89 protein-coding genes, 5 tRNA genes and 1 rRNA gene (1 of these 95 running past the window's edge) are annotated in these 91,922 nt (G+C 57.6%); 35 read left to right on the forward strand and 60 right to left on the reverse strand.

Features of this window, described 5'->3' with window-relative positions; translation table 11 throughout:
* Nucleotides 1–120, forward strand: partial view of a 1-deoxy-D-xylulose-5-phosphate synthase gene (dxs, locus tag B6S08_RS15375; RefSeq protein WP_094201695.1) — the 3' end only. 1,746 nt of this gene lie to the left of the window's left edge; 120 of the gene's 1,866 nt are visible here — the last part of the coding sequence; its start codon lies beyond the left edge, outside the window; the stop codon is at nucleotides 118–120.
* A 301-nt stretch (nucleotides 121–421) separates the two neighbouring features.
* On the opposite strand, the gene B6S08_RS15380 is transcribed toward dxs, so the two are convergent.
* From B6S08_RS15380 to B6S08_RS15445, 15 genes are all read right to left on the reverse strand, one after another.
* Nucleotides 422–1,024, reverse strand: a complete 603-nt coding sequence (locus tag B6S08_RS15380; RefSeq protein WP_094201696.1) for a LysE/ArgO family amino acid transporter — start codon at nucleotides 1,022–1,024, stop codon at nucleotides 422–424.
* A 112-nt stretch (nucleotides 1,025–1,136) separates the two neighbouring features.
* Nucleotides 1,137–1,628, reverse strand: coding sequence for a gamma-glutamylcyclotransferase family protein (locus tag B6S08_RS15385; RefSeq protein ID WP_211284250.1), 492 nt, complete (start codon nucleotides 1,626–1,628; stop codon nucleotides 1,137–1,139).
* A 14-nt stretch (nucleotides 1,629–1,642) separates the two neighbouring features.
* Complete coding sequence (locus B6S08_RS15390) at nucleotides 1,643–2,017, reverse strand: VOC family protein (protein WP_094201698.1); 375 nt, start codon at nucleotides 2,015–2,017, stop codon at nucleotides 1,643–1,645.
* A 33-nt stretch (nucleotides 2,018–2,050) separates the two neighbouring features.
* Nucleotides 2,051–2,383, reverse strand: coding sequence for a YnfA family protein (locus B6S08_RS15395; protein WP_094201699.1), 333 nt, complete (start codon nucleotides 2,381–2,383; stop codon nucleotides 2,051–2,053).
* 94 nt (nucleotides 2,384–2,477) lie between these two features.
* The gene (locus B6S08_RS18310; RefSeq protein ID WP_141202209.1) at nucleotides 2,478–4,364 is read right to left on the reverse strand and encodes an AAA family ATPase; all 1,887 of its coding nucleotides are present in this window, start codon (nucleotides 4,362–4,364) and stop codon (nucleotides 2,478–2,480) included.
* A complete protein-coding gene (locus B6S08_RS18315; RefSeq protein WP_141202210.1) occupies nucleotides 4,361–4,855 on the reverse strand; it encodes an ABC-three component system middle component 2 in 495 nt (164 codons plus the stop codon). Before B6S08_RS18315 ends, B6S08_RS18310 begins: the two co-directional genes overlap by 4 nt.
* Nucleotides 4,848–5,879 carry an ABC-three component system protein gene (locus B6S08_RS15405; RefSeq protein WP_211284251.1) on the reverse strand — a complete coding sequence of 344 codons (1,032 nt, stop codon included), beginning with the start codon at nucleotides 5,877–5,879 and terminating at the stop codon, nucleotides 4,848–4,850. Before B6S08_RS15405 ends, B6S08_RS18315 begins: the two co-directional genes overlap by 8 nt.
* A gap of 591 nt (nucleotides 5,880–6,470) precedes the next feature.
* Entirely contained in the window at nucleotides 6,471–7,376 is a 906-nt protein-coding gene (locus tag B6S08_RS15410) for a homocysteine S-methyltransferase family protein (protein WP_094201701.1), read from the reverse strand.
* Nucleotides 7,377–7,660: 284 nt separating this feature from the next.
* A complete protein-coding gene (gene fusA / locus B6S08_RS15415) occupies nucleotides 7,661–9,754 on the reverse strand; it encodes an elongation factor G (protein ID WP_094201702.1) in 2,094 nt (697 codons plus the stop codon).
* 400 nt (nucleotides 9,755–10,154) lie between these two features.
* The gene (locus B6S08_RS15420) at nucleotides 10,155–11,489 is read right to left on the reverse strand and encodes a hypothetical protein (protein ID WP_094201703.1); all 1,335 of its coding nucleotides are present in this window, start codon (nucleotides 11,487–11,489) and stop codon (nucleotides 10,155–10,157) included.
* A 147-nt stretch (nucleotides 11,490–11,636) separates the two neighbouring features.
* Nucleotides 11,637–12,074, reverse strand: coding sequence for a phosphate-starvation-inducible PsiE family protein (locus tag B6S08_RS15425; RefSeq protein WP_094201704.1), 438 nt, complete (start codon nucleotides 12,072–12,074; stop codon nucleotides 11,637–11,639).
* 316 nt (nucleotides 12,075–12,390) lie between these two features.
* Entirely contained in the window at nucleotides 12,391–13,326 is a 936-nt protein-coding gene (locus tag B6S08_RS15430) for an ABC transporter permease (RefSeq protein ID WP_094201705.1), read from the reverse strand.
* Nucleotides 13,327–13,330: 4 nt separating this feature from the next.
* Nucleotides 13,331–14,305, reverse strand: a complete 975-nt coding sequence (locus B6S08_RS15435; RefSeq protein WP_094201706.1) for an ABC transporter permease — start codon at nucleotides 14,303–14,305, stop codon at nucleotides 13,331–13,333.
* 89 nt (nucleotides 14,306–14,394) lie between these two features.
* Nucleotides 14,395–15,951, reverse strand: coding sequence for an ABC transporter substrate-binding protein (locus tag B6S08_RS15440; RefSeq protein WP_094201707.1), 1,557 nt, complete (start codon nucleotides 15,949–15,951; stop codon nucleotides 14,395–14,397).
* 33 nt (nucleotides 15,952–15,984) lie between these two features.
* Nucleotides 15,985–17,712, reverse strand: a complete 1,728-nt coding sequence (locus tag B6S08_RS15445) for a dipeptide ABC transporter ATP-binding protein (protein ID WP_094201708.1) — start codon at nucleotides 17,710–17,712, stop codon at nucleotides 15,985–15,987.
* 272 nt (nucleotides 17,713–17,984) lie between these two features.
* Here B6S08_RS15445 and B6S08_RS15450 point away from each other — a divergent pair, with 272 nt between their 5' ends.
* The 3 genes from B6S08_RS15450 (at nucleotide 17,985) to B6S08_RS15460 (ending at nucleotide 20,073) form a co-directional block, all read left to right on the forward strand.
* Entirely contained in the window at nucleotides 17,985–18,191 is a 207-nt protein-coding gene (locus B6S08_RS15450) for a hypothetical protein (protein ID WP_094201709.1), read from the forward strand.
* A 13-nt stretch (nucleotides 18,192–18,204) separates the two neighbouring features.
* On the forward strand, nucleotides 18,205–19,044 hold the full coding sequence (locus B6S08_RS15455; RefSeq protein ID WP_094201710.1) for a DUF4437 domain-containing protein: 840 nt from the start codon (nucleotides 18,205–18,207) through the stop codon (nucleotides 19,042–19,044).
* Nucleotides 19,045–19,119: 75 nt separating this feature from the next.
* Nucleotides 19,120–20,073: a LysR family transcriptional regulator gene (locus B6S08_RS15460; RefSeq protein WP_094201711.1), complete on the forward strand. Its 954-nt coding sequence runs from the start codon at nucleotides 19,120–19,122 to the stop codon at nucleotides 20,071–20,073.
* 114 nt (nucleotides 20,074–20,187) lie between these two features.
* On the opposite strand, the gene B6S08_RS15465 is transcribed toward B6S08_RS15460, so the two are convergent.
* The 5 genes from B6S08_RS15465 to B6S08_RS15485 form a co-directional block, all read right to left on the reverse strand.
* Nucleotides 20,188–20,667: a phosphatidylglycerophosphatase A gene (locus B6S08_RS15465; protein ID WP_094201712.1), complete on the reverse strand. Its 480-nt coding sequence runs from the start codon at nucleotides 20,665–20,667 to the stop codon at nucleotides 20,188–20,190.
* Nucleotides 20,664–21,632 (reverse strand): thiamine-phosphate kinase, encoded by a 969-nt coding sequence (gene thiL, locus B6S08_RS15470; RefSeq protein WP_094201713.1) that lies wholly within the window; start codon nucleotides 21,630–21,632, stop codon nucleotides 20,664–20,666. Before thiL ends, B6S08_RS15465 begins: the two co-directional genes overlap by 4 nt.
* A 47-nt stretch (nucleotides 21,633–21,679) precedes the next feature.
* Entirely contained in the window at nucleotides 21,680–22,090 is a 411-nt protein-coding gene (gene nusB / locus B6S08_RS15475) for a transcription antitermination factor NusB (protein WP_094201714.1), read from the reverse strand.
* Between the two features lie 13 nt (nucleotides 22,091–22,103).
* The gene (ribH, locus tag B6S08_RS15480; protein ID WP_094201715.1) at nucleotides 22,104–22,571 is read right to left on the reverse strand and encodes a 6,7-dimethyl-8-ribityllumazine synthase; all 468 of its coding nucleotides are present in this window, start codon (nucleotides 22,569–22,571) and stop codon (nucleotides 22,104–22,106) included.
* 118 nt (nucleotides 22,572–22,689) lie between these two features.
* Nucleotides 22,690–23,613: a mechanosensitive ion channel family protein gene (locus B6S08_RS15485; protein ID WP_094201716.1), complete on the reverse strand. Its 924-nt coding sequence runs from the start codon at nucleotides 23,611–23,613 to the stop codon at nucleotides 22,690–22,692.
* 227 nt (nucleotides 23,614–23,840) lie between these two features.
* Here B6S08_RS15485 and B6S08_RS15490 point away from each other — a divergent pair, with 227 nt between their 5' ends.
* A complete protein-coding gene (locus tag B6S08_RS15490; RefSeq protein WP_094201717.1) occupies nucleotides 23,841–24,743 on the forward strand; it encodes a DMT family transporter in 903 nt (300 codons plus the stop codon).
* A 123-nt stretch (nucleotides 24,744–24,866) separates the two neighbouring features.
* Here B6S08_RS15490 and B6S08_RS15495 read toward each other — a convergent pair whose 3' ends face one another.
* From B6S08_RS15495 to glyA, 8 genes are all read right to left on the reverse strand, one after another.
* Nucleotides 24,867–25,211, reverse strand: a complete 345-nt coding sequence (locus B6S08_RS15495) for a HopJ type III effector protein (RefSeq protein ID WP_094201718.1) — start codon at nucleotides 25,209–25,211, stop codon at nucleotides 24,867–24,869.
* 15 nt (nucleotides 25,212–25,226) lie between these two features.
* Entirely contained in the window at nucleotides 25,227–25,886 is a 660-nt protein-coding gene (locus B6S08_RS15500) for an alpha/beta hydrolase (protein WP_094201719.1), read from the reverse strand.
* Entirely contained in the window at nucleotides 25,879–26,448 is a 570-nt protein-coding gene (locus tag B6S08_RS15505; protein ID WP_094201720.1) for a HutD/Ves family protein, read from the reverse strand. Before B6S08_RS15505 ends, B6S08_RS15500 begins: the two co-directional genes overlap by 8 nt.
* Before the next feature lie 67 nt (nucleotides 26,449–26,515).
* On the reverse strand, nucleotides 26,516–27,625 hold the full coding sequence (gene ribBA, locus B6S08_RS15510; RefSeq protein ID WP_094201721.1) for a bifunctional 3,4-dihydroxy-2-butanone-4-phosphate synthase/GTP cyclohydrolase II: 1,110 nt from the start codon (nucleotides 27,623–27,625) through the stop codon (nucleotides 26,516–26,518).
* A 30-nt stretch (nucleotides 27,626–27,655) separates the two neighbouring features.
* On the reverse strand, nucleotides 27,656–28,309 hold the full coding sequence (locus B6S08_RS15515; protein WP_094201722.1) for a riboflavin synthase: 654 nt from the start codon (nucleotides 28,307–28,309) through the stop codon (nucleotides 27,656–27,658).
* A complete protein-coding gene (gene ribD, locus B6S08_RS15520) occupies nucleotides 28,309–29,424 on the reverse strand; it encodes a bifunctional diaminohydroxyphosphoribosylaminopyrimidine deaminase/5-amino-6-(5-phosphoribosylamino)uracil reductase RibD (RefSeq protein ID WP_094201723.1) in 1,116 nt (371 codons plus the stop codon). Before ribD ends, B6S08_RS15515 begins: the two co-directional genes overlap by 1 nt.
* A complete protein-coding gene (gene nrdR / locus B6S08_RS15525; protein WP_094201724.1) occupies nucleotides 29,425–29,874 on the reverse strand; it encodes a transcriptional regulator NrdR in 450 nt (149 codons plus the stop codon).
* Between the two features lie 121 nt (nucleotides 29,875–29,995).
* Nucleotides 29,996–31,249 (reverse strand): serine hydroxymethyltransferase, encoded by a 1,254-nt coding sequence (gene glyA / locus B6S08_RS15530; RefSeq protein ID WP_094201725.1) that lies wholly within the window; start codon nucleotides 31,247–31,249, stop codon nucleotides 29,996–29,998.
* Nucleotides 31,250–31,484: 235 nt separating this feature from the next.
* On the opposite strand from glyA, the gene B6S08_RS15535 reads away from it, so the two are divergent.
* The 16 genes from B6S08_RS15535 to B6S08_RS15610 all read left to right on the forward strand — a co-directional run bounded on the left by B6S08_RS15535 (nucleotide 31,485) and on the right by B6S08_RS15610 (nucleotide 45,183).
* On the forward strand, nucleotides 31,485–32,105 hold the full coding sequence (locus B6S08_RS15535; RefSeq protein WP_094201726.1) for a molecular chaperone TorD family protein: 621 nt from the start codon (nucleotides 31,485–31,487) through the stop codon (nucleotides 32,103–32,105).
* An 8-nt stretch (nucleotides 32,106–32,113) separates the two neighbouring features.
* Nucleotides 32,114–32,467 carry a DUF2956 domain-containing protein gene (locus B6S08_RS15540; RefSeq protein WP_094201727.1) on the forward strand — a complete coding sequence of 118 codons (354 nt, stop codon included), beginning with the start codon at nucleotides 32,114–32,116 and terminating at the stop codon, nucleotides 32,465–32,467.
* 14 nt (nucleotides 32,468–32,481) lie between these two features.
* On the forward strand, nucleotides 32,482–33,450 hold the full coding sequence (locus tag B6S08_RS15545; RefSeq protein ID WP_094201728.1) for an amidoligase family protein: 969 nt from the start codon (nucleotides 32,482–32,484) through the stop codon (nucleotides 33,448–33,450).
* Nucleotides 33,438–34,127, forward strand: a complete 690-nt coding sequence (locus B6S08_RS15550) for a gamma-glutamyl-gamma-aminobutyrate hydrolase family protein (protein WP_094201729.1) — start codon at nucleotides 33,438–33,440, stop codon at nucleotides 34,125–34,127. Before B6S08_RS15545 ends, B6S08_RS15550 begins: the two co-directional genes overlap by 13 nt.
* On the forward strand, nucleotides 34,120–34,554 hold the full coding sequence (locus B6S08_RS15555; RefSeq protein WP_094201730.1) for a YqaA family protein: 435 nt from the start codon (nucleotides 34,120–34,122) through the stop codon (nucleotides 34,552–34,554). The genes B6S08_RS15550 and B6S08_RS15555 overlap by 8 nt, the downstream gene beginning before the upstream one ends.
* 178 nt (nucleotides 34,555–34,732) lie before the next feature.
* On the forward strand, nucleotides 34,733–36,682 hold the full coding sequence (gene acs / locus B6S08_RS15560) for an acetate--CoA ligase (RefSeq protein ID WP_094201731.1): 1,950 nt from the start codon (nucleotides 34,733–34,735) through the stop codon (nucleotides 36,680–36,682).
* A 454-nt stretch (nucleotides 36,683–37,136) separates the two neighbouring features.
* Complete coding sequence (gene aroQ, locus B6S08_RS15565) at nucleotides 37,137–37,586, forward strand: type II 3-dehydroquinate dehydratase (RefSeq protein ID WP_094201732.1); 450 nt, start codon at nucleotides 37,137–37,139, stop codon at nucleotides 37,584–37,586.
* Between the two features lie 35 nt (nucleotides 37,587–37,621).
* Entirely contained in the window at nucleotides 37,622–38,086 is a 465-nt protein-coding gene (accB, locus tag B6S08_RS15570; protein ID WP_094201733.1) for an acetyl-CoA carboxylase biotin carboxyl carrier protein, read from the forward strand.
* A gap of 9 nt (nucleotides 38,087–38,095) precedes the next feature.
* Nucleotides 38,096–39,436: an acetyl-CoA carboxylase biotin carboxylase subunit gene (accC, locus tag B6S08_RS15575; protein ID WP_094201734.1), complete on the forward strand. Its 1,341-nt coding sequence runs from the start codon at nucleotides 38,096–38,098 to the stop codon at nucleotides 39,434–39,436.
* Between the two features lie 256 nt (nucleotides 39,437–39,692).
* Nucleotides 39,693–40,055, forward strand: a complete 363-nt coding sequence (locus B6S08_RS15580) for a RidA family protein (RefSeq protein ID WP_094201735.1) — start codon at nucleotides 39,693–39,695, stop codon at nucleotides 40,053–40,055.
* Between the two features lie 285 nt (nucleotides 40,056–40,340).
* Entirely contained in the window at nucleotides 40,341–40,577 is a 237-nt protein-coding gene (locus B6S08_RS15585; protein ID WP_094201736.1) for a DUF997 family protein, read from the forward strand.
* Nucleotides 40,574–42,025 (forward strand): sodium/pantothenate symporter, encoded by a 1,452-nt coding sequence (gene panF, locus B6S08_RS15590; RefSeq protein WP_094201737.1) that lies wholly within the window; start codon nucleotides 40,574–40,576, stop codon nucleotides 42,023–42,025. Before B6S08_RS15585 ends, panF begins: the two co-directional genes overlap by 4 nt.
* Nucleotides 42,026–42,106: 81 nt before the next feature.
* On the forward strand, nucleotides 42,107–42,982 hold the full coding sequence (gene prmA, locus B6S08_RS15595) for a 50S ribosomal protein L11 methyltransferase (protein ID WP_094201738.1): 876 nt from the start codon (nucleotides 42,107–42,109) through the stop codon (nucleotides 42,980–42,982).
* Between the two features lie 172 nt (nucleotides 42,983–43,154).
* On the forward strand, nucleotides 43,155–44,144 hold the full coding sequence (dusB, locus tag B6S08_RS15600; RefSeq protein ID WP_094201739.1) for a tRNA dihydrouridine synthase DusB: 990 nt from the start codon (nucleotides 43,155–43,157) through the stop codon (nucleotides 44,142–44,144).
* Between the two features lie 2 nt (nucleotides 44,145–44,146).
* Nucleotides 44,147–44,446 carry a DNA-binding transcriptional regulator Fis gene (fis, locus tag B6S08_RS15605; protein ID WP_014291613.1) on the forward strand — a complete coding sequence of 100 codons (300 nt, stop codon included), beginning with the start codon at nucleotides 44,147–44,149 and terminating at the stop codon, nucleotides 44,444–44,446.
* A gap of 143 nt (nucleotides 44,447–44,589) precedes the next feature.
* On the forward strand, nucleotides 44,590–45,183 hold the full coding sequence (locus tag B6S08_RS15610; RefSeq protein ID WP_094201740.1) for a cytochrome P460 family protein: 594 nt from the start codon (nucleotides 44,590–44,592) through the stop codon (nucleotides 45,181–45,183).
* Nucleotides 45,184–45,448: 265 nt separating this feature from the next.
* Here B6S08_RS15610 and B6S08_RS15615 read toward each other — a convergent pair whose 3' ends face one another.
* From B6S08_RS15615 to B6S08_RS15635, 5 genes are all read right to left on the reverse strand, one after another.
* Entirely contained in the window at nucleotides 45,449–45,643 is a 195-nt protein-coding gene (locus B6S08_RS15615; RefSeq protein ID WP_094201741.1) for a hypothetical protein, read from the reverse strand.
* 51 nt (nucleotides 45,644–45,694) lie between these two features.
* Entirely contained in the window at nucleotides 45,695–47,185 is a 1,491-nt protein-coding gene (locus B6S08_RS15620) for a CoA-acylating methylmalonate-semialdehyde dehydrogenase (RefSeq protein ID WP_094201742.1), read from the reverse strand.
* An 84-nt stretch (nucleotides 47,186–47,269) separates the two neighbouring features.
* Entirely contained in the window at nucleotides 47,270–48,613 is a 1,344-nt protein-coding gene (gene aptA, locus B6S08_RS15625) for an omega-aminotransferase AptA (RefSeq protein WP_094201743.1), read from the reverse strand.
* A 164-nt stretch (nucleotides 48,614–48,777) separates the two neighbouring features.
* Nucleotides 48,778–49,689: a LysR family transcriptional regulator gene (locus B6S08_RS15630; protein WP_094201744.1), complete on the reverse strand. Its 912-nt coding sequence runs from the start codon at nucleotides 49,687–49,689 to the stop codon at nucleotides 48,778–48,780.
* A gap of 137 nt (nucleotides 49,690–49,826) precedes the next feature.
* Nucleotides 49,827–50,651, reverse strand: coding sequence for a glycine betaine ABC transporter substrate-binding protein (locus B6S08_RS15635; protein ID WP_094201745.1), 825 nt, complete (start codon nucleotides 50,649–50,651; stop codon nucleotides 49,827–49,829).
* A 213-nt stretch (nucleotides 50,652–50,864) separates the two neighbouring features.
* Here B6S08_RS15635 and B6S08_RS18650 point away from each other — a divergent pair, with 213 nt between their 5' ends.
* Entirely contained in the window at nucleotides 50,865–51,563 is a 699-nt protein-coding gene (locus B6S08_RS18650; protein ID WP_211284252.1) for a hypothetical protein, read from the forward strand.
* An 85-nt stretch (nucleotides 51,564–51,648) separates the two neighbouring features.
* Here the strand turns inward: B6S08_RS18650 and B6S08_RS15645 are convergent, their stop codons facing one another.
* The 5 genes from B6S08_RS15645 to B6S08_RS15665 all read right to left on the reverse strand — a co-directional run bounded on the left by B6S08_RS15645 (nucleotide 51,649) and on the right by B6S08_RS15665 (nucleotide 59,483).
* Nucleotides 51,649–53,097, reverse strand: a complete 1,449-nt coding sequence (locus B6S08_RS15645; protein ID WP_094201746.1) for an NAD-dependent succinate-semialdehyde dehydrogenase — start codon at nucleotides 53,095–53,097, stop codon at nucleotides 51,649–51,651.
* 159 nt (nucleotides 53,098–53,256) lie between these two features.
* Nucleotides 53,257–54,750, reverse strand: a complete 1,494-nt coding sequence (locus B6S08_RS15650) for an alanine/glycine:cation symporter family protein (RefSeq protein WP_094201747.1) — start codon at nucleotides 54,748–54,750, stop codon at nucleotides 53,257–53,259.
* Between the two features lie 501 nt (nucleotides 54,751–55,251).
* Nucleotides 55,252–56,010, reverse strand: coding sequence for a M15 family metallopeptidase (locus B6S08_RS15655; protein ID WP_094201748.1), 759 nt, complete (start codon nucleotides 56,008–56,010; stop codon nucleotides 55,252–55,254).
* 93 nt (nucleotides 56,011–56,103) lie between these two features.
* Nucleotides 56,104–58,266: a phosphate acetyltransferase gene (gene pta, locus B6S08_RS15660; RefSeq protein WP_094201749.1), complete on the reverse strand. Its 2,163-nt coding sequence runs from the start codon at nucleotides 58,264–58,266 to the stop codon at nucleotides 56,104–56,106.
* Entirely contained in the window at nucleotides 58,263–59,483 is a 1,221-nt protein-coding gene (locus B6S08_RS15665) for an acetate kinase (protein ID WP_094201750.1), read from the reverse strand. Before B6S08_RS15665 ends, pta begins: the two co-directional genes overlap by 4 nt.
* Before the next feature lie 274 nt (nucleotides 59,484–59,757).
* Here B6S08_RS15665 and yfbV point away from each other — a divergent pair, with 274 nt between their 5' ends.
* The 3 genes from yfbV to B6S08_RS15680 all read left to right on the forward strand — a co-directional run bounded on the left by yfbV (nucleotide 59,758) and on the right by B6S08_RS15680 (nucleotide 61,902).
* Nucleotides 59,758–60,198 carry a terminus macrodomain insulation protein YfbV gene (gene yfbV / locus B6S08_RS15670; RefSeq protein WP_094201751.1) on the forward strand — a complete coding sequence of 147 codons (441 nt, stop codon included), beginning with the start codon at nucleotides 59,758–59,760 and terminating at the stop codon, nucleotides 60,196–60,198.
* Nucleotides 60,199–60,341: 143 nt separating this feature from the next.
* Nucleotides 60,342–60,842, forward strand: coding sequence for a thiol peroxidase (gene tpx / locus B6S08_RS15675; RefSeq protein WP_094201752.1), 501 nt, complete (start codon nucleotides 60,342–60,344; stop codon nucleotides 60,840–60,842).
* Nucleotides 60,843–60,996: 154 nt separating this feature from the next.
* Nucleotides 60,997–61,902, forward strand: a complete 906-nt coding sequence (locus tag B6S08_RS15680) for a TIGR01777 family oxidoreductase (protein ID WP_094201753.1) — start codon at nucleotides 60,997–60,999, stop codon at nucleotides 61,900–61,902.
* Nucleotides 61,903–61,963: 61 nt separating this feature from the next.
* Here B6S08_RS15680 and B6S08_RS15685 read toward each other — a convergent pair whose 3' ends face one another.
* On the reverse strand, nucleotides 61,964–64,387 hold the full coding sequence (locus tag B6S08_RS15685) for an ABC transporter permease (RefSeq protein ID WP_094201754.1): 2,424 nt from the start codon (nucleotides 64,385–64,387) through the stop codon (nucleotides 61,964–61,966).
* Entirely contained in the window at nucleotides 64,380–65,063 is a 684-nt protein-coding gene (locus tag B6S08_RS15690; RefSeq protein WP_094201755.1) for an ABC transporter ATP-binding protein, read from the reverse strand. Before B6S08_RS15690 ends, B6S08_RS15685 begins: the two co-directional genes overlap by 8 nt.
* On the opposite strand from B6S08_RS15690, the gene B6S08_RS15695 reads away from it, so the two are divergent.
* A complete protein-coding gene (locus B6S08_RS15695; RefSeq protein ID WP_094201756.1) occupies nucleotides 65,062–65,664 on the forward strand; it encodes an arylesterase in 603 nt (200 codons plus the stop codon). The two genes, B6S08_RS15690 and B6S08_RS15695, sit on opposite strands and share 2 nt — an antisense overlap.
* Here the strand turns inward: B6S08_RS15695 and B6S08_RS15700 are convergent.
* From B6S08_RS15700 to gltX, 6 genes are all read right to left on the reverse strand, one after another.
* Nucleotides 65,661–66,332, reverse strand: a complete 672-nt coding sequence (locus B6S08_RS15700) for a DNA-3-methyladenine glycosylase I (RefSeq protein WP_169716418.1) — start codon at nucleotides 66,330–66,332, stop codon at nucleotides 65,661–65,663. The genes B6S08_RS15695 and B6S08_RS15700 overlap by 4 nt on opposite strands.
* 110 nt (nucleotides 66,333–66,442) lie before the next feature.
* Nucleotides 66,443–66,518 (reverse strand) — tRNA-Ala (locus B6S08_RS15705).
* A 19-nt stretch (nucleotides 66,519–66,537) separates the two neighbouring features.
* Nucleotides 66,538–66,613, reverse strand: a tRNA-Ala gene (locus B6S08_RS15710).
* A gap of 38 nt (nucleotides 66,614–66,651) precedes the next feature.
* Nucleotides 66,652–66,727: transfer RNA gene (locus B6S08_RS15715), tRNA-Ala, on the reverse strand.
* A 28-nt stretch (nucleotides 66,728–66,755) separates the two neighbouring features.
* A tRNA-Ala gene (locus B6S08_RS15720) sits at nucleotides 66,756–66,831 on the reverse strand.
* Nucleotides 66,832–67,047: 216 nt separating this feature from the next.
* Nucleotides 67,048–68,460 carry a glutamate--tRNA ligase gene (gene gltX, locus B6S08_RS15725; protein ID WP_094201758.1) on the reverse strand — a complete coding sequence of 471 codons (1,413 nt, stop codon included), beginning with the start codon at nucleotides 68,458–68,460 and terminating at the stop codon, nucleotides 67,048–67,050.
* 189 nt (nucleotides 68,461–68,649) lie between these two features.
* Here gltX and B6S08_RS15730 point away from each other — a divergent pair, with 189 nt between their 5' ends.
* Both B6S08_RS15730 and B6S08_RS15735 read left to right on the forward strand, forming a co-directional pair.
* The gene (locus B6S08_RS15730) at nucleotides 68,650–69,198 is read left to right on the forward strand and encodes a LysM-like peptidoglycan-binding domain-containing protein (RefSeq protein WP_094201759.1); all 549 of its coding nucleotides are present in this window, start codon (nucleotides 68,650–68,652) and stop codon (nucleotides 69,196–69,198) included.
* A 157-nt stretch (nucleotides 69,199–69,355) separates the two neighbouring features.
* On the forward strand, nucleotides 69,356–69,643 hold the full coding sequence (locus tag B6S08_RS15735) for a hypothetical protein (RefSeq protein ID WP_094201760.1): 288 nt from the start codon (nucleotides 69,356–69,358) through the stop codon (nucleotides 69,641–69,643).
* Between the two features lie 91 nt (nucleotides 69,644–69,734).
* Here B6S08_RS15735 and B6S08_RS15740 read toward each other — a convergent pair whose 3' ends face one another.
* Entirely contained in the window at nucleotides 69,735–70,424 is a 690-nt protein-coding gene (locus B6S08_RS15740; RefSeq protein WP_094201761.1) for a pirin family protein, read from the reverse strand.
* Between the two features lie 666 nt (nucleotides 70,425–71,090).
* Between B6S08_RS15740 and B6S08_RS15745 the strand changes: the two genes are divergently transcribed.
* From B6S08_RS15745 to B6S08_RS15755, 3 genes are all read left to right on the forward strand, one after another.
* Nucleotides 71,091–71,561: a prepilin peptidase gene (locus tag B6S08_RS15745; protein ID WP_094201762.1), complete on the forward strand. Its 471-nt coding sequence runs from the start codon at nucleotides 71,091–71,093 to the stop codon at nucleotides 71,559–71,561.
* A 4-nt stretch (nucleotides 71,562–71,565) separates the two neighbouring features.
* Nucleotides 71,566–74,211, forward strand: coding sequence for a PAS domain-containing sensor histidine kinase (locus B6S08_RS15750; RefSeq protein ID WP_094201763.1), 2,646 nt, complete (start codon nucleotides 71,566–71,568; stop codon nucleotides 74,209–74,211).
* Between the two features lie 118 nt (nucleotides 74,212–74,329).
* The gene (locus B6S08_RS15755) at nucleotides 74,330–75,070 is read left to right on the forward strand and encodes a response regulator transcription factor (RefSeq protein ID WP_094201764.1); all 741 of its coding nucleotides are present in this window, start codon (nucleotides 74,330–74,332) and stop codon (nucleotides 75,068–75,070) included.
* Between the two features lie 4 nt (nucleotides 75,071–75,074).
* Here the strand turns inward: B6S08_RS15755 and B6S08_RS15760 are convergent, their stop codons facing one another.
* Genes B6S08_RS15760 through cpaB form a run of 8 tightly spaced genes read right to left on the reverse strand, consistent with a single transcriptional unit; the run spans nucleotide 75,075 to nucleotide 82,751 of the window.
* The gene (locus B6S08_RS15760; protein WP_206063778.1) at nucleotides 75,075–75,359 is read right to left on the reverse strand and encodes a DUF3613 domain-containing protein; all 285 of its coding nucleotides are present in this window, start codon (nucleotides 75,357–75,359) and stop codon (nucleotides 75,075–75,077) included.
* 45 nt (nucleotides 75,360–75,404) lie between these two features.
* The gene (locus B6S08_RS15765; RefSeq protein ID WP_094201765.1) at nucleotides 75,405–76,346 is read right to left on the reverse strand and encodes a tetratricopeptide repeat protein; all 942 of its coding nucleotides are present in this window, start codon (nucleotides 76,344–76,346) and stop codon (nucleotides 75,405–75,407) included.
* Complete coding sequence (locus B6S08_RS15770; RefSeq protein WP_094201766.1) at nucleotides 76,343–77,227, reverse strand: type II secretion system F family protein; 885 nt, start codon at nucleotides 77,225–77,227, stop codon at nucleotides 76,343–76,345. Before B6S08_RS15770 ends, B6S08_RS15765 begins: the two co-directional genes overlap by 4 nt.
* Nucleotide 77,228: 1 nt before the next feature.
* Nucleotides 77,229–78,101, reverse strand: a complete 873-nt coding sequence (locus tag B6S08_RS15775) for a type II secretion system F family protein (protein WP_169716419.1) — start codon at nucleotides 78,099–78,101, stop codon at nucleotides 77,229–77,231.
* 27 nt (nucleotides 78,102–78,128) lie between these two features.
* Nucleotides 78,129–79,376, reverse strand: a complete 1,248-nt coding sequence (locus tag B6S08_RS15780; protein WP_094201768.1) for a TadA family conjugal transfer-associated ATPase — start codon at nucleotides 79,374–79,376, stop codon at nucleotides 78,129–78,131.
* The gene (locus tag B6S08_RS15785) at nucleotides 79,373–80,545 is read right to left on the reverse strand and encodes a CpaE/TadZ family protein (protein WP_094201769.1); all 1,173 of its coding nucleotides are present in this window, start codon (nucleotides 80,543–80,545) and stop codon (nucleotides 79,373–79,375) included. The genes B6S08_RS15780 and B6S08_RS15785 overlap by 4 nt, the downstream gene beginning before the upstream one ends.
* 9 nt (nucleotides 80,546–80,554) lie before the next feature.
* Entirely contained in the window at nucleotides 80,555–81,793 is a 1,239-nt protein-coding gene (locus tag B6S08_RS15790) for a type II and III secretion system protein family protein (RefSeq protein WP_094201770.1), read from the reverse strand.
* Nucleotides 81,794–81,809: 16 nt separating this feature from the next.
* Nucleotides 81,810–82,751, reverse strand: coding sequence for a Flp pilus assembly protein CpaB (cpaB, locus tag B6S08_RS15795; RefSeq protein ID WP_094201771.1), 942 nt, complete (start codon nucleotides 82,749–82,751; stop codon nucleotides 81,810–81,812).
* Between the two features lie 385 nt (nucleotides 82,752–83,136).
* On the opposite strand from cpaB, the gene B6S08_RS15800 reads away from it, so the two are divergent.
* Nucleotides 83,137–83,358 carry a Flp family type IVb pilin gene (locus B6S08_RS15800; RefSeq protein WP_245849880.1) on the forward strand — a complete coding sequence of 74 codons (222 nt, stop codon included), beginning with the start codon at nucleotides 83,137–83,139 and terminating at the stop codon, nucleotides 83,356–83,358.
* Nucleotides 83,359–83,429: 71 nt separating this feature from the next.
* Here the strand turns inward: B6S08_RS15800 and B6S08_RS15805 are convergent, their stop codons facing one another.
* Both B6S08_RS15805 and B6S08_RS15810 read right to left on the reverse strand, forming a co-directional pair.
* Nucleotides 83,430–84,956 carry a ShlB/FhaC/HecB family hemolysin secretion/activation protein gene (locus B6S08_RS15805; RefSeq protein WP_169716420.1) on the reverse strand — a complete coding sequence of 509 codons (1,527 nt, stop codon included), beginning with the start codon at nucleotides 84,954–84,956 and terminating at the stop codon, nucleotides 83,430–83,432.
* A 393-nt stretch (nucleotides 84,957–85,349) separates the two neighbouring features.
* On the reverse strand, nucleotides 85,350–86,255 hold the full coding sequence (locus B6S08_RS15810) for a hypothetical protein (protein ID WP_141202211.1): 906 nt from the start codon (nucleotides 86,253–86,255) through the stop codon (nucleotides 85,350–85,352).
* Nucleotides 86,256–86,874: 619 nt separating this feature from the next.
* On the opposite strand from B6S08_RS15810, the gene B6S08_RS15815 reads away from it, so the two are divergent.
* From B6S08_RS15815 to B6S08_RS15825, 3 genes are read left to right on the forward strand one after another with little or no spacing between them, the layout of a single operon-like run.
* Nucleotides 86,875–87,357: a TadE/TadG family type IV pilus assembly protein gene (locus B6S08_RS15815; RefSeq protein ID WP_094201774.1), complete on the forward strand. Its 483-nt coding sequence runs from the start codon at nucleotides 86,875–86,877 to the stop codon at nucleotides 87,355–87,357.
* A 20-nt stretch (nucleotides 87,358–87,377) separates the two neighbouring features.
* Nucleotides 87,378–89,657 (forward strand): pilus assembly protein TadG-related protein, encoded by a 2,280-nt coding sequence (locus B6S08_RS15820; protein ID WP_094201775.1) that lies wholly within the window; start codon nucleotides 87,378–87,380, stop codon nucleotides 89,655–89,657.
* Nucleotides 89,657–90,187, forward strand: a complete 531-nt coding sequence (locus tag B6S08_RS15825) for a TadE family protein (protein WP_094201776.1) — start codon at nucleotides 89,657–89,659, stop codon at nucleotides 90,185–90,187. The genes B6S08_RS15820 and B6S08_RS15825 overlap by 1 nt, the downstream gene beginning before the upstream one ends.
* A 58-nt stretch (nucleotides 90,188–90,245) precedes the next feature.
* Here the strand turns inward: B6S08_RS15825 and B6S08_RS15830 are convergent.
* From B6S08_RS15830 to rrf, 3 genes are all read right to left on the reverse strand, one after another.
* Nucleotides 90,246–91,356 (reverse strand): IS3 family transposase gene (locus tag B6S08_RS15830; protein WP_245849881.1). Its coding sequence is split into 2 segments (ribosomal slippage): nucleotides 90,246–91,104 and nucleotides 91,103–91,356, totalling 1,113 coding nucleotides; the frame shifts between segments, so codons are not numbered across the junction.
* A gap of 336 nt (nucleotides 91,357–91,692) precedes the next feature.
* Nucleotides 91,693–91,769, reverse strand: a tRNA-Asp gene (locus B6S08_RS15835).
* Between the two features lie 34 nt (nucleotides 91,770–91,803).
* Nucleotides 91,804–91,918, reverse strand: a 5S ribosomal RNA gene (rrf, locus tag B6S08_RS15840).
* Between the last annotated feature and the right edge of the window lie 4 nt (nucleotides 91,919–91,922).

Consider the following 91,922-nt stretch of genomic DNA (forward strand, 5'->3'; position numbering starts at 1 on the left):
CTGAACCTGGGGCTTCCCGACATCTTTATCGAGCAGGGCAGCCAGCAGCAGATCCTGGCCAAACTGGGCCTGGACGCCGACGGCATCACCAAAGCCGTGCAGGACTATCAGGCCCGCTGACACCGGCCCCACCTTAGTGGGGCACTCCATCCTTCGCTCCAGTGTGGATGTGTATCACGGGCTTTCAGACTCACTATGCGTTCCCGCGCTGAGCGTGGGAACGAGAAAAAGGCGATAGCTCTCAGAATACGTCACCCCCGCGAAGGCGGGGGTCCATAGCAAACGGCTCCGGCTCAGCTGGCAACATAAAAAAAGCGAAGCCACCCGGCTTCGCTTTTTGGTTTGTCTCTGCAGACGCTACCTTGTCATCAGTATTCTGCTCCATGCTCTGGATTCCCACCTTCGTGGGAATGACGTCCCCTTACGCCCCCATCACCAGGGTGGCGGCAATGGTGGTCATCATTACCCCCACCACAAACTCCAGCACCTTCCAGGCCTGCGGCCGCTGAAATACCGGGGCCAGCACCCGGGCGCCATACCCCAGGCTGAAAAAGAACACCAGCGAGGCACAGATGGCCCCCAGGGCAAACAGCCCCTGGGCCGGCTGATATTGGGTGGAGATGGAGCCCAGCAGCACCACCGTATCCAGATAGACATGAGGGTTCAGCCAAGTAAACGCCAGGCAGATGGCCACGGTTTTCGGCAGCGACTGCCGGGTGTCCCCCGCCGCCGTCATGGCGTGACTGGTGGCAAAGGCCGACTTGAAACTCAGAAAGGCATATACCGCCAGAAAGGTGGCTCCGCCGTAACGGGCAACGGTCTCAATGGCCGGAAACTGCTTCACGATGGCGCCAAAGCCTGCCACCCCGAGGGAGATCAATACCGCATCGGACAGGGCACAGACCGCACACACCACAAACACATGGTGGCGCTTGATGCCCTGTTTCAGCACAAAGGCGTTCTGAGAGCCGATGGCCAGGATCAAGGAAAAGCTAAGGGCAAAGCCGGAGAGAAAGGTGGACATATATTTCGGACATATTTGCTTGTTATGGTCGCCGGCATAATACAGTCAACGACCGTCGCTGTCTGTGGCCTCGCATTCGCGCTAACGAAGCTAACTTATGCTCTAGCCCCTTTCAGCGGTAAAGACTGACTTCCCGCTTATGGCGATCCCGATCGGGATCCTCGTTCGCCCTCACCAGCTCCAGCACTCTGATGTAGTCAGCCGGCAGGCCATGCTCCCCGGCGCCGTGAAGCACGTGGGCCTTGTACCATGAATACGGCGTCAGGCAGGCATCGATATGGGTGGCGACATAACTCACCGCAACCAGCTCTACTCCTGCCTGCGTCATCACCCGCACCGGTTTTTCATCATAACCGGCACCCAGGCCTTCCACCCGGTCCAGCCAAGGCTTTTCGGCCGGCGCAATGTCATATACCACGCCGTAAACAAGGTCGTTCTGATCTCCGGTCTTTACAATATCGCACTTGCCCGAGCCATCCTTGCCGACCTTGTGAAACATCAGCCGGTGCCCGCCGAGCCGGGCCACCGCGATCACTCGAGCGGAAGGCACCCGAGCGCGCATTCGGGCAAGGGACATATTGGAGCCGTAAGCGAAGTAGTGCATGGGCTTGATCACGGCTACGACCAGGACGCTGAATCCTGGCAGACCAGGTGGATGATGGATGCCGGGCTCGATATCCAGAACGCCTGCATGCCGTCTGGCAAAGGCTCAATTTCGTCACAGCGAACCACTCCCGCCGCGTTAAGCTGCCTTGCTGCACCGTCAATATCATCGGTGACCACTTCAAGCCAGGTCTCGGCCTGACTCAGGCCCGGAACCGAATCGAGCCAGAGGTTGTTGGCGCCAAACTGAAAGCCCACGGCAGGTGCCTGCTCCGTTATTTCCGGAAAACCGAGAACATCACGATAAAAACGCACCGTTTCATCATACAAGTGAGGCGGTATCTTGATTGCGATATTACGGCCGGCTGTGAACTTCACTTTTTTGCTCATACGAGGACCCCTGAGTGCCTGACGCTGCATTAACTATACGCTTCTGGGAGCGAACATGATGATCGCCATTCCCAGCAAGGCGACTGATACCCCCACCAGATCCCATAACGTGGGGCGAATGCCGTCCACTGCCCACAACCAAAGTATCGCCACAAAAATATAGACACCGCCATAAGCGGCATAGACTCTGCCCGCCGCCGTTGGGTGCAGCGACAACAGCCAGGCAAACACCGCAAGAAAGAACACAGCCGGCACCAGCAGCCAGACCGACCTGTCTTCTTTTAACCACAGATACGGTAAGTAACACCCCAGAATCTCTGCAATTGCCGTAATAAAGAACAAGCCGATGGTTTTTACTTCCAACAACTGAATGACCTCATTTGTCTGTTGCCATATAACGCCTAAATCAGGTGCGCCGTAGGCGTCACCTGGATTTACTTGTTATGTACATGAGTGGAGACTAGCTACCATTATATTGTGTGAAGAACCCATAGCGACCATGGTCCCAATCTTCTGTGAATTCAGTGTAGCCAAGGTCAAGAGAGTCTGGCTCATCAGGGCCATCATTATCCAAAATAATCACCTGACCTTTACCTTTATAAGAAGAAATACTTTTATAAAAAGATTCTTTAGTTTTATCGCTTATTATATCTTTACGCTGTATTTTGGAGTCGTCTTTCACATGCTTTGAGCGAAGTGTACATAACGGCGAATCTAATAAAACAAAGCCACTATGAGGAAAACCATTTTTTAAGCATGTATGCATCAGGCCAATACTGAATGCAGCATAGGACAGTGCTCTATATCCCTTTCCTGCAAGGTTTCTATCAAAGCCATCAATTACAAAATCACATGATTCCTCGCTAAATGAAACTCTAGTATTCTCGCTATATCCCCATTCCTTTAGTAGTTCTTGAACAGTCGAGCAGAATTCACTAGTGACTGATGTGGTTAACTCATCAAATTCATAATCACCATCCATAGGGTCTATCTCTACTTCGTATTCAATTTTTTGAAGCGATAATTCTTTTACCTTTCCTATTATCTTCAGTGCTTGTTGTTTATCCCTAAGGGTTGATCTATAGAGTTCTAATTTCTCATTAGTTTCTTGTATATACTTTTTCGTAAATTCAGACTTCTTATATTGGTAATCATTGTGGCTAGTTCTTAAACTATCTATAGATAGATCTAGTTCGATCTTTTCATTTTTTAAGTTAGACCTAGTTTTATTTAATTCTTTTCTAAGAGAGGTTATTTTATTTATCTCTACAGCAGATGCAATTTGAATGTTTTCAATATCAGTAGAGTTGCAGGTGTTATGGTTGTCTAAATTATACTCAGAATTACAAGTTGGGCATAAACCTATCTCTAGGTTTGTATAAGCAGAGCTGGCTTCTTGTAATGATTCTAGTCTAGAAATGTCGGTGCTGTAGTGAGTGTCTAGTAGCTCAAGCCTCGATAATAGTTCGTTAATAGTTATTAGCCTGGACTCTTTCTCTTTCCAAGAGTTCCAGTATTTATCAATAGTCGAGTCATATTCATCAATTTTCTCATATGATGAATTGAGTTCACTTGTTATTGCTTTGATTGATTCTATTAGTTTTTCAACTTGATCTTCGACTTCGTTTTTCTCTGTAAGGTTGTTGTTATATTCATCGAGTTCGCTTTGATATGCAGCAATAAGTTCATTGATAACTTCTAGTCGTCCTTTTCTATTATCGATGACCTTCTGTTTTGGTTTTGCAATTAAATTGCCATCATCCTTACCGGTCAATAAGATTCTTAAGACAGACTCTTCTTTAGGCGCTTCATTGTTTTGCCCTGTATAAGCAGGAGAATCTTCTTTGATGATAGATATTTCATCAATGAGGATTAGGTGTCTTAAAAATGAGAATGCGAATAAATCTGTAACACCCCCTTTATTGCGTCTGACTTTTATATTAGATAAATTTGTTATCGATAGTAGGTAAGAATTGAATGTTTTGTTCTTTTTAGTGGCTTTTCTTCCAACTAAAAATTTTTCCGGCTCGCTGGTATGGTCTACAATTTCAGAATATCTGCACTTGTAAATGATCGCATGGCCGCCCGACAAACTTCTTTTTATGGTGTGTACTGAGTTATCCGAAAGAGCTATCTCTAAATAGCAATAATCATATCCATATGACTCTTTGATTTTTTTTGGTTTTTTAGTGCTACCAAGTAAATATTTGATACATTGAAATACGTATGACTTCCCTGTATTAGAAGGTCCTATAATAGCATGTGAAGAATTATTGAAAGCGATTAATGCATCTTCAGCATTAATTCCAGTAACAATCAGCTTTTTTATTCTGAACCCAATGCTCATGAAAAAACATCCCCGCGAACAATCGATTCATTAATGAATTCACCACCCCAAACACCTAAGTGACGATTGGCATATGAATTTAGTTCATCAACTGAAACTTCATCAAAATTTGTGGTTACCCAATCAGCGATTACCATTAGTCTTCTTGTGTAATCTGCCTGTAATGAGTCTAGAAATGGTGATGATGCTTCAGTTGCTACATAAGTTATTCCATGTTCCGAGTAGTTCGATTTGATAAGTCCCTTAGCCATCATATTTTTAATGCCACTTTCTAAAACAGGTCTTTTTATAAGCATTTCTCCAGACCTGTGAGGTGTGTCTGGGTGTATGCTATCTGGTCCGCCTCGGATATCTCCAGAATGAACCAGTAGATAATCGTATATAACCAATCTGGCAATGTCGTATGAATGCGGATATCCAGCTTCTAAAATAATGAGGCTACGAAGCCCTGCTTCCATAGGAGAATTAAATAAGTTAGTCAAATTATTCATTTGTACACCATGATACATCATCATCGTTATTTGCTAGCTGTTGGCAAATCCCTCCCCGGTCATTAACTGTGATACATGATGTAAGTGGAGTATAGGGGAGTTGTAGCTTTCGTGCTTCGCTTACAGCATCTTTTACTTTGTCAAAACCATTTGGGTATTCTGAATCAATTATGTCATAAATACCGTACTTTACTTGTTGTTGTATGTTCTCAAATGCACCATTTGGCATATTGTCTCTTGAGAAATTTCTTAATGCTTCGGCATTAGCAAAATCTTCACGGGAACGCTTTAAGTGCCGCTTATATATTGGTGTGTTATTAGCATCTTTCACATTTTCAATTTTTTCACTGGCATGGCTGTCGTATGCGGATATTAGTTTTTTTACGTAGATGATTTCTTCGTCGCTAACATCATCTGAGACTTCTGGTGTTGGCGGCCGGAGTGGAAGAGGTACTGAGAACCTAACTGCATGGAATTGTGTTTTACTGTGATCAACAACTAGTTTTATCGTTGCTATTTTATCAAAAGCACTGAAATCTAGATTTAAAATGTATTGTTTCAAATCTTCTGTTAACTCAACTTCACCTTTCCCGATATTACTTTGACAATACCCTTCCCAGTTTAAGAAGAGCTCACTTTTCAATAATTCAGGTTTTTTTAATAAATTTGATAGCTTTGTTCCGATACCTAAGGGTGCAATAAAGTAGTATTTTCTTGGGAATGGGTATTCTTCTAAATATGAAAAATAACAAATTTTCCCAATCTCAACCCATATTTTTGATGGAGATAAAGGCGCATCATAATGCTTACATTGGTAGTTATCCCAAGTATATAAGCTATTATCAACTGGGTTGTCGATATATCCAACAACATCTCTACCCTGATCTCCCGCTCCACCTAAGCGTTCAAAATCGTAATACATATCTGACTTGTAGGTCATCCACTCTTCAATGAACTCTTCCCATTCATCTGGCGACATAGTAGATATTTGTTTTTGAACACTTATTTGCTGGTTTGAATTCAATGTTATTCCTTTAATCTTTTAACCGATATTTAGGCTCGAATGCCTAAATCAATATGGTAAAGTGTGTACTGGATCTAGAAGGTAACCACAAACAGCACATAACATTTTAATAGTAAGCATGCTCATATTTCTTCCTGCACACTAGAGCACCTATCACCATTAAACCATTAAACCATTGATAGTAAATAAAATATCACTCAACTGCCGTATGCAGCAGTGAGCAAAAACGCGCATGCGCACTATCAACGGCCGTTTGCGCGTTATCAACAATCGCCAGCCGTAACCTTTTCTGAGCATGGTGTTTTTTCAGCGCGGTTTGCTGTACATGAGCATGGACTGAAGATAGTGCGCAATAACCCCGAAAAACAGCCAATTCACTGTATAAAACATCAGCATCAGGCACGCTACCGCCGAGCGTTTGAGCCGCCGAGCCCTGCCACTACCAAGTTGAATGCATCTATTCTGGACTTTGTGGTGAAGGGTTTCAATTGTGGCCGCAACGTTTTTAAGGTTTTACCGCGCTAATGGCAACGATTCAACAATGGCGAGCTCCGGGGGAATGGACTCCCGCCTTCGCGGGAGTGACGACAATTAACGCTCATTCCGCCATTCGTTCAGGGCTCGAATATGCTCGGGATAGATGCCACAGCAACCACCGATCACCGTGGCACCCAGCTCGTGCCAGCGTTTGGCAAAATTCAGGTAGTCCTGTGGCGTCAGCTCGCGCATGGCTTGCAGGGCACCATTGGCCTGATGATTGGCCTTGATGGGCGTAAAGTTATTGGCATAAACCCCCAGCTCAATATCGGCACCACAGGCGTCCATAACCGCCCTCGCCTCTCGAATGGCCAGGTCCATCACTTCCGGGGTTGAGCAGTTAAAGAAAATGCCCTGAGCATCCGCCGCACACACTCGCTCGGCGGCACTTCTTACGCTTTCACCGGATCGCAACAGCGATGTTTCCATCACGTCATCATTCAGGGTAAAGGCGTAATAACAGTCTTTTTGAGTGTGCTGCAACACCGCATGAATCACGTCAAACTCCGCCAGGCTGGCAATGGTTTCGGCAATCCAGAGATCAACATGGGGATCCTGGGCATCGAACAGTGTGCTCGAAATCGCTTGCGCCGCCCCGGCCTCAAACAAATCGGGGCGGTAGCTGCCCAGCGCAGGAGGAATCGAGCCGGCCACGCGCACGGGCTTGCCAGAAGACGCCGCGGCCTCTTTAGCCACGGACTGGGCGAGAGCGGCCGCACTGCGCGCCAGTTGTGCCCCTTCCGCCTGGTAGAGGGCGTCACCCAGGTGAAAGGGCACGCAGGCATAGCTGTTCACCGTGATGATATCGGCACCGGCATCAATAAAGTTCTGATGGGCCCTGCGCACATGTTCAGGTGATTCAATCAGCGCCTGAGCGCTCCACAGCGGCTGTGAGAAGGGGGCACCAATGCGTTTTAGCTCTCGGCCCATGCCTCCATCCAGAATGGCTACTTTGTTCATTTAATGGTTTCCATACGCCTTGCATCGCCACGCCATTGCTGCGTCTTGCGATGACTGAAACATTAACCGGTGAGCCACATTAACTGCAGGCCAGCCTGATTTCCACTTGCATCTTTAAGAGTGGGATCGCGTGCGCTTGAAATGAAGTCAACAGGGGGGAATATAAAGGACGTGCCGAGCAATGCCGGCGAAGCAGCCAAAAGGGTGCAAAGCCCTGTGTCGAGGCAAAAAAAAACCGCTGCCGAAGCAGCGGTTTTTATCGAAGTAACCGGGGTTAGCCGAACTTACTTCTTGGCTTCGGCAGCCTTGCGCTCTTTCACCTGGGCAACCACTTTCTCGGACACGTTGGCCGGGCAAGCAGCGTAGTGAGAGAACTCCATGGAGAACTGGCCACGGCCAGAAGTCATGGTACGCAGAGAACCGATGTAACCGAACATTTCGGACAGGGGTACGTCGGCCTTGATACGCACACCGGTCACGCCGGCGTTCTGATCCTTGATCATGCCGCGACGACGGTTCAGGTCACCGATTACGTCACCCACGTGATCTTCCGGAGTGAACACGTCAACCTTCATGATCGGCTCCAGCAGCTGCGGCTTGGCCTTCGGCAGAGACTGACGGAAGGCACCCTTGGCGGCGATTTCGAACGCGATGGCCGAGGAGTCAACGGCGTGGTAGGCACCGTCGGTCAGTTCGAACTCGATGTCCAGTACCGGGAAGCCAGCGATCGGGCCGGTCTTCATCATGCTGGCAACACCCTTTTCGATGGCGGGCCAGAATTCCTTCGGTACGTTACCACCCACTACGGAAGACTTGAACACCAGGCCGGTGTTGGCTTCGCCCGGACGGATAACGTAGTCGATCTTACCGTACTGACCGGAACCACCAGACTGCTTCTTGTGGGTGTAGCTGTCTTCAACCTGAGCGGTGATGGTTTCGCGGTAGGCTACCTGCGGCTCACCCACGATCAGCTCAACGCCGTAGGTACGCTTCAGAATGTCTACCTTGATGTCCAGGTGCAGTTCGCCCATGCCTTTCAGGATGGTTTCACCGGAGTCTTCGTCGGTTTCAACGCGGAAAGACGGATCTTCGGCAACCATTTTACCAATGGCCACGCCCATCTTCTCGGAACCACCCTTGTCCTTCGGCGCAACGGCAATGGAGATTACCGGCTCGGGGAACACCATGGCTTCCAGGGTGCAGGGGGCTTTCGGATCACACAGGGTGTGACCGGTCTGCACGTTCTTCATACCGATGATGGCGATGATGTCACCGGCCTGGGCAGAGTCCAGTTCGGTACGCTCATCGGCCTGCATTTCTACCATGCGGCCTACACGCTCGGTCTTGCCGGTGGCGCTGTTCAGGATGGTGTCACCCTTCTTGATGCGGCCGGAGTAGATACGTACGAAGGTCAGGGCGCCGAAACGGTCGTCCATGATCTTGAACGCCAGGGCCTTCAGCGGGGCATCGGCTTCAACGATGGCGAATTCACCGGTCTCGTTGCCTTCTTCGTCGGTCAGCGGCTGCGGATCAACTTCGGTCGGGCTCGGCAGGAAGTCGTTAACGGCGTCCAGCACCAGCTGCATGCCCTTGTTCTTGAACGCAGAACCACAGTAGGCCGGGAACAGGGCCATGGTGCGGGTACCCTTGCGGATACAACGCTTGATGTCTTCGATAGAAGGCTCTTCACCTTCCATGTAGGCTTCCATCAGGTCGTCGTCTTGTTCAACGGCGCTTTCTACCAGCATTTCGCGGTATTCTTCAACCTGATCCACCATGTCGGCCGGTACGTCTTCAATGGTGTAGTTTTCGGCTTCGCCGGACTCGTCCCAGATGTAGGCCTTACGGGTCAGCAGGTCAACCACACCCTTGAACTCGTCTTCACGGCCGATGGGCAGTACCATCACAACCGGGTTGGCGGCCAGTACGTCGCGGGTCTGCTGAACCACGCGCAGGAAGTCGGCACCCAGACGGTCCAGCTTGTTTACGAAGATGATACGGGCAACGCCGGATTCGTTGGCGTAGCGCCAGTTGGTTTCGGACTGGGGCTCAACGCCGCCGGAACCACAGAATACGCCGATACCGCCGTCCAGTACTTTCAGGGAACGGTATACTTCAACGGTGAAGTCAACGTGTCCGGGAGTGTCGATTACGTTGAAACGGTGGCCTTTCCAGAAGCAGCTTACGGCCGCAGACTGGATGGTGATACCACGTTCGGCTTCCTGCTCCATGAAGTCGGTGGTGGACTCACCGTCGTGGGTCTCGCCAGACTTGTGAATTTTACCGGTCAGCTTGAGGATACGTTCGGTAGTGGTGGTCTTGCCCGCGTCAACGTGAGCAAAAATACCGATGTTTCTGTAATGTGATAAATCAGACATGATGCAACTTTATATGGTTGATTAAAGAAGTAGACGGAGCATGCGAAGAGTACCAGCACACCGCACCTCAGATTTCGAGGCGCACATTATGCAGTAGAACCCAGCCGCGCGCAAATGGCCCGAGCGGGTTCGAGTGTACTTTTTGTGCAGACCCGGCTCAACGCTCCGGCCCCGTTTTTTTCGCCGCCTTGCCAGCCTCACCGCCGCCTGTGACCACGGCTTGCGGCCGGCCCGGTCCGCTCAAATGCCGCCGAGGGCCACCTTGTAATACACCCAGCCAAACAGGCCGGCGAAGATCAACACGGTCAGCAACACCTTGAGCCAGATAAATTTCACTTTTGTCTCCTGTGGGTGCAATCCAGCCCCATTTCAAAGCGCGATTGTGGCACCGTCCAAAAGGTTACGCCAGCCCGAGCAGCCCCGCCAGCACAAAAATGGCCGCCACCACCAGCACCGACATGGCCGCCGCATAGCCCAAGTTCCAGCGCATGATGCGAAACGAGTCCATTCCATAACGGCCCTGAAACGCCAGGTTGATGCCCGACAGCGGCCCGGCGGGAGTGCCCACCGCCCAGGACGACAAAAATACCAGCGCCAGCAGGGTGTGGTTGGGTTCAAGCGGCGCCAGCACCGCCCCCGCCAGCGAGATGCAGATAATGGGATGAATGCCCAGCAGCGACAACGCCACCGTGGCCAGATAGGTTGCGCTGGCCTCCACCGGGCCAAAATGCGTCAGCGGCAGGCTGCCGCCCAGGGTGGAGAACAGGGTCTCCAGGCCATAGCCCAGCACCCCGGCGGCCAGAAACAGCGCCAGCTCGTTGCCCATTTGCGGCAACCGGCCTGTGGTTAGTCCGCCAACGGCCGCCAGCGGCTGTTGCCGCTTCACCGTCAGAATGGTCAGGGTCAGCGCCGGCGCCATCAGGGTGATCACCGCCAGAATGGACAACGCCGGCTGCAGTTCGTGCAGCGCCAGCACCGCCGCCGCCAGCAGGCCCGGCAAGGCCAGGCCGCCGGCATGCAGTGGATAGCCGGTAAAGGCAGCCACCGGGGCATTGTTGCCATTGGGCCGGCTCAGTTGCCAGCCCGTCAGCAGCAGGGCCAGCAACGCCAGGGGCATGCTTACCAGCCACAGGGTGACCAGCCGGGCCTCGGGGGCCAGGCTCAGGGCCACCGCCATGGCGGCAAAAAAAGGAGACCAAAAGGCCGCGGCGGTAAAGCCACGGATCAGCACCAGCGCCTGCTCCCGGGTCACACTGCCGCGCCGGGCCAGACGGTCTCCGATAATAAATACCGACGACAGATTGATCACCGAGCCAAACAGGTGCACCGCCGCCAGGGTTGATGCCAGCGCCCGCCTCCCCCTGGGCGAACGCTCGTCGTCCTCGGCCTGGGGCCGGCTCACCAGGCTTAAAAAGCTCACCGCCACCAGCATGGAGAGCAGGCCGCTGTTGCCCGCCACCAGCCGCTGCACATTCACCTCGGCCCCCTGCCCCGCGCTCCAGGCCAGGCTGCCGCCACCTACCAGCAGCAGGATCAGCGCCTGGGTGCGGTTGCGGGTGGCCAGCCCCGGCCACAGCAGCACCGCCGCACACCAGTACGCCAGCCCCGCCCAGTGGGTTGCCAGCGGCAGCCCCAGCAGGCCGGCGGCAATCATCACCATGGCCGCCAGCACCAGGCTGCCGGCCAATTGCCGGCGCAAAGACAGGGGAAACAGCGAACACAGGGTGGCGAGCACAATGAGCTCCGGGAGTAACGTTAAACAAGGGGAAGGATCATAACCGGTGGAGCGGGGTAAACAAGAGCAGCAGGTTGTGATGAACGAAGCGAATCCCAACAATGCAGGCGCCAGTGACATGCCGTCATTTCCGCAAAGTAATCTCCCCTACCCCCGGGTTTTCACCAGCCAGTAAGACACGCCAAGGGCGATGGTCACCAGTGCCAGGCCGATGATCTGCTCGGCACTCACCAGATCGAGATCCAGCACAATCACCTTTCGGGCCACCGCCATCAGCGCCGTGGCCAGCACCAACTGCACCGGAATCACGCTGGTGCCCAGATAGAGCCGAATGTTGATAAAAATTTCAATGGCAATCAGCACCGCCATAAAGGCGCCAAAAGTCTGCAGTATGTCTTCCAGGTTCAGCAGCAAAAAGGGCGGTGTCAGCAACCGCTGATAGAGCACATAGACCACATCGAGAATGCTCCAGAAGATCACCAACACCATCAGCACGGCCAGAAACTTGACCGCCACACGAATGGCTTTATGCAGAAAACTGAGCAGAGGGTCGGAATGATCGGCGGGAATTTCGTCGTGTTTCATGCACGGCTCCGGCAGCACTGAATTAGGGCAAAGTGTAGTTCAGTGGCGGGCGTCATTAGGGCGCTGTTGCCCGTCATTTCCGCGACGGCGGAAATCCATGAGCCCGGCGCCGGTCTGCATCCCGTGCCGGGCCACATATGGGCCCCCCGCCTTCGCGGGGGCGACGTATTTTGGAGCCTTCGCGGGGGCGACGTCTTTTCACCGCATTCCCACGCTCTGCGTGGGAATGCATAAAAAAACCTGCAGACACAACACTGTGCCTGCAGGCCATGACGCACACACTGATAGCTTAAAGCTGATGGCTTACAGCCATGTTTTACCCCTTGTAGATCTTGGGGTTAAACACGTCCCGCAGCCAATCACCAAGCAGGTTGATCACCAGCACCAGCACCACCAGATAAATGCCGGGAAAGGCGGTGATCCACCAGGATCCGGAGAAGATGTAGCTGAAGCCCATGCTGATCAGCGAGCCCAGCGAGGGCTTGTCGACCGGCATGCCCAGGCCGAGGAAGGACAACGCCGCCTCGCTCATGATGGCGTTGGCCACCTGCACCGTGGAAATCACCAGAATGGGCGACAGGCAGTTGGGCAGAATATGGCGGAACATGATGCGCATCGACTTGAAGCCCATCACTCGCGCCGCTTCCACGTATTCCTTTTTCTTTTCGGCGAGCACGGTGGCGCGAATGGTGCGGGCGTATTGCGGCCATTCGGCGAGACCGATGATCACCACCAGCATCAGTACCGCATACTGGGCGTAAAAATCGCTGCCCAGGGTGGCCTGAAACACCGCCGACACGATAATGGCCACCATCATGGTGGAGAACGACAGCTGAACGTCGGCAATGCGCATCAGAAAGTTGTCGATGCGCCCGCCAAAGTAGCCGGCGCTCAGGCCCACCACTATGCCAATGGCCAGCTGCAGCGCCACCGCCCCCAGGCCGATGATCAACGACACTCGGGAGCCATAGAGAATGGTGCTGAGAATATCCCGGCCCTGCACGTCTGTGCCCAGCACAAACCGCTCGTCACCCATGTCCTGCCAGCTCGGCGGTAGCTCGGAGTCGAGAATGTCGATGGAGGCCAGATCATAGGGATTGTGAGGGGCGATCAGCGGCGACAGAAAGGCCGCCGCCACCAGCGCCACAAACACCGCAAAGCTGACCATGGCGACCTTGTCGCGCAGAAAATGATAGAGAAAGTCGGAGCGGCGAAAGCGGGCCCAGCGACTCAGTTGAAGTTCGGTGCTCATGCGCTTATCCCTTTGCTGCCAGGTTGACGGTGGGGTTCACCAGGCCGTAAATCAAATCGACGATGGTATTGGTGACCACAAAGATAAAGCCCACAAAAATCACATAGGTGGTGATCAGCGGCGTATCCACCCGAGTAATGGCCTCAAGGAACAACAGGCCAATGCCCGGCCACTGAAACACGGTTTCGGTGAGAATGGTGTAGGCCACCATGGTACCGATTTGCACCCCGCCCACGGTGATCAGCGGCAGCAGGGTGTTTTTCAGTGCATGCACAAACCAGATGCGATATTTGTCCAGGCCCTTGGCCCAGGCGAACTTGACGTATTCGGAGCTGAGCTGCTCCAGCATTTCCGAGCGCACCAGGCGAATAAACAGCGGCAGCATGATGGACGACAGCGCAATGCTCGGCAGGATCAGGTTGCGAAAGCCCTGCCAGTTAAACAGCCCCGACTCCCAGCCCAGCGGGCTGGTGAGTTCGCCCCGGCCGTAGGCGGGCAGCCAGCCCAGTTCAATGGAAAACACATACATCAGCAGAATGGCGGTGAGGAACACCGGCACCGAAATGCCCACTATGCTGACCCCCATAATGATTTTGGAGAGCACGGCCCTGGGCTTGATGGCCGAATACACCCCCAGCGGAATGCTCAGGGCGATGATCAGCACGCTGGCACAGAACACCAGCTCCAGGGTGGCGGGCAGCTTTTCAAAGATCACTTCTATGGTGGGCTGCTTGAAGAAATAGGAAGTGCCGAAATCGCCCTGCAGCACATTGCCCACAAAGCGGCCGTATTTGACCATAAAGGGATCGTTCAGGCCCATTTCGTCGCGCATCTGCTGACGCACTTCTTCCGACACCGACTGCCCCACCAGCTCACGCAGGGGGTCACCCAGGTTGTCCTGTATCGAGAAGGCCACCAGGCTGATGACAAACATCACCACCAGGGCCTGAAACACGCGTTTAAGCAGAAAAGTAAACATGCTTTAAGTTCCAACTGCGGGACCGGGGAATGGGGATCGGGAACCGATACCGGATGAGCCCGGTGCCGCGTCCCCGATCCCACCACTCGTTATTCCTTAACGACCAGATCGCCCAGATAGGGGAAGTCCATGGCGTTGACAATGGGCTCGGCATTCACATTGTCACGGGCGCCCCAGGCCAGGTTCTGCCAGTGCAGGGGCACGAAGGCGGCGTCGTCATAGAGCATTTTCTCCGCCTGCTGCAGCATGCTTTCCCGCTTGGCGCCGTCGGTTTCGACGTTGGCGTCTTCAATCAGCTTGTCCAGCGCCGGGTTGGCGTAATGGCCGCAATTGTACTGGCCCCGGCCGGTTTCCTCGTTGCGGGTCATGGTGAGGAATTCCGAGAAGTTGGCGGTGTCTTCGGTGTCGGAGTGCCAGCCAATCATCAGCATGTCGGCGGAGCACTTGTCGAACTCGGGCCAGTACTGGGCCACCGGCATGGTCTTGAGCTCCACGTCAATGTTGATGCGCGCCAGCATGGCCTTGACCGCCTCGGCAATGCGGTAGTCGTTCACATAGCGGTTGTTGGGGGCGATCATGCTGATCTTGAAGCCATCGGCGTAGCCGGCTTCCGCCATCAGCGCCTTGGCCTTGTCCAGATCATAAAGGGGCACCAGCTCCGGATTGTGACCCACATAACCCGCCGGCGCCTGCTGACCGGCAGTGGTGGCAAAGCCACGCATGATGCGCTTGACGATGCCTTCCTGGTTGATGGCGTAGTTCACCGCCTGGCGCACACGCACGTCGCGGAACGGTTCAAAGCGATCCTGGTTCATCTGGAAGGTAATGATGCGGGTGCCCGGCTCGGTCACCAGCTTGACGCCGCTGGCGGATTCCACCCGTTTGTGATCGTTGGGCGATACCGGCTTGATAAAGTCCACGTCACCGGCCAGCAGGGCGGCCACTCGAGTGGCGTCTTCCTTGATCGGCACCAGGGTCATGTTGTTCACGTTGCCGGGAGAAGATGTGTCCCAGTAATCGGCGTTGCGCTCATATTCCACCTTGACCCCCTGCTGGCGGAACTTCAGCTTGAAGGGGCCGGTGCCGGACGGGTTGGTGGAGGCAAAGGAGCTGCCGTGCTTGATCACCTCGCCCTTGTCCTTGCCGTCTGCGGTGGTGCCGGTATAGAACTTGGAGTCCATCGGGAACAGATAGGTGACGGTGTTCAGCACCAACGGGAACGGGCCCTTGGTCACCAGATCCACGGTGTGCTCATCCACCTTTTTGGCCTCGGAGAAAGGCTCGAACAACGCCTTGAAGTCGGGAGAGGTTTTCAGGCGGTTAAAGGTCCAGATCACGTCGTCGGCGGTAAAGGGGTTGCCGCTGTGAAAGGTCACGCCCTGGCGCAGATGAAAGCGCATGGTGTTGTCGTCCACCCGCTCCCACTTCTCCGCCAGCCGCGCTTCAAATTTAAAATCCTTGGTCCAGCGAACCAGGGGGTCAAACACCAGGTGCGACAGCTCCAGGGTGGCCCCCGACAGCTGCTCGTGCGGATCCATGGACACCGGATCGGCGTCGTAGGCAATGGTGATGTCGGCGGCCTGGGCACTGAAGGCAACACCGGCGGCCACCAGGGCAGCAGCTATTCTGTTGAGTCCTTTTTTCATTTCGCACTCCATTTACTGGGTTAACGTTGGCCCTCAGGCCTGTTGTGAAATATCCAGCCCTTCCCGGGACATGCCCTTGAACTCCGGCATCAGGGAGATCAGCGAGCGACTGTAGGGATCCGCGGCATGGGTAAAGAGTTGTTCGGTGGGCGCCACCTCCACCAGGGTGCCTTTTTTCATCACCCCGATGCGGTCGCACATCTGCCGAATCACCGGCAGATCGTGGCTGATAAACAGCATGGTCAGCTTGAGCTCGTCCTGCAGATCCTTGAGCAGGTTGAGGATCTGCGCCTGCACCGACACATCCAGCGCCGAGGTGGGCTCATCGCAGATCAGCAGCCTCGGTCGAGTGGCCAGGGCCCGGGCAATGGAAATGCGCTGGCGCTGGCCGCCGGAAAATTCGTGGGGGTATTTGACCCCGGCGGCGCGGCCCAGGCCCACGTAGTCGAGCAGATCAGCGACGATGCCACGAGCCTGAGCGTCATTGTCGGCCAGGCCGTGAAAACGAATGGGCTCGGCGATAATGTCTTCCACCCGCATGCGCGGATTGAGCGACGAATAAGGGTTCTGAAACACCATTTGCATCTGCCGGCGCAGCGGGCGGCGTTCCTGCTCGGTCTTGATGGCGGTAAGTTCGATGCCCTCAAACCAGATTTTGCCGGTATCGGGCGGATACAGCCCGGTAATGGCCCGGGCTATGGTGGACTTGCCGGAGCCCGACTCCCCCACCAGACCAAAGGTCTCGCCCTCATGGATCTCAAAGCTGACATCATTGGTGGCCTGCAGGTATTCCCGCCGTGACGGAAAAATCGAATCCTTGGTCACAAAGCGCAGGTTGCAGTGCTCCACTCGAAGCAGGGCGCCTTCATAGTCGCGCTGATCCTGGCTTTGGCCCAGCCAGTGGCTTTTCAGATCCAGGCTGGCCTTTTCCTTGACGTCTTCAATGTAGGACACCAGCGGAAAGCGCCGCAGCTTGATGTCGGAGCGGGGCACGGCGGAGATAAGGCTGCGGGTATAGGCGTGCTCGGGCGTGCCCAGCACTCGCTCGGTGGCACCGATTTCCATCAGCTTGCCCCGGTACATGACCGCCACCCGGTCGGTGACGTTCGACACCACGCCCATGTCGTGGGTCACCAGCATGCAGCCCACATTGCGTTCCTTGCACAGGCCGCGAATGAGGGTGAGGATCTGATCCTGAATCGATACGTCCAGCGCCGTGGTAGGCTCGTCGGCAATGATCAGCTCCGGATCGCAGGACAGCGCAATGGCGATCACCACCCGCTGGCGCATGCCGCCGGAAAACTGATGCGGATATTGCTGAATGCGCAGCTCCGGTTGGGGAATGCCCACGGCATCGAGCAGGGAAATGGCCTTTTTACGGGCTTGCTCGCGGGTGAGGCCGGTGTTGGCCAGCAGGGTCTCGACCATCTGATACTCCACGGTAAACAGCGGATTCAGGGAGGTCATGGGATCCTGAAAAATAAAGCCGATGCGCTTGCCCCGTACCGTGCGCATGGCGCTGGCCGACAGCGCGGAGATCTTCTCGCCGTCCAGGTAGACATCGCCGCTGGCAATACGCCCGGGCGGGCTTAGCAGATCGATGACGGCGTTGCCGATGGTCGACTTGCCGGCGCCGGACTCACCAACCACGCCCAGAATTTCGCCCTTTTCGATGGTAAAGGAAAGATCTTCCACGGCGGCCATGACGCCGTGGCGGGACGGGTATTCAATCCGCAGGTTTTTAACTTCCAGTAACGACATGCTCATCCTTAAACGGGACTGGCGCCCGTTGCTGCGCCGGGGCGGCCGGTGGCTGAAGTGACCTTACTATAGCCTCGTTTGGCCACAACCCGGCTCACCGATCCGCAACAAAACGTTAACATCAGGGCGCATTCTAATCCGGTTGCAAACCAAAGACAAAGACTGATTACGCAGTTAAGCAGCAAATTTTCAGCATATATTTTTACACTTGAAAAACAATCCAGACTTTATGACTAGAACGTTATCCACAGACAGATCATGGTTAATATGGCTTGGCTGACCTCATCGGCGCCGCGCCCGCGTTGACGTACGGCAATTCAAACACGCCCGAGCCTGCGGCCGGCGTCTTCCCGGATGGGCAGGTGCTGCCTGTGGTTCTGTATTATCAAAAAATTCTTAATAGTCTTTTCGGTTCAGCCCTCTTTTTGCGAAATAAGCTCGGTCTCTATCATATGGAATACCTTGTCGCTGTAACTTAAAGAGGAGCCAACGATGCGCGTTAACAAGGCAACATTGAGTCTGGTATTGGCAGGAATTTTCGTTTCGCCGTTGTCATTCGCCGAAGATGTAAGCATGCAGTCCGAAGTTGTCACTGCAGAGGAAGTACAATGGGGTTACCTGAATCCCCTTCGTGGTATTAGAAGTCCAGGTGCTGCGGATCTTTGGGGGGATCGCACCAAGAATACCGCCGCGGGCATGCTGGTTAAATTCAACAAAGGGTTCTCATCTCCCCCCCATATTCACAATATCACCTATCGTGGCGTGGTCATCGAAGGGCTGATGCACAACGACGATCCCAAGGCCGAGTCCATGTGGATGCCCACCGGCTCATTCTGGACTCAGCCCGCCGGCGAGAACCACATTACTGCAGCAAATGGAGAGGAAAACCTCATCTACCTGGAAATTGACAGTGGTCCTTACCTTGTTCAACCTTCAGACGAGCACTTCGAAAACGGTGAAAAGCCAATCAACCTGCATGCCTCCAATATGGTGTGGCTGAGCCAGTCAGACATGAAATTGATTAAAGGCGAGGATGCAGAGGTTACCGCCCTATGGGGCAGCAACCAGGCCGGAGAGCTGGGCGGAACCCTGGTAAAACTTCCCGCCGGTTATACCGGCCAGATCCACGTCGATGCCGAAGAGTTTCGTGGCATTGTCATCAAGGGAGACGTTACCTACCGGTCTGCGGAAACCCGGGATGAAAAAGAGCTCGCAGCCGGCAGTTATTTTGGTTCAACCGGACAGTTCGATCACAATATCAGTGTATCCGGCCAGGATGCCATTCTTTACTTTCGTACCGATGGCAGATACCAGCTGCTCTCAAACCGCTGATGCCAGGAGCCTGGGTTGCCTGCCTCCAGGATGCTCTTACTCGGGTGCTCCCCTTGGTGAATGGAGAGTCACATTATGAATATTAAAGATTTACAAGTGTTCACCAAAATAGCAGAGCTTCTATCGATTACCGCCGCCGCCAATCAGCTGGATATGAGTACCGCCAAAGCCAGTACCGCATTAAAGCGTATAGAGAATGCATTGGGTGCCCAGCTCTTTGTGCGCACAACGCGTCAGCTACGGTTATCCCCAGAAGGGGAACGTTACCTGCCACTGTGCCAACAAGCCCTTGAATTACTGCATCAGGGCCAGATGACCATCAACGAGAGCCAGCCCTTTGTTCGTGGTGAGGTCAAGATGGCGATGTCATCGGAGATGGGACGCAACCTGATGCGTGACTTGCTCAACCGGGTGATGAGTCAACACCGGGAGGTAAGGGTCCGTTTGCATGTCAGCGACAGTCGTGTGGACTTTTACAGAGACGGGGTCGATGTAGCCTTGCGGGCGATGACTCGAACCGCCCTGCAGGACTTGAACCTGTACGGATTTAAAATATGCAATATTCCGCATCTGCTCTGTGCGTCACCCCAGTACCTGGTAGAGCACGGCTCCCCCACCACGCCTGAAGAGCTGTCTGAACACAATGCGTTACTGTATAAGCTTTACGAGGTCATGCATGATGACTGGGAGCTGTATAACGGCGAGACCAGATATAAAGTGAAAATGACCAGCAATCGCTGTGTTAACGATGGCGATATTGTTCGCCGTTGGTGTGTTGATGGTATGGGCATTGCCAAAAAATCGGCCATCGATGTTGCCGAGGATTTACTGGCCGGACGGCTACAAAGGGTCATGGTCGACTACAGGATTCCCCTGACCGAGTTGTGGCTTGTTACCCCCAGTCGCCAGATGTTCTCCCCGGCCATTCGATTGATTCGTGATGAATTAAAACTGACCATCAATCAACGCAGAGAGCGCTTAATCAAACAGGGCATTCTGAGTGAACCGGAGTGGCCCGTTTCCGACTAGAGCAGGCCACCTGCATATCGCCGGGCAAGAAAGAGGGGGGCCCCTATGTTGAAACAAGCCTGCAGACACAACCGGGTATCTGCAGGCCTGAGACGGGCGGTAATTGGCTTCTGCTCAGAGGTAAAGCGCCAGCCCCTGCAGGCAGACCAGGGCAAACAGGCCGGCAATCAGATCGTCGAGCATAATGCCAAAACCGCCGTGCACGCGGCGGTCGAACCAGCTGATCGGCCAGGGCTTGACCATGTCAAAGAAACGGAACAGCACAAAGCCAATGGCAATCCACTGCCAGCCCGCCGGGGCCGCCAGCATGGTCACGCCAAAACCGATAAATTCGTCCCACACGATGGCGCCGTGATCGTGCCGGCCAATGGCACTGGTGGCGGCATTGCAAATTTTGATGCCGGCCACAAAGCCCACCACCAGCAAGGCCACATAGAGCCACAGCGGCAGGCCCTGTATCAGCAGATACAGCGGAATGGCCGCCAGGGTACCCATGGTGCCGGGCATGATGGGGCTAAGGCCGGAGCCAAAGCCCAGGGCCAGCAGGTGCAACGGGTTGGACAGCTTCAGCGCCGCCAGTTCGGGCTTTCTCATTCGCCGCTCCGAAAGTGATCCCAGCTTCGGGCCGTCAGCTTATAGGGCTTCCCTTCCGCCAGCAGTTCCACTCCCGGCTCGCCGGCCACCATGCGGCCAATGCGGGTGAACTTGACCCCGCAATGGGCCAGGGCAGTTTCCAGCTGGCCCCGGTGCATTTCGGGTACGGTAAAGCACAGTTCATAATCGTCGCCGCCGGTCAGCGCCAGCTGCCAGCCCTGTTCCAGCCCGACGGTATCAATCATCGCCTGGCTCAGGGGCAGGTGCTCCAGCTCCAGCTGGGCACGCAGGCTGGAAGCGGCAGTGATATGACCCAGATCCCCGAGCAGGCCGTCGGACAGGTCCAGCGCGCTGGAGGCGATGTTACGCAGAGCCTGGCCGGCAAGAATGCGGGGGTGCGGGTGTTCAAACTTGGTGCGCACAAACTCGCAGTGCTGTTCGTCCACCGTGACCTTGCCCAGTTGCTGCTGCAGGCCCAGGGCCGCGTCCCCCAAAGTGCCGGTCACATAGATGCCGTCGCCGGCCTTGGCGCCGTTACGACGCAGACCCCGGTCTCTGGGCAGGGAGCCGTGCACGGTCACGGTGATCGACAGCGGCCCGCGGGTCATGTCGCCGCCCACCAGGGCCACGTTGTAATATTCCGCCAGTTCAAAGAAACCTTCGCAGAATCCGCGCAGCCAGGCCTCGTTTACCTCGGGCAAGGTCAGCGCCAGCGACACCCAGCATGGGTCGGCGCCCATGGCCGCCAGATCCGACAGATTGACCGCCAGCGCCCGGTGCCCCAGGGCCACCGGATCCATGTCGGCAAAGAAATGCACACCGGCCACCAGGGTGTCGGTGCTGACCGCCAGCAGGGTATTGGGCTGCATTTGCAGCAGGGCGCAGTCATCGCCCGGGCCCATGATCACGTCCTTGCGACCGCTGTCGGTGGTAAAATATTGTTTTATTATTTCAAACTCGTTCATAGAAAATGAAAAGCCAGCGTCAGCTGGCTTTTTTCCCGTGCATTTTGTTATTTTTTCAACTGCTTGACGACCTTGTCGAGCACACCATTCACGAACTTGTGACTGTCTTCGGCGGCGAACGCCTTGGCCAGTTCAATGGCTTCGTTGATCACGACCCGATAAGGCACATCTTCACGCCGGGTCAGCTCGTAGCAGGCCAACCGCAGCACCGCCTTGTCCACCATGTCCAGCTCGGCGAGCGGACGGGACAGGTAGGAAGAAAAGACGCCATCCAGATCGGCAGCGTGAACCGACACACCAAACAGCAGATCACGGAAATAGTCCATGTCCACACCCTTGGTTTCCTGCTCCAGGGCAAACTGCTGGGCAATGTCGGCCACGTTGTCTTTGGTCATTTGCCACTGGTAAATGGCCTGGGTGGCGAGTCGGCGGGCCTTGCGGCGTTCAGACGGTTTCAATGCAGTACTCCTCTCAGTCCAGCTGCTGCAGGACGTTAATCATTTCCAGCGCGCTCGAGGCCGCTTCCGCGCCCTTGTTACCCGCCTTGGTGCCGGCGCGCTCGATGGCTTGTTCAATGTTTTCGGTGGTCAGCACGCCAAAGGCGATGGGCACTTCATACTCCATCATCACGCCGGCCATGCCCTTGCTGTTTTCGTTGGCGACCAGATCAAAGTGATAGGTGCCGCCGCGGATCACGCAGCCCAGGGCCACGATGGCGTCATACTTACCGGTTTTGGCCAGTTTTTTACAGGCCAGGGCGATTTCTACCGCGCCGGGTACCCGTACCAGGGTAATGTTATCGTCCTTGACCTGACCCTGACGCTTAAGCACGTCGAGGGCGCCGGCCACCAGGCTGTCGTTGATGAAGCTGTTGAAACGGGCGACCACGATGGCCACTTTGGCCTCGGGTGCGGCCATCAGCCCTTCGATTACCTTCATGGGAATCCTTGTTTGCAGAAAAGTGCGCACATTCTAGCACAATCGGCGATTGACAAAAGCCTTGGGGCGCCCTTGACGAGGGCGTCGGCGACAAGTGGCGCAGCCCCCGGTGCTGGGCTCAGTCGCCGGCGTTCGTGCTCGCCTCGCCGGCATCATCCTGGCGTTGCAGCAGGCACAGACGGGTTTCACCGGGCATGTCGACATTAGCCTGATCCAGGGTCTGCTTGATGGTTTTCACCACCCGGGCATGGGTTTGCGTGACCGAGCCCTGCTGACTGTCGGTCCACCAGCGCACGCGAATGGTGACCCAGCTGGCGGCCAGATCCCAGGGCAGCGCCTGCACGCCCTGCTCCTGGCTGACCCCTTCCACCTTGGCCACCGCTCGCACCAGCAACTCGCAGGCCCGGTCGATGTCGTCCTCATAGCCAATGCCCACATCATACTGGCTGCGCCGCTGCTCGTAGGCGGTTTTGACCAGCACGGCATTGGTGTAGATATCGCTGTTGGGAATGACGATACGCCGGCCGTCATGGGTCTTGATGATGGTGGCGCGGGTTTCAATGCGCTCCACCGTGCCCTCATGGCCATTCACTTCAATCTGATCGCGAATGTTAAAGGGCTGGCGCAGCAGGATCAGCAGCCCGGCCAGCCAGTTTTGCAGTATGTCCTTGAAGGCAAAGCCAATGGCCACCGAACTCACCCCCAGCCCGGCGATCAGATCCCCCGGTTTCAGGCTGGGAATGACAATGGTCGCCGCCAGCAGAAACCCCAGCAGCACCATGGCCCATTTGACAAAGCCTCCCAGCACCTCCCCCAGGTTTTCCCGTTCTCGCCGGCGAGCGTGGGCCAGCACCATGCGCCGCACCATCACCGCCAGGCCATAAAACAGCGCCAACACCAGCAGGGCCACCACTATATTGGGCACCAGCCGTACGGCGCCATCGAGCCAGCTGTCCAGCCGCTCCATGATGACACCGGGATCCATGTCGATTTGCTGGTATTGATCCTGTTCGCCGCCGGGCTGAGTGTCGTGCTGTGACATGATGTCCTCCTGCCGGTGCGCTGCCGCTCGCACCTCCTACAAGCGTAGGCCATGGCCACCCTACGGGCGACGAGGAAGACAGGACTCACAAAGAACCTTTCGTGCGAGTGTGCAAGTCCGTACAAATACCTTAGAGTAGACAGACGGCGGACAACGGCCGGTTGTTCGGCTCCTCGGCGCGTTCACTGCGTGGCCCATCTTCATATCAAGCAATTCAAGGGGTATTTATGCTGCCGGAACGGCGCGGCGATCTGCTTATACTCACCGCCACCCTGCTGGCCTCGGCGGGCTGGCTGTTTTCCAAGGAGGCGATCTCCGCCCTGCCCCCGGCGGGCTTCGTGGGCTGGCGCTTTGTACTGGCGGCACTGATCCTGCTGCCCTTCTGTTATCGTCAGCTGCGGGCCACCTCGTTCGCCAACCTGCTCAAAACCGCCGGCATCGGTCTGGTGATGACCCTGAATCTGATTTTCTGGATTCAGGCGGTAATGCACAGCGATGGCATTGGCGAAGGCGCCTTTATCATGAGCCTGGCCATGCTGATGGTACCGCCGCTGGCCTGGTTGTTATTTCGCGAGCGACCCGGCCGTCAGTTCTGGCTGGCGCTGCCCATTGCCGTAACCGGACTGTTTTTGCTGACCTCGGGCAACGGCCTTTCCCTCTCCCTCGGTCAGCTGCTGTTTCTGCTGGCCTCGGTGTCACTGGCGCTGTATTTCAGCCTGAACAGCCGTTTTGCCCGACGGGTGGATCCCATGGCGCTTACCTTTGTGCAGCTGGCGGTCACCGGCATTATGCATCTGGGCTATTCCGCCCTGTTTGAACGCTGGCCCGAGCAGGTGGCACCCGATATCTGGGGCTGGTTTGCCGCCAGCGTTTTACTGGCCACCTCGCTGCGCTTTTTCTGCCAGAGCGCCGGGCAAAAATTCAGTAACGTCGCCAACGCCGCCCTGATCATGATGCTGGAGCCGATATGGACGGTGCTGATCAGCGTGTTCTGGTATCACGAGCCGATGCCGGTCCAGAAGATCATGGGGTGTGTGCTAATTTTGCTGGCGCTGCTCAGCTTTCGCAGCCGGGCGCTGTATGAGTGGTATCGCAATCGCCGGGCCATGAAGGTGAGACGTGAGACGTGAGACGTGTAGTCGGTTGGCAATCAGCGAAACGAATTCCAACACAAAGGCGCCAGTGAAAGGTCGGGATTCGCTGCGCTCATCCCAACCTACGCCAGAACGTGCTTTCGGCTCCCCGGTGGGGGATTACTTCGCGGTCAGTGCATCACCCTGAAACTCGATGCCCATCCAGCCGGTTTTCATAAAGTTGCGAATGTTCTGGTGATCGTCGCCGTCCGGGTTGCCCAGCACGTCGTCACGGTAGAAGGCGCCAAAGCAGGCCAGGGTTTCCTGCTCGTCAAAGCCCTGCAACCGGGCAAAGGCAAACAGCTTGCAGGAGCCGTTGTTCTGGCCGGCGTCATTACGCTGTTCGCCATTGGTAAAGGCCACCGGATGGAACTCGTAAAGGCCGTCAATCAGCGCCATCACCTCGGCGAATTCAATGGTTTCCGGCGCGTCGGCCAGCTTGCTCTGCAATTCCTGAATATTCATGAAGGTTCCTTTTGCTTATTTGAGTGCCAGGCAGCGGCACAGAAAACGGGAAATATCGGCAATCTCCTCGGCACACACGGCGTGCGGCATGGGATAACTGTGATATTCGGGCACATGGCCGAGGGCTTCCAGGGCACGGCAGGCACGCAGCCCCAGCTGCTCGCTCACCACCGGATCCTGCGTGCCGTGCAGCACCTGAATGGGCAGCGCACGGTTGGCCTCGCTCGGTACTATGCTGTCGGCGGTGGCGAAATAGGTCGACATGGCAATCAGCCCGCCCAGGGGCTGGTCATAGCCCAATGCCGCCTCATAGGCCACGGCGCCCCCCTGAGAAAAGCCCGCCAGCACGATACGCCGGCTGTCGATGCCGGCGGCCAACTGCTGTTCAATCAGCTCCACCACCGCCGCCGCCGAGGCGCGCAACTGGGTTTCATCCACCTTGCGGTCGATATCCATGGCCAGAATGTCATACCAGGCGGGCATGGCCATGCCGCCGTTAATGGTCACCGGCATGGCCGGCGCATGGGGAAACACAAAGCGCACCGCCGCAGTAGCAGGCAACCCCAGCTCGGGCACGATGGGGGCAAAATCATGGCCGTCGGCGCCCAGGCCGTGCAGCCAAATCACGCAGGCATCGGGGTTGGCGGCGGTGTCGTGACACAGATACTCAAGCATGGCGGCTCTCCGAAAGTGAATGGGCGTCCAGCGAATGGGGATACAGCTCAATTTCAATCAGCGGCCAAGAGGCATCGGCAGGTGCCAGGGTCAGGGCCTCGCCCGGTTCCAGCAGCCACAACCTGGGTGCGTCGCCGTGCTCATAGCACAGCCGGGCCTGCGCCCCTTCGCTGATAAAGCCCTCGCCGGCCCGGCGCCGGTGCACTCGCAGGCTGGCCCTGCCCCAGTCGCGGCGGACCATCAGGTTGAAGTCGAGGCATTCCCCGCCCAGCAGCCGGCAGTGCACCGCTTGCTCACCGGCAAAGTGCAGTGGCGCAAAGGGGGTGTCCAGACGGTGCGGCTCACCGGCCAGATCGAGTGCAAAGCCGTCGCCGCTCAGCAGCATCAGTACCCGGTCCACCCCGGGAAAATACGAAAAGGGCCCGCTTTGCCCTACCCGGGCCATGGACAGGCGCAGATCAAACTCGCCCTCGGCGGGCAACCGGAACAGCTCACGGGTGGTGCCGCCGCCGTTTTTCCAGGGCATGTCGGTAAAATCGGCACTGGTCAGCAACTTGCTCATTGAAAGGCTCCCACAAAAAGTCCGGCCGGCATCATGCCGGCCGGAACGGTGTGCCGTTGGTCCGGCCTTATTCGGTGACGTATTCCACCACTTCCAGGCCAAAGCCCGACAGCGCGTGGTAGCGCTTGGGGGAGCTCAGCAGGCGCATCTTGCCTACCCCCATGGCGCGCAAAATCTGCGAGCCCACACCCACTCGGCGGGACGTGCCCTGGCGCTTGGCCGCCTCCGGGCGCTCGCCCTTGTCGGCGGCTTCAAACATGCGAACTACCGACAACAGATGATCCGGGGTTTCTTCCTTGCCGAGGATCACCAGCACGCCGCCTTCATCGGCAATGCGCGCCATCGATTTGTCCAGCGGCCAGCTGCGGCTGGCGTGGCGATCGGTCATCAGCACGTCGCTCAGCATGTCGTGAATATGCACTCGCACCAGCGCCGGCTGGTCTGCCTTGATCTCGCCCTTGCGCATCGCAAAGTGCACCTGGTTATCGATGGTGTCGCGGAAGGTCACCAGCTCAAACTCGCCGTGCTCGGTGGGCAGCTTGCAGCGGGCCACCTGCTCGATGGTGGTTTCGTTCTCGTTGCGGTACTCGATGAGATCGGCAATGGTGCCCAGCTTGATGCCGTGCTCCTCGGCAAACTTCTCCAGGTCCGGGCGGCGCGCCATGGTGCCGTCTTCGTTGAGAATTTCCACGATCACCGCCGCCGGCTCCACCCCCGCCAGCCGGGCCAGATCGCAGCCCGCCTCGGTGTGGCCGGCGCGGGTCAGCACACCGCCGTTCTGGGCCTTGAGCGGAAAGATATGGCCGGGCTGTACCAGGTCGGCGGGCTTGGCGTCCTTGGCCACGGCGGCCTGCACGGTGCGGGCCCGGTCGGCGGCGGAGATACCGGTGGTCACCCCTTCGGCGGCCTCAATAGAGACGGTAAAGGCGGTAGAGAACTGCTCGGTGTTGCGGCTCACCATCTGGGGAATGTCGAGCTGGCGGCAGCGGGCCTCGGTCAGGGTCAGGCAGATCAGGCCCCGGCCGTATTTGGCCATAAAGTTGATGTCTTCCGGACGCACGTGTTCGGCGGCCATGATCAGATCGCCTTCGTTTTCCCGGTCTTCGTCATCCATCAGAATGACCATTTTGCCCTGACGAATGTCGTCGATGATTTCCTGGGTACTGCTTAAGGCCATGATGTTCCCCTTGGTTGATTCGGTTAGCCGCTATTTCACAAAACCGCTGGCGGCCAGGGTCGCCAGAGTAAGTCCGCTCGACGCCTGAGTCTGGCCACCGGCCAGCAGGCGTTCCAGGTAGCGGGCGATAATGTCTACCTCCAGGTTGACGCTGCGGCCAACCTGCCAGTCGTTCAGTGTGGTGTTATTTAATGTATGGGGCACCAGCGTCAATTTAAAGGCCGCGCCCGATACCGCGTTCACGGTCAGGCTGATGCCGTCCACGGTAATGGAGCCCTTTTCGGCAATATAGCGGGAAAGTTCGGCCGGGGCGTCGACCCACAGCTCAATGGCAAAGCCCACCTTGCTCTTTTTGCTGATGCGGCCCACGCCGTCCACATGGCCGGACACCAGGTGACCGCCGAGGCGGGTGGTGGGCAGCAGCGCCTTTTCCAGGTTTACCGCCTGGCCCGACTGGTAGTCGGCAAAGCCGGTGCGATTAAGGGTTTCAATCGACACGTCGGCGCAGTAGTAATCCTTGCCCAGTTCGGTCACGGTGAGGCAGACGCCGTTGGTGGCGATGGAGTCGCCCAGGGCGACGTCGGAGAGATCCAGCGCCGGGCAATGAATGCGGATCACCGAGGAGGCGCCCTTTCGCTCGATGGCGGCCAGGGTGCCGGTGGCTTCAACAATACCGGTAAACATCAGTCGGTTACCCTTGCAGTCAGTTTGAGATCACCACCCACCAGGCGGCAATCCTGCCAGGCCAGCCGGGGCGGCTGGCTCATGGCGGTAAATTCGGGCAGCGCCAGCAGGCCCCGGGCCGGGTTGCCCATCAGCATGGGCGCCTGATACAGAATCAGTTCATTCACCAGGCCGGCACCAAACAGGGCACCGCCAAGGGTCGCCCCCGCCTCGACCCAGAGGTAATTCAGCTGACGCCGGCCCAATTCTTCCAGCAACAACTCCAGGTCCAGCTTGCCATCGGCGGCCAGGGGCAGCACGCATTCTTCCACCTCGTCGCCAAAGCCACCGGTCACCTCGCCGCGTAGCAGCAGCACCGGGCCGGGCTGCGCAAACAGCCGCAGCCCGGCATGCAGCCGGTTTTGCGTGTCGATTACGATGCGCAACGGCTGGCGCAGCTCGGCTTCGGCATAGTCCTGGCGCAGCGACGCCGGCAACTCTTGCCAGCGCACGTTGAGGGCGGCGTTGTCCATCAGCACGGTATCGGCGCCGGAAAGAATGGCGCAGCTTTGCGCCCGGTGGCGCTGCACATCACGCCGGGCCGCCGGGCCGGTAATCCACTGGCTTTCGCCGTTGGCGAGCGCGGTGCGGCCATCCAGGCTGGCGGCCAGCTTCAGGGTCACAAAGGGACGGCCGGTGCGCATGCGGTGCAAAAAGCCCACATTCACCGCCTCGGCCTCATCGGTCATCAGGCCGGCCTCGGCCCGAATGCCCGCGTCCTGCAGCATGGCCAGGCCGCGACCGGCAACCTGGGGGTTGGGATCCACCATGGCGGCCACCACTCTGGACACGCCGGCGTCAATCAGACCCTGGGCACAGGGCGGGGTGCGACCATAATGGGAACAGGGCTCCAGGGTAACGTAGGCGGTGGCGCCCTGAGCGGCCTCACCGGCGGCCTGCAGCGCAAAGACTTCGGCATGAGGGCCGCCGGCACGCCGGTGAAAGCCCTCGCCCACCAGTTGACCGTCTTTCACGATCACGCAACCCACCGCCGGGTTGGGGCTGGTGGTAAAACGGCCACGGCGGGCCAGCTCAAGCGCCCTGGCCATCCAGCGCGCATCTTGGGTTGTGAACACTTATTGCTCCAGGCGGGCTATCTCTTCGCCAAACTGGCGCAGATCCTCAAAACAACGGTACACCGAGGCAAAGCGAATATAGGCGACCTTGTCGAGCTGCTTGAGCTCGTCCATCACCAGGTTGCCCACCAGCTCGGATTTGACTTCCCGCTCGCCGGTGGCCCGCAGCCGCGACTTGATGCGGCTGATGGACTGCTCGATGGCCTCGGTGCTGACCGGACGCTTTTCCAGCGCCCGCTGCATGCCGGCTTCCAGCTTGTCTTCGTTAAAGGGCTCGCGAATGCCGCTGGTTTTGATGATGCGCGGCATCACCAGCTCGGCGGTTTCAAAGGTGGTGAAACGCTCCCGGCAGGCATTGCACTCACGCCGCCGGCGCACCTGCAGGCCATCGCCCACCAGACGGGAGTCGATTACCTTGGTTTCGGTTGCGTTGCAAAAGGGGCAGTGCATGGTGCCTCCGCGGGGCCTGTTAATCGGCTGTTAGTGTAAAGAAGCGGGCTGTGGAATGAAAGCAAGAGAAAATAAAAACGGGGTCCGAAGACCCCGTTTCTGATGCCGTTACCGGTGCGCCTTACGCGTAAACCGGGTGGCGACGGCAGATGTCCAGCACCTGCTCTTTCACGCTGGCGATGGTGGCGTCGTCGTTGATGTTGCTCAGCACATCACAGATCCAGCCGGCCAGCTGGCGCACTTCGGCTTCCTTGAAACCACGACGGGTAACCGCCGGAGTACCAATACGAATACCGGAGGTCACGAACGGAGAACGCGGATCGTTGGGCACGGCGTTCTTGTTCACGGTGATGAAGGCGCGGCCCAGGGCGGCGTCGGCTTCTTTACCGGTGATGTCCTTGTCGATCAGATCCAGCAGGAACAGGTGGTTGTGGGTGCCACCGGAAACCACTTTAAAGCCACGCTTCTGGAACTCGTCGGCCATGGCCTGGGCGTTTTTCACCACCTGAGCCTGGTATTCCTTGAACTCGGGCTCCAGGGCTTCCTTGAAGGCCACGGCCTTGGCGGCGATCACGTGCATCAGCGGGCCACCCTGACCACCAGGGAAGACGGCGGAGTTCAGCTTCTTCTCCAGCTCTTCGTTGTTGGCGGCAGACAGGATGATGCCGCCACGGGGACCGGCCAGGGTCTTGTGGGTGGTGGAGGTCACCACGTGGGCATGGGGCAGCGGGTTGGGGTACACACCGGCGGCGATCAGGCCGGCCACGTGCGCCATGTCCACCATAAACCAGGCGCCTACCTTGTCGGCGATTTCGCGCATGCGGGCCCAGTCTACGATGCCGGAGAAGGCGGAGAAGCCACCGATGATCATCTTCGGCTTGTGCTCAACGGCCAGACGCTCCATTTCTTCGTAGTCGATCACGCCCTGCTCGTTGATGCCGTAAGGCACGATGTTGTACAGACGGCCGGAGAAGTTGGCGGGAGAGCCGTGAGTCAGGTGACCACCGTGGGCCAGGTTCATGCCCATGACGGTGTCGCCGGGCTTGACCAGGGCCAGGAAGACGGCGGAGTTGGCCTGGGAGCCGGAGTGCGGCTGCACGTTGGCCCAGGTGGCGCCGAACAGCTGCTTGACACGATCGATAGCCAGGTCTTCCACCACGTCAACATATTCACAGCCGCCGTAGAAGCGCTTGGCCGGATAGCCTTCGGCGTACTTGTTGGTCAGCTGGGAACCCTGAGCCTGCATCACGCGCGGGCTGGTGTAGTTCTCGGAAGCGATCAGCTCAATGTGCTCTTCCTGACGCACGGTCTCATTGCTGATGGCCTGCCACAGCTGGGGATCATAGTCGGCGATATTCATCTCACGCTTTAACATCCGTCTCTCCTGACTCATGGGGGATTGTCACTGAAAGTCAGAGTGTACCCCCAAGCGGCAGTCCGGCCTAGTCCCGCGAGCCGGGTTTACACTATTTTTTTACCTTTATGTTGAAAAGTTCACAAAAAGTTGAAGACCCATTAACACACTCCCTGTTCCGCACGGGTAGGAATCCGACCGGCAAACCCGATAGAATGGGGCTATCCCCAGACCGAACAAGCCGTTGAAGAGGATTATGCAAGCGTTCAGAGTGACTTCCCAGCGCCGGGCCGAACTGTATCACTGGTTTACCGCCCTTTTTGCCACCCCCCTGAGCGAGGACGATCTCGGTGAATTCGGCGGCTACGACATGCACCGTTTCCTCGACAGTCTGGCCACCCTGGACCCGCTCACCGAGGCCGCCGAGGCCTTTCGCGGCGAAGCGGAAAAGGCGCTGCAACACACGGCGCCGCACACGCGCCTGAGCGGTCATTATCAAGCGCTGCTCGAGGCGCCCTCACTGCTCGACACCGCCAGCCTGAACGAGGCCAGCCAGGATGCCCTGCTGCTGATGACGGTGCTGCTCAAGCAGCACGGCACCGAGCTGGCCGACGACGATCCGCTGCATGTGTGCAATCAGCTGGAGATGATGGGTACCCTGGCGCTGGCCGCCGCCGACAGCACCACCGAGGAGCAACGGTTGCAACTGCTGGATCAGCAGCGAGAACTGGCCAACAGCCAGCTGATCGGCTGGCTGCCGGTGTTTGTGGAGCTGTGCCGGGAGCGGGATGCGGGCGGCTTTTACGCCGCCGCCGCCAGCCTGCTGTTGTCGGTGTTTGTGATGGATCTGCACTACCTCAACAACGTAGCGGAATAATCAGGCCCATGCGTTACAGCAAGCACAAAAAGGCTGAGGCCTCACCCGAAACCCAGGCCGAGGCCGAGCGGGTGGCCAAGGCCACCCAGCGTCCGGGTCAGACCAAGGAACAGACCCGGCTCATCGCCCAGGGAATTCAGAAGGGCATAGAGGAATACAAAAAGCAGCAAAAGGCCAGGGCCCGCGCCGCCGACAAGGCCCGCCGGCAGCAACAGCGTCAGCAGGGCGCAGAAGTAAACGAGGAAAATGAGGCCGAACCGGATCTCGCCCCTGCCGGGCGTTCTTCCCCGCTGCCCTGGCTGTTGCTGGGGCTGAGCTGGGTCGGCTTCCTTCTATACTTGTGGCTCACCCGCCACGGCTGAAACAGGGAGACACCATGCCATTGCCACTGCCCCCGGAACTCTATACCGAACACGGCGCCGAGCGCCGGCTGGGCGTGGAGCTGGAGCTGAGTGGCCTGCCCCTGCCCCGGCTGGTCAGCCTGGTGACCGACGCCCTGCGAGGCGAAACCCGCGCGCTGTCGGAATATGAATTCGACATCGACACCCCGCTTGGCACCTTTCGCGCCGAACTCGATTTTGACTACCTCAAACGCCTGGCCCGGGAGCAGCGCCGACACCCGCCCGGCGAACTGGAGCAGACCGCCACCGACCTGCTGGGCAGTCTGGCGCAGCACCTGGCGCCGCTGGAGCTGGTGTGCCCGCCGCTGCCGCTGTCACGGCTCGACCGGCTCAGCCGGCTGTTTGAACGACTGCGCCAACAGGGCGCCCGGGGCACTCGCCACGCCCTGCACTATGCCTTTGGTCTGCACCTCAACCCCGAGCTGCCGGCCACCGATATTCACACCCTGCTGCGCTATTTTCGCGCCTACCTGTGCCTGCACGACTGGCTGGAAGCCCACGAAGACATCGTTACCGCCCGCAAGATCTCGCCCTATATTCGCGCCTTTCCCCGGGACTATGTCAGGCTGGTGCTGAAGCCGGACTACCACCCCGATCTGACCCGCTTTACCGCCGACTATCTGGCCTGGAACCCAACCCGCAACCGGGCCATGGATCTGCTGCCCCTGCTGGCCTGGCACGATGAGTCCCGAGTGCAGGCGGTGGCCCACGACGACAAGATCAACCCTCGTCCCACCCTGCACTACCGGCTGCCCAATTCCGATATCGACAATCCGCTGTGGTCCCTGGCCCACGCCTGGGCCGGCTGGCTGCAGGTGGAATGGCTGGCGGCGGATCCGCAACGGCTGACGGACGCCTGCCGGGCCTATGGCGAGCACCTGGATCAGCTGACCCCGGATTTTATGGATCCCTGGAGCCTCAAGGTGCGTCCATGGTTGCGTTGATTGGCGTGACCGGCCCCGACAGCCGCCTGCCCCTGGCCTGGTGGGCCAGCCGCCTGGCATTGGGTCTGGCCGGCGGCCGGGGCCAGCACCTGACCCCGGCCAACATGCATAGGCACAAACGGGATCAACTGCAGGGCCTCATCATCGGCGGCGGTGACGATATCGACGCCGCCCTCTACGGCCACGATACCGGCCGGGCCCCGGCGGATCCGGACCGGGACGCTTTTGAGATAGAACTGATTGAACACGCCCTCGACACCAGCCTGCCGCTGCTCGGCATCTGCCGGGGTGCCCAGTTGATTAACGTGGTGCTGGGCGGCTCGCTGCACGCCGACATTCGCCCGCTACGCCAGAACACTTCCAACCGGCGCACACCACTGCCGCGTAAAACCGCCATCGGCTGTGGCGGCGGCCGGCTCAGTCGCATCATGCAGCGGCCGCGCTGGCGCATCAACAGCCTGCATCACCAGGCGGTGGACAGGCTGGGCGGCGGCCTGGCGGTGGTGGCGCGGGATCTGGACGGCTTTGTGCAAGCCATTGAAAGCACCACGGATCACTATCTGATGGGGGTGCAGTGGCACCCGGAATACCTTCCCTACCTGCCCTGCCAGCGACGGCTGTTTCGGGATCTGGTCACGGCGGCCGAACACAGCCGGCCCGAGGCACTTTATGACTGACTATTTGCTGGTGTTTGGCAGCAGCCTGCTCGCCGCCACCATAGCGCCCTTTTATTCGGAAGTGGTGCTGGCGGCGGTACTGACCCGCCAGCCCGATGCCGCCCTGCTGCTGTGGCTGCTGGCCAGCACCGGCAATACCCTGGGGGCCATGATCAACTGGTGGCTGGGCAAGTACCTGCTGCACTTCCGCCACAAGCGCTGGTTTCCGGTCAACGACAAACAGCTGGAGCGCGCCCAGCGCTGGTTTCAGCGCTTTGGCGTGTGGTCGCTGCTGCTGTCCTGGGCACCGGTAGGCGGTGATGCCCTCACCTTTATCGCCGGCATCATGCGGGTGCCGCTGGCGCTGTTCACCCTGCTGGTGTTCATCGGCAAGGCGCTGCGCTACGCCGTGGTGCTGTGGTTTGCCGATACCTTGTTACTGTCCTGATCCCGACGGGGCATTCCGAATGCAAGGACTGGCATGAGCCCGACAAGACCGTATACTGGGCAACACAAGGCAGTGCTACCAGGGCCGCCAGTTCTTTCGGCTAGCCGAAAGTCTAATTGAGCGTAACGACCATCTGGGTCACCTTGTTAACCAATGGTTACAACCAAGGAGCGGAATAATGAGTGAAGTTAAGGTTCATCCGGTCATGCCCCATATCGCAAAGACCGCACTGCTGGACGATGCCGGCTATCAGGCCATGTATCAGCAGTCCATCGACAACCCCGAAGCCTTCTGGGGTGAGCAGGGCAAAATCGTTGACTGGATCAAACCCTACACCAGGGTAAAAAACACCTCCTACGATCCGGGCCACATCAGCATCAAGTGGTTTGAAGACGGCACCCTGAACCTGTCCGCCAACTGTATCGACCGTCACCTGGCCACCCGGGCCGACGAAGTTGCCATCATCTGGGAAGGCGACAGCCCCGACGAAGACAAAAAGGTCACCTACCGCGAGCTGCACGAGCAGGTATGTCGCTTTGCCAACGTGCTCAAGGCACAGGGCGTGAAAAAGGGCGACGTGGTCAGCATCTATATGCCCATGGTGGTGGAAGCGGCGGTGGCCATGCTGGCCTGTACCCGCATCGGTGCCGTGCATTCCGTGGTGTTTGGCGGCTTCTCTCCCGATGCACTGGCCAGCCGCATTATCGACTCCCAGGCCAAGGCGGTGATCACCGCCGACGAAGGCCTGCGTGGCGGCCGCACCGTGGCACTCAAGGCCAACGTGGACGCGGCCCTGGCCAACCCCAAAGTGACCTCCATCGACAGCGTGATCGTCTATCGCCGCACCGGCGGTGACATTGCCTGGAACGAACAGCGCGATGTGTGGTGGCACGAAGCCACCGCCCAGGTCAGCGCCGACTGCCCGCCGGAAGAAATGAACGCCGAAGATCCGCTGTTCATTCTTTATACCTCCGGCTCCACCGGCACCCCCAAGGGCGTGCTGCACACCACGGGTGGCTACCTGGTGTATGCCGCCATGACCTTCAAGTACATTTTTGACTACCACCCGGGTGACGTGTACTGGTGCACCGCCGACGTGGGCTGGATCACCGGCCACAGCTACCTGCTCTACGGTCCGCTGGCCAATGGCGCCACCACCCTGCTGTTTGAGGGCGTGCCCAACTACCCCAAAACCAACCGCATGGCCCAGGTGGTCGACAAGCACCAGGTCAATATTCTGTATACCGCCCCCACCGCCATTCGTGCCTTTATGGCCAAGGGTGACGAGGCGGTGGAAGGCACCAGCCGCGCCAGTCTGCGCGTGCTGGGCTCGGTGGGCGAGCCCATCAACCCGGAAGCCTGGGAATGGTATTTCCGCGTGATCGGCGACGAGCGCTGCCCCATCGTGGACACCTGGTGGCAGACCGAAACCGGCGGCATTCTGATCACCCCGCTGCCCGGCGTCACCGATCTCAAGCCCGGCTCGGCCACCCGCCCCTTCTTTGGCGTGCAGCCGGCGCTGGTGGACGGCGAAGGCAAGGTGCTGGAAGGCGCCACCGACGGCAACCTGGTGATCCTGGACTCCTGGCCCGGCCAGATGCGCACCGTGTTCGGCGATCACGACCGTTTCGAGCAGACCTACTTCTCCACCTTCCCCGGCACCTACTTCAGTGGTGACGGCGCCCGTCGCGACGAAGACGGCTACTACTGGATCACCGGACGGGTGGACGACGTGCTCAACGTCTCCGGTCACCGCATGGGCACCGCCGAAATCGAGTCGGCGCTGGTGGCGCACCCGAAGATTGCCGAGGCCGCCGTGGTGGGCGTGCCCCACGACATCAAGGGCCAGGGCATTTACGCCTATGTCACGCTCAATGCCGGCGAAGTACCGTCTGCCGAGCTGCACAAGGAAGTTAAAGACTGGGTGCGCAAGGAAATTGGTCCCATCGCCACCCCCGACGTCATCCACTGGGCCGAGGGCCTGCCCAAGACCCGCTCCGGCAAGATCATGCGCCGCATTCTGCGCAAGATCGCCACCGGCGACACCGATGCCCTGGGCGATACCTCCACCCTGGCGGATCCGGGTGTGGTCGACCGCCTGATCGAGGAACGCAACCGAGTGGCCTGATGCGCACCCGCTGTTGTCAGACTGTCGTCTTTTTCTGTTGTCACACCCGCGCAGGCGGGAGTCCAGTGCGATATGTCATGGATCCCCGCCTTCGCGGGGATGACGGAAATGAAAGATGTCTGGGGGTATAGTCATGTCAAAACGCCGCCTTGAGCGGCGTTTTTTTATGGCCGCGGCCGGCTGAATGCCGCTTTTTGTCGCAGCAACAACAGTTTGCGGAACTTTCTGACGTTATTTTCGCTCACACATCGAGCCTCAACCCCGGTCACCCACGGGCACACTCAAAAATTTATTAGTCATTAGACCAGTAAATTGCTGCCAATTTTCATGAAATCACTATAATTGGGCGCACCGGGCCGAAATGCGCCATTTTATTTGCCTCACACCGGCAAAAAGCGCTAGGCTCCCTGTGACTCGACGTGTAAACCGCAAGATAGACGAGGATTGCCGCACAATGGCCGACAAATACCGTATTCTGCTGCTCAACGGGCCAAACCTTAACCTGCTGGGCCGACGCGAACCGGGCATTTACGGCAACAACAGCCTGAACGACATCGTGGCGCGCCTCACCGAGCAGGCCGCCGGGCGCGATATCGAACTCAGTCACGTCCAATCCAACGCGGAGCACGTTCTGCTCGACGCCATCCACCAGGCCGATGGCCGGCAGGATTTTATCATCATCAATCCCGCCGCCTTCACCCACACCAGCGTGGCCCTTCGTGATGCCCTGCTGGGGGTCAACATTCCCTTCATTGAAGTGCATTTGTCGAATGTGCACGCCCGTGAACCCTTCCGCCATCATTCCTATCTGGCGGATAAGGCAGTGGGCGTGATCTGCGGCCTGGGTGCCGATGGTTACGAATTTGCCCTTGAGGCGGCGGCCCGTTATCTGGCTCGTCGCTGACTCACATCAGCACCAACATAACTAAGAGAACGCTCATGGATATTCGTAAAATCAAGAAACTGATCGAACTGGTTGAAGAGTCCGGTATCGCCGAGCTGGAAATCGCCGAAGGCGAAGAGTCGGTACGCATCAGCCGCTACGGCGCCGCCGCCCCGGCCCCGGTGATGCCTCAGTATCAGGTGCAGGCCGCCCCGGCTCCTGCCGCTGCGCCCGCCGCCGCTCCTGCTGCCGCCGCCCCGGCCGCCGAAGCCGCTCCCGAGCTGAGCGGCCACGTGATGCGTTCTCCCATGGTCGGTACCTTCTACCGTGCCTCCAGCCCCGGCGCCAAGAACTTCGCTGAAGTCGGCCAGACCGTCAACGTGGGCGACACCCTGTGCATTGTTGAAGCCATGAAGATGATGAACCAGATCGAGGCCGACAAGGCCGGCGTAGTGAAGGCCATTCTGGTCGACAACGCCCAGCCGGTTGAATTCGACGAGCCCCTGTTCATCATCGAATAAGGAATTCCCATGCTGGATAAAGTAGTCATCGCCAACCGCGGTGAAATCGCCCTTCGCATTCTGCGCGCCTGCAAGGAGCTCGGAATCAAGACGGTCGCGGTGCATTCCACCGCCGACCGCACCCTGAAGCACGTGCTGCTGGCAGACGAGTCCATCTGTATTGGTGGCAATCAGTCCACCCAGTCGTACCTGAATGTGCCGTCCATCATCGCCGCCGCCGAAGTGACCGACGCCGTGGCCATTCACCCCGGCTACGGCTTTCTGGCGGAAAACGCCGACTTCGCCGACCAGGTAGAAAAGTCCGGCTTTATCTTTATTGGCCCGCGCGGCGACACCATTCGCCTGATGGGTGACAAGGTGTCTGCCATCGAGGCCATGAAGAAGGCCGGCGTACCCTGTGTGCCGGGCTCCGACGGCCCCATCGGCGGCGACGCCAAGCGCAACGCCGCCATTGCCAAGCGCATTGGTTATCCGGTGATCATCAAGGCCGCCGGTGGCGGCGGTGGTCGCGGCATGCGTGTGGTGCGCTCCGAAGCCGAACTGGAAAAATCCATCTCCATGACCAAGGCCGAGGCCGGTGCCGCTTTCGGCAACGACATGGTGTATATGGAGAAATTCCTGGAAAACCCGCGCCACATCGAAATTCAGGTGCTGGCCGACGGCCAGGGCAACGCCATTCATCTGGCCGAACGTGACTGCTCCATGCAGCGTCGTCACCAGAAGGTAGTGGAAGAAGCCCCGGCCCCGGGCATTACCGCCGAGATGCGCAAGTTCATCGGCGAGCGCTGCTGCAAGGCCTGTGTCGACATCGGCTACCGCGGCGCCGGTACCTTTGAATTCCTCTATGAAAACGGCGAGTTCTATTTCATTGAGATGAACACCCGTATTCAGGTGGAGCACCCGGTCACCGAGATGATCACCGGTGTGGATCTGATCAAGGAACAGCTGCGTGTGGCCGCCGGCCTGCCGCTGTCCATTACTCAGGATCAGGTGGTGGTGCGTGGCCATGCCATCGAGTGCCGCATCAACGCCGAAGACCCGCGCAGCTTTGTGCCGAGCCCGGGCGAGATCACCCGCTTCCACTCTCCGGGTGGCCTGGGTGTGCGCTGGGACTCCCACATTTATGCCGGCTATCGAGTACCGCCCTACTACGACTCCATGATCGGCAAGCTGATCTGCTACGGCGAAAACCGCGATATCGCCATCGCCCGCATGAAGCACGCCCTCAACGAGCTGGTGATTGACGGCATCAAGACCAATATTCCGCTGCACAAGGAAATCATGAGCGATGAGAACTTCCGCAATGGCGGAACCAACATCCATTACCTTGAGAAGAAGCTGGGCCTGTAAGGCTCACGCGGAATAATCAAACGGCGCCTTGAGCGCCGTTTTTGTTTAAGGAGCGACAACAGAGGACCGTAGGTTGGAATGAGCCTCGGCGAATTCCAACATGTCACAGGCGCCTTCTTGTTGTGAATTCGCTGCGCTCATCGCCAACCTTCTGCTTTCCGGGTGCGATATGCTTAGCATTACGCGACCGCAGCGGTTTTTCCCAAACTGGCCAGCCGCTACACTACGCCCTCAGCCCACTGAGACAAACACCAACATGAACATTCATCGCATCAATCCCTGCAAACGCTGGTCCGACATTACCGTGTTCAACGGCATCGCCCATTTTGTGGAGGTGCCCGAGGGGGATCTGTCCGCCGGCATTGAAGAGCAGACCCGCCAGGTGATGGTTCAGGCCGAACAGGCCCTGGCCAAGATAGGCAGCGACAAGGGCCGGCTGCTGTCGGTAACCATCTACCTCACCGACTTTGCCAACCTGCCCGCCTTTAATGCGGTGTGGGACGAGTGGTTCCCGGAAGGCACCGCCCCCAGCCGCGCCTGCGTAAAGGCCGAGCTGGCCAACCCCGACTACCTGGTGGAGATGGCCTTTGTTGCCGCCGCCGGCGAAGAGTACTTGTAGGTTGAAATGAGCCTCGGCGAATTCCAACGCTACACCGGCGCCTTCGTGTTGGGATTCGCTTAGCTCATCACAACCTACCGCCCGGATCCCCTAGGTTTTCCTCGTTCCCGTGCTCTGCCTGGAAGCGAGTGCACATGACAAGTGGAGCGCGGGCGAGCCGCCAGCGCTCCAGAAAACACCCGCATATTCGCTGCGCTCATCACAACCTACCGCCAAAAGCGGGGGCGAGTTTGTTCCTCTATTCCCCCACTGGTATGCTTCGCCCCTTCCTGAAGGAGCCTTCCAATGACTTCCATTGTTTCCGTGGCCCGGCGCGAAGCCTTGCTCAGCGTGCTGCTGGCCCTGCTTTATCTTGCGGCCTGGGCAGCCTGTGCCTGGCTGGTGCCGCCGGCGCTGACCCTGGCCGGCTGGCCACTGTGGTTTTTGCTGAGCTGCCTGTTCAATCCGCTGCTGTTTATTGTGCTGTGCGCGCTTATGGTGCGCTGGTGTTTCAGGGCGGTTAACCTGGAAGCCTCATCATGAATGCCGGACTGATGATTCCCCTGCTGGTGTATCTGGCGGTGATGATTGGCCTGGGACTGTGGCTGGGCCGTCGCCGCAGCGAAGGCGGCTTTGTGCAGGACTATTTCCTTGGCAGCCGCTCCATGGGCGGCTTTGTGCTGGCCATGACCATGGTGGCCACCTATGCCTCGGCCTCGTCTTTTATTGGCGGCCCCGGCGCGGCCTACCGCATGGGGTTGGGCTGGGTGCTGCTGGCGATGATCCAGGTGCCCACGGTGTGGCTGACCCTGGGGGTGCTGGGCAAACAGTTCGCCCATATCGCCCGGCGGGTGAACGCGCTCACCATTAACGACATGCTGCAGGCCCGCTACCAAAGCCCGCTGGTGGTGCTGCTGGCGGGCCTGGGCCTGCTCGCCGCCTTTGTGGCCACCATGGTGGTGCAGTTTATCGGCGGTGCCCGGCTGCTGGAAACCGTGACCGGACTGTCGTATCAGAGCGGACTCATGCTGTTTGCCGGCGCCGTGCTGCTCTATACCCTGGTGGGCGGCTTTCGCGCCGTGGTGGTGACCGACGCCGTGCAGGGCATTCTGATGCTGCTGGGCACTGTGGTGCTGCTGGCCGGCGTGCTGCAGGCCGGCGGCGGCGCCGCCACCATGTTTGCCGAGCTGAAAGCCATCGATCCCGGGCTGGTGCAGCCTCAGGGCCCCGACGGCTTTCTCTCCATGAGCTTTATGCTGTCGTTCTGGGTGCTGGTGTGCTTTGGGGTAATAGGCCTGCCCCATTCGGCGGTACGCTGCCTGGCCTACAAAGACAGCGCCGCCATGCACAGGGGCATTATTATCGGCACCCTGGTTGGGGCCGTGCTGATGTTTGGCATGCACTTCGCCGGGGCGCTGGGGCGCGTGCTGGTGCCTGAGCTAACCGTACCCGACAAGGTGATGCCCACCCTGATGCTCACCGTTCTGCCGCCGCTGGTGGCCGGGCTGTTTCTGGCCGGGCCCATGGCCGCCATTATGTCGACCATCGACTCCCAGCTTATTCAGGCCGCCGCCACCCTGGTAAAGGATCTTTACCTTAACCACCTATGCAAAACCCAGCCGGCGCCGGCCGTGATCAAGCGCGCCAGCAAGCTGGTGACCCTGACCCTGGGGCTGATAGTGCTGTGGGCGGCCCTGAGTCCGCCGGAGATGATCATCTGGCTCAACCTGATGGCCTTTGGCGCCCTGCAGGCTATCTTTTTCTGGCCGCTGGTGCTGGGCCTGTACTGGTGGCGGGGCAACAGCACCGGCGCACTGGCCTCCATGCTCACCGGTGCCATCAGCTACAGCCTGCTGCTGCACTTTGGCATCAAGCCCCTGGGGCTGCACGCCATCGTGCCGAGCCTGGCGCTCTCGGGCCTGGCCTATGTGGTGGGATCTCTGCTCACGCCGCCGCCCTCACCCGAAGTGCGTACCCTGTTTGGCCGCTGAGCCAGTTCCCGGTGTCCGCGCCAGCGGACACCGGGGCCAGCTGTGTTAGAATTGCGGTTTTAGCCCATAACGAAGAACGCCATGCCCTGGATACAAATTCGCATCAACGCCACCGAAAAGACCGCCGACAAGGTCAGCAACATGCTCTCCGGCCGCGGCGCCCAGGCGGTGACCTACATGGACGCCGAAGACAAGCCGGTGTTTGAGCCCCTGCCCGGTGAAACCCTGCTGTGGGACGACACCGTAGTGGTGGGCCTGTTCGACGCCGAAACCGATCCGGCGCCCATCATCGACTTTCTGAAGAAGTTCTACCGCAAGGATCTGGTGTATAAGGTGGAGCAGCTGGAAGACAAGGACTGGGTGCGCGAGTGGATGGACAGCTTTCACCCCATGCGCTTTGGCAAGCGGCTGTGGATTTGCCCCAGCTGGCGTGACGTGCCCGACCCCGAGGCGGTGAACGTGATGCTGGATCCGGGACTGGCCTTTGGCACCGGCACCCACCCTACCACCGCCCTGTGCCTGGAATGGCTCGACGGCCAGGATCTGGCCGGCAAAACCGTGATCGACTTTGGCTGCGGCTCCGGCATTCTGGCGCTGGCGGCGCTCAAGCTGGGCGCCAAAGAGGTGATTGGCATCGACATTGATCCACAGGCGCTGCAGGCCAGCCGCGACAACGCCGAGCGCAACGGCGTGGCCGACCGGCTGAGCGTGTATCTGCCGCAAGACCAGCCCGAGGGCCTGCAGGCCGACGTGGTGGTGGCCAATATTCTGGCCGGCCCGCTGAAAGAGCTCTCCCCCATCATCAGCGGCCTGGTGCGTCCGGGCGGCTCGCTGGCGCTGTCTGGCATCCTCGAAACCCAGGCCGAGGGCCTGAATCAGGTCTACGATCAGTGGTTCGCCATGGCCGAACCCGAGTTCCGGGAAGAATGGGCCCGCCTGAACGGCAGCAAACACTGACAAAAGGCTCCCTACGGAGCCTTTTTTAACCCTGAAAGCGCGCCACCATTGCATAAAAAATGCACCGGCATCTTGACTTATAAAAAATTATGCGCCGCTCAATTTGTGAGCTTTTCAGCACCGCCAAAAATGCGTAAGATACGCGACCCTGAGCCGAGACAGCCTTATCCTCATGGAAATTGGTCCTTACAAACTGGACGCCCCCCTGCTGGTGGCACCGATGGCGGGCGTAACCGATCGACCCTTCCGCACCCTGTGCATGCGCATGGGTGCGGGCATGGCCGTGTCGGAAATGATGTCGGCCAATCCCCTGCTGCGGGATTCCGACAAATCGCGCCGGCGTATGGACCATGAAGGGGAAAGCGGTATTCGCTCCGTGCAGATTGCCGGAGCCGATCCGGCGTTGATGGCCGATGCTGCCCGATACAATGTGGATCAGGGTGCGCAGATCATCGACATCAACATGGGCTGTCCGGCAAAGAAAGTAAACAAGAAGATGGCAGGCTCCGCCCTGCTGCAATTCCCGGAGCTGGTGCAGGACATCGTCAGCGCCGTGGTAACTGCAGTGTCGGTGCCGGTGACCCTGAAAATTCGTACCGGCTGGGATCCGGATAACCGTAACGGCGTGCACATTGCCCGCATTGCCGAAGACAGCGGAATTCGAGCCCTGGCCGTGCATGGCCGCACCCGTGCCTGCATGTACAAGGGGAACGCGGAATACGACACCATCAGGGCAATCAAACAGGCCGTCTCGATGCCCGTTGTTGCCAACGGAGACATCACCAGCCCGCAAAAGGCGCGGTTTGTGCTGGATTACACCGGCGCCGATGCCATTATGATTGGCCGGGCTGCGCAGGGACGGCCGTGGATTTTCAGAGAAATCCGCCACTATCTTGAGCATGGCACCACCCCAGCACCGCTCCCGATGGAACAGGAGCAGGCAATGATTCGGGAACACGTTACCGCGCTGCATGACTTTTATGGCGAGGTAATGGGTGTGAGGATTGCCCGAAAGCATGTGGGATGGTACCTGCAGGAAAGTGACGCGGGCCGTGACTTTCGCCGTAATTTCAATGCTCTCGAAGAGGCCGGGCAGCAGCTCGACGCTTTGGAGCAGTTTTTCGCGAATAATAGCTTAACGAACAATAGAAGAGCCGACTGAATATGTTCGAACAAACTACGACTTCTGACGCACTGGTAACCACCACCAAATCTCCGACTTCCGAGCAGCCGACCCAGCGCCCGCTGCGCAACTCCGTGGAGCAGGCCCTGCGCAACTACCTGTCTCAGCTTAACGGCCAGGAAGTCACCGAGCTGTATGAGCTGGTTCTCTCCGAAGTCGAAGCGCCCATGCTGGACGTGATCATGCAGTACACCCGCGGCAACCAGACCCGCGCCGCCAACATGATGGGCATTAACCGCGGCACCCTGCGCAAGAAGCTCAAGAAATACGGCATGAACTGATAACATTCAGTTAAAGCACTGATTTTTAAGGCGTTAACTCGAAATGGTTAACGCCTTTTTCTTTGCGCCCAAGAAACACCCCAACAGGCAATCCATGGCTGGATAGGCTTTACTTTAGTCACCCCCCACTGGAGGCTATTGCCATGCGATTCAGAACAACATCCACCATCACGCTTGCCGCCCTGCTCGCCGGCGGCACATTCTGGGTTGCGGCCGCGACCAGCAGCGATCAGTTCTCGCCCTATGTTGATGCCAAAGGCACAATCAGCCGCCCCACCGCATTTCGTGATGAATGGGTTCACATAGGCAGCTGGTTTGTGCGTGAAGATGATCAGGCCAGCGGGCCCGGTGTGCACGACGTATATGCGGAACCTTCGGCCGTGAAAAGCTTTAAACAAAACGGGCAGTGGCCAGATGGTGCCACCCTGGTCAAAGAAATAAGTAGTATTCGTGAAGGTCAGAAAGCAACCGGCTTTGCTCAATGGGCGGGCGAACCGGGTGTTTGGTTTGTGATGGTACGCGACCGCAAGAACCGCTTTCCCGAGAATGCAGCCTGGGGAGAAGGCTGGGGCTGGGCACTGTTCACACAAGACAGCCCCGAAGTCAGTCTGACCAAAAACTGGAAAGGCGAAGGCTTTAACAACTGCTTCGGGTGCCACGTGCCGGCGAAAGACGCCGAATGGGTCTACATCGAGGGCTACCCGACGATTCGTGATTCGGCGAACTACGGAAACTGACACTGACGCTGCTTAAACATTGACACAGCCCACGCACTGGCTCTGGTGCCGCAGAACAGGCAATTCAAGGCCAGTGCAAACACCACTGACGGTCAAAGAATATTCGCTAAAGGCCTTTCAGATCTGATCTGTCACGAAGAATTGGAAGCCAAGCCAGGTAGTGACCACCGGCAGGGCCATCATCATGCATGCAGTACCGCCATATTTTTGCCCACATGGTCACTTTCGATAAAACGGACTGTTATCCCACTCAGGCTTTGCCGGTTTATCCCTTCAACACCGCCTTCAGCCTGGCAAAGGGCTTCATGTCATCGGTAACGTCAATGTCATCATAGTCCGGGTTGGTGGCGTATAGCGAATAACCGCCCTCGGCGATTTTGCGCACCACTCGCAGCAGGTATTGATCGTCTCCGGTTTGATCCTGTTGTTCTATGGTTCGGCAGAACGTCATCGTGTCCATCACTGATCGTGCCTGATGGGAAGGGCCACCCGGAGTGGCCCTTCTGAGTAATTAGCTTGGAAAGGCGAACTGGGCGCCTTCACGCACACCGGCCGAGGGCCAGCGCTGGGTGACGGTTTTGCGGCGGGTGTAAAAACGCACCGCATCGGGACCGTAAGCATAGAGATCACCGAACAGTGAGCGCTTCCAGCCACCAAAGGAGTGATAGGCCACGGGCACCGGCAGCGGTACGTTGATACCGACCATGCCTACCTGAATGTTGTCGCTGAAGTAACGGGCCGCTTCGCCGTCTCGAGTAAAGATGCAGGTACCATTGCCGTATTCATGGGCATCAATCAAATCCATGGCTTCCTGCATGGTTTCCACACGCACCACCAGCAACACAGGACCAAAGATCTCTTCCCGGTAGCACAGCATCTCGGGAGTGACCCGGTCGATCAGGGTGCCGCCCACGAAGAAGCCCTGCTCGTAGCCAGGCACGGACGGGTTGCGGCCATCGACCACGATCTCGGCGCCCTGCTTCTCGGCACTGTTGATATAGCCCACCACTTTTTCCATGTGTGCCTGGGTGATCACCGGACCAAAGTCGTTCTGCTTGTCGTGAAAGGCACCCACCTTGAGGCTCTGCATCTGTGCCTGCATTTTCTCTATTAGGGCATCGGCGGCCGCATCGCCCACCGCCACCGCTACCGACAGTGCCATACAGCGTTCACCGGAAGAGCCAAAGGCGGCGCCGGTCAGGGCGCTGACGGCGTTGTCCATATCGGCATCGGGCATCACAATGGCGTGGTTCTTGGCACCACCCAGGGCCTGGCAACGCTTGCCGTTGGCACTGGCGCGGCTGTAGATGTATTCGGCAATGGGAGTGGATCCCACAAAGCTGACCGCCTGCACGCGCGCGTCGTCCAGCAGGGTATCGACCGCTTCCTTGTCGCCGTTCACCACGTTGATGACGCCGGCGGGCAAACCCGCTTCCATCAGCAGCTGGGCGATAAACAGGGTTGAGCCCGGATCCCGCTCCGACGGCTTGAGCACAAAGGTGTTGCCGCAGGCGATGGCCATGGGAAACATCCACAGCGGCACCATGGCCGGAAAGTTGAAGGGAGTAATGCCGGCGACCACCCCCAGGGGCTGAAACTCGCTCCAGGAGTCGATGGCCGGCCCCACGTTCTTGCTGTGCTCTCCCTTGAGCAGCTCGGGCACGCCGCAGGCGTATTCCACGTTCTCAATGCCCCGGGACAGCTCCCCCATGGCGTCGTGCACTATCTTGCCGTGCTCTTCGCCGATCATTTGGCAGATTTTCTCGGCATTCTGCTCCAGCAGTTCCTTGAACCGGAACATGACCCGGGCACGCTTGAGCGGCGGCGTATTGCGCCAGGCCGGAAAGGCGGCCTGGGCGGCGGCAATGGCTTCTTCTACGGTGGCCTTGCTGGCCAGTGCCACCTGTTTGGACACCTCGCCGGTAGAGGGGTTGTAAACGTCCTGGGTGCGTCCGTTATCGTTAACAATGGTGCCGTTGATCAAATGACCTATGGTGTTCATTCAATATACCTCTTTGAGTTTCAAATGCTGTGGTTGACGCCGGCGGCCGGGCCTGAGCGCTTTGCCCGGCCGCCGGCCACTAATTCAGTCCAGCTCGCCAATGGCCTCGCCCAGGGCATTGACCAGACGGTCTATCTCTTCCCGCTCCACGATAAAGGGCAGGCCGAGCTGAATGGTGTCGCCGCCATAGCGCACGTAGAAGCCCTTCTGCCAGCACTTCATGGCAATCTCGTAAGGGCGACGGGCCGGCTCGCCGGGGTGGCTTTCTATCTGCAGGGCACCGGCCAGGCCGTAGTTGCGAATATCGCTGACATAGCGGGTGCCCTTAAGGCCGTGCAGGGCCTGTTCAAATACCGGAGCCATCTCCTTGACCCGATCGATCAGCCGGTCCTGCTGCAAAATGTCGAGTGACGCCAGCGCCGCCGCGCAGGCCACCGGGTGGCCGGAATAGGTGTAGCCGTGGGGCAGCTCCAGCATGTAGTCGGGACCGCCCTGCTCCATAAAGGTGTGGTAGATCTCGCCCTTGCAGATCACCGCCCCCATGGGCACGGCACCGTTGGTCAGCTGCTTGGCCACGTTCATGATGTCGGGCACCACGCCGAACTCCTCGGCACCGGTCATGGATCCCATGCGGCCAAAGCCGGTGATCACCTCGTCGAAGATCAGCAGAATGTCATGCCGGTCGCAGATCTCCCGCAGCCGTTGCAGGTAGCCCACCGGCGGTGGAATGACCCCGGCGGAGCCGGCCAGCGGCTCCACGATCACGGCGGCAATGTTGGAGGCATCGTGCAGGGCAATCAGCTCCAGCAGCTCGTCGGCCTTGTCGGCACCGGTCTGGGGCATGCCTTGTGTAAAGGCGTTTTCCGCCATCAGGGTATGAGGCAGGTGATCGGCGTCGATGCCCTGGCCAAACAGCGCCCGGTTGGCACCGATGCCGCCCAGGCTGATGCCGCCAAAGTTCACGCCGTGATAGCCCTTGGAGCGACCGATCAAGCGGGTCTTGCTGGCCTTGCCCTTCTTGCGCCAGTAAGCCCGGGCAATTTTCAGGGCGGTGTCGGCGCTCTCGGAGCCGGAGCCGGTAAAAAACGCATAGTCCAGGCCGGCCGGGGTCAGCTCACGCAGGCGATGGGCCAGCTCAAAGGCCTTGGGATGGCCATATTGAAAGGCCGGGGCATAGTCGAGCTCACGCAGCTGACGGGACACCGCCTCGGCGATTTCGGGACGGTTATGACCCGCGCCGCAGGTCCACAGGCCGGAGAGGCCGTCGAAAATACGGCGACCGTCCACATCCCGGTAGTAACTGCCCTCGGCACTCACGATGATGCGCGGATCCTGTTTGAACTGACGGTTGCCGGTGTAGGGCATCCAGTAGGCGTCGAGCTGTTCGGGGCTCAGGCCGGCACGCTGCAAGCAATCCTGTTTAGACATATTCAATCCCTTCTGCTGTTGAGGGCTAAGCCGTGGTAACAGAAAGCATTGTGTTCAGATTGTTAAATCAATTAAATCCAAATGTAATCAACAAAAGGTAAGTAATGACTTAACTATGCAGTGCAAAATGACTGACCCCATTACGGCCGTAACAGGGTCGGCATTCAGCCGAGCGATGGCAGGGAATTCAGAAAGGTTTCCAGCAACAGGTTGGGGCGTCGCCCCTTGCGGGTCACGATGGCCAGCCGGGAGTCAAAGAACAGGCGCTCCGGACACAGCGCCTTCATCTGGCCCTTGGCCACCCACTTGGCGGCATAGTGATCCGGCAGGTAGCCTATATAACTGCCGGTAAGGATAAGAAAGGCGATGCCTTCCCGATCGGAGGCGGTGGCGGTACAGTGAAGCATGCGATGCAACTCAATGGCTTGCTCCGTCATGCGATAGCTGGGCACGACCGCATCGACCGCCCCCAACCGCTCGTCATCGAGCCCGTGCTCCTCATGAAAAAAGGGATGCTCATGGCTGCAATACAGGCTGGCATGCTCCTCGTAGAGCAGGCTGTAGTCCAGGCCCGATAACGGCGTATTGAGCGGTATCGCCCCCACATGCAGACGGCCATCAAACAGGCCACGCTCAATCTCTCCGGGCGTGCTCATGCTGATGTTGATCCTGATTTCATCACTGCGTTCGCGTAACGCCTTGAGGGCCCGGGTAATGCTCATGTGCGGCTGCGTCACCAGGTTATTGACGATGCCGATATTGAGTTCGCCACGCAGCTGATTGTTGATCTGATTGACTTCCCCTCGAAAATTTTCGACCGCGGTCAGCAGCACTTCGCCGGCCCGCAGCACCTCCCGTCCCTCGTCGGTCAGGGCAAAGCCGGCCCGGCCGCGCTGACACAGGCGCATACCCAGACGCTTTTCCAGATCACTCATTTGCAGACTGACCGCCGAGCGGGTAATGCCGAGGGCGCTTTCGGCCGCGGAAAAACTGCCACTCTCGGCCACCACCTTGAACAGGCGCAACAGACGCAAATCAAAATCCGTGACCTGGGACAATTGTTTTTTTGATCGCATGACTGATATTTCCCTTACCCCAAACAGAGAGAGGCTACCACCAAGTTCCCCATGGGGTTAGCGCAAGACACAAGGCTGCGCCGCACGTGGCTCCAGATCAACCCCCAATCCACGGACAAATGTCGCCAGACTGGTGGTTACTGCACGGGCTCGGCTTCACTCTGCTCCGCCCGCCACCGGTTGACCGCCAGGGTGAGATCGGGCTCGGCGGCCACCTGTCGCAGCAGGGCGGTCAACTCGTCTTCTGTAAGGCGAATGCTGCCCAGTACTTCCATGGCCCTGGGGGCGCTGTCTTCCAGGCCCCGGCGCACCAGGGTATGGGCCCGCTCGCCGGCGGCAAAGTGGCCCTGGTCGTCCTTCAACCATTTCAGCTGCGGGTGCAGCATCACTCGGCTGGGTGACCAGGCGGCGATGACTACCGGTAACTGCTGCTCAATGGCGGTATTCACCAGGTGACGGTAGGCTTCGCCCGAGCCGGACAGCAACTGGTATTCATCGAGGTGATAGCGAGCCAGTGCCTGTTCGGTGAGCACCAGGCTGCCGTGGCCGGGCATCATGCCGATGATCTTGTTGTTGCCATAATCACTGCCGGCCAGCTCGCTGATACGGGCCTGGGTGGCCGAGGCCGGCACCGCCAGCCCGAGCCGCAGCATGGGGCCGTTGGGGCCGAGATCGTGCAGCCTGTCGAAGAAACGCTCGGCATGGTGCCGGCTGCTGTCGGGCAGCCAGGCGGAGAGACTGGCATCGGCCTCGCCGGCGGCAAGCCGCGACCAGATTTGCCCCGGCGCCACCTGCTCCACAGTCACCGCAAAACCGGCCTGCTCCAATTCCTGCCGGGCCAGCTCGGTCGTGGCCCGGGCCGTGTCCCAGTCGCCGCTGAGCAGGCGAAGGTGCTGCTGCTCGGCGGGCGAGCAGGCACTTAGCAGCCATGCCGCCATCATGGGTAAAAGCCAGTGTTTCATTTGAATTTGCCCTCAGGTTCGTGGCCGTCAGCATGCCAAAAAATGGCGCGGTAATCATGTCATCCTCGGCCGTTCGACTATTTTTCACCGAGGTTGATCTTTTTTTCCCCAGGTTGTGCTAATTTGCGCCGGCCTGTTCATGACCGCCGCCTCGTCGACGGATTCAAACAGGTAAAACTTTATTATTATCAATAGCCTGGATTATATATTCGAATGCGTCTGTCTGTTCTGCTCAAGGCCGCCCTGCTTTCCCTCTCCCTCAGTGCCTGTGTGGCACCCCTGTTGACCATGGGACCGGGCCAGCTGATGTGGGCCATGCTCAAACCCATGGTGGGGCTGGATCCCAATACCACCAACCTGTTTGAGCAACCGGTGATAAAAACCCGTATGACCAGCCTGCTTGGCCCTCACTACGACACCACGGTATCGCTGCTGCGCACCGCCGGCGAGCTGCAGCAGGAAGGCCCCTTGTTCTATCTGGTGTCTCGCACCGCCGAGCAGACCGGCGCCGACAAGGCCGGCCTGGTATGGAACGCCGACAGCAACCAGATGTCAGTGCTGCTGAGCGCCAACGATCAGACCCGCGTGTTCAGCGAGTCGCACACTGGCAAGGCCGCGGTCTGGCCCGACGAGATGCAGGGCTGGCTGACCAAGGCCGCCCAGCAGCCGGCACCGCCCCTGGGTGGCGCCCTGCTGGCAGCCCCAGCCACCGCACCGGCCGCCGCCCCGCTGCAAAACGAGCTGGACGCCACCCGCACCCAGTTGCAGCAGACGGAGGAAAAGCTGAAGGCGCTGGAAAACCAGCAGGCCAAAGCTGCGGCAGACAAGCCGAGCACGCCGAGCTCCAGCGAGCCGAAGACGCTGTCCCGGGAGCAACGGGAAGCAGCGATGGAAGCCATGCTGAGCGAATAACAAAAAAGGGCCGCTAATGCGGCCCTTGTTGATTCGGCTGTTGCTTTCGTGCCCGAGGTTGCGATTCGGCACCACCCAAGCAGGCTTACTGAACCAGGTTCCCCAGGTTGACGTATTTGGTTTCCAGGAACTCATCCAGGCCAATCTGGCTGCCTTCCCGGCCCAGGCCCGATTCCTTCACGCCGCCAAAGGGCGCCACCTCGTTGGAAATAATGCCCTCGTTCACGCCCACCATGCCCGACTCCAGGGCTTCCGACACACGGAATACCCGGTTCAGATCCCGCGTATAAAAATAGGCGGCCAGGCCAAAGGGGGTGTCGTTGGCCCGTTGCACCGCATCCGCCTCGTCGGTAAAGCGGAAACAGGCGGCCACCGGACCAAAGGTTTCTTCCCGGGCCAGCAACATGTCCTCATTGGCATCGGCGATCACCGTGGGCTGGTAGAAGGTGCCGCCCAACGCATGGCGGGCACCGCCGCACACCAGCCGCCCCCCCTTTTTCAGCGCATCGGCCACGTGCTCTTCCACCTTGTCGAGCGCCGCTTGTGTGATCAGTGGCCCCTGCTGGGCGCCGTCCTCCCGGCCTTCCGCCACCTTCATGGCGTCGGCCGCCTCGGCCAGGCGGGCCACAAATCTGTCGTAAATCCCGTCCTGCACATAGAAGCGGTTTACACACACGCAGGTCTGGCCGGTGTTGCGAAACTTGGAGGCCATGGCACCGGCCACGGCGGCGTCGAGATCGGCATCGTCAAACACGATAAAGGGCGCATTGCCGCCCAGCTCCAGTGACAGCTTTTTCACCGTGCCGGCGGCCTGGGCCATCAGCTTTTTGCCGATGCCGGTAGAGCCGGTAAACGACAGTTTGCGCACCGCCGAGCTTTGCATCAGCGCCTCGCCAATGGGGCCGGAATCGCCCGACACCAGGTTAAGCACCCCCGCCGGCAGTCCGGCCCGTTCCGCCAGCACCGCCAGGGCGTTGGCGCACAACGGCGTGACGCTGGACGCCTTGACCACGGCGGTGCAGCCGGCGGCGATGGCCGGGCCCACCTTGCGGGTGATCATGGCCATGGGAAAGTTCCAGGGGGTGATGGCGGCCACCACCCCTACCGGCTGCTTGATCACCCACAGCCGGTTTTCCCGCTTGGGACTGGGAATGGTATCGCCGCCGGCACGCTTGGCTTCTTCCCCGAACCATTCCAGAAAGCTGGCGGCATAGGCCACCTCGCCCTTGGCCTCGGCCAGGGGCTTGCCCTGCTCCAGCACCATCAGTTCGGCCAGCTCGTCCTGGTGCGCCAGCATCAGATCATGCCAACGACGCAGCACAGCGGTGCGCTCCTTGGGCGTGCTGTGGCGCCATTGGTCAAAGGCAGCCGCCGCGGCGGCAATGGCCTGCTCGGTTTCGGCAGCGCCACAACGGGCCACCCGCGCCAGCAGTTCGCCGCTGGCCGGGTTCAGCACCTCATAGCGTTCCTGGGTGTCCTGCCACTGGCCGTTGCAATACCAGCCGGTTTGCCACAGTGCATTGCTGCTGTCCATGATGCTCTCCTTGTTGATTCAGTGATGTTGGCGCAATGGGGGCTTCAGCTCGAGTATAAGCACAAGCGGCGGCGCCACTCTGGGACCAGTGTTGGCTTTTGATACCGCCAGAATGAAAAAGGGCCGGAACAACGTCCGGCCCTGATGCTAGTTTAGGGGTCAGCTGCGCTCGGCCTGGGCCTCGGGAGACACCGAGCCTTCGGCGTCCGCGGCCTGTGACCGTTTGCCCTTCACCCAGTGGTCGGCATTCTTGATGCCCAGTTTGACCGGGTCAAAGGTGGGGTCCAGCCCCTGTGCCTTTTGCTCCTCGTAGTCTTTCAGGGCAATCAGCGCCGGCTTTTGCAGCAGCAGAATGGCAATGATGTTGAGCCAGGCCATCAGGCCCACGCCGATGTCACCCAGGCCCCAGGCCAGGCCGGCGGTCTTGACCGAGCCGTACACCACAGAAGCCATCAGCACCAGCTTGAGCGCAAACATCAGCCAGGGGCGGTGCACCTTGCGGTTGATATAGGCGATGTTGGTTTCGGCGATGTAGTAGTAGGCCAGAATGGTGGTAAAGGCGAAAAAGAACAGCGCCACCGCCACAAAAATGCCGCCAAAACCGGGCATCACCGACTCGACCGCCGCCTGGGTGTAGCCGGGGCCGGCTTCCACGCCGGGCAACTGCTCCACAATGGCGTCGCCGGCCTTGCCCATCACGTTGTAGGCACCGGTGATGATGATCATGAAGGCGGTAGCGGAGCACACGAACAGGGTGTCGATATAGACAGAGAAGCTCTGCACCAGGCCCTGCTTGGCGGGGTGAGAAACCTCGGCCGCGGCAGCGGCGTGGGGACCAGTACCCTGACCGGCTTCGTTGGAATAGATGCCGCGCTTCACACCCCACTCAATGGCCAGGCCCAGAATGGCGCCAAAACCGGCCTTCATGCCAAAGGCACTGCCCACAATCAGGCTGACTACCTCGGGCACCTGACCGATGTTGAGCACGATGATCACAAAGGCCACCAGAATGTAGCCCAGTGCCATAAAGGGCACCACCACCTGGGTGAAGTGAGCGATACGCTTGACGCCACCAAAGATGATCAGACCCAGCAGGATGACCACGGCCGCGGCAGAAACGGTGGTGGGAATGCCAAAGGCGTTCTCAATGCCGGAGGCGATGCTGTTGGCCTGCACGCCGGGCAGCAGCATGCCGCAGGCGAGCACGGTGGAGAGGGCAAAGACCCAGGCGTACCATTTGATGCCCAGCCCTTTCTCGATATAAAAGGCCGGACCGCCGCGATACAGGCCGTTGTCGTCTTTTTCCTTGTAGATTTGCGCCAGCGCCGACTCCACAAAGGCGGTGCCCGAGCCCAGGAAGGCCACGACCCACATCCAGAACACGGCGCCGGGGCCGCCAAAGGTGATGGCGGTGGCCACACCGGCGATATTACCGGTACCTACCCGGCCGGACAGTGACAGTGCCAGCGCCTGAAAGGAGCTGATGCCCGCCGACGAGCTGCCGCCCTGAAACATCAGCCGAACCATTTCCTTGATATGGCGCAGTTGCAGAAAGCGGGTGCGAAGGGAGAAATACAGACCCACGCCCAGACACAGATAGATCAGGGGCAGGCTCCAGATATAGCCGTTAATGGCATTAACCAGTTCGTTCATGGTTACATCCTTTGTTGAACGGGTGATGGCTACAGAAAAGCAGCACATCGTTCTGAATCATTCATTGCCGGCACGTCAATCCTGTTCGATGTGCGGCAAGTGCAGGAAAATTACTCCGCAACGAGGACGATAACAAGTGGTTAACACCATTTGCAGTATTTATTTAAACCAACAAACCCATTTAAATTAAAAATGAAAACAAGCGACCACTTTAGTCGCATCCGTTTAAAACCAATGTTTAACACCTTGTTTTTTAAGATCTAACCACAAAATCCACGTTCACACAGACTGCACTCAGGACTGCCGGCCGGCAAAAAACTGGCCCAACTGTCATGGTGCTGCCACCGGGCCAATATGTAAAAATGCTGTGATCGTCACACTTTTTTCTGGTGGAAAATTAGGCGGCAGGCAGCGCAATGCGGCAGCCGACACCGGATTCGCCCTCGATTATTCAGTCGGGAGCGGTCCGGTGCAGTGAAAAATGCGGAAAGGAAGGATCGGTTAACCGCCGGCGCTGGCCACCTGGGCACGCCAGCGCTCGGCCAGACTGTGTTGCTGGGCCACGCCAAACAGGGCATGGGGTTGCCGGCTGTACCAGGCCCAGCTCTGATTGCCGTAGTCGTAATGCCACCATTCACTGGGCAGATTGGTAAAGCCGGCCCGGGTCATGCAACTGTGCAGCAGCCGGCGATTTTCGATGATCTCGGCTTCCTCGGCACCGGGTCTGACCACCGCCTCAAAGGCGGCGGTATACGACCAGGGGCTGATATCGTCAAAGCCGGTGCCCATGTTGAGCAAGCGCCCGGTGCCATCGCACAGACATACGTCCACGGCGCCGCCGGTGAGGTGCGGGCTGGGCGCGGCGTCATCGGCGCTCGGGGGCGCTACAAAGTGCCGAGCCCGAGTCAACAGGCCCTGCTCGTCCTCGTCGGGATACTGCCGGCTGAGGGCATCCACCAAGGTTTCATACAGATACTGTTGCACCCGGAACGGGCGCCAGCCATCCAGCACCACCAGCTCGACCCCGGCGGGCAGCAGCATGGCCGCCTGCTGCAATCGCTCCAGCACCGGCCGGCGCACATAGCATTCGGTGAGCGCCCCCGGCACCCCCAAATGGAAATAAGCGGGATAAACACGCAGCGGCGACGGCACCAGGCCCAGGGGTACCAGGGGCTCCCCCTTATCGACAATGGGCAGGGCCTGCAGCCGGGCCCAGTCCGGCTCGGGCTGGCTTTGCAGTGGCTGGGAAAGAAAGTTCATGGCGGGTTCTCAAGCGCAAGCAGTGTCCCAGACTCGCCAATCGTGGTGGTTTTTGCAAGTGCGCCGGCGTGGTTTACGCCGGCGCGGTGGGGATCAGGCGGCGCCGCCCTGCTGACCGGCCTGAATGGCGGTGAGGGCAATTGTGTAGACGATGTCGTCCACCAGGGCGCCACGGGACAGATCGTTCACCGGTTTGCGCATGCCCTGCAGCATGGGGCCGATGGACACCAGCTGGGCCGAGCGCTGCACCGCCTTGTAGGTGGTGTTGCCGGTGTTCAGATCCGGAAAGATAAACACCGTGGCCTTGCCCGCTACCGGCGAGTTGGGCGCCTTGGACTTGGCCACATTTTCCATGATGGCGGCGTCATACTGCAGCGGACCGTCGATCACCAGATCCGGGCGTTTTTCCTGGGCCAGACGGGTCGCCTCGCGCACCTTCTCCACGTCGGCGCCGGTGCCGGAGGTGCCGGTGGAATAGGAGATCATTGCCACTCTGGGATCAATGCCAAAGGCCCGGGCCGACTCCGCCGACTGAATGGCGATCTCCGCCAGCTGCTCGGCGCTCGGATCCGGGTTGATGGCACAGTCGCCATACACCAGCACCTGATCCGGCAGCAGCATAAAGAACACTGACGACACCAGCGAGCAGCCCGGCGCGGTCTTGATGATCTGCAGCGGCGGCCGAATGGTGTTGGCGGTGGTGTTGACCGCGCCCGACACCAGACCGTCCACCTCGTCCCGCTCCAGCATCATGGTGCCCAGCACCACGTTGTCCTGCAACTGCTCCATGGCCACCACCTCGGTAATGCCCTTGGACTTGCGCAGCTCCACCAGCCGCTCCACGTAGTTGTCTCGCACCTCGGCCGGATCCACGATGTCGACCTTGTCATCCAGCACCACGCCCTGCTGGGCGGCGATGCGCAGGATTTCTTCGGGGTTGCCCAGCAGTACCGGCCGGGCAATGCCCCGCTCGGCGCAGATGGCAGCGGCCTTGATGGTACGCGGCTCATCCCCTTCCGGCAGCACAATGCGCTTGGCGGCGCGGCGGGCCAGCTCGGTGAGCTGATAGCGGAACGCCGGCGGGCTGAGCCGGCGACTGCGGGCGGACTTGGCCGACAGCGACTCGATCCAGTGCTTGTCGATATGGCCGGCCATGTAGTCCTGCACCGCCTCGATGCGGCCGGCGTCGTCCACCGGAATCTCCAGGTTGAAGTGCTGCAGGCTGACCGCCGTCTGCCAGGTATTGGTGTTGACCATCAGAATGGGCAGGCCGGTTTCGGTGGCACGCTGGCACAGGTCCATGATCTGGGGCTCGGGGTGATAGCTGCCGGTCAGCAGCAGGGCGCCGATCTTGACGCCGTTCATGGCCGCCAGGCACACCGACACGATCACGTCGGAGCGATCTCCCGAGGCCACCAGCAGGCTGCCGGGCTTGAAGTGCTGCACCATGTTGTGCAGCGCCCGGGCGCAGAAGGTGACGCTTTGCAGCCGGCGGGTGTGCAGTCCGCCCTCGTTGATGATGGTGGCATTGAGGTGACGGGCCAGATCCACCGCCCGGGGGGCCACCAGCTGGGTATTCCAGGGAATGCAGCCAAGAATGCGCAGCGGTGTCTTGCCGAACACCTGCAGCACTTCCAGGTTGGCGGTGACATGCTCGCCCTTGTAGCCGGGATTGAACATCTCGGTGAGATCGGGTCGCGCGTTGCCCTGCTCGTCCACCGGCGCGCCCACCTTATTAATGATGCAGCCCACAATGCGCTTGTTAAGCACGCCGCCGAAGTTGGCACAGGCCAGCTCCAGTCGCTCCTTCAGGTGCTGGCTGCTGTCGCTGCCGGGCTGGGCCACGAACACCATGTCGGCATCCAGTGCCTTGGCAATGTCGTAGTTGATGCGGTTGGCAAAGGGCTGCTTGTCGGTGGGGATCAGGCCCTCCACCACCACAACCTCGGCGCCGCTTTCGGAAACGTGCTTTTCAAAGCGTGCGACGATTTCCTCCAGCAGCACGTCCAGGTTGCCCGCCGAGATCATGCTCTCGGCATAGCTCAGGGCAAAGGGTTCCGGCGGTGTCAGGTTGGAGCCGTTGGCCATGACCGCGGTGGAGTGATCCTGCACCTTGCGCCGGGAGCGCGGCTGGGACACCGGCTTGAAGAAGCTGACGTTGACGCCGTTGCGCTCCATGGCACGCACCATGCCAAGGCTGACCGAGGTGGCGCCCACGCCGCTGCTGACCGGGATCAGCATGATGGTTCTGGTCATTGGTCTTCCCCCGCTGGTGACAGACGAGACAGCGCCAGCGCATCCTGGGCGATCACCCACTCCTCATTGGTGGGCAGTACCCACACCGGCAGGCTGCCGGCCTGACTGATGCAGCCGGCCTTGCCGAATCGGGCGGCCTGGTTGGCGGCGTCGTCCACCTTTGCACCCAGCAATGCGAGTTTGGACAGGGTCAGTTCGCGCACCAGAGAAGAGTTCTCGCCGATGCCGCCGGTGAACACGATGGCATCCAGCCGGCCGTCGAGGGCACAGGCATAACCGGCAATGTATTTGGACAGGCGGTAGGCAAAAATGTCCAGCGCGCGCCTGGCCTCGGGCAGTTGATCGTAATTGTCTTCGGCAAAACGGCAGTCGCTGCTTTGCTCGGTCAGGCCCAGCAGGCCCGATTCCTTGGTCAGCAGGGTATTGATACGATCCACGCTGTAGCCCAGGGCATCGTGCAGATGGAAGATCAGGGCCGGATCAATGTCACCGCTTCGAGTGCCCATCACCAGGCCTTCCAGCGGGGTCAGGCCCATGGAGGTGTCTACCGACTCGCCGTTTTTAACCGCGCATACCGAGGCGCCGTTGCCCAGGTGGCAGCTGATGATATTGAGCTCGTGCACCGGCTTGTTGAGCACGCGCGCCGCTTCCTGGGTGATGAAGTAGTGGCTGGTGCCGTGCATGCCATAACGGCGAATGCCGTGTTCCCGGTACAGGGAATGAGGAATGGCGTACAGATAGGCCTGCTCGGGCATGGTCTGATGAAAGGCGGTATCAAAGACCGCGATCTGGGGCAGTGCCGGAAAGGCACTGCGGGCCGAGGCAATGCCCACCAGGTGCGCCGGGTTATGCAGCGGCGCCAGGCTGGCGCAGGCCTCGATACCCGCGATCACCTCGTCGTCAATCAGTACCGAACGGGTAAAACGTTCGCCACCGTGCACCACTCGGTGGCCCACCGCCACCAGCCCTTGCAGCAGTTCCGGGTGAGGCTTGAGCAGGTGCTCCACAATGAAATCCAGGGCCTGCTGGTGGGCGGCTCCGGCCCCCAGTGCTGCATCGGCCTTGACACCATCAAGCTTCCATTTGATACGGGCGTCGGCAAGGTAAAAGCATTCGGCCAGGCCGGACAGCTTTTCGCTGCCGCTTTCGGCGTCCAGAATGGCGAACTTGAGGGAGGAGCTGCCGCAATTCAGCACCAGGACCAGATCGTTACTCATTGAAAATCCTTTCTTTCGGATTTGCGAAACCACTTGCCCGCCATAAAACGGGCAATAAATATCACTTTAACTCTATCCTTGAGAAAAGGCGCTTTACCAAAGGGTAGACTGGCCGGGGGTCATCCGTAACATGGCCGGTATGTTAACCGGCCAGTTGGATGGCGAATATTAACCTTTTGTCTGTGGTAAAATAACAGCCAGACACGGCGTTTTTTTTGATTTGAATCGCTAATCTGAAAATTAGCTACACCGCAGGAGACTGCCTGGAGGACATATGAGTCCCTTTACCCACACCCTGCATCGCGGCCAGCAATACCTGGCCATCTGGCCACAGGAGCGCCGTCTGGCGCCGCTGTTTCCCGAATGCCGCATTATGGTTGCCACCCGTTATGGGGTGCGCACCATGCCGGCGCTGATCACCCTGAGCCTGTTGCTGCAGTTTCAGTTTGGTGCCCCCCACTACTGGCCCAGCGTGGTGGCCTCGGTGCTGTTTTTGGCCAGCCTGCCGTTGCAGGGCTATTACTGGCTGGGCAAGCGAGCCGATACCCATTTGCCGCCGTCGCTGCGGGAATGGTACCTGCAAATTCACGACAAGCTGGCCGCCGCCGGCGGCCGGGTCAAGGCACCGGTGTCCCGCCCCCGTTATTTTGAACTGGGAGAGACCCTGAACTCGGCGTTCAAGCAGCTGGACAAGTCCTTTATCGAGGAGCCCTGAGGCCCGTGATCAGGCCGGCAGGGCCGGCTTCGCACGACGCTGTTCTCGCACGATAAAAGCTGTGTCCAATGCGGAAAACTGTTACCTTAGTCACTCATACTGATAACCAATCACCAACAACCGCAATCATCAGGAGAGTCTCAATGTCATCCGTTACTTTTCAGGGGAATTCCGTTGCCGTTTCCGGCCAGCTGCCGACCGTAGGCCAGGCTGCTCCCGACTTCACCCTGACCGGCGCCGATCTGAGCGACATCAAGCTGGGCGACTTCAAGGGCAAGAAGGTACTGCTGAACATCTTCCCCAGCGTGGATACCGGCGTGTGTGCCACCAGCGTGCGCACCTTTAACGAAAAGGCCGCCGGCCTGAACAACACCCAGGTGCTGTGTGTGTCCATGGACCTGCCCTTTGCCAGCAGCCGCTTCTGCGCCGCCGAAGGCCTGGAAAACGTGCAGGTGGCCTCTGCCTTCCGCCACACCGAGTTCCTGGCCGACTACGGCGTGGCCCTGAGCGACGGCGCCCTGCGCGGCCTGTCTGCCCGTGCCGTGGTATGCATTGACGAAAACGGCAAGGTAACCCATGTTGAGCGCGTGGCCGAACTGACCAACGAGCCCGACTACGAGGGAGCCCTGGCCGCGCTGAAGTGATCCTGCCGGATCCCTGCACGCTTTTGATTTTATCATTAAGATCAACCAACTATCCTGACAAGGCGGGGTAATCTACAGACTTACTCACAGATAATGTGGATAACCCTCGCCTGGCGCGGGGCCACTCAGGCCCCGCCACTTGAAGGAGCCAGCGATGAAGATACTGCTTACCGGAGGAACCGGCTTTATCGGCAGCCGCCTGATGAGTCACCTGCGTCCGCACCATCAGGTGTCGGTACTGAGCCGTTCACCCAATAAGGTGTATCAGCGCCTGGGGCACGACATTGACGCCCTGCCTTCCCTTGATGACCTGCCCGATCTCGATCAGTTTGACGCCGTTATCAACCTCGCCGGCGAACCCATTGCCGACAAACGCTGGAGCCCGTCCCAGAAAACGCGTATCTGCCACAGCCGCTGGCGCATCACCGAGCAACTGGTGGAAAAGATCAAGGCCGGCAGCAACCCGCCCGCCGTGGTGATCAGCGGCTCGGCGGTGGGCTTTTACGGTCGCCAGGGAGACACCCTGGTGGACGAAGACACCCACCCTCACCCTGAGTTCAGCCACGAGGTCTGCTCCCGCTGGGAGGAGCTGGCTCAGCAGGCCGAAACCGAACACACTCGCGTGTGCCGCATTCGCCTGGGAGTGGTGCTGGGCGCCGAAGGCGGCGCCCTGGTAAAGATGCTGCCCAGTTATCGCTTTGGCCTGGGAGGCCCTATCGGCTCGGGCAAGCAATACATGTCGTGGATCCACATTGAAGATGTGGTCAACCTGATCCTGTTCTTACTGGAGCACGAGGAATGCAACGGCGCCTATAACGCCACCGCCCCCGAGCCGGTCACCAATGCCCAGTTCAGCAAAACCCTGGCCGGTAACCTGGGCAAGCCCCATTTCGCCCGAGTGCCGGCCTGGACCATGAAGCTACTGTTCGGTGAAATGGCCGACCTGCTGCTGACCGGCCAGCGAGTGATGCCGGTGCGACTACAACAGGCGGGGTTTCACTTTCGCTACCCCACCCTCGACAAGGCCCTGAAAGAAACCCTGAGCGCCCCCCGGCTTTAAGGGCGACTGGCTCACGCGAACTGTCTTGTTCGCGTGGGCGCGCCACAGCCCGGATCGCGCACTATCCCCACTGCCGCAACCGGTTTATCAAGGCCCCGCTGAGCAGGCCGCCGGCGCGGCCGGTAAGCAACAACAGCACGGCGCCCAGGGCCGGCAACGCCAGCCACAACCCAGGGTGCGGCTGCCAGGGCAGATCCAGCCACCAGGGCAGCAACACCGCCACGCACAGCTCCACCGCCAGCGCTGCCGCCAGCCCGGCCACCAGCCCCGCGCCCAGCCATTCCCAGCGCAACGAGGCGCGGATCAGCCGGTTGCCCGCCCCCAGGGTGCGCAGCAGCACCAGCTCCCGCCGGCGACTGGCCAGGGTGGCTTCCACCTGGGCCAGCAGCACCAGCAGGCTGGCCCCAGTGACCAACGCCATGATCACCAGCAGCGCCCGGCTGACCTGGGCCAGTATGGTGCGCAACTGTTGCAGCAAGGCCTCGACGTCAAACACGGTAATGGTGGGAAAGGCACGGATCAGCTCCACCTCCACCGCCTTGAGGCGTTCGGGCAGGTAAAAGCTCGCCATCCAGGCAGCCGGGTAGTCGGCCAGCACGTCCGGGCTCAACACCAGGTAAAAATTGGGCTTCATGCTGTCCCAATCCACCTCACGAAGGCTACGCACCTCGGCAAAGACCCTTTGTCCGGCCAGGTCCAGGGTGAGGATGTCGCCCAGCACCAGCCCGAGCCGCTCCGCCAGCCCGCTTTCCACCGACACACCGCCGGCGGCGGCCGACCACTGGCCGTCCACAATGCGGTTGCCCTCGGGCACCTCTTCGCTCCAGGTGAGGTTGAGCTCACGGCCCAGGCCGCCACCCCGCTCGCTGCTGATCTCCGCCACCGGCACCGCATTCACCTGCGCCAGCCGCCCGCGCACGATGGGATAGAAGCGCGATGAGTCCAGCCCGTTGTCTCTCAGCAGCTGCGCCACCGGATCCAGCTCGGTGTCGGCAATATTGATCAGAAAACGGTTGTGGGTGTCGGCAGGCAACCGGGCCAGAAAGCCCTCGGTCAGCTCGCCCCGCACCACCCACAACAGGCTGGCCAGAAACAGGGCCAGTGCCACGCCACCAAACTGCAGCAAGGTCGCCAGCCTGGCCCGGTTCAGCCGGCCTAGCGCCAGTCGAAAGGCCACACTACCTCGAGGTAGCCGGGCCAGCGCCAGCAACACTCGGCACAACCCGCCCAGCACCAGTACCAGTGCCAGCAGTCCCAGCAGCAGGCCGCCGGCCAGCCCGAGGCTGCCGGCGAACAGCCAGCTCAGCACCACGACACCCGCCAGCAGTATGCCACCGCTAAGCCAGGGTGAAATGCGCGCCTCGGCCTCGTTGCGCAATACTCGCAGCGGAGGCACCCCCAACAGCCGCAGCAGGGGCACCACCGACAGCATCAGGGTCGTCAGCAGGGCCAGGCCACCGGCCACCAAAAAGGGCGTGAGCGAAGGCGGCGGCAGCGGTATCGCCATGGCCTCGCCCAGGGCCAGCAGGATCAGCTGATGCACGCCATAACCCGCTACCGCGCCAAGCAGGGCGCCAAGCAGCATCAAGCCCGTCAGCAGTCGTGCCAGCCAGGCCAGCAACTGCCGCCGCCCCGCCCCCAGGGTTTTAAGCAGGGCAATGCGATCCTGCTCTCGACGGGAGAAATACCCCAGCGCGATGGCCATGGCCAGAATGCCCAGCAACACGCCGGTGAGCGAAGCCAGCCGAAAGAACTGCTCGGCCCGCGTAATGGAGCGGGCCACCGGCGTGTCGGCGTTATTGGGGCCGCGCCAGCGCTGGCCCTGCTGCAACTGCGGCTGCAGCCAACGGGCGTAATCCGTCAGGGCCTTGTCGTCGCCCTTGAACAGGTAGCGGTAGCGGCTGCGGCTGCCTTCCATAAAAATGCCGGTGGCAGCCACGTCATCCAGGTGCATCAGGGCCCTGGGGGCCAGCAAGAAGGGAGAAAAGCCCTGATCCGGCTCGCTCACCAGCTCTCCTGCCACGATAAGACGCAGGTTACCCAGCTCCACCGTGGCCCCGGGAGCCAGGTTCAGCAGCGCCAGCAGCCGGGCCGACAACCAGATATGGCCCGGCTTTACCTGGCCTTGCGGCGCCAAGATCAGCTCACCGTAAAAGGGAAAGGCATCGTCCACGGCGCGAATGCTGGCCAGCTGCAACTGCTCGTTGGCAAACAGCACGCTGTTAAAGGATTGCCCCACCGACACCTGCAGCCCCCGCTCCTGGGCCTCGGCCAGCCATGGCGCTTCGGCAGGCCGGCTGCCACTCAGCACCCGATCGGCGGCGATATAGTCCCGTCCCGACACCTTGAGCGCGGCGTTCAGCCGGTCCGCCACCAGGGTCACACTGAGAATGCTGGCCACACACAACGCCAGCGCCAGCACAAACAGTCGCAGCGGGCCGCTGGCCACTTCCCGTCGAATCAGTCCCCAGCCCAGGCTAGCCATGCTGCTCCTCCAGATGACCGGCGGTCATCAGCAGGCGCCGCTCGCAGCGGCCGGCCAGGGAGTCATCATGGGTGACGATCACCAGGGTAGTGCCGTGCTGACGGTTAAGTTCAAACAGCAAATCGATGATATGGCCGCCGGTCTGGTGATCCAGATTGCCGGTGGGCTCGTCCGCCAAGAGAATGTCGGGCCCGGTCATAAAGGCGCGGGCGATGGCCACTCGCTGCTGCTCGCCCCCGGACAGTTGGGCGGGAAAGTGGCTCATGCGCGCCCCCAGCCCCACTCGTTCCAGCAGCGCCCTGGCACGCTCCCGGTTGCCATTGCCCTCTTTCAGCTCGGCGGGCAGCATGACATTTTCCAGGGCGGTCAGGGTAGGCAGCAACAGAAAGGACTGAAACACAAAACCGATGTGCTCCGCCCGCAACACAGCGCGCTGCTCTTCGTTCAGGCTGGCGAGGGATTTGCCGGCGATATGGATCTCGCCCTCGCTGGCGGAGTCCAGCCCCGCCAGCAGCCCCAGCAGGGTCGACTTGCCCGAGCCCGAGGCGCCCACCAGCGCCAGGCTCTGGCCGGCCTTGACTTCGAGGTTGACACCCTGAAGGATGGTGAGGTGCTCGTCGCCCAGGCTGACCCGGTGCGCGAGATCCACCACGCGAATAATGGAAGAGGTTGTCATGCTGCGAATCCTTGTGCTGTTGATCTGGTTATTGTCTCCCGCCCTGTGGGCGAACACCCTGCTGGTGCTGGGTGACAGCCTGAGCGCCGGTTATCGCATGCGTGCCGAGCAGGCCTGGCCCCATCTGTTGGCCGAGCAATGGCAGCAGGAAGGCCGGCAAATCACCGTGGTCAACGCCAGCGTCAGCGGCGACACCACTCAAGGGGGACTGCAACGGCTGCCCCCCTTGCTGCAACGACACCGGCCCAGCCTGGTGCTGCTGGAACTGGGCGGCAACGATGGCCTGCGCGGCCTGCCGCCCCGGCTGATAGAGCGCAACCTCGAGCGCTTGATAGCCCTGGCCAATGAAGCCGGCGCCCGGGTCATTCTCACCGATATTCAGCTGCCTCCCAACTATGGCCAACGCTACCTGCAGCAGTTCGAAGGGGTATTCAGCCGGCTGGCGGATCAGCACGATGTGCCGCTGCTGCCGTTTTTTGTGGCGCCGCTAATCGGCCAGAGTGGCATGATGATGGACGATGGCATTCACCCCACCGCCGCCGCCCAGCCGCTGATCGCACAACAGGTCAGTGCGTTTCTCACCCCCTATCTCACGCCCTAACCAATGGAAAAGGCCAGGGTCTTGCTGATTTCACTCAGGCTCAGGCCGCTTTGCTCACGCCAGGTGTTAAAGGCGGCCTGGGCCTGGCTCATGCCTTTTTTGCTGCCCAGGGCCGCATCTACCACGCCGTGATGCTGCAAATAGCCACCGACATCGCCGGTAAAGAGAAAGGTATCCACGCCCAGCCGGCGCAGGGCATAAGGGGCGATATTGCCCCCGAGCAGGCGACCGTGCCGGCGAATTTGCTGCCACAGGCCCACCATGTCGGTGGTCGGCCAGTTCGCCACAAAGGCGCCAAAGCCGCCGTGCTCCCTGCCCAGGGTCAGCACCATTTGTGCATTGACCGGCACCGCAGCAATCTTCTTCGCATGGCGCACTATGCTGGGATCATGATTGAGCCGCTCCAGGTGATGCTCGTCCAGCAATAGCATTTTATGGGGATCAAAGCCAAAAAAGGCCCGTTCAAAGTCCGGCCACTTGTCGCGAATGACCCGCCACACAAAACCGGACTGAAACAGGCTCATGGTAAAGGAAGACAGCCAGCGGTCGTCGGGAATGGCGGCCAGCTCGGCGGGACCCAGAACCGGGGTGGCAATCAGCCGGCGCAGCGCGGCCTCGCCGCCATGACGGGCACAGGCCCGGGCAAAGATATGATCGAAGTGCTCCATGAAAACAGTCTCGTTCGAGTTTGCTTCATTGTGCGCACCGAAAGTGAAAAAAACCAGTGACGGTTTAAAACGAAAAAAGCCGTAGTCAGTCGACTGCGGCTTTTTAAATTTGGTGGAGCTACGCGGGATCGAACCGCGGACCTCTTGCATGCCATGCAAGCGCTCTCCCAGCTGAGCTATAGCCCCGAATTGGGTCAGATTGTTTTGGTGGAGCTACGCGGGATCGAACCGCGGACCTCTTGCATGCCATGCAAGCGCTCTCCCAGCTGAGCTATAGCCCCAAAACAATACTGTTTTACTGGTGTTAGTTTCTGCCGCCTGGTGGAGCTACGCGGGATCGAACCGCGGACCTCTTGCATGCCATGCAAGCGCTCTCCCAGCTGAGCTATAACCCCATTTGGCAGAAACTGCTCTTGACTTAAGTGGTGGAGCTACGCGGGATCGAACCGCGGACCTCTTGCATGCCATGCAAGCGCTCTCCCAGCTGAGCTATAACCCCGCTCAAGTCGTTGCAGGAAGCTTGTCCCTGCGAGCGATGCGCATAATAGGCACAGGGCCGTTCAGAGTCAACCGCCAAATAAAAAAAACCGTTCAAGCAATCATTTTTTAAACAATGAGGTGATAATGCGAACACTTGGCGGTGAAACACTAAGGTGACTGGATAGAAAAACGGCGTTGCCTTGGCAACGCCGTTTATTCATTTCAGCAGGGCTGATCAGCCCTGGGCGCGCTCGGCAATAAAGGCAAGGGCCATGTCGATGCGGGCCAGCACCTTGTCCTTGCCCAGCAGGGCCATCACGCCGTCAATGGCCGGCGACTGGCCAATGCCGGTCACCGCCACCCGCAGCGGCATGCCTACCTTGCCCATGCCGAGTTCCAGTTCGGCGGCCACGGCGTTCACCACTTCGTGAATGGCGGCGGGCTGCCAGTCGGCCAGCTCCGCCAGCCGAGTACGGGCCAGGGCCAGCGGCTCGGCCGCCACCGGGCGCAGGTGCTTCTTGGCGGCGCCGGCCTCGAACTCGCTGAAGTCTTCATAGAGGTAACGGCTCTGGGCCGCCAGTTCCTTCAGGGTGTTGCAACGCTCGGCATACAGGCCGATCACCTCGGCCAGGGCCGGGCCTCGGGAAAAGTCGATGCCCTGGTCATGCATGTGCCATTCCAGGTGGCCGGCCACTTCCTCGGCGGGCAGGGTCTTGATGTAGTGCTGGTTCAGCCACAGCAGCTTGTCGGTGTTAAAGGCGGACGCCGACTTGCTGATGGCATCCAGGGAGAACAGGGAGATCATCTCGTCCAGGCTGAAGATCTCCTGATCACCGTGGGACCAGCCCAGCCGCACCAGATAGTTAAGCAGGGCCTGGGGCAGGTAGCCGTCGTCCCGGTACTGCATTACGCTGACCGCGCCGTGGCGTTTGGACAGTTTGGCGCCGTCGTCACCGAGGATCATCGACACATGGGCAAACTCCGGCACCGGGGCGCCCAGGGCCTGGTAAATGTTGATCTGGCGCGGGGTATTGTTGATGTGGTCTTCACCGCGTACCACATGGGTGATTTCCATGTCCCAATCGTCCACCACCACGCAGAAGTTGTAGGTGGGGGCGCCGTCGGTGCGGCGAATGATCAGGTCGTCCAGCTGATCGTTGGCAAACTCGATGCGGCCACGCACGTGATCATCAAACACCACACTGCCCTCGGTGGGGTTCTTGAAACGGATCACATGGGGGGCATCGTCGGCGTGATCCCGGCTGCCATGGCGGCAGGTGCCGTCGTAACGGGGCTTTTCGCCGGCAGCCATTTGCTGCTCACGCAGGCCTTCCAGCCGCTCCTTTGAGCAGTAACACTTGTAGGCCTTGCCTTCTTCCAGCAACTGGTCGATCAGCTGGTTATAGCGGTCGAAGCGCTTGGTCTGGTAATAAGGACCCTCATCCCAGCTCAGCCCCAGCCAGTTCATGCCTTCCAGAATGGCGTCGATGGCCTCCTGGGTGGAACGCTCGAGATCCGTGTCTTCAATGCGCAGCACGAATTCGCCCTGCTGGTGACGGGCATAGAGCCAGGAGTACAGCGCCGTGCGGGCACCGCCTACATGGAGAAAGCCGGTAGGACTGGGGGCGAACCGAGTTTTAACTGTCATTCTTTCTGCCTTGATTGAGTGAAGGGGCCAAATAGGCCTCGTGGAAGTGAATCGGTGGCTATTTTAGCACCCGGGGCGCACGGGCGAAACGCCTTGTCGCGCGCCCAGCTTCGGCCGCAAAAAGGCAGGCTCACCCGCTTGTGGAGTTGGTGGGCGCTGGATACACTTGTGGCCGCGACGGAGGGGATTATGACCAGAAGAAAAAGTGCAGCCAGAGGCCATCAACGAGTGTCGGCCGGCACTCGTATCAATCAGCTTACCCTTCCAGCCCGCCGAGGGCTGGGCCAGTTGCTGGCTGCCCTGGGGCAGTTCCCCCGCCGGCACCGACTGGCACTGCTGGTGCTGGTTCCGGCCTGGTTGCTGCTGCTGGGCTGGCAACCGGCGCCCCCCGCTCCCTCCGGCCCGGTGACCGGCAGCCTGACGGTGCCCCTGAGCGACGCCGACAAGCGGGTGATTGACGTGCCCACCGGGGGCAAGCGCATCGACCATACTTTGGCCTCCGGTGAAACCCTGTCTTCGCTGTTCCGGGACTGGCAGCTGCCAGGCCAGGAGCTGATTGCCCTGGTGCGCGCCGAGCCTTCCTATAAGCCTCTGAGCCGGCTGCAGGCCGGCCAGCAGCTCACCCTGGTGCTGGCCGCCGATGGCCGCCTGCAATACCTGGAAATCCGTGACAACGGCCTGGTGCTGAATGCCTTTCGTCGCCTCGGTCAGGAGTTCAGCGCGGTCAGCGTGCCCTGAACCGACGATATCAGTTGCACATGAGAATCTTCCCTGAGGTAAAGGGTGTGCAGGGAGGGCGTTATGTGCACGGCGCGGCGCCATCCTGATTCTGCGATGCCTGTGGTAAACTGTGACCTTCATCAAGTTTTAGTTACACCCGCAGGGAGCCACTCGAATGAACTTCAAGGCCTTTCACGCCTCACTCAATCAGCCCAAACCACCTGCCGGCCTGTCCGATGCCCTCACCGCCCTCTGGCTCGACGCCAACGGCCAGTGGGAGGAAGCCCACGAGTGCATTCGTGACAACGGCGACCAGCCTTCGGCCTGGGTGCACGCCTATCTGCATCATGTGGAAGGCGTGCTGTGGAACGCCGACTATTGGTACGGCCGCGCCGGCAAGAAACGCCCGGTCTGCTCCACCAAAGAGGAATGGCAGCAAATTGCCCAGGCCCTGCTGGACTGAAGGCCCTAGCCCACCGCAGCAACAGACAAAAGCCCCGGGCGCAGGCCCGGGGCTTTTGTGGTCGAAGGGGTGGCATTGAGTTGCGGCAGCCTCAGGGCAGCTCAAATATCAGCGCGCGCACCGGCCGAAGGGCGGTAAAGTCCAGACGGGATTCGTTACTGATGGCGGCGCCATCACCGGGAGCCAACCGCTCGCCATTGACGGACAACTCTCCTTCTACCAGTTGCACCCAGGCCCGGCGCCCGGAAGTCAGCGCCAGGCTACTCTCTTGCCCCTGTTCCAGCCATAACTGATACAGACGGGCGTCTTGCTTGATCACCAGCGAGCCTTCGGCACCGTCCGGACTGACCACCAGGGTGAGGCCGGGCTCATTGCCAAAGTCCTTCTGCTGATAGCCTGGCTCACCACCGCTCACCTCGGGCTCTATCCAAATCTGCAGAAACTTCAGCGGTTGAGTCGTTGAAGGGTTGAATTCGCTGTGCAGAATGCCTCGGCCGGCAGACATCAGCTGAAACTCACCCGTGGTCAGCACCTTTTCGTTACCTGAGCTGTCCCTGTGGGCAATGCTGCCTTCCAACACATAACTGATGATCTCCATGTCTCTGTGGCCGTGAGTCTCGAAGCCGGCTCCCGGTGCAACCGAGTCGTCATTGATCACTCGCAGCCGGGAAAAACCCATGTGTGCGGGATCGTAATAATGACCAAATGAAAATGTATGCCGGCTGTTCAGCCAGCCAAAGCTGGCCCGGCCGCGTTCATGAGCGTTTCTGATAGTGATCATGGAATCTCCTAAAATCAGGCCTTTTAACCCGGAGCCAACCGGTTCAGGGTACAAGGAAGCCGTTAGCGCCACCCGACAACAGGGCCATTAATTCATAAAATTTGAACCAACAGAACCACGATTGACGCGCTGAATGATGGCTAAATGTAAACTTGGATCCAGTTTATTCAGGACTTAAAAGGAGTGATAGCGGAATGACTTGGCAACAACCTTGAATATTTTTGAACAACCATGACTCAGAAGTCGAGGGATAAAGGGTCTTCTCCCTCATTGCTTGGCTGTTGTTGGCGTATGGGACGTTAGTTAACTCGGTTAAGGCACGCCGCCCCTTGCAAATTCGAGGCTCACTTATATCAATAAGCCACTCTGTACTTGAAAGAGACTGAAATGTGAAAGATATAAGCCACCCTACTCTAACTTACACTAAAAACCAGACTCTCAGCTTACAAACACTCGTCCTATCTAGGTCGTTTATTTGAAAGAGGGGGCTTGCTGATTCCGGCAATCATTTGACATGAAAAAATGTGATCTACATTCACTCACCCACTTGCTCCGGCTCGAATTGAGCAGCTAACATATCAACATTATCGTAACAAAGTCAGGCGCGTCATTTGAACTATACTTAATCGTCACACTCCCTCTATTACCACATAGCATGAACATAAAATGACTTACATTACAATTATTACATGGATAACATTGTGCGCTTGGCAGGATGCCAGAGAGAAAAAAATATCAAACCAGCTGATTCTTTATGGATTGGGAGTGGCTTTGATATGGATGTTCTACTTTGGCACCACGCTGACAGGACAGCCGGTTAGTGAAGGCATTACGGCCGCCCTGCTTTCTCTTTCCCTGACCCTTCCCGGATATCTAATGGGGAAAATGGGTTCGGGTGATGTGAAAATGATGATGACATTATCTCTCGCTTGTGGTTCAACAAAAATATTATGGCTATTTTTCATCGCTACAGTCGTGATGATAATCTGGTTATATTCCGCACCCAAGGTATGGAACAGATTTCCAGAAAATATGAAACAGCACCTTCCGATGTTATCTCCGGAACATGTAAATGCACCACCTTATGCGCCTTTCATATTGACTGGCGCACTCTTTTCCTTTCCTTTGGCGAACTAAGCGCATGTTAAAAAAATGGTTTCAGTCAAAAGAAGACACCATCCCAAAAACCCTAAACAAAAGAAATACACCGTACCCAGGCCTAATGGCAAGGTTAAGCGAAGAAGGCGCCATTTTGCAACTGGATGGTTCACTAACTTCCAGGATACCTCATGAATATAGACATTTAAATGACCTGTTACCTTCGCAAGGGCTTGATATGCATCCTCACGAATGGGAGGGTGAAACATTTCAAACTTGCATAAGGGATCATGACAACCGTCCTATTTACTTGATAGGTAGCATTCATAAGGAGTGCGACATATGGAAACTGAGCCTGCTGGATATCACGGAACAGCAGGAAGAAAAGTTAATTAGAGAAAAAAAAGAGAAGTTAATAAACATTGTCATCAAATGTTCTCGCGAGATATCTGCAAGCTCGCGCCTTTCTTTAATGGAAAGTATAGCCAATGCCATTTCCAGTATGGTACAAGCATTTCACTGCACTCAGGTATCATTGCTCGTTCAAAAAGATAATGGTTTTTGGCATCATTTAATCCCCCCCTCAAAAAACGAAAAGTTAAATACTCACTCTCATTTGTATGATATCAGCACACAGATAAACAATTTAAACGACGACATCATTATTCTCTCCGACTTTATTTCAGCAAGTAAAGGCATCACATTTATCATTCCTTACTATCAGGGGAACAGGAAATCTGTATGCTTGCAAGTCACAGAATACTCCTCATCTCCAGACATAGCGAAGGAGTGGAAAAACATTGCTCAAATACTGCTTTCTGCAGTAGCCACTCGACTCAGTGAAACCAAGTTATACAGCGAAAAGAGTCGCCTTTTTCACATAGCAGCTCAACAGGGAACCTACTGGTGGGAGTATAACCACGGGACGGCACATTTTCGACTATCCGCGGAAATGGAAAAAATTCTTGAACTCCCCGCTCGCTATGACAAAAACGACTTCTTTTCCAAGGTCTTTCATGCTGAACGAGAAGAATTCAAAGACCGTTTCAATGAGACGATCAACCGAAGAGTGAGCTTTAGACAAAAAATCAGACTACAGACTGCAGGGAATAAAATTTTATGGTATGACTTTTGTTTTGATAATGAAAGCTCACTTTGTCTGGAGCCTGGCTTTATTGGGGGCAGCCTGAGCAATGTGAATACACACTTCCTGCATGAACAGAATGCGAGTAAGGCACATGAAAGGATAACCTCACTTGTCGCCAACGCGCCAGCCGTCATCTATATACAGGAATATAATGATGGTTCACTTAACAATATTTTCCTAAGTGATAGCATAAGTAACGTTCTAGGCTTGAGCGCTGAAAAGATAAAGGAGGACACATTACTTAACTACATCCACCCAGAAGATAAGGAAACATTCCATACAAGAACGAAAACACTGCTTAAAAAGGGCATTGCTAGCTCACAATACCGCTTACTAAGGGCTGATGGTAGTTACCGCTGGGTATTGGACGAAGCAAAGCTATTACGAGATTCATGGGGAAAACCTCAGGAAGTTATTGGTTTATACATTGATGTAACAGATGCTGTTATTGCGAATGAAGAACTGAACATCAGTAAAGAGCGGTACCGGATACTCATTGAGGACTCACCAGCCATTATTTGCAGATACAGTTACGAACTTGATTTAACGTTTGCCAACAAACAGCTTCTTTCTTACTTGAAGATTGAAAATCTGAAAGGTAACAGCATTAACTTAAAACCTTTCCTGTCTGAAGATCAAATTTCAAACTTTAACAAAAGATTGAAATCACTCACTCCATCAAAGCCGATAGTTAATGCAGAAATATGCTTCCAATTCCCTAACCAAGAGCCATTATGGGTTGTTTGGGCAGAGCGAGGGATTTTTGACAACTCCGGAATACTCCAAGAGGTTCAGGCCGTTGGCCGTGACAACACAGAAGTGCACAATGCCCGTTTAGAAATGTATCAAAGCGCAAAAATGGCAATCGTAGGAGAAATGGCCACCACCATGGCGCATGAAATAAACCAGCCACTATGTGTGATGAAAATGTCACTCAAAAACTTATCGAGAAAACTCAACAGCTCCGACTGCGACAATGAATACATAATTAAAAAACTTAATCGAATTGAAGAGCAAATAACCAGGAGCACAAAAATTGTCGACCAGCTTAAACTTTTTGGCCGTCGCTCTGCACTGGAAGATACATTCTTCGAACCTCAAAACGCTATCGCTGGCGCACTTTCATTAACTAGACCAACTTTATCCAAATGCAACATAGTTCTAAGCGTGTCTACATCACCAGCTCCCCTAATAAAAGGACATCAGGATCAACTTGAACAGGTATTGATCAATCTTATTATCAATGCAAAAGATGCATTATTGGAAGCGTACGCCAACTCCCATGAACTTAAACCACAGATCAAACTGGATCTTTCCCATCATGATAACACGCTACTCATTACAGTAGAGGACAATGGAGGAGGAATCCCAGATTATTATCTAGAGAAAATATTTGAGTCATTTTTCACAACAAAACCTCATGGTAAAGGCAACGGGTTAGGTCTGGCTATCAGCCGCAGAATCATCAAACGAATGAATGGTGAGTTAACAGCTGAAAACACTGCAAACGGCGCTCGATTCACTATTTACCTTCCTTGTTAGAAGATAAACAGGTTATCGCTTTTACTTAATGACGAGCTTGAGTCATATGGAGTTGTAGCAAACTCGGTTACTAGTATATTATCACACAGTTACAATACAAACTTGTCCAGGTGGCGAGATGAAAGCAGATTCACTAAAAAAAATACTCATCGTGGATGATGAACCTATCATCACAGAGGAGTTGAGCGAGTACTTTGCCGATCATGGCTACCAGTGCTTGTGCTGCCATGAGCATGATACCGCTATCTCCATGTATCGGAAGCATAAAGATATCAGCATTGTCCTTAGCGATTTTCATATGCCCGGAAAGGATGGCTTGGTGCTGCTGAAGTCTTTGCTAGAAATGTCCAGACACTCCGCTCGGCCATTAAAAACCATTCTTTTCACCGGCCAGTCCGAAAAGGAGGATATCATTAATGCCCTACGCTGCGGCATTTCAGATTATCATGCCAAGCCTTTGGATATGGAGGAGCTATTAACCAGTGTGGAAAAGCTGAATTCCGAATTAAGCCAGGAGAGTGGTTCTCAGCAAATTGAACAAATAACTGCAAAACTGAATCATCTCTCCAAGTGCATGGATGAGCTCCGTGAAGACATATCTCAATTAAATAATAATGACAATCCAATTCCGGATAAAAATCAAGCTCATGAAAATGAGCAGGCAAGTGAACTACTGGAAAAGCTCTCACCGAGACAGCAAGCCGTCGCTCGCCTGATTGGAAAAGGAATGACCAACTATCAAATTGCCGTCGCACTGGGGCTAAGCGAAAACACAATCAAACTTTATGTTTCTCAAATTTTGCGCCTGACAAACATGAAAAACCGCACTCAAATCGCACTCACACTGGCGAACCAATAACGGTTCAATTTCCTATCTTGCCTTCGCTCCCTTGCTCATAACGCTCAGGAATCGAATGCTTGTAACTATCCAACCAACGTTGACTCGCCAGTTCCTGCTCGGTCGGTGTCGAAGCTTGCACATTGGTGGAGGCAGCATTTCCTTCCCGTTGCAATTGCAACCATCGTTCGGTCTGGCTAACTAGGCGCTGCTCCATGATACCCTGCCGGTCCTTATTCAACGGATTGGCAGCCAGAACAGAGGGCAGTGCCAAAAGTGCCACCGCCGTGTAATAACGGAACAATACCATTACCATCTCCTTATGCTGTTAAGCCGCAGGGAATCAGGCCCCCGGCTACCTGATTGAAATAGGAACAATAGGTTGGGCAACCGTATCCACACGTTGAACCCCCTGCACCCGTCTCACGGTCGTAACACCTTCCTTTGCGATGTTCGAATCATTACGTGCGGTGTAGTCCGAGCGGTAAATAGCACCTGACGTTGGTACGCCCTTCGCTGGCGGCGGCTGTTGTTTTATGGAAGCCACATCGACCTTCCGTTTACTGACAGGATCGATACCGGCCTCCACAACCGAACTCTGATCCTGCTGGCGCATAGCTTTCGCCTTGGCCAGTGCACTTTGGTATTGCTTACTACTCAGCTGGTAGCGGGAAGTCAACCTGGCCGCACCATTGAAGTTATCCTGATACAATGTCAGCGCCAACAGATTAAGTAAGGCTCGTTGGTTCGATTCATTCAATTCGGCAGCCGTTAGCAACTCAAAGCGAGCTTCGTCCAAATGACGCAGGTTCATATAGATAACTCCCAGATCATTTCTCATCGCTTCATTGGTAGGTTCAAATATAATCGCTTGCCTCATATATTGCAGCGCGGCCTGATTGTCCCCTTGCTGCACAGCCATCTGTGCCAAGCCATGGTAGCCTTCAGCAACCAGACAAGTTTCAAGCAAGTCCCTATAAAGGGTTTCAGCCTCGGGACGTTTCAGCAAACGCAACACTTGAGCCTTGCCCGCTCGGGCAGCCGGCAACTCGGGAGGCAACCGCTCCAGATTGGCCAGCGCAGCATGCAGTTTGCCTGCAGATACCATTTCCCTCGAATAACTCACTGCCAGCTCATGCTCACGTGACAAGGATTCACACGCAGGAGCAGTGGGCCTTTCCATTCCGATAAGGTAGGGAGAGTCATCGTTATCATTACTATGTGCATTCTGTGCCGGTAGCGAAGCACAGCCACTCATCAAGCAGGCCGTAGCTATCAGCACTAAGGTTTGCTTCATCCCATTTCTCCAAAGGCTCTTACAATGGCCATAAAACCAGGCCCTGCCAACACTATCATCAGCGCAGGAAACAAAAAGGAAATCATCACAATCGACATTTTTGCCGACATTTTGGACACTTTTTCCTGCAGCGCGGTCACTCTTCTTTCCGTCAGCAACTCTTTCATTGCCAATAACGATGCCATGGCTCCACTACCCTGCCGGGATAATTGCTCCAACACCACAAAGCAGTCGCTCACCTCATCCACCGCTATCAGGTTGGCACTCCGCTGTAATTCCTCCTGAAGCGACATGCCGGCATCAACCCTGTTGAGCATTTGCTCCAGCTCCCAAGAGAGTTCAGGCAATATCCTTCGCCCTTCAATGGAAAGTATTCTCAAGGCCTGCTCAACTGTCATCCCCACCTCAAACAGGATCCTCAGCAACGGCAACGCCATTTCTATCTCTTCAGCGAGCCGGCCCTGTCTGCGCTTCGCACTGTTTGCCAACCACCTCTTGGGTGCGAGATAGCCAATGGCTGCCAAAGACAGCATGGTTAACCAGGAACTTCCCGGCGCGGCACTCAATAATGACGCCAACTGACTCACCAGCATCAAGACTATCGGCAGTCCAAGCTGAATGGCGACATAAAGGGCTTTTTGTTTACTTTTACGCCACCCGAGCTGATTGAGTAACCTGATCGTTTCACTGTCCAGACGAAGGCTGCGCTTGCTTAGGCGGCTGCGACCGAATTCATGAAGCAGCTTTTCCCTGTCGAGCGTACCGCTCACCCCCAACTTCCTCTTGATGGCCCGACGCTGCCGCCTCTCATCCAGGAACAGCATAAATAGCAATATGGCAAGGCACAGCTGGAGCAGGGAGCTGATGAGAAAGGCATTCATATCAGATGCTCCTCAACATTCGCCAGAGTAGCAGGGAGCCCAACAGCTGAAACATAAACGAAATCAGCAGAATAAATTTGCCCGATGGATCCTGCCATAGCTCCATAAAAAAGTCGGGGCTGGAAATAAAAACATAAGCAGCCAGCGAAACCGGCAATATACCCAGGACCAGGGCACTAACACGGGTTTCCCCTGTCATGGCCTTGAGATGCCGGCCAGCCTTGTCTCTCTCGTGAATGATTCCAATCAGATTACCCAGCATTTCTAACGCATTACCGCCATACTTTTGGTTGACCCTGACCGCCATCGCCAACAAATGCAATTCCTTGATATTGTAAATCGCTGCCATATCCCCCATGGCCTCTTCCAGACTGACTCCCCTCTCGATAAACCGCTGACTTCTACCCAATGCGGCCTTTAATGGATTCGGCGCGGCAGATATGGCCAGTTCAAATGCATCGGGTAAGGTGCGGCCAGCCTTCAAACTACGCACAATATGATCAAGAAAGGCGGGTAACTGCATAACCATTTTGCGAATGCGTCTGCGCAAACGCACGCCAAGGAAAACACGCACTACAAGCAGCAATGCCCCCCCCACCATCAACGCCCCAAGCCCACCGGCCAGCGCATAAACACCTAAAAGGCAGCCAGCAAACGTTACTGAAGGCCAGAGCAGGCCGACAGAGCCCGTATCGAACCCGCTTTTGATCATTATTTTTTCAATTCTGCCCGGTGTCCGCCGAACATTAACCTGCCGGCCCAATCGCCCCGCAACCGATTCAGACCTGAGCTTGCGCGTGCCTTTCACGACCAGCCACCAGGATAATAGAAACAACATCAGTGCAAGCAGTCCGAACAGTATGGGTGCATTCATGATCATGCCCTCTCGGGTTTCACTGTATTAGGGCAGGTTTTGCAGCTTGTCACCGCAGGGTTTGGCCGACTCCTGCACAAAACGGTGAATCCCGTTATGCTGCAGGCGAAACAAGGAGTGGGTAACATACTGATTTTCCCGCAACGAGATAACTTCCAGTATTTCACTAACACAACGGCGCCCATCCGCTAGCCGCACCAGCTGAACGACCACATCAATAGCCGAGCACACCGTCTGGCGCAGCGTTTTCTCAGCGACCTGAACGCCGGACAATCCGACTAGGCTTTCCAGCCGCAACAAGGCATCCTGGGCATTGTTAGCATGAATGGTAGTCATGGAGCCATCATGACCGGTATTCATGGCCGTCAAGACATCCAAAACTTCCACTCCTCGAATCTCCCCCAGAATAATGCGATCTGGCCGCATTCGCAGGGCATTACGCACCAGTTCTCTCGCCGCTATTTCTCCATAACCATCGGCATTGGGCGGCCGAGTTTCAAGACGCACTACATGTTCATGTTTCAGCTGTAGCTCGGCAGTGTCCTCAATGGTGACGATCCGTTCGGCCGGTGAAATATGCTGGCTCAACAGGTTTAACATGGTGGTCTTGCCGGTACCGGTACCGCCGCTGACCAGAATGTTGCAACGCCGCTCCACGGCCAGTTCCAAAAATGAGAGGATGCCCTGATCCAACGAGCCTGAAGCCAGCAGGTCCGTGCTTTTCAGCATATCCTGGCGAAACTTCCGCACCGACAGGGCCGGCCCGTCGATGGCTACCGGAGGGATAACGGCATTTATCCGGCTTCCATCCGGCATGCGAGCGTCCACCATGGGTGATGACTCATCCAGCCGCCGTCCTACCGGTGCCAGTATGCGTTGAATGACTCTGACCAGATGAGCATCATCGATAAAGCGTAAGTCGCTGCGTTGCAGCACTCCACGACGTTCAATAAACAAGCGGCTCGGCCCGTTCACCAGAATCTCGGTGACTTCCGGATCCTTGAGCAATACTTCCAGGGGGCCAAACCCAACCAGCTCGTCCACTAACTCTTCACTGAGCTGCTCCTGCTCATAACGGGAAATGGGAATATGTCGGCTTCTGGCATAATCCGCCACCTGGGCGTTAACAAATGGGGTGAGCTGATGGCGCCCTCGATCCAGAAGATTGTCCGGATGTTCTTCAAGGGCCTCAATGATGTAGCGGTGCAAGGCACCTTTGAACGCCACGATATTTCCCTGCCCGTGGCCGTCTCCAAACCGGGATTCATGCTTCATGATATCGCCTCGACCATTCTTCTGATCCACCCCTTGCCTTCTTTACGCCGCCCGCCGTGTTTTATTTCGTGCTCCAGCAGGGATTTCAATGCCCGGCCAAGAGCATCTCCGGAAGACAGTTGGGAAAGTCCCTGACCATTATTCTTCGCCTTGAGACGGCTAGCAGGGCTGGGCGGGAGTGTACCGGCCAGCGGCAGTTCGAAGGAGGTCGATAAAGTGTGAGCATCCGGCGCTATTTGGCGTATATAGCCATCAACCAACAGGGCAATATGTTCCAACCGAACCCCTGCATCCCGCCACCGGTGAAGCAGCCGCAGGTTGCGTTTGCAACAGGACACACTTTGGTCAACATACCAGTAAACCTGCTGGCACATCCCCACCAGGGCGCGTACTTGCTCACTGTCATGCTGACCGGCCAGGTTGATAATGATATGGTCAAAATGCTGGCCAAGCGCCCCCTTTAGTAAATAGAGCTCGGTAGATGCTACATCGTGATATTCCGGATCGTCCTCTCCACGGGTCAGTACACAGAGGCCACTATGATGTTGGCTGAATGCACTTTCAATCATGCTGCTGTCAAGACGCCTCAGATTTCTCAGGGCATCTCCAAATGTAAAGCCCTGCTCAAGACCCAACATATTCAGAGATTCGCCTTCCGGCCTGCCAAGATCGATCAGTAACACCCGCTGTCCTTTCTTTTGTCGTCCTTCGGCAAGATAGACGGCCACCAGCGCCGCATCGGGCTCTGGCTGTGCGCTGTAAATCAGGCTGATACTATCGGTGCTCTGCTGCTGCGGAACCATGGGGAGACGCTGGGTGAGTCGGCGCACCAGCCCCAATACCTCTTTGTTGCGCATGCCATAAACAATAAAATCCCGGGCCCCCGCCCGCATGGCGTTGATAACCAGCTGATTGTCCATGCCATCGCCCATTCCCACTACCGTCAACAGTGGCCTGGCCGCCAACAAGCCTTCGATCAGGGAGCACTGGCTGGTCATGTTTTGCTGATCCAGCCCAATAAACACCAGGCTGGCCCCAGCGGTATCGCTCAATGCCAATATGGCGTCCAGGCGGTCGTCAACCGACAACACCTGATGGGGCAACAGGGTGGATTGCAACCACTCAACATCCTGCTGGTTGGCGGAATAAACAATAAATGTGTGCTCCATGCATCTCCCCTACCAAGATAGTCCCGCTTGCCTGTCAAAATCGCCGTTTTCCAGAAACAAGAGTTCAAAGGCGTTAGGGTTGTATTGCCGTAAGGCTTCACCTGGCAGATCCGGCAAATGTGCTCCCACCGCGAGCGGCTGAACCAGGTGCGGGGTGACGATCATCAACAGCTCTTTTTCTTCACGGGCAATACGGGAAGAGCGGAAGAACCCGCCCAGCACCGGTATGTCTCCCAGACCCGGCAGCTTGTCAACATCGGCATAATTGCTGGCGCTCATCAGCCCGCTGATCACAAAACTTTCACCACTGGCCAGGGCCACACTGGTGTCGGTGCGTCTTACATTCAGCGATGGCACCGTGGTTCCGGCAATGGAAACACCGGTATTAAAGTTCAGCTCGCTAACTTCAGGGGCCACCTTCAAGAGAATGCGGGACTCATCCACCACCGTTGGGGTAAGGCTGAGCCTGACACCAAATTCCTTATACTCGATGGATATTGAACTACCGTCTGTTGTGGGCACCGGCACAGGAAATTCGCCGCCGGCCAGAAAACTGGCGCTCTGGCCGTTGAGCGACACCAGGCTGGGAGTTGCCAGGGTATAGGCAAAATTACTGTTTTCCAGCGCATTGAGCACCCCCAACACCTCCTTGGTGCCGCCGCCCCAGGCAATGTTAAAGCCATTCCCCTGCAGCGGAACGGGTGTGCCACTGTTGGCAGGCAAAACACCGCCAAGCCCCACACTGCCAATGGTGTTGCCGGGAGCACCCAACAAAAAGCTGCCGCGCTTACCAAACAGCGACACGCCGACGTCTTTCAGCTTGGTGCGGTTGACTTCCACAAAACGTATATCGGTTTGCACCTGACTGGGCACGCCCGCCTGTGCTGCCGACCGCTCGGACAGCGCCCGGGCGGCACTGCCCTTTACAAAAACCATGCTGTGCATGGGCGCTGCCGCACAGGATGTCCAAATATTAAGGCTGGTCGCCCCCCCACCCACACCGGTCAGCAGCAAGCTGTTACGGCTGGTCAGTTTGACATCGGCAACCTGCGGATCTCCCACCGCCAATCTCGTGATCGGCACCGCCAGGCGCAGTTCTTCCTGCATGCCCTGATTGATTTCCATGGTGTCAGTCAGCTTGTTCAGGGCAGCGCAGCTTCCGGTTCGGCCATAAGCCGGGGAAAGCAACAACAGCCCGGCCAGAACAGCAAAAGGGACAGCCACCCATGTTTTAAACTTGTTCTTCATAACTCTGCCCTTTCCATTAAGGCGACTGACGAGAGACATCGGCTCCGCGATAAACCGGAATGGCGGACACGCGTCGAGTACCGGCCCGGCTTGGGGTGCGCTTCAGGGCCAGCTGTTCAAAACGAAACAGCTGGTGTTCAATGTTCTGCCATTCGGACTCCCTGAGGCCATTGGCGAAATAGTCGGCCAGCCGCTTTTCTTCGGCACTGCGCACCGCCAGACGCAGGGTGCCGACTTCTGAAGCCAACATAAACCGCGTAATCAGGGGCGCAGGCACCGCCAGCACCGCCGTCTGAACCGGCCGTCTCCGGCCGGAGGCGCGGCCATCTTCCCGCTCGGTTTGATAGCGAACGGGCTCACCATTGGCGCCGACCGACAGTTCCTCGCCGTAACCCAGCACCCGCAGCGCCGGGATCACGACCTGAGCTGTCTTATCGCCCTGTCTCTCGGTCTGACGCAGGTAAAGCAGCACATCCACATAGTCGCCGGGTTGAATAAACCCGCCTCCGCCGCTCACCTCGTCCACCGCAATGGCAACGGCGCGTTCCTTGTCGCCAATCAGGCTGGCTAGTGGGCCTCCCGCCCGGAACACCGACTGGGTGAGCACGGCACCGGCCGGCAGCTCTTGCCAAACATGACGACCAACCACCTCATCGACGGAAGAAAAGGACGCCGGAGGGGCGATGCGCAGTTGTTCAACGGCCAGGTGATCCGCTGTTATCTTTTCAAATGGAGCCAATGCACGGGCCAAGACCACCACCGGGCTGCGCGGCTCCCGTTCTTTCAATGACATCAGGGCGTCGGGCGGCGATCCGGCCTCAACCGGTATTGGCGAGGGGGAAGCGGACGGCGGCTCCACTAGCTGTTGTTGCTGGCTTAGCCTGATTCCCTGAACCCCCGCCACCACGGCCCCGGTAAGCAGTACCCCGGCCAGCACCAGGGTCAGTCGACTGTTCATTCGCACTCTCCGTTGCTTTTATGCATTGTCGTCTGTAGCCATATTTCCCCCCACACTGCGAGGTGGAGGCTTCCAGAGTATGGCACCAAAGGACCTTATTGAGGCCACATTTAGTTAAAAATTGTGCTGTGGAGCACTCGCGCCGAGCCGACTGTTCGACTATAACTCTTTCAAGTCGAGCCGATATCCAGTCGTACCCGGTACTCCCTCAGGCTGAGTTTGCCCACTAAAACTCAATCGGGTCACCGGGTGTTACCAGGTTCGATCACTAATGATGTACAGGTCAATGCTCAAGCAAGAAAAACACAGGGTATCGTAATGATTCGGCATTTTTAAGCTGTGCTTTATCTTGACTAAAAAACAATTAAAAGGAAGGGCGCGAGAAATGGCGAATATCATGTTGAAGAGTTTCATCCAGGTTCAGTTAACCATCAGGGAGTTTCTCCGCCGGGAAGACGGGGCCTCCGCCATTGAGTACGGCATTATTGCCGGCCTGATTGCGGTGGGGATTATTACCTCGGTTGATGATATCGGCGAAAAGCTAAAAATATTCTTTGAGGGCATCGCGGAAGATCTTGAAACAGCGAGCCCAACCCCAGACCCATAACTAAAAACCTGTTTAAATTTAAATCCCAAAGCCCTTCTAGCCGGAGGGCTTTTTATTAGCCGCAATACAGACTACAGGCTGTAACTCACATTCAGCCGAAAACGCGGATCCCGACTCAGGCTATCTGCCGCCCGGTCGCCAAAAGGCTTTGCGGCTTCCAGGCTCAGGCTATAGTAGCGTTGCCCCCCAAACCGAATGCCCAGGGCATAAGAGCCGAGACTCGAGTCCTCTTCATTACCATTGTAAGCAAGCCTTGCCGCGTCCACCGCGCCGTAGGGCTGGATTAAACTCAACCAGGAATAGTCAGGGTAGAAACGATAGCCCAGTTCATAGGCCAAGCCCCACCCCTTATCTCCTTCGGCCTGATCGGAAGGGTAACCGCGTCCAAAGCTGCGCCCGCCAAAGGCCACCCGCTCACTCGCGGGCAGCTCATCCGCCGACCAGTAAAACGCCCCCGACACTACGCTGTGCCAGCGGTCGGCAAAAAGATTACTCTGTACACCGGCAAGCCGCATACGCAGAAAATCAATGTCCTTGTACTCGATGCTGGCACCATTCAAGGGCGCGATATCGCTTCTCGCTCCCAACAGATCGAGGCCCTGATAGAGTCCACCACTCAGAATGCGCAGTTGATCCTGTTCAGCCAGCCTCCACTCCCCTTCCAGGGCCAGGGCCCTGATTCTGCTGGTGATCCTGGCACTTTCCCCGGCCAGTAAATCCGGCGTATTCACGCGATAATGGCGTTCGTCGTCAACGCCATATAACCGGGCGGTTGCAGTCAGGGATTCTGAATTGGACAGCCTGAATGGATGTGAGACCCCCAGCGACAGGCGGTCATTGCGGCGCTCTTCCCGGGCACGAATCGCGCCATTAGCGTCAAGGTTGACGGGCTCTTCCTTTTCACTACGGTAGGCCGACGCCATGGCGATCAACCGGGTGCCCTGGTCTCCGGCAAACTGGCTGTAGTCCACCCTTGCATAACGCTCCCTGTCATCTCCCTCGGGCACCGTGGTGGTCAACTTGAGCTGCTCTCCCGCCGTGGTATGGGAATTGAAATCAACCGATAGCAGCAGCTTGGGATCGTCCTGCTCATTGAGCTCCAGCGCCGAATTGAAGGCTACACCCTTACGGGTGGCTTCTGTGAGCAGCGTGACGGCGCCATCAGTGGTGGTGGGGGCCGGCACCGTCGCCTTGACATTCAGGCCCGGAATGCTCGCCATTAGGGCGGTATAACGCTCAAAGGTTTCCTTGCGCAGGGGCCGCTCCCCCACAATGTGGGCGGCAAAACGGCGGATCCGCTCGGCGGCACTGCCGGCCTCCCCCCGCGACTCATGATGGGCGACATAGCCTTCCACCAGCACAATACGCACCTGACCAAAGCTCAGGTTCTGGGCGGGAATAAAAGCATAGGAAAGTGCATATCCATCGTCTTTATAACGCTGGGTAATACGTTCCGTAATGGCGGCCAGCTGCTGCAGGGAAACCTCTTTACCGATCAAGGCAGAGAATGGCGCGGCAATTTCTTCAAAGGGATAAACGGTCCCGCCTTCAATCAGCACATTATTGAGTGCAATTCTGGTCTCGGCGGGAAAAGACATGCTCGTCCCTTGGGCGGGCAAGGAAGTTTCGGCCCTTGCGGGGGCATACTGCTGTTCCAACCGGTGTTGCACCGGCACAGTGTTGTCCACATTATTACTATTAAGAAGCTCCGGAGTTTCGGCCATCACCGACAACAACGGCAGCATCCCTGCGACGGGTACCACGAAACGAAAATAAACGCCCATCAGATTGGCTCCTAGAATACCAGGTCACTTCAATGTGAAAATGCGCTTATTATTGGATCGCTGCCGTATCATTTCAAGCAGGAATAAAGTGTAAACCACTGAATCCATTAATTTTCAATTTTATCGAACAAAACAAAATACAGGCCGAGTCTACTCGTGCCTGTATTTTGTGTATGCGTCTGACTCGGTGAGGAAGCCCGGGTGCGATTATTGACTGCTTCCCAACAAGCCACCTGTCAGGCCGCCCACAGTACCAGTGACGGCACCTAGCAGGCCACTGGTATCATCGCCGAGCAGGGTACCGCCCGCATCTCCCTTCAATAGACCACCGGTCAGGCCATCCACGGTGCCGGTCACATTACCGAGCAGGCCGCCATTATCGCCGCCCACCAGGCCACCGCCATCCAGCACGCCGCCGGTCAGGCCACCCACGGTGCCGGTCACATTACCAAGCAGGCCGCCATTATCGCCGCCCACCAGGCCAGCACCACCGCCGTCCAGCACGCCGCCGGTCAGGCCACCCACGGTGCCGGTCACATTACCAAGCAGGCCGCCATTATCGCCGCCCACCAGGCCAGCACCACCGCCATCCAGCACGCCGCCGGTCAGGCCACCCACGGTGCCGGTCACATTGCCGAGCAGGCCGCCATTATCGCCGCCCACCAGGCCAGAACCCAGAATATCATTTACGATAAGTGCTACCGGCGTTAATGCCCCCTGCTCTCCCAGCAAACTTCCGGTCACCCCCCCCACCGGCGTCAAGGCACCGGTACTGCCGGTCAGGCCCTCTACCGTGGTGGTCAAGGGCATAAGCAGACCATGATCCGGCCCCAAAATATTGCCGGTCAGCTCGTGCACCGGAGCTAGTGCCGAGTCGCTGGTCAAGCGGGTTACCGTTCCCTGTACATCGGTCACACTGCCGGTGCCGACGGTGCCTGCCGTCAGGGTATCATTGACCAGCGACACCACGGGAGACAAAGTGCCATCCGTACCAGTCAGGCCATTGACCACGCCCCCGACCGGCGCGAGTAACCCGTCTTTACTGGTCAGATCTTCTACCACGCCGGTCACCGGCGACAATACACCGGACTTGCCATTTGCTAGGTTATCCACAAGCGTGGCCGCCGGCTCCAGGACACTATTTTCGGCACTATTGTCGAGCAATCTCTGGGTGCTGCTGACAACCCCGGTGCCATCGTCGTCACCGCCGGAGCCATCTCCATCCCCATCACCGCCAGAACCATCCCCATCCCCATCCCCGCCAGGCGGAGTGGAATTGGCCTCGTTATTAGTATTGGACAATTCGGTGCTTGAGTTACCCGCACACCCGGTTGCAGTGGTCAGTGCAAGCAGCAGTGCCAATACCAAAGGTGCACACTTACCACCACTCAAACCTGTTTTTAGATCCTTCATAATAAAACTCCCCTGCCCCGAAGAATGCGTGTTTTTATCGGTCATTACACATCAAACTACGCAGGCTTATTTAAGGTGAAAGAAGCATCAAGAACAATATTCGAATTGGTATTAGTCATTTGGTTTAACAGCAACATAAGGCCCTGCACACAGCCAAAGTGAGCACACAGGACAGCACCATGAACATAATAAAGCATGAAAAAAATAGAAAGGTAGCATGACTGGCGCCATCAGAGCTGGAAATAAAAGGCAAATAACTTGGCACCAGGACACTGCCGTTAATATACTGAAAAACTGAGAAATTCGCGGAGAAGGCTCAATGCTCATAAATAACCGGCCCGCACCCCAGTCGCAAAAAGGGGTAGCCAGCATTGAATTTGCCATTATTTTTGTGCTGTTTTTCACACTTTTTTATGGAATGGTCAGCTATACCATCCCACTGATGCTGGGCGCAGCTTACCAACAACTGTCGGCCGAGGCGCTTCGGCAGGCGGTGAGCTCGTCAGATATTTACCGGTATCGTGCCGGCGCGGAAGATCCCGATGTTGCAGGAGTGGCCATGGAAGCAGAAAAGAAGGCACAGGAGGTCATTGCCACATCCTGGCTCCCGCCCCAGTGGGCTCACCGTTGTGAAAGTTACAATGAACAGCTCTTGAAAATTTCCGGAGATGGCAGCCAGTGGAGTGCTTGCATTCGCCATCGTCAGCCAGCGTCCATTATGCCATCCATTTCACTGCTGGGCTGGAAAATACCGCAATTGCCCGACGAAATCAGAGGTGAAGCCAGCATTCGCATTCGATAATCCACTGAACGAGGATTTTCATGTCAATATCAACCCTGTGCAGGCAACGCGGTGCCTTCAGCATATTGGCGGCAGGCACCCTGCTTTTGGCATTGACCAGTTTAACGCTGGTACTGGACACCGGCCGTCTTTATATGGAAAAGCGCAAACTGCAAAAACTGGCCGACACTGCCGCGCTGGAGAGTATAGCCAGGGTTAACAGCGGTCGTTGTGCCGATGCTCCCGGTCTGATACAAGCCTTTGCGGAAGAGAATGCCGCCACCAACGGTTTTTTACATGACGATACCCAGTCGATAGGCACCCGCTGCGTGACGGTTGCCACGCAAAACGGCCTAAGAACCCCGGTTGCCGATGCTGAGGGGCTTGCCGTGGAAGCCATCGCCACCGAAACCGTGCCCGCCAGCCTGCTGTTTCGAGCCGGCAATATACTGGGCCTTGCCGACAACAACCTCACACTGCAAGCCACCGCCGTGGCCGAACGAGAAGGCGGCGCTCCCACCACTACCTTTAGTATAGGGGCAGAGCTATTGCGACTGGATAACAGCAAGCTGGTGGGCGGAGTGCTTAAAGCAGTAGGCATGAATGTGAATAACCTAACTTTGCTGAACTCCAATGGACTCGCCAATGCCAGTATTACTCCTGCCGGCCTGCTAAAAACGCTGGGAATAGAAGCATCCATCTACGAGCTAAAGGCACTATCACCACAGGGATTGGTGGATCTGGTCAACGCCGAAGTCGGGTTACTCGGCATCAACGAGTTAACAGAGCTCTCGGTTTCCGTTATTTCCGACTCCGTCCTAAAAGCAGAGCTTGAGGCATTTAAGCAGGCGATTTTGAGCAACCTTGTATTAAAGGATGCAGAGCTGGCCCTGTTTGGCACGGAAGACAACCCCGGCCTGCTGACACTGAGTTCAGCCCCTGACGGGACTCTGGGGCCGGCTCTGGATGCAGACATTAACCTCGGAGAACTATTGGGTACAGGCATTCTGATCGGCACCGGTGAACGAGGCCTGGATATCCCCGAGCTTAATCTACTGGGGCTGACACAGGCTCAACTGGGAATAGTGGAGCCTCCCACCATTGCCGTGGGGCCAGTAGGTACCCAAGCCTACAATGCCCAAATTCGCCTTTATTTGGATATTGATACCAATAACCTGCCGGCGGGCATTCTAAACTGGTTAACGGACAGCATATTGGGGCTAAGGGTACACCTTCCGGTGGCTATTGACATCACTACCGCCCAAGCGGAGTTTGTATCGGCGCAGTGTAACACCAGCCCACCAACCGCCACCTTTGAAGTTAACTCTGCGGTACTTAATACCTGCGTAGGAAAAATCCCGGAAGCACAAAAATGGTCGGGGTCGGCTCGCTGCGAAACAGATTTGCAGGGCACCGAACTCATCAAGCTACTGCATATTCCGGTGCTATCGGGAAAAACCCATATTGAAGGCCTATCGTATTTGGAAGTAACGGATCAGCTGGCCGAAAAGGAAATATACTCTACCGCCCCTAACTCACTTACTCTCGGTAATACAGTAAACAATATTATCATTGGCCTGCTGGACCTGTTGGCAGGCGTGTTTCGTCCTCCCCAATTGGTGGATGACGCGAGCCTGGAACACTCGGAGAAACATCAAAGCGAACTAATTTCCGGGCTGGCAACGCAATATCTGGAAGCCACCAAGGTCAATGGCTTTTATGATGTGAATAGGGTGACCAAGCTGATACTGGAAGGCAGTAACGAAGTGGATCCGGAAACAGGTGAACAACTGGTATTACCAATGGTGGAAACAGACTGGATGATCGAGAAGAGTATACCTGTGCCAGGGCTTTTGGGACTAATAGTTGCTCCACAGAGCCAATGGGAAGATGGCTCTTTCAGCGAGGCATTTTACAATTATACCTCTGAACCCGGTAGCTTACTGGATCTGTTGGGTATATCCACCTTAAGCAATGGGTACCGTTCTTGTCATGGCTTGTTAAGTGCACTGCTGGACTGGAACAATTGCATTAACTATAACCTGACCAAATTTTTACAGGACAAACCCGGCGGAATAGATATATCTAGCGACATGGCCGCAGACAACCTGCTTGATGCCGAGTCAGACACCTTCAACTGTAGTAATGGTGGTGTTCTTTGTGCTCTGCTCAAACCGGTGCTGAGCCTGCTAAAACCGGTTATCAACGGGATTGGTACATTGCTTGAAGAGGTCCTGGCCGATGTGCTGGGGCTGGAACCAGGCCGCTCCAATCTGCATCTGCATGAGCTCAACTGCGGTGCGCCGCGCCTGGTGAACTAATGAAACGGCATCACTATAAAAAACGCCAGACAGGCTCCGTGGCCATAGAGTTTGCAGTACTATTCACACTGTTTTTTACGCTGGTATACGGCATTCTGGCCTACAGCCTGCCCCTATTACTGGAAATCAGCTTTCGCAAGCTCAGTAGCGAAGCCGCCCGGGCCATTTTGAAAGTGGATCCGGCGGCAAAAAACTATTCTGAGCTGCTGAGCAGGGAAGTGACACTCAGCATTAACAACAGCTGGCTGCCTGCCGCCTGGCGCACAGGGGGATGCCAAGCGCCCGATTCCGGGCATAACTGGCAGCCATTACCGGCCTTTGAAGGCAATCCTGTTTTTGGCCATGTAGCCGACACTGAGCAAGGACGGCTGCTACATGTTTGCCTGCAGCGTTATTACAATGCCAATGGAGAAACGTCCCGCCGAGCCATCATTCCGGTCATTGAGCTGGCCGGCTTTCGCATTCCCTCCCTGCCGGTCAATGACAATGGCGATACCATTCTGCGCGGAGCCATGATAACCCGGCTATAAGGCAGGCAAGATAGCGAGATCTTTGGGTATCCAAATGGCTAGTGTAAACATCCCTGTTTTAGTTACACCGCAGATTAGAGTTTTCCGCCCGTTGATGTTTCGCCAAATACTCCCATGGCGTCAGATCCTCCAGTGAGTCGTGGGGGCGCTCATCGTTGTATTCCGTCATCCAGGATTCGGTCAGCTCCCGAACTTCGGTGAGGTTCCTGAACACGTACATGTTCAGGATCTCGTCCCGGTAAGTTCGATTGAAGCGCTCGATATAGGAATTCTGGGTTGGTGTTCCTGGCTTGATAAATTCCAGGGCAACTCCGTTATCTTCAGCCCAGTCTGCCAACGCCATAGAGATGAATTCAGGGCCGTTATCCATGCGCAGTTTGGCCGGATAACCTCGCCAGGCGATAATACGTTCCAGAACCCGAATGATCCTCGGGGCTGGCAGGTTCAGATCGATCTCGATGGCCAGCACCTCCCGATTAAAATCGTCCACCACGTTAAAGATGCGGAACCGGCGACCGCAAAATAGGCTGTCGCTCATGAAATCGACGGACCAACACTGGTTGATGGTTGAAGGCACGCTCAACGGTTCGGGGTTCCATGTTGGAAGCCGCTTTTTACTTCGACGTCGCTTGTTCAGGCTCAGTGCACAGTACAGTCGGTGCACCCGCTTGTGATTCCAGCCATGTCCCCACCGCCTCAGCACTTTGAACAGTTTGCTGAAGCCATAGGCGGGATAACGTTCAGCTGCGTTCTGAAGGGCAGCGATGACTGGAGTGTTTCTAGACGTGTCTGGACGGTATCGATACACCAAGTCACTAATGCCAGCGACCCTGCAGGCCCGGCGTGTCGTGACGCCATGAACTTGCTTGAGGTAATAAACCAACTCTCGTCGAACCGCCGGCTTTACAGCTTTTTTCGATGACGTCCTTCAGCAACTTGTGGTCGAGACTGAGCTCGGCGTACATCTGCTTCAGGCGGCGGTTCTCCTCCTCCAGCTCCTTGAGACGTTTCACATCGGAGGCTTCCATGCCACCGTATTTGGACTTCCAGTTGTAGTAGGTCGCATCGAAGATGCCGTATTCCCGACACACTTCCTTGACCAGACGACCGCCTTCGACCTCTTTCAGGATCTTGACGATCTGCGACTCGCTATAGCGTGATTTTTTCATGTTGTTCTCCGTTTGCCTCATTGTAGGCCGAAGAACTCTAATGATGCATGCACCGATTTTAGGGGATGGTTACACTAGCTGACGAAGTCTGCCGGTAATGATCTCTGTTGAGAGCCGATATTTGGTCACGAAGTGGGATTTGACAGCGTGAAAATGAGTGATTTTTCTGGGACAGAAATGAAAAAAGCCCTGAGCGTGAGCTCAGGGCTTTTAATGATGGCGGAGTGGCAAACGCACCGCGTTTGAAGGCGAAGGTGCGCAGCACCGACATCATCCAGCAAGTCCGACACAGCCAATACGAAAAAACCCCAGCCGATTGGCTGGGGTTTTGAGTAATGGCGGAGCGGACGGGACTCGAACCCGCGACCCCCGGCGTGACAGGCCGGTATTCTAACCAACTGAACTACCGCTCCGCATTAAGCTGTATAGTTCGAGACTAAATTGGGTGCCTGGCAGTGACCTACTTTCACATGGCAGCTGCCACACTATCATCGGCGCGGGTGCGTTTCACTACTGAGTTCGGCATGGAGTCAGGTGGTTCCACAACGCTATGGCCGCCAGGCATA

Origin of the sequence: Oceanimonas doudoroffii (assembly GCF_002242685.1) — a bacterium.
GTDB classification, from domain to species: domain Bacteria; phylum Pseudomonadota; class Gammaproteobacteria; order Enterobacterales; family Aeromonadaceae; genus Oceanimonas; species Oceanimonas doudoroffii.

Coding starts and splice junctions, on each gene's coding strand:
- B6S08_RS15615 (WP_094201741.1), bottom strand. CDS start 45,643: ATGGACACGATGACGTTCTGCCGAACCATAGAACAACAGGATCAAACC.
- ribBA (WP_094201721.1), bottom strand. CDS start 27,625: ATGGCCTTAAGCAGTACCCAGGAAATCATCGACGACATTCGTCAGGGC.
- B6S08_RS15495 (WP_094201718.1), bottom strand. CDS start 25,211: ATGAATATTCAGGAATTGCAGAGCAAGCTGGCCGACGCGCCGGAAACC.
- B6S08_RS15695 (WP_094201756.1), top strand. CDS start 65,062: ATGCTGCGAATCCTTGTGCTGTTGATCTGGTTATTGTCTCCCGCCCTG.
- B6S08_RS15430 (WP_094201705.1), bottom strand. CDS start 13,326: ATGAGCACCGAACTTCAACTGAGTCGCTGGGCCCGCTTTCGCCGCTCC.
- B6S08_RS15490 (WP_094201717.1), top strand. CDS start 23,841: ATGCTGCCGGAACGGCGCGGCGATCTGCTTATACTCACCGCCACCCTG.
- B6S08_RS15555 (WP_094201730.1), top strand. CDS start 34,120: ATGACTGACTATTTGCTGGTGTTTGGCAGCAGCCTGCTCGCCGCCACC.
- nrdR (WP_094201724.1), bottom strand. CDS start 29,874: ATGCACTGCCCCTTTTGCAACGCAACCGAAACCAAGGTAATCGACTCC.
- B6S08_RS15425 (WP_094201704.1), bottom strand. CDS start 12,074: ATGAAACACGACGAAATTCCCGCCGATCATTCCGACCCTCTGCTCAGT.
- B6S08_RS15435 (WP_094201706.1), bottom strand. CDS start 14,305: ATGTTTACTTTTCTGCTTAAACGCGTGTTTCAGGCCCTGGTGGTGATG.
- B6S08_RS15785 (WP_094201769.1), bottom strand. CDS start 80,545: ATGGAGCACACATTTATTGTTTATTCCGCCAACCAGCAGGATGTTGAG.
- B6S08_RS15825 (WP_094201776.1), top strand. CDS start 89,657: ATGAAACGGCATCACTATAAAAAACGCCAGACAGGCTCCGTGGCCATA.
- B6S08_RS15770 (WP_094201766.1), bottom strand. CDS start 77,227: ATGAATGCCTTTCTCATCAGCTCCCTGCTCCAGCTGTGCCTTGCCATA.
- B6S08_RS15385 (WP_211284250.1), bottom strand. CDS start 1,628: ATGCACTACTTCGCTTACGGCTCCAATATGTCCCTTGCCCGAATGCGC.
- B6S08_RS15790 (WP_094201770.1), bottom strand. CDS start 81,793: ATGAAGAACAAGTTTAAAACATGGGTGGCTGTCCCTTTTGCTGTTCTG.
- dusB (WP_094201739.1), top strand. CDS start 43,155: ATGGAAATTGGTCCTTACAAACTGGACGCCCCCCTGCTGGTGGCACCG.
- B6S08_RS15680 (WP_094201753.1), top strand. CDS start 60,997: ATGAAGATACTGCTTACCGGAGGAACCGGCTTTATCGGCAGCCGCCTG.
- panF (WP_094201737.1), top strand. CDS start 40,574: ATGAATGCCGGACTGATGATTCCCCTGCTGGTGTATCTGGCGGTGATG.
- glyA (WP_094201725.1), bottom strand. CDS start 31,249: ATGTTAAAGCGTGAGATGAATATCGCCGACTATGATCCCCAGCTGTGG.
- B6S08_RS15755 (WP_094201764.1), top strand. CDS start 74,330: ATGAAAGCAGATTCACTAAAAAAAATACTCATCGTGGATGATGAACCT.
- B6S08_RS15685 (WP_094201754.1), bottom strand. CDS start 64,387: ATGGCTAGCCTGGGCTGGGGACTGATTCGACGGGAAGTGGCCAGCGGC.
- B6S08_RS15645 (WP_094201746.1), bottom strand. CDS start 53,097: ATGGACAGCAGCAATGCACTGTGGCAAACCGGCTGGTATTGCAACGGC.
- B6S08_RS18315 (WP_141202210.1), bottom strand. CDS start 4,855: ATGAATAATTTGACTAACTTATTTAATTCTCCTATGGAAGCAGGGCTT.
- B6S08_RS15515 (WP_094201722.1), bottom strand. CDS start 28,309: ATGTTTACCGGTATTGTTGAAGCCACCGGCACCCTGGCCGCCATCGAG.
- B6S08_RS15635 (WP_094201745.1), bottom strand. CDS start 50,651: ATGAAACACTGGCTTTTACCCATGATGGCGGCATGGCTGCTAAGTGCC.
- B6S08_RS15690 (WP_094201755.1), bottom strand. CDS start 65,063: ATGACAACCTCTTCCATTATTCGCGTGGTGGATCTCGCGCACCGGGTC.
- B6S08_RS15390 (WP_094201698.1), bottom strand. CDS start 2,017: ATGAGCAAAAAAGTGAAGTTCACAGCCGGCCGTAATATCGCAATCAAG.
- pta (WP_094201749.1), bottom strand. CDS start 58,266: ATGACCAGAACCATCATGCTGATCCCGGTCAGCAGCGGCGTGGGCGCC.
- B6S08_RS15745 (WP_094201762.1), top strand. CDS start 71,091: ATGACTTACATTACAATTATTACATGGATAACATTGTGCGCTTGGCAG.
- B6S08_RS15505 (WP_094201720.1), bottom strand. CDS start 26,448: ATGAGCAAGTTGCTGACCAGTGCCGATTTTACCGACATGCCCTGGAAA.
- B6S08_RS15465 (WP_094201712.1), bottom strand. CDS start 20,667: ATGAGAAAGCCCGAACTGGCGGCGCTGAAGCTGTCCAACCCGTTGCAC.
- B6S08_RS15740 (WP_094201761.1), bottom strand. CDS start 70,424: ATGATCACTATCAGAAACGCTCATGAACGCGGCCGGGCCAGCTTTGGC.
- B6S08_RS15665 (WP_094201750.1), bottom strand. CDS start 59,483: ATGAGTAACGATCTGGTCCTGGTGCTGAATTGCGGCAGCTCCTCCCTC.
- aptA (WP_094201743.1), bottom strand. CDS start 48,613: ATGTCTAAACAGGATTGCTTGCAGCGTGCCGGCCTGAGCCCCGAACAG.
- B6S08_RS15650 (WP_094201747.1), bottom strand. CDS start 54,750: ATGAACGAACTGGTTAATGCCATTAACGGCTATATCTGGAGCCTGCCC.
- accC (WP_094201734.1), top strand. CDS start 38,096: ATGCTGGATAAAGTAGTCATCGCCAACCGCGGTGAAATCGCCCTTCGC.
- B6S08_RS15580 (WP_094201735.1), top strand. CDS start 39,693: ATGAACATTCATCGCATCAATCCCTGCAAACGCTGGTCCGACATTACC.
- B6S08_RS15460 (WP_094201711.1), top strand. CDS start 19,120: ATGAATATTAAAGATTTACAAGTGTTCACCAAAATAGCAGAGCTTCTA.
- cpaB (WP_094201771.1), bottom strand. CDS start 82,751: ATGAACAGTCGACTGACCCTGGTGCTGGCCGGGGTACTGCTTACCGGG.
- B6S08_RS15780 (WP_094201768.1), bottom strand. CDS start 79,376: ATGAAGCATGAATCCCGGTTTGGAGACGGCCACGGGCAGGGAAATATC.
- B6S08_RS15820 (WP_094201775.1), top strand. CDS start 87,378: ATGTCAATATCAACCCTGTGCAGGCAACGCGGTGCCTTCAGCATATTG.
- B6S08_RS15655 (WP_094201748.1), bottom strand. CDS start 56,010: ATGAACTTTCTTTCCCAGCCACTGCAAAGCCAGCCCGAGCCGGACTGG.
- B6S08_RS15540 (WP_094201727.1), top strand. CDS start 32,114: ATGCGTTACAGCAAGCACAAAAAGGCTGAGGCCTCACCCGAAACCCAG.
- fis (WP_014291613.1), top strand. CDS start 44,147: ATGTTCGAACAAACTACGACTTCTGACGCACTGGTAACCACCACCAAA.
- B6S08_RS15630 (WP_094201744.1), bottom strand. CDS start 49,689: ATGCGATCAAAAAAACAATTGTCCCAGGTCACGGATTTTGATTTGCGT.
- B6S08_RS15735 (WP_094201760.1), top strand. CDS start 69,356: ATGAACTTCAAGGCCTTTCACGCCTCACTCAATCAGCCCAAACCACCT.
- tpx (WP_094201752.1), top strand. CDS start 60,342: ATGTCATCCGTTACTTTTCAGGGGAATTCCGTTGCCGTTTCCGGCCAG.
- B6S08_RS15535 (WP_094201726.1), top strand. CDS start 31,485: ATGCAAGCGTTCAGAGTGACTTCCCAGCGCCGGGCCGAACTGTATCAC.
- B6S08_RS15380 (WP_094201696.1), bottom strand. CDS start 1,024: ATGTCCACCTTTCTCTCCGGCTTTGCCCTTAGCTTTTCCTTGATCCTG.
- B6S08_RS15805 (WP_169716420.1), bottom strand. CDS start 84,956: ATGTCTTTTCCCGCCGAGACCAGAATTGCACTCAATAATGTGCTGATT.
- B6S08_RS15440 (WP_094201707.1), bottom strand. CDS start 15,951: ATGAAAAAAGGACTCAACAGAATAGCTGCTGCCCTGGTGGCCGCCGGT.
- aroQ (WP_094201732.1), top strand. CDS start 37,137: ATGGCCGACAAATACCGTATTCTGCTGCTCAACGGGCCAAACCTTAAC.
- B6S08_RS15760 (WP_206063778.1), bottom strand. CDS start 75,359: ATGGTATTGTTCCGTTATTACACGGCGGTGGCACTTTTGGCACTGCCC.
- B6S08_RS15610 (WP_094201740.1), top strand. CDS start 44,590: ATGCGATTCAGAACAACATCCACCATCACGCTTGCCGCCCTGCTCGCC.
- B6S08_RS15585 (WP_094201736.1), top strand. CDS start 40,341: ATGACTTCCATTGTTTCCGTGGCCCGGCGCGAAGCCTTGCTCAGCGTG.
- B6S08_RS18310 (WP_141202209.1), bottom strand. CDS start 4,364: ATGAGCATTGGGTTCAGAATAAAAAAGCTGATTGTTACTGGAATTAAT.
- B6S08_RS15410 (WP_094201701.1), bottom strand. CDS start 7,376: ATGAACAAAGTAGCCATTCTGGATGGAGGCATGGGCCGAGAGCTAAAA.
- B6S08_RS15765 (WP_094201765.1), bottom strand. CDS start 76,346: ATGAAGCAAACCTTAGTGCTGATAGCTACGGCCTGCTTGATGAGTGGC.
- accB (WP_094201733.1), top strand. CDS start 37,622: ATGGATATTCGTAAAATCAAGAAACTGATCGAACTGGTTGAAGAGTCC.
- B6S08_RS15445 (WP_094201708.1), bottom strand. CDS start 17,712: ATGTCGTTACTGGAAGTTAAAAACCTGCGGATTGAATACCCGTCCCGC.
- B6S08_RS15750 (WP_094201763.1), top strand. CDS start 71,566: ATGTTAAAAAAATGGTTTCAGTCAAAAGAAGACACCATCCCAAAAACC.
- B6S08_RS15775 (WP_169716419.1), bottom strand. CDS start 78,101: ATGAATGCACCCATACTGTTCGGACTGCTTGCACTGATGTTGTTTCTA.
- B6S08_RS15700 (WP_169716418.1), bottom strand. CDS start 66,332: ATGGAGCACTTCGATCATATCTTTGCCCGGGCCTGTGCCCGTCATGGC.
- fusA (WP_094201702.1), bottom strand. CDS start 9,754: ATGTCTGATTTATCACATTACAGAAACATCGGTATTTTTGCTCACGTT.
- B6S08_RS15500 (WP_094201719.1), bottom strand. CDS start 25,886: ATGCTTGAGTATCTGTGTCACGACACCGCCGCCAACCCCGATGCCTGC.
- acs (WP_094201731.1), top strand. CDS start 34,733: ATGAGTGAAGTTAAGGTTCATCCGGTCATGCCCCATATCGCAAAGACC.
- B6S08_RS15800 (WP_245849880.1), top strand. CDS start 83,137: ATGGCGAATATCATGTTGAAGAGTTTCATCCAGGTTCAGTTAACCATC.
- thiL (WP_094201713.1), bottom strand. CDS start 21,632: ATGAACGAGTTTGAAATAATAAAACAATATTTTACCACCGACAGCGGT.
- B6S08_RS15620 (WP_094201742.1), bottom strand. CDS start 47,185: ATGAACACCATAGGTCATTTGATCAACGGCACCATTGTTAACGATAAC.
- B6S08_RS15730 (WP_094201759.1), top strand. CDS start 68,650: ATGACCAGAAGAAAAAGTGCAGCCAGAGGCCATCAACGAGTGTCGGCC.
- B6S08_RS15545 (WP_094201728.1), top strand. CDS start 32,482: ATGCCATTGCCACTGCCCCCGGAACTCTATACCGAACACGGCGCCGAG.
- B6S08_RS15455 (WP_094201710.1), top strand. CDS start 18,205: ATGCGCGTTAACAAGGCAACATTGAGTCTGGTATTGGCAGGAATTTTC.
- gltX (WP_094201758.1), bottom strand. CDS start 68,460: ATGACAGTTAAAACTCGGTTCGCCCCCAGTCCTACCGGCTTTCTCCAT.
- B6S08_RS15815 (WP_094201774.1), top strand. CDS start 86,875: ATGCTCATAAATAACCGGCCCGCACCCCAGTCGCAAAAAGGGGTAGCC.
- B6S08_RS18650 (WP_211284252.1), top strand. CDS start 50,865: ATGCGTCTGTCTGTTCTGCTCAAGGCCGCCCTGCTTTCCCTCTCCCTC.
- B6S08_RS15485 (WP_094201716.1), bottom strand. CDS start 23,613: ATGTCACAGCACGACACTCAGCCCGGCGGCGAACAGGATCAATACCAG.
- yfbV (WP_094201751.1), top strand. CDS start 59,758: ATGAGTCCCTTTACCCACACCCTGCATCGCGGCCAGCAATACCTGGCC.
- B6S08_RS15550 (WP_094201729.1), top strand. CDS start 33,438: ATGGTTGCGTTGATTGGCGTGACCGGCCCCGACAGCCGCCTGCCCCTG.
- ribH (WP_094201715.1), bottom strand. CDS start 22,571: ATGAAGGTAATCGAAGGGCTGATGGCCGCACCCGAGGCCAAAGTGGCC.
- prmA (WP_094201738.1), top strand. CDS start 42,107: ATGCCCTGGATACAAATTCGCATCAACGCCACCGAAAAGACCGCCGAC.